This window comes from Bartonella grahamii subsp. shimonis (assembly GCF_036327415.1).
GTDB lineage: Bacteria > Pseudomonadota > Alphaproteobacteria > Rhizobiales > Rhizobiaceae > Bartonella > Bartonella shimonis.
Genome location: NZ_CP123961.1, coordinates 861,671 through 977,013, shown reverse-complemented (window position 1 = coordinate 977,013; position 115,343 = coordinate 861,671). Strand labels below are relative to the sequence as shown.

The window sequence follows — 115,343 nt, the reverse complement described above, 5'->3', positions numbered from 1 at the left end:
AGGTTCGTCAATACTGAAAGTCTATTAATAATGTATCTTTGTCTATCCTGCTTTATATTTTCTCTCATAAACCTCTCAAAAATACACTTTCTCGCATAACATAAATTATCGTGCATTTTAGAAATACTTTTATTTTTTTTATTAAAGAAAATATATAAAAATTTATTTCAGTAATAACTATACAAAAAAAATATTAACCCATTATATCCTTTTTGCTATTGCGGCCTGGGCTGCTGCTAAGCGAGCAATTGGTACTCGAAAAGGGGAACATGAAACATAATCTAGGTTATTTTCTTCGCATAATGCAATAGAAGCAGGATCGCCTCCATGTTCACCGCAAATTCCCAATTTTATTTTTGCACGCTTTGATCGTCCACGCTGTGCAGCAATGGTAATAAGTTCTCCTACTCCATCACGGTCAATAGACACGAAAGGATCTTGCTCTAAAAGACCTTTTTGAAAATAGGTTGCCAAAAAAGGAGCAGCATCATCACGGGAAATCCCAAAAGTGGTTTGTGTCAAATCGTTTGTTCCAAATGAAAAAAATTCAGCAGTTTCAGCAATTTCATCTGCTCGAAGTGCCGCTCTTGGAAGCTCAATCATCGTCCCAACCATATATTGAATAGTACTTCCCTTTTCTTTCATCACTTCCTCAGCAACCTGATCAATACGCGCTTTTACAAAATCGAGTTCAGATTTAAGCGCAACAAGTGGCACCATAATTTCAAGCATAACAGGAGATCCAGATTTTTGGGCAGCTTCTGCTGCTGCTTCAAAAATCGCCCGCGCTTGCATTTCAGCAATTTCAGGATAAGTAATAGCTAAACGGCATCCTCGTAATCCAAGCATAGGGTTAAATTCGTGCAACTGATGAGCACGTTCAGCAAGCACTTCAGCAGAAACCCCCATAGCTGTTGCAACATCAAGAATTTCTGCTTTTGTTTTAGGTAAAAATTCATGTAATGGTGGATCGAGCAAGCGGATAGTAACAGGTAAACCACACATAATTTCAAATAATTCACAAAAATCTGAACGCTGCATTGGCAAAAGCTTATCTAGTGCTTTACGACGACCACTTTCATCATGACTTAAAATCATTTCACGCATGGCGATGATACGTTCACCAGAAAAAAACATATGTTCCGTACGGCAAAGACCAATACCTTCAGCCCCAAAAGAGCGCCCCATACGGGCATCAGATGGTGTCTCAGCATTGGCGCGAACTCTTATACGTCGCATCCCATCAGCCCATTCCATTAATTTTGCAAAGTCTCCACAAAGCTCAGGCTGCAACATTGCAACTTTCCCTTTGAAAATTTCTCCACTTCCTCCATCAATTGTGATAACGTCACCCTTTTTAAAGCTTTCTCCTGAAGCAAACAGCGTATTTGAGTTATAATCAATCCGCACATTACTAGCACCAGAAATACATGGTTTTCCCATCCCCCGTGCAACAACAGCAGCGTGACTTGTCATACCGCCACGCGTTGTTAAAATTCCTTCTGCTGCATGCATACCATGAATATCTTCTGGGCTTGTTTCTACACGGACCAAAATAACCTGGCGACCTTCCGCCGATACAGTTTCTGCCTCTTCTGAAGTAAAAACAATTTCACCAGTTGCAGCTCCAGGAGAAGCCGGTAAACCACGTCCTATAACAAAACGTTCTGCTTTGGGATCAAGTGTTGGATGCAAAAGTTGGTCAAGCGACTTTGCATCAATACGCATCACAGCCTCTTCATGGTTTATTAACCCCTCCTCAACCATTTCAATTGCCATCTTGAGAGCCGCACGAGCCGTGCGTTTTCCTGAACGAGTTTGAAGCATCCATAATTTACCTTTTTCAATGGTAAATTCGAGATCTTGCATATCCCGATAATGCCGCTCAAGCTTCTGCGCGATCTGACATAACTTCAAAAAAGCCTCAGGCATAATTTTTTCTAATGACGGTCTATTTGAACCAGCAACAATACGCGCATTTTCTGTAATATTTTGAGGCGTTCGAATGCCCGCCACAACATCTTCCCCTTGCGCATTAACTAAAAACTCACCATAAAGTTCTTTTCTCCCCGTCGATGGATTGCGTGTAAAAGCGACACCTGTTGCCGAATCTTCACCCATGTTGCCAAAAACCATAGCTTGCACATTAACTGCCGTTCCCCAACTTTCAGGAATACTATGTAAACGGCGATAAGTAACTGCACGTGCTGTCATCCAACTTGAAAAAACGGCCCCTATTGCTCCCCATAACTGCTGTTCAGGATTTTGTGGAAAAGGTTTTCCTAATTTTTCTTCAACATATGCTTTATAAGAAGTAATAATATTCTTCCAATCATCTGCTGTCATTTCTGTATCAATAGTGTAACCATTGCGTACTTTTTCTTCATCAAGAATCTCTTCAAAATACGAATGATCTAACCCCAAAACAACGTTAGAATACATTTGGATAAAACGCCGATAACTATCATAAGCAAAACGTTCATTATTAGATTGTAAAGCAATGGCTTTTACAGTTTCATCATTCATGCCAAGGTTAAGCACTGTGTCCATCATCCCTGGCATAGAAGCCCTAGCCCCTGAACGAACAGAAAGCAAAAGTGGCTTTTTCTCACTCCCAAATTCACGTCCTGTTTGTTCACCAACGCGTCTTAGTGCTTGCTTAACAGATTCCTGCAACTCTTCTGGATATGATTTGTTATGGGCATAATAAAAATTACAAACTTCTGTTGTCAAAGTAAATCCGGGTGGTACGGGCAAACCAAGGTTACTCATTTCTGCCAAATTAGCCCCTTTACCTCCGAGAAGGTTACGCTCACTTGCACTTCCTTCTGCCGTTCCATCTCCAAAACTATAAACCCATTTTTTCATTGTACAAATCCTCCCATATCAGCATCAAAACATCATTCAACCTAGGCTCACTTAAAAGCAATGATTTGATTCAAAACCAGCTCAACAAAAAATATCGCTTCATAAATGCATAATATTAATCCTTCCAAAAGAGATAATGACCAAAAGTATCACTACCCATCTTCTGAAAGATTAAGATTCAGTTTTTAAGAAAACTATCAATCACTGAAAAAAAGTCTTCTACTTTCATGGCACCTTCATATTTACTACCATTAATAAAGAAAGTAGGCGTTGCTGTAACCCCAAGTTTTTTACCACGCTCAAAAGATGCATTCACTTCATCTAAAACGGCTTGATTTTTCAAACATGCGGTAAAACTTTCATCTGTAAAACCCGCCATTAAGCTAATTTGTTTCAATGGTGTCAGAGCATCTTTTCCCCAAGCCCACTCATTTTGTTTTTGAAATAAAACTTCTATCAAAGGAAAATAGCGATCTTCTGGTGCACACCGTGCCAACATAAAACCTGCTGTTGCCCGAGGATCAAAAGCATAATCACGGAAAATCAGTTTTACTTTTCCTGTTTTGATGTATTTTTTACGAATTTGAGGAAGTATATCATTATAAAAATGTGCACAATGAACACATGTTAACGAAGCATACTCAACAATTGTTACTGGTGCATCCACCTCCCCCTCAAAGCGATCCTTTATTTTACCCGATTGGAGAAGCTCTGCCATATCAACAGTTTCCACTGGTTTGGGATCACGCGCTAAAGCAACTGTTACACTGTTTTGTACAATCGTTATGAAGAGAAAAATTATCCCGAAAGATAAAAAAGAACGATATTTTACCATAAATAATACTTTTCTGTTGTTATTAACGAATAGGAATCCAATGCTTTCTCATATATTAAAGAATATCTTTCTATTTATTATTTTTTTCTAAGAAAATGCAACAGCCAAGTTTATAAAGTGATTGGTGTAAGCTTTTATCTTCAATTCCTTCAAGCATTTTTTCCACGCGTTTTTTGTCTTGTTCACTCAAAGGCGTTTTTAGAGGCAAGTGAGTTATAAAACCCGACATATTCCTTTGCTCAATCTTGATGCGATCAATAGCAATATAGCCAAAAAATCCGTTAATTCTATGAAGTAATTCCTCTGTTTCATGCATCAATTTTAACGCAGCAAATCCTTCACATGCGACAACAAGTGTTGCTGGCTGAAAAACTTCATCTTGATCTACACGACGTTTCCAAATAATTTTAAGCGGCATTGTATGTTCACTGATATCATAGCCCGCAATTTGTGGCCAATGTTCTATAAGCCCTACATTAAGCCCTGCGCGTTTGCGTAAAACTGGATCAAGTATTTTGTATACCGTCTCAGAAAGAGGATAAAAGATATGTTTTTTAAGTTGTTTTCTCATTTTTAGATCATTGTTCAACCGCTTACTAAATTAAAATCATTTGTTTCATCTAAAAATCATTTGTTTCATCTAAAAATTGTTGCCTCCTCAATTTATGAAATTTCAACAAAATAAATAATTTTTTCTTTTGCATTTTATATCTCCCTATGCTTGAAAACAATCATGTATGAAATTTCTTCGCACCTCCTTGCTTGGTACGATCAAAATCACAGACATCTCCCATGGCGGATTACCCCCGAAAAGCAAAAACAAGGTATCCGTCCTGATCCTTATCAAGTTTGGCTTTCTGAAATCATGCTTCAACAAACAACCGTTGAAACAGTTAAGCCTTATTTTAAAAAGTTTCTGAAACTATGGCCTGATCTTTCCTCTTTAGCAAAAGCCTCACAAGAGGACATCATGAAAGCATGGGCTGGACTTGGTTATTATTCACGCGCACGTAATCTTAAAAAATGTGCGAAACAGCTTGTTGAAAACTACGCAGGACAATTTCCACAATCTGTAAAAGAATTGCGAACTCTAGCCGGTATTGGAGATTATACTGCCGCTGCCATTGCTGCAATTGCTTTTAACCACCCTGTAGCAGTGGTTGATGGTAATATCGAACGTGTCGTAGCGCGCCTTTTTGCTATCACTTCAATATTACCAAAAGCAAAAGCTGAAATTAAAGAAAAAACACAAAAGATTACGGCTTTAAATCGTCCTGGTGACTTTGCTCAAGCAATGATGGATTTAGGAGCAACAATTTGTACTCCACGCAAACCATCTTGTTGTATCTGCCCTCTTCAATGTTTATGTAAAGCAGCAAAGATGCAGCAACCGGAATCTTTTCCAGTCAAAGCCCCTAAAAAAGAGCGCCCTTCAAAAACAGGCATTGCTTTTGTGGTCCTTAATAAAAAAAGACAAATTTATTTGGAAAAACGACAGACGCAAAAACTCCTTGGTGGAATGACCCAAATTCCTAATAATATTGGCATAAACAACGAAAATGGGCTCCAAAACGCACCTTTTACTGCCAATTGGCAATTCAAAGGACAAATTACGCATGTTTTTACTCACTTTTCTCTAAAACTTGATGTTTACTATACTGAGGATGTTCATGAAATGAATTGTGAAAATGGTTGGTGGTGTAACATTCAACATCTTGCCGAAGAAGCGCTCCCTACTGTTATGAAAAAAGCCATTTCCGTAGCACTTCCTGATTCTTTCAGATTTAAATAACCTTCCCTATTCGTAAAAATGTTTTCTAATGGAGACTTTTGTATCTCTAGCGACCATTTATTAATCTGTAAAAGAAAAATTTAAAAAAATGAAATAACCAATTTTTTCTACAGATAAGAATTAAGGAGGGATAGAAAAGCTTAAAAATCTTAGATTTAAATTTCAGGATCTATCCTTTTTCGCTTATGAAGGAGCAAGTCGGCACCATCGTTATATTTACCAGCCCCTACAACAATCCTTGACACTTGAAACGGTAAATCCATTGAGCACCTCCATCTTTACGCTTATGAAGTAACAAGCCAGCACCATCATTATATTTGCCAGCCCCCAATGTTGCGACAGCCCTTGCATTAAGACGGTTCATAAGGACCATTTTTACTCCTTTCTTATACAAATTTTATCCACACACTCATCCCGCTTGTGATGTGCAAGCAAGTGATATTGATTGATTCAAGATAAATAGATTTAAAATGAGAGAATCTTACGTTATTCGGGTCTTTAATTCAATATGAATAACTCTATATTATCATTATAAATCAATATCTTATCACGGTTCGTAAGAGATACTTTTAGTTCTTTCTTTAACAATTTTTATTCACACGCAAGACCCACTTATGACGTGCAAGCAAGTAATTTTCATTGTTTCAACATAAAACAGGTTTGAAATAAGAAAATTTGACGATATTCTGGGGCTAACTCAATATAAATAATGCTAAATTATCTTTATAAATCAATATATTGCATAAAATTTACAAATGTACGTATTATCTCAAAAAAGCACTTAATTTTGAACTTCTGAATGAGCCTTTTAATTTTGATCTTTCATTTTTATAAAATTTTACTGTTTTGGAACTCAAATTAAAATATAGAGTGAAAGTTTCTCATTTTAATTTTCTACAAGAAGCATAAAAAATACTCGCTTGCCACTTACAAGCAAAATTAGTGTGTTAATAAAAAACATCTAAGAAAGGCATAAAATGCCCTCACGTCCATCTCAATCAAGATCAGGTACATTGGTGGTCAATAGAATGAAGCGATCAACTTAGTTCATAAAACACCCGTTTTTAACATTTGTGAACGTATGATCATTCTTAAATGATCTATGGACTTCAACCGTCCATTTTCCTCATAATACCAAAAGGTCCAACCATTACAACTCTGCGAATCTTGAGCCTTTCTTCCCATTGCGTGAATTGAGCCCGCTTCACCACCATGCATAATTGTACCATCAGCTCTTACAATAGCGGATACTTGCTTCTTACGATCATAAAGAACTTCTCCAGGATAGAGTAAACCTGCTTCAAGCAAACTGTTGAATGCTACGCGCGGTTCTGCTTTTTTTCTATCCAAAATAGCTAGTTCTGGGTGCGCTAAAGGTTTAACCGCCGCAATTCTCTCACATGCTGCATCAATGTAATCTTGCTCGCGTTCAATCCCAACAAAATCACGCCCTAAAAGCTTGGCAACAGCCCCAGTTGTTCCCGAACCAAAAAAGGGATCAAGAATAACATCACCAGGTTTACTGGAAGCCATAATAATACGCGCTAATAACGCTTGCGGTTTTTGTGTTGGATGTAATTTACGCCCTGAATCATCCTTTAAACGTTCAGCTCCAGTGCAGAGAGGGAAAAGCCAATCTGAACGCATTTGTAAATCTTCATTTGCCGCTTTTAAGGCATCATAATTAAATGTATACTTTTTATCTTTTTGATCTCGCACGGCCCAAATAAGCGTCTCATGAGCATTTTGAAAACGGCGCCCTCGAAAATTAGGCATCGGATTATTTTTGCGCCAAATAATATCATTAAGCATCCAAAAACCTAAATCTTGTAATGCCGTCCCAACTCGAAAAATATTATGGTAAGATCCGATAACCCAAAGTGTTCCGTTGGGTTTTAATACACGACGACAAGCAAGCAACCATGCACGGGTAAAAGCATCATACGCAGCAAAACTCTCAAACTGATCCCATGCATCATCAACCGCATCAACAAGTGAATGATCTGGGCGGTATAAAGCTCCATCCAATTGCAAATTATAGGGTGGATCCGCAAAAATCATATCAACCGAATGTTTTGGGAGTTTTTCTAGAACGGAAACACAATCTCCTTTAAAAATTTTATTGCGCCATGGCATCTGTGAGGGAGGACGAAGAAAATCTTTTTGAAGCTGAATAACTGTCATGAAAAACCCAACAAAATTAACTGAATTTGCCCTATAATCAACCAAAATAGTTTATAGGCCCGCATTACCAATCCATATTTACAAAATAGCGTAAACGTATCGTTAAAGTTATACAAAATTGATAATTATTTTTCTTTTTTTCAATGTACTGTTCCCATATCTTTTATTTCATAAAAGAATTAAGAATCATTTTCAAAACGTATTTTTATGAAATAAGATCCTCTCAATATCGTTTTCATGAAAGTTGTCCATCTCGTAACATGTAAAGGAATATCTTATGCCTCAGATAGATCTTATTATTTTTGATTGTGACGGAGTTCTCGTCGACTCTGAATATCTTGCTGCAAAAATTGGATCTCAATTGCTCAAACAAACAGGATATGAAATATCACCCGAAGAATTGAGTGAGCGTTTTGCAGGGCTTATCTTTCGCGATATTCTTAAACACGTTGAACAGGAAACAGAAAAACCAATTTCTGCTCATCTCATAGATCAGATGACTAATATTTTTCGTACACAAATAAAAACTGAATTACGGGCTATTGATAATGTAAGAGAAGCCGTAGAAATTATCCAAACACGCTATCCCTACTGTATCTGCTCTAATGCAAAAAGCGTAGATATAAAAGAGATGCTCACCACGGTTGATCTCTACGACCTTTTTGAAGGTAAAATATTTTCAGCACCTGAAGTTGGAACAAAAAAAACGAAACCGGCCCCTGATGTTTTCCTTTTTGCTGCACAACAATTACAAGTAGAGCCCCAAAACACTATCGTTATAGAAGATTCACTTCATGGTGTACACGCAGCCATAGCAGCAGGCATGCGTGTCATCGGCTTTACGGGAGGATCACATAGCTATTTTGGCCACTCTAATGCGCTTGCAGAAGCTGGTGCAGAAACAGTTATCGCAAAACATGCTCATTTAGGAGAAGTCTTAGAAGCAATGGCAGTATGGCGAGATTTATTATAAAAATCTTTTGAAGATATCAGTTTGGTAAACTCTTGTAAGAGGTATTTTTACTCAAATGTCCTCCTCTTATTGCTGCTCCTCTTTATATAATAGCTTCAATAAATGCGTAATTCACGACACGGGTGAATCGCGTCTCAATGTGAAGAAAAAATATAGCACCTCGTTGAGCAATCATAAGTCAGCTAACCAGTGCACGTGCTAAAAAAAGCAAAAAAACAGTGAAGCAAACTCTCAAAAATCAACCCCTGCTTATTTCACTCAAATCCGATATCCTAGTCCCAACCTCAGCAGCCCATCCTGATAAATGACTAGATTGGTCAAAAAAAGAATATTACAATGCCTTGCTCAATAAGATGTAACAATTGCTAGTCTCTTTCATCTGATCAAAAAATCACACACTATAGTAAAATTGTAGGGTATGTGCATATTGATCATGGAAAAACATATTAAAATTCGCGGAATCTATGAAACATAAGAGTTTATTGAAAACAAAAAAGCTTCCTTGTTGAGTTACAAGAGCTTATATTTCCTCAATCCAAATTTCGTAAACTTGTTGAAAGCTTATTTACTTTGCTGCTTAAACAGTATTTTAACAGCATCAATTGATACAGTCATCCTAAGATTACAAAAGACACAAAGAATACATTCTTATGAAGATATGCGTTTTATTAAAAACATACCACACAAAGAAATTTATATCTAACACATTGATTTATAATCAATTCCTTACTGTTATTTAAATTAAACAGAAAAACCGCATATTGTAAGATTCTCTCATTTCAAATCTACTTGAATCAAATAAAAATAAAAACGCCTTTTAAGGAATCATCTCAAAGGCAAGGATTGTAGCAACATTAGGAGTGAGAAAAGTGTATGACGATTCCATCTTTTTTTATAAACGTTATAAACGTCAAAGATTCTGATTCCTTAAGAATTTTATATTATGGGGTCTTACCATTATATCACTCACGCGCATCATTGCGAAATAGGTCTTGAGTACCTTGAAAAAGGTTTATTAAAAACAAGCACGTAAATGTGAAACATATAATCATGTTAAACAACGTAAAGAGATACCAGTAGTTGCTCAAAATTTTCCGAAAGCGCTTAATAGACTTTTTAAATAAGCAATGAAATCAGATCTTTTCAAAAGTAATCCGACTTTAGGAACGACACCCTTTCTAAAAATAAAACCGGCTTTTCAGTTTGGAAAGGAGAAAATGTTGAAAGATATTATCCAATGCTGATCTTTCGGCAATCATAAATGTGTCTGAATTGATATTCTTCTATACACTGCTTTACATCATAGTAATATGCTGACCACATTGGCGAGAAAAAGATAATATCATTTATCTCTATCCAATTTGAATTCTACTTTATACTATAAGATGACTGTATATTTTTAGTATCTATAACATAAATGTATATAATTAATAGTAAAGTAAGCAGTAGCATTATGCTATCATGATACAATTAATAACCATTGAATAATATCTATAGAACACACATTCTACAATAATGGCTACCTATAACAACTTATATAAATAATAAAAATTTAGCGTATCAATTCATATTTAAAATGTTAAGGGTATTTTTGTTAATACATCATAATTTTCATGTTTTTTATTATAATATCGATACTAAATAAACTTTTATATATTTAATATGTAAAAAATTTGATAAATTTTATTTATATAAAAATGTTTTTTTAAAAATAACATTAATATCAGTTTGTAAAAATTATACGATCATCGCGTATTATTTTATATATAACATATAATAAAATATTGTATAAACATTTAAAAAATATTTTTGCAATTATTACTGTTACTTTTTTACAATAATGTTTATAAAAAATTATAGTTATATTTTTATATGTATTTTTACTATTGACTAAAAATACATATTGAAATATATAAATTGTTTGTAGTGTGAGATATATAAACATTATGTATATTTCTTACATATATAAATTAAAAATATTTGAGGTAAAGTTATGGTAAAAATATTTAAAAATTATATCTTAAGCATTTTTATAGCGAGCACTTTTTTTATTTCACAAACTGTAAATGTTAATGCAAACTATTTGAAAAACGATACTCCAAAAGAGGAGCTTTCTGTTTTCCCAATAGAACAAGTAAAGTATGCGAAATCCGATGTAGTTTCTACGACTGCTTTCTATGTTCCATCTGTAAATTATCAAACAGAAAGTGGTACAACAGGTGAAGGAAAAGTTGAAAAGGTCGTTGAGGTTATGACTATAGGAATGGGACTATTGTTTACTGGATATGTAATGAGCCTTATAGGATCGATAACAAGTTGGATAAGGGACATAGTATTGATGTTCAAATAACTCAACCTCGTCTAGAACTCTAGAATATTAGCTTCATTATGTACCGATGATTTATTGTAAATAATTACATAATGAAGCTTCTCCTATTAAAAAATATAAACGTTGTAGCTTACATCAAAATATCCAAATTATAAATGTACGCATATATATTGAATAGTATAAAATATTTGGGGTAAATTATGATTAAATTGTTTAAAAATAATATGTTAAGTATTTTCATTATGTCTGCCTTTTCTCTTTCACAGGTTGTAAATGCGCATGCAAACTATTTGCAAAATAGTACTCATCGTGAGAATATTTTTGTTTCTGCAATAGAACAAAAAAGACAAGATGCAGTCCACACCGTTTCTCTCTATAAAACCAGTCTAAATGGTGGAGTAGATAATGAAATTACTATTGAAGGAAAATTTGAAAAGGTCCTTGAACCTCTTACACTCGGAACCTTTGGTGTTGGGATGGCAATTGGATATGCATCAAGTACAATAGGCATGTTTTTAGGATGGATAATAAGTAAAATAATATCGTATTTTAGATCTCGTTAAAATTGAAATTTCATCAGAATAAAATCTTCTCATACGAAATATAAACAATGGATATATTCTGTGTTTATTCATTGTTTATGACAAAAAACTAACGAATTATCACATTAAGAATGAAAAAAGCTTTAAATGCTTATGTTTCTCTCAATGTGCACTAATTCTGCCGATGTATCTATTCAATTTAGATTAAAATAAAAGTAAAATTATTGGTGATAAATTATGATTAAAGTATTGAAAAATTACGTATTAAATATTTTTATAGCTGTTGCTTTTTTGCTTTCACAAGTTATAAATGTTCATGCCAATCATTTGAAAAATGATATTCAATGGGAAACTGTCTCTCTAATAGAACAGGGAAAGAAAAAAACTATCAATATAGCTTCTCTTTATGTACCAAGTTTCACTCATGCAGCAAAAAGTGAATCTGCCATTGAAGGAAAATTTGAGAAAGTGTTTGAACCAATTACGCTAGGATTTTTTTCTACAGTAGGAGCTTGGGGTTTTGGATTCTTCACTGGATCTATTATGGCCATATTTAGCGGGATAATCGGATGGGCAATAGGAAAACTTAAAGGCAAATAATTCAAAGATACTCAGTTATTTTTTCTATTTAAAATAAGAATATTTTACAGCCTGCTTCACATCATTTAGCAGGCTGTCGTATGTTTTCTATGGATAAACTTTAGGTGACCATACTGTATAGAACAAATATAATATCTATTAGTATACAAAATAATAAATTAAGCCAAACAAAACTTATTCAAAGTATAGATTTGCGCACGAAATGCCATAAAATTACCTTATAAATCTTCCAGTGTGAATTTTGAGCTGTATCATTTCAACATTCATTTTAGCAGATTTAATTGTTACAAAGTATAAGAGTATAAAATAGCTATGAATGATTGAATTTTACAAAAAAGTTCTTCAATAAATACCATTCTATCTATTTGATTTTATTATTTAAGAAGGTGCACAAGTGAAGATACATTGTAAAATTTAAGTGAATGAATAATAGAGAGAAAATTTTCGACTGTAACAGATTTTCTGTGAACATTTTACGTTTATATCTCAAAAATAAAAATGCTTAATACTATTTCCTTTCATTATTGAGTTAAAAAGAAGAAAAAACTCTATCCATTTAATAATTTTAATATTATGAAAACCGTGAAATAAATAACTTCACCAATTTGCCAGAAATAAAAAAGGATAAGACTTATGAAATATATTAGCACGAGAGGTGAAGCTCCTGCTTTAAGCTTTACAGAAACGATCATGACAGGGTTGGCAAGTGATGGGGGACTTTATCTGCCAGATAAATTTCCTCAGCTATCATTTGATGCGTTACGAGCACTTCGTGGTCACTCCTATACAACAATTGCTAAAACTATTCTGTGGCCCTTTGTGAATAACGAAATCGAATATACAACTTTTGAAAATATGATTGTTGAATCTTATGCAACCTTTCACCATCCAGCAATCTGTCCGTTACGACAAACTGGAGCAGATGAATTTATCCTCGAACTCTTTCATGGTCCTACTTTAGCTTTTAAAGATGTCGCAATGCAGTTTCTTTCTCGACTGATGGATTATGTTTTGACTGAAAAAAATAGATGTGCAACGATTATTGCTGCAACATCAGGTGATACAGGAGGGGCTGCGATACAAGCTTTTGCTGGAACAGAACACTCAGATATTTTTATTTTATTTCCTAAAGGACGAGTATCCCCTGTTCAACAACGGCAAATGACAACCAATCAATGTTCAAATGTTCATGCCATTGCCATTGAAGGAAATTTTGATGATTGCCAAGCTCTTGTCAAAGCAATGTTTAATGACCACAATTTTCGTAAAAAAAGGGCGCTTTCAGGTGTTAATTCTATAAATTGGGCGCGTATCATGGCGCAAATTGTTTACTATTTTTCATCTGCACTTTCCTTAGGAGCTCCTGATAGGGCTGTTTCATTTACTGTTCCTACTGGAAATTTTGGTGATATTTTTGCAGGTTATGTTGCAGCCCGTATGGGATTACCCATTGCTCAACTGGTTATCGCAACGAATGATAACGACATCCTTGCACGTACATTGACCAGTGGTACTTACAAAACACAACCAATAATTCATACAACATCACCTTCTATGGATATTCAGGTCTCTTCTAATTTTGAACGTTTGCTCTTTGAAAGTGGCAATCGTGATCCAATGTGGATTCGCAATGCAATGGAAAACTTGAAACAATCAGGACATTTTACTCTTGATGAAAAGCAACTCAAAAATATTCGTTCCCTATTTTCCGCTGGGAAAAGCAACATGGCTGCAACTGCTCAAACAATTGATAGTGTCTATAAGGAAAGTGGCTATCTTGTTGATCCACATACAGCCGTTGCTCTTCAAGTAGCGCGTGAAAACAAAAAACCGCATATTCCAATGATCGTCCTTGCCACGGCTCATCCAGCTAAATTTCCTGATACTATTAAAAGTGCTTGTGGACTTCATGTCCCATGGCCATCTCATCTCAATGATGTAATGAAACGCGAAGAACACTTTATAAGTCTTGCTAATGATGAAAAAATAGTAAAAGATTATATCTCTTTAAAATCGCGTGCATCTTATTAAAGTTAGCTGCATTATAATTTAAATCAAGAATATTCTAATACCCTTACAATGAGGTATTTAGCTTATTTAATGGAGTTGTAAATACATGGATGTAGATATATGTCGCCTTAGTAATGGTTTGACTATCGCCACACATACAATGCAACAAATTGATAGTGTTGCCCTCGGAATATGGGTAAAAGTAGGCTCACGCAATGAAACCTCCACACAGCATGGTATTGCTCATCTTCTTGAGCATATGGCTTTTAAAGGAACCCAAAACCGCACTGCTTTTCAAATTGCAACCGATATTGAAGATGTTGGCGGTGAAATCAATGCCACAACCAGTATTGAAACAACAGCTTACTTTGCACGTGTACTTAAAAGCGATATCCCACTTGCTATAGACATTTTAGCCGATATTTTAATGCATTCAAAATTTGACGACGATGAACTAGAACGAGAAAAACAAGTAATCTTTCAGGAAATTGGTGCCGCCCATGATACTCCTGATGATATTGTTTTTGATCACTTTACAGAAACAGCCTTTCGTCATCAATCCCTTGGACGCTCTATTTTAGGAACAGCTAAAACTATTCAATCATTTACATCTACTGATCTCCATGATTTCATCAATAAACAATATAGTGCAGATCGTATGATTGTCGTTGCTGCAGGAGCTGTAAAGCACGAAAGTTTCTTGCGAGAAGTTGAAAGTCGTCTTGGTACTTTTCGCTCCCATTCAACCGCACCTCTTACTAATCTTGCAAATTATGTCGGTGGCGACTTTCGTGAATATCGCGATTTAATGGATACACAAGTTGTTTTAGGGTTTGAAGGGCGTGCTTATCACGCACGTGATTTTTATGCGGCCCAAATTCTTTCAATCATTCTTGGTGGTGGTATGTCTTCACGTCTTTTTCAAGAGGTAAGAGAGAAACGTGGATTATGCTATTCTATTTATGCTTTTCATTGGGGATTTTCAGATACTGGGCTTTTTGGTGTTCACGCAGCTACCGGACAAGAAGGGCTCAAAGAACTTATTCCTGTGATTCTTGATGAACTTTCCAAGATCAGCAAAAATATTCACGCCAATGAACTGCAACGAGCACAAACGCAATATCGTGCGAATCTGACAATGTCACAGGAAAATCCCTCTAGTCAAGCACATCTCATTGCTCGCCAAATACTCCTTTATGGGCGACCAATTCCAATATCGGAAACAATTGAACGCCTCAATCTCATCACTCCTAAAAGATTAACTGATTTAGCACATCGTCTTTTTACAAATTCCACTCCAACACTAACTGCTGTCGGACCTGTAGGACCCCTCATGAATTTTGATGATTTAACGTCAACTCTTTCATACAAGCTAAAGTAAAAAACTTCTTTTCAAAGCAGCATCATAATAACATACACATATTTTATCATAAAATTTACCACAAAAGCTCTCCTCATTAAATAAGTTTTGGAAATATTGGGCAAAGAAGCGTACAAAACTACCCAATTCATACTTCATGTGATAGAGATTCTAATGAGTGAAGGTATATTTGTGAAATCTGGAATTTCATGGTTTAACTTTGCCATTTTAAAATATAAAACTTCATTCGCTTCAAGTTCCATTGAAGCAAATATGTATGTGGTTTGTTTGTATATAAAATCATATAATTTAAGAAAAAGTGATAACAATTTATTATGTAAATAAATTATAAAAGGTGGACGTTTTTTCTCAAAAATCGAAATGAAAATTAAACATCCTAAAATATTGAGAGTGGGACATTGTGAAGAGTTTGCGTAAAATAATTGACATCATTTTCATTGTAGTCGTTAGTTCTCTTATCCATCTTACATCAGCACAAGCAATTGAGCCAATTAAAATTTCTTCTCAGGATGCTGTTCTTGATCTCTCAAAAGCAATTGAAATTCACCATACAAACAACTCTATTTTTCAAACAAGTACAGCGCCAGGACCAGATGGTATTGTATGGCGTATTGAAGTGCAGGCAAAAAACGAAAAATTTTCCGGAAATTGGGCAGTTTTTTCTCTTGCAAATCCAACAGATGAACAAGTTGATCGCCTCATCGTTGCTCCCCATTACCGCATGGCGCATTCTGGATTTTTTTGGCCAGACCTTGGATCAGCAAGGATTCAATCCATAACGCCAAGCGAAGGTTTTTCCCTCGATCGTCAACTTAGTGCAAACTCTGATATTTTTCGTATTACCCTTAACCCCGGTGCTGTTGTTACATTTGTGGCCGAACTTAACTCTGCAAATCTACCGCAAATCTATTTATGGCAACCTGAAGCTTATAAAGATGCAATTAATTCTTATACGCTTTATCATGGTATTCTTCTTGGGATATCAGGTCTCTTAGCGCTTTTGTTAACTGTTCTCTTCGTCGTCCGTGGAACAGGGCTGTTTCCTGCAACAGCTGCTGTTGCTTGGGCAGTGCTCTTTTATATTGGTATTGACTTCAACTTTTTAAATAAATTCTTTGCAGTTACACTCACAACACAACCAATCTGGCGCGCTGGTACAGAAGTAGCACTTACTGCTACACTCTTCATTTTTCTTTTTACCTATCTCAGCCTTAACCGCTGGCATTATCATTTTAGTTACGGTGCTATCGCTTGGACCATTGCCTTTTGCAGTCTAGGAGCCTTTGCTATTTATGATCCAATCAGAGCAGCTGGAATTGCGCGGTTATCTTTTGGCCTTACCGCTGTACTTGGTATAATATTAATCATCTATTTCTCAATCAGAAGCTATGACCGCGCCATTATGCTTATTCCAACATGGTTGCTCATTAGCTTTTGGTGTGTTGGAGCCTATGCCTGCATAGCTGGATATTTAAACAATGATATTATCCAGCCAGCATTAGCGGGGGGATTAGTGCTCATTGTTCTTCTCATCAGCTTTACTGTCCTGCAACAAACTTTTTCTAATGATGCTTTCCATGAAGGAATATTTTCCGACCTTGAACAACAAGTACTCGCAGCAAAAGGAGCTGGAAATATTATTTGGGATTGGAACATTGAGCGTGACCGTATTGTTGTACATCCAAACATGGCAACCCTTTTTGGTACTGAAATTCATAACCTCAATGGACCTATGCGCAACTGGATTTCAGCCTTACACCATGATGACCGTGAACGCTTTCAAGCCGTATTGGATATCATTCTTAAAAATAAAAAAGGGCGCATTGATCAAATTTTTCGGCTTTCTTCCGGTGGTGGTTATTATCATTGGTTTTCTCTTCGTGCGCGTCCGGCTATGCAAAAAGATGGAAAAATCACGCGTGTCATTGGAACCATTGTCAATATTACTAACCATAAAAAATCCGAAGAACGCTTATTGCATGATGCAATCCACGACAGCTTAACCGGACTTCCTAACCAACAAATTTTCTTTGATAGACTACAAAATTATACCTCTTTAGCGAAAGCAAATATCAAAATTAGACCGACTGTCTTTATGATTGATTTTGACAATTTTCGCCAAATTAATCGCAAATTAGGCATAGCAGTTGGGGATACTGTACTGCTTATAATCGCACGTCGTTTAAACCGTCTCATTAACTTTCAAGACACCTTATCGCGCCTTTCAGCAGACCGCTTTGCAATTATTTTACTCAGTGAAACTGAACCACAAAAAATTGCAGCATTTGCAGATCATTTGCACAAAACAATTTCAGCACCTATTTCACTTTCAGAAAACAAAATAACCCTTTCAACGTCTATTGGATTGGTTACATGGAGTGAAAGCCGATCGACAGCTAAAGATATTTTTAATGATAGTGAATTAGCGATGATTCGCGCAAAACAAATGGGTGGAAACCATATTGAACCTTTTCGTCCTAATTTTCGCACTTTGGGTCTCGAACATAATACTCTGGAGAAAGATGTTCATTATGCCATAAAACGTAATGAGATAAAAATCCTCTATCATCCTATTCTTAATTTATCAGACGGACATATTATTGGTTTTGAAACAATTGTAGAATGGCATCATCCAACTTATGGAAATTTGAATGTCTCTGATTTCATAAAAATCGTAGAAAACGAACAAATTGTTATGGATTTGTCACAATTTATCATCGATAATGCCATTATCGATCTTATAAATGTACAAGAAAAGTTTTCCCAACAATCTTTCTTTATTTCAATTAATTTACCAAGCGCAGAAATGATTCATCCTCGCTTTATCAGTCAATTGCGCGCCGCTTTGCTTCGCCATCCGCTCCACAAAGGGCGTTTGATGATTGAAATATCTGAATTTGTCTTAAGAAATAATCCTGAACAATCAGCGCACTTTCTCGAACAAATTAAAACACTTGGAATGAATCTCGCACTCGATAACTTTGGAACAGGTTATTCGTCTCTGACCTATCTCGTACGTTATCCATTTGATATGGTTAAACTTGATCGTTCACTTATCTCAATTGACTCTCTTAAGAAGAGAATTGTTCTCAAGTCTATCATTAGTATGGCAACAGATCTTAACTTGCAAATTATCGCAGAAGGTGTTGAAAATGAAAAAGAAGCAATCTTTCTCCGTCAAGAAGGCTGTAAATATGTTCAAAGCACACTTGTAACGAAACCGATTACCGTAGAAGAGTTAATTACACTCGTTCAGAGCCATTTCCCTTATAAAATAAAACCATAAGGGATAAAATAACGTATAAAACTTAAAAAGCTTAGAAAAAACTCTACGCGTGCCCCATTTCAGAAGCAAGATAAGTTGGATCGATACCCATGCGTGTTAAACTTTTACCATACTTGCAACTTAAATCGCTTTCAAAAAGAAAACTAGGTGATGTAGAACTGATTAGCCAACCATTTGTAGAAATTTCTGCTTCAAGTTGTCCCGCTTTCCATCCAGCATAGCCTAATGCTACCAGTGCATGTTGCGGACCTTGTTCGCAACTGATCGCTTTTAATATATCAATTGTCGCAGTAAAACAGACCTTATCTGCAATAAAAACAGTTTCTTCACAGACATAATCATCTGAATGAAGGACAAAACCACGCGAAGGATCAACAGGACCACCATAGCGAACTGGAAACTGTTTTATTGGTTCAGAAAGACTTTTTTTTTGGCCACTGTCTATGACTCCCAAGTGAAGTAAAAGATCTGGAAAATCAATATGATGCAATTGATTGAGAATAATGCCCATCGCACCGGCATCAGAATGCGCACAAATATAAATAACAGAACGAATAAAGCGTTTGTCATTCATCCCTGGCATTGCTATGAGTAATTGTCCACCTAAAAAGCCATTACACCGCTTCATTAACCTATTATTCTCCATAATTTACATGATAAAAGTTTGTTCATTTAGTATACTAGGAAAATAAAACTCCAATGAAAAAAAGTCATATATTTACAAATTTACAAAATATCGCAACTTTCTTTTATAAAAAGCTTTTAGTTACTTTAAGCTTAACATTCATAGTTTTAGAATTACTTAACATTCCTGTAAATGCTCAGACAGAACAAAAGCTCCAGCTTTTCGCAACATCTTGGTATGAATCAGATGGTGGTCGTATCCGATTAGCGATCACTGAACCTTCTCTTTCTGGAATAAGAGAAGGCATTATTGAGATTGTGCTTAAACCAGGATGGAAAACTTACTGGCGCAATCCAGGTAATTCTGGTATGGCACCATTTTTTAATTTCAACCAACAGGTTTCTTATGAAATCTTTTATCCTACTCCACAGCTTTTTGAAACAGAAAATGATTGGTCATTAGGCTATAAGGATAAAGTAATATTGCCCTTCAATCTTTCTGGTTCAAGCAAAAATTTAAGTGGTGCTTTCACTCTTGGATTATGTAATAAAATCTGTCTTCCATTTACTGTTAACTTTGATTTTTCGCCATCTGCTCTTAAAAATAAACATCTTCCTGCTTCCTTCTTAAAAAATGCCCAAGATTCTTTGCCCCGCATGATGCGGAATGCACTAAAAATAAGTGCCGAAAAATATAACAACACCCTCCTTATAAAAATACAAAATAACAACAAAACAACTCCTTCCTCTCTCTTTTTAGATGGAGGAGAAATGCAAATTGGAGCAGCAAAAAAAGTTAGTGATAACGCAGAATATACACTCTTCAGTGCTCCACTCTATTTCGCACCAGAAGAAATAAACCAAAAAATTTTTTATACAGTTTCTTTTAAAGATCACGCCTTAAGTGGAACATTCATATTTCGTACGCAGCCAACCCCTCTTGCGACTCCGGAATAAAAGAAAAAAGCTCTCAAACAGCAATTATGCTGGAAAACGTCCATTTTCGCGATATTGAGTAATTGCTTTGCGAGCAAGAGCATCTGCACGTTCATTTTCTGAATGTCCCGCATGCCCTTTTACCCAGTGCCATCTGACTGTATGACAAGAACTAGCATCCTCAAGAGCTTGCCATAGCTCCATATTTTTAACAGGATTTTTTGATGCGGTGCGCCAATTATTCTTTTTCCAATCTTCAATCCACTTAGATATACCGTTACGCACATAAACTGAGTCTGTGTAAAGGTCGACCAAACAGGGCTCTTTAAGTGCCTTTAATGCACAAATTGCCGCCATGAGTTCCATTTGATTGTTTGTCGTATGGACCTTACCGCCATAAAGCTCACGTTCATGACCATTCCAGCGTAAAATTGCTCCCCATCCTCCAATTCCAGGATTCCCTGAGCAAGCACCATCTGTATAAATTTCAACGATTTTTTGTTGAGTTGCCATAAAATTTAAAAACCTAATTCACTTAGGGAATTTACATTACTGAAGAAACAAAGCTTGTGCCAGTACTCCCATGGATCTTTCTTAATAACAAAGCTATTAGGCGGTGTATTAAACCAATCATAAAGACGTGTGAGTAAGAAACGTAAAGACGCACCACGGGCTAATAAAACAATCTTATCCAATTCTAAAGGGCTCAATGGTCTTATTTTTTGATAATTTTCCAGTAACTTACGTGCTTTGGTAAGGTTATAGGAATGATCAGGCTCAAAGCACCAAGCATTTAAACAGATCGCTAAATCATAAGCAAAAAAGTCATTACAAGCAAAATAGAAATCTATTATCCCAGAAAGACGATGATTCACAAAAAAGACGTTATCATTAAATAAATCTGCATGAATAATGCCTATTGGTAAATTGAACGGCCAATTTTTCTGTAAAAAAGCCAATTCGAACTCAATTTTTTGCCCAAATTCTTTTAACAATGCATCTTCTTTGGTTTGACAACGTTTCCACAACCCCTGCCAATCCATAACAGAAAGAGTATTTTTACGACTGAGTGTAAAATCCTGTCCTGCTAAATGCAATTGTGCGAGCCCCGTCCCCACTTCACCACAATGATCTATATTGGGCTGGCGGATCCACTCTCCTTCAAGAAAAGTAATAATAGCGGCAGGACGTCCTGCTATTTCACAGATCATCATTCCATTATTTTGAATAACAGGTTGAGGACAGGGAATTCCACGCTGTCCTAAATGCTGCATCAAACGACAAAAAAAAGGTAAATCATCTTTTGAAATACGCTTTTCATAAAGTGTTAAAATAAATCGCCCTTGTGTTGTTTCTAACATAAAATTAGAATTTTCAATCCCCTCCTCTATACCTTGATAAGACAAAAGTGACCCTATTGCATAACGTGTTAACAACACTTTTAAATCATTTGAATGAATATCTGTATAAACGGCCATTATTCTGCTTTCGTTGTAGACATGTCTGTATTCTGATTGGCATTATTTTCTTGACCATTGACGAAAGCCATATCTTGAAACGTTAAAATGACGTCACGTAATTCGCGACTTACTAAAAATTTTTCCGTTTCTACCGCGGTTTCAGCTAATTCTATTGTGACATCATAACGCTCACGAAATGCTGAAATAATTTCATCAATAATAATTTCAGGAGCCGAAGCCCCTGCTGAAAGACTGACAATAGAAAGAGCTTTTAGGTTTTCAAAATTAATTTCATCAGCGCGCTGAACTAAAATAGCTTGCCGCGCACCAGACTTTTCGGCAACCTCTACCAAACGTCGTGAATTAGAAGAATTTGGTGCTCCAACAATCAAAAACAAATCACTCCCCTTTGCTGCTGCCTTAACCGCATCTTGTCGATTCGTTGTAGCATAGCAAATTGACTCAGCTGCTGGAGCTGCTAATGTAGGAAAACGTTGTTGTAATATATCGAGAATTCCTGCAGTATCTTCAACAGAAAGCGTTGTTTGTGTAACAAATCCTAATTTATTTGGATCATTGGGTTGATAATGCAAAGCATCTTCTATCGTTTCAATAAGCGTCACAGCCCCTTCTTCAAGCTGTCCCATGGTCCCTATCACCTCAGGATGACCAGCATGACCAATCAATATAACATGACGACCATGACGGTGATGTCGTATCGCTTGTTTATGAACTTTTGAGACCAATGGACATGTTGCATCGAGATAAAATAAATTATAGCATCGTGCTTCTTCTGAAACAGATTTTGGTACACCATGAGCAGAAAAAACAATCGGTTGATTGCGATGTTTTTCTGGAATCTCATCAAGTTCTTCAACAAAAACAGCTCCCCGCTGCTGTAATCCCTCAACCACGTAGCGGTTGTGTACAATTTCATGGCGAACATATACTGGAGCACCATATTTTTTTAATGCAAGGAGAACAATCTGGATAGCACGATCAACCCCTGCACAAAATCCACGTGGACCACAAAGACGTATCGTTAAAGGGGCAAATCCAGACATAAATCATCCTTAATCTCTATAGTTTTAGCTATATATTCAAACAGCCTACCATTATACACGAATAAGCAATGTAAAAAACTGGCAATACCATCTTTTGCATAAGAACACACCCTATCGTGTCTTCTTATGGCATTTTCTTGTAGCAAAACTCTTTTTAAATTTGCTCTTTCATTTCACGCCACTAAAGAGCGATAAAATACCAAACAAGAGATTCAATCAAAAGAGCCCCAAAGATAGCAGCCAAATAAAGTAATGAAAAGAAAAACAGTTTTTTTGCCATCAAAATAGTTTCATTATGTGTATCAGCTTTCCACAAACGATAGGCAAAATAAAGAAAGATAATGCTTAAAATTGTTGAAAAAATACCATAAAAAATTCCGCCAAGACCAGTAAAACAAGGAGCAGCAGCGCATAACGCCATCAAAATAGTATAAAATAAAATCTGTTTTTTTGTTGAATGTTCACCTCGTACATTAGGCATCATAGGGATACCTGCAGCCTCATAATCAAGAGATGAAAATAAAGAAAGAGCCCAAAAATGAGGGGGGGTCCACATAAAAATGATTAAAAATAATAAAAAGCTATCAATACTCACTGTCCCTGTTGTCACGGCCCATCCAATCATTGGTGGAAAAGCCCCAGAAGCACCACCAATAACAATATTTTGTGGTGTGATACGCTTTAACCAAATTGTATAGATAACGACATAAAAGAAAATCGTAAACGCAAGAAAAAAGGCCGCAAACCAATTAATGAAGCTCCCTATAACCAATACCGAAAGCATAGAAAGAACCATGCCAAAAATAAATGCTTTTCGGGAACTGATTTTCCCCATAGGAATAGGACGCTTTTTGGTCCGTTCCATCAGGGCATCAATATCAGCATCATACCACATATTCAGTGCTCCCGCACCGCCACCACCGATAGCAATACATAAAATCGCTAAAAAACCATACAGCGGATTGATAGGAACAGGCGATACAAGCAAACCAACCAGAGCCGTAAAGACCACGAGAGACATAACACGTGGCTTTAATAATGTGATATAATCACCAATACCGGATTTTGGTGGTGTTGATTTACCATTCACAACCGATAATTCTCCTGAAACTGACATTCCACTCAAGGCTCTTTTCCATTTCTGTCATTCACAAACCAATATTATCTAACGTATGGAAATGGCCAATTAAGACCAATCGTATTTTTGAGAAAATATGAAATACTTCTTTCGCACGTATCCCCTAAAGATAGATGGAAATATTGGCAACAAAAATACATTTTTTCAATCAACATTCTCTCCTTCATTACAAATATATCATAAAATATATCCTATGGATTAATATATTTGGGTAAATACTGATTTTGTGTTATAGTTTTTATATGGGGAATTCATTTTTTTATGTAAATTTATGCATAGCTGTGTGTGTGGTGAGTCGGATAGGATTTTCTGTGATACTTTATAAATTACTCAAAAAAACTTTTTTTATTGGTGCTGTTCTTCACACACTTTATAGTAGTTTTATCAATCATGCATTTGCACAAACACCCTATGCGCAAAATGTCCCTGCTCCACAAACCTATGGTGCATGGACAAAAGTTTGTGCTCTACCACCAGGTACACCTAACATGCAGTGTGAAGTTGTACAAAACGTTCATACACAAGGTCGTCATGATATTACCTTGCGCGTTACATTTTATAAACTTCCTCAAAAGCAGGGTGCTTTGATGCGTGTTTTTGTTCCGATTCGTGTTGAATTACGTCCTGGCGTTGGAATCAAAATTGACGATAAAAATATGGGCAGAATGGAATATCGTCGTTGTCTTGGTGATAATTGTGTTGCTGAAGCTTTTCTTAAAGAAGACATATTGCAGCTCTTTTTAAAAGGAAAAATAGCAACCTATTTTATCTTTACAACTCCTGAACAAGGGATTGGAGGTTTCGTTGACCTTCATGGTCTTAGCGACGCCTATGCAACCTTACCGACATGAATAAAATCGATACACTTTAGACGATAAAAATCTCATCGTATATTTTGAAAGCTTCTTAAATTAGATTAATAAAAATCTTCTAAGCCCCCATAAAAATAGGATAATTCTTATGAAATCGCTGATTGATCATTTTGATATTGCTTCCTCTAAAGTGCAATCACTTGTACAGGAAACGCTTCATCATGCTGATGATGGTGAGCTTTACCTTGAGTATACAGAAAGCGAAGCTCTTTTATTTGATAATGGACAGCTTAAAAACGGCTCTTTCCATCAAAATATGGGGTTTGGTCTGCGTGTCGTTGCTGGAGAAGCAACTGGATATGCACATTCCAGTGAATTATCAGCTGCTGCACTCAAACGTGCCAGTGAAGCAGCTAAAGCTGTTACCTATAATAATCATGCCGGAACTTATAGCATAGCACCTCAACAAACAAACAAGAGACTTTATCAACCGCATAATCCCCTTGATGCTCCATCATTTGAAGAAAAAAGTGCTCTTTTGCAAAAAATTGATGCCTATTTACGTGCTAAAAATGATAAATTGCATCAAGTGACTGTTTCTCTTTCCGGCTCTCTACAACATATTGAAATTTTACGTGCAGATGGTTATTTGGTTCGTGATATTCGTCCTCTTGTGCGGCTTTCTATATCTGTGGTCGCGGCTGAAGGAAATCGACGTGAAAATGGTTTTTATGGATGTGGAGGGCGACAAGCATTTAACCAATTTATTCATGAAGACAATTGGAAAAAAGCTGCGGATGAAGCCTTACGTATGGCTTTAACAAATTTAGAAGCAGAAGCAGCACCTGCAGGATCTTTTGATGTTGTCTTAGCCAATGGATGGCCTGGCGTTATGCTCCATGAAGCCGTAGGTCATGGCTTAGAAGGTGACTTTAACCGTAAAAAAACATCCGCTTTCTCTGGACTTTTAGGACAACAAGTTGCGGCAAAAGGTGTTACAGTTGTTGATGATGGAACAATTCCACAATGCCGTGGCTCTCTCACTGTTGATGATGAGGGGACCCCTTCAGGATATAACGTTCTCATTGAAGATGGAAAGCTCGTTGGTTTTATGCAAGACAGGCTTAATGCACGGCTTATGGGAAGTAAATCAACTGGAAATGGACGGCGTGAATCTTATGCTTATGCGCCAATGCCACGAATGACCAATACAATCATGCTAGGAGGAGATAAAACACCTGAAGAAATCCTTTCTTCACTCAAACATGGTATCTATGCTGTTTCATTTGGTGGAGGACAAGTTGATATTACTTCTGGAAAATTTGTCTTTGAATGTACTGAAGCATACCGAGTAGAAAATGGTAAAATTGGTGCACCAATCAAAGGCGCAACTCTTATTGGAAATGGACCGGATGCTATGAAACGTATTACAATGATTGGTAATGATAGTAAACTTGATAATGGTATCGGTATCTGTGGAAAAGCTGGCCAAAATGTTCCTGTTGGTGTTGGTCAACCTCATCTTCGAATCAATAATATGACAATCGGTGGAACTGCGCTTATAAAGGAATAAGCTTTCTCATTCCTTACCAATATTGCCTCCTTCTCGTCTATTAAGACCGTTGTGTGAGGGGGGGTACAATGCATTGACTTATAAAGATAATCTAGCTTTATTCATATTGAATTAGAACCTTGAATATCGTAAGATTTCTCTCATTTTAAATCTGTGTCTGTTGAATCAATCAAAATTATTCGTTTGTACGTTACAGGTGGAGAGAGCCATGTGGATAAAAATGGTACAAGAAAGGACTAAGAATTCCTCTTATGGACCGTCTCAAGTACCAAGAGTTGTAGCTACATTGGAAGGTGGCAAATATAACAATGGCACCGGCTTGTCCAGACACATCTTCTTCGTAATACATTAGTCTTTTGTGTGGGATAACTTGTCTTTTATGTTTCTAATATAAAAGCTTAAAATAAAAAACACTTTCTACATTCAGTGCTCTTAATTCAACAAGAAAAAAGTCATTATTATAGATAAATTTTAGAGAGATTTTATCATAATACTCAAGTAAACTTAAAAAAATCTTCATGGCATTAAAAAAATTTAGGCTAAAGCTTCCAACCTTTCTTTTTTTTCTTTTTGCTCAAAACAGCAACAATTTCAACATGTGGTGACCATAAAAACTGATCAATCGGTACGATTTTTTCTACTATATACCCCCCTGCAACAAGGAGAGATAAATCACGAGCAAATGTAGTAGGATTACAGGAAATTGCCACAACACGAGATACTGTTGTTTTCGCTAATTCACGTACTTGTTGCTCTGCACCAGCGCGTGGAGGATCAAAAACTACACACTCAAAACACTCAAGTTCCTTTACAGAAAGTGGATGTCGGAAAAGATCACGTTTTTCACAAGTTACCGTTTTTAAACCAGTTGAAAAACGTGCTGCTGTATTTAGATTTCTTAGTGCATCTTCATTATTTTCTACTGCATGAACATTCATCTTTTTTGCCATACGAAATGTAAATGTTCCTAGCCCTGAAAACAAATCAACAGCATTTTTTGCTTTTTTTAAATGAGTCAAAATAATATTGCCCATTATATTTTCTGCTTCGCCAGTTGCTTGAAGAAAACCACCAGAAGGAAATTCAACACGAACATCTCCAAAGTAAATCTCTGGTTTTTCTTGTTCAACCAAAACTTCACCGTCAATAGATAAACGTATAATCCCATATGAAAGAGCCGCACTGATCATTTTCTGACGAAGTGATTCATGGTATACAATGCAACCGCTTAAAGCAACATCTAAACCATTTTCAACATGTGTTATCGTAACATGAAACCGCTTGGCAGAGCTGCTTAGAAAAGCACAGAGCTCTCTGATATTGTGCAACTGAGAAATAAGCTCTGGATGGCTTACTGGACATTCCTCAAGAGCCACAATCTCATGAGAGAGATAACGGTTAAAACCAACTTTTTGCCCCTGTGGGGTCATGGATGCTGTTAGAGTCATCCTCCGTCGGCTTATAGGGTTTACATTCTATTAAAGGTGCTACAACACTATTAAGTCCATACTTTTTAAGCGCATCAACAACCAATTGTCGTTTCCATACGCGATAAGCATCCATATGCCAATGTTGAAGAGTACAGCCTCCACATTCTCCAAAATGCTGACAAAGAGCATCAATGCGTTCTGGTGATTTTTCTTTTAATGCTATACATGTTGCATATTTTCCATGAACAGCAATTTCAATACACTCTCCTGGTAAAGTAAAAGGAACATAAACAAAACCGTGCGATGTCTTGGAAGTACCATAACCATTTGCTCCGATATGGTCGATTATGACATTGTCACTCACTCTTGTTTTTCTCCGAATAGTAAATATTCCACATTGCCATCACCACCTGTAATAGGAGAAGGAATTAAACCTTTTGCACTCCACCCTGTTTGTGTATTTAACCAAACAAAAAGCGCCTCAGCAGTTTCTTTAGCTATTGATGGATTTAATATCCCTCCCTTACTAAAATGTTTACGACCAACCTCAAACTGAGGCTTTACCAGTAAAACAGCTTGGGCGCCCTTCTTGGCTAAAGACAAAACGGGAGGCAATGCAAGTTTGAGAGAAATAAAGCTAACATCTGAAACGATAAGATCAATTTCTCGCCCGCCTAAATGTTTCTCTTGAAAATCTCTAGCATTCAAGCCTTCTAATAACGTTATAGCACTATTGCCCAATAAACGTTTATCAAATTGATGATGCCCAACATCAATGGCAATTACATGAGCCGATCCACGCTCTAAAAGAACTTGTGTAAAACCACCTGTTGATGCACCAACATCAATGGCCATCACTTTATCTGTTATAATCGGAAACGTATCAAGTGCAGCAATTAATTTTAACGCTGCCCGAGAAACATAATTCTGTGCTGGATCGCAAACAGCAATCTCTGCATCATCAAAAACGGTTTGCCCAGCCTTTAAAACGATTTCGCCATTAACTTTAACAGTCTGACGCATGACAGCATCACGTGCACGTGAACGTGTCGTAAAAAAGTTTTTTTCAACTAAAAGAATATCGAGCCTTTTTCTGGCAGCCATATTATACTCGAATTTTTTATCCTGTTCGAATCTCGCAGCCCAAAGCGGTAAAAACCGTGTTGACAATACCCATAGCGTCAAGCCCGATAGTTGAGAGAACTTTTTCTGGTGCACCATGATTTAAATATTCATCAGGAAGTTTTAGTGTACGAACTTTCAAACCATGTTCTAAAAGCCCTTCTTGCGCTAAAAATTGTAATATGTGCGCTCCAAATCCACCGATTGCCCCTTCTTCAATTGTCACCAATACTTCATGCTCACGTGCCAAACGACGCATCAAATCCTTATCTAAAGGTTTTGCAAACCGTGCATCTGTAACTGTTGTAGATAATCCTTCAACCTCCAACGTATCAGCAGCCCGCAACACTTCTGACATCCGCGTTCCAAAACAAACCAAAGCGATCCTATTTCCTTCACGCAGAACACGCCCTTTTCCAATTTCTAATAACTCACCACGTTGCGGTAAATCTATACCAACACCCTCACCACGTGGATAACGAAAAGAAATTGGTCCCTGATCATAAGCTGCAGCTGTACGCACCATATGCATCAGTTCAAGCTCATCAGAAGGTGCCATAACAACAAACTCAGGAAGAGTGGACAAAAAAACAATATCAAAACTTCCAGCATGTGTTGCACCATCTGCCCCCACAAAACCTGCTCTATCAATGGCAAAACGTACCGGTAATTTTTGAATTGATACATCATGGATAATTTGATCATAAGCACGCTGTAAAAAAGTAGAATAAATTGCAACAAAAGGCTTATACCCCTCACAAGCAAGTCCTGCCGCAAAAGTTACGGCATGTTGCTCAGCGATACCAACATCAAACATTTTTTCAGGAAATTTTTTTGCAAACGAATCAAGACCCGTCCCTGTTGGCATCGCTGCTGTTATGCCAACAATCTTATCATCATGACGAGCTTCTTCTATTAAAGCTTTAGAAAATACCTTAGTATAGGGTAGAATATTACTTGATGCTTTAACCTGTTTTCCTGTCATAACATCAAAACGATTAACACCATGATATTTATCAGACGAGGCTTCTGCAGGTGGATATCCTTTTCCCTTATGGGTTACAACATGCACCAAAACAGGACCATTAGGATATTCACGAACATTTTTTAAAACAGGCAATAAATGCCCCAAATTGTGCCCATCTATGGGCCCAACGTAATAAAAGCCGAGCTCATCAAATAAAGTTCCTCCAACCAAAAGTCCACGCGCAAATTCCTCTGAACGACGTGCCTTATCCAAAAAAAACTTTGGCAATTTTTCGCTCAACATCTTTACGCGTTCACGCAAATGACGATAAGAAGGACGAGATACTAATCGTGCAAGATGTGCACTCATAGCACCTGTAGGTGGTGCAATAGACATATCGTTATCATTAAGAATAACAATCAAGCGTGCATCCAAAGCACCAGCGTTGTTCATTGCTTCATAAGCCATGCCCGCAGACATTGCACCATCACCAATGACAGCTATGATATTGCGTCTTGTCTCTGCTTTCAAAGCACTCGCCACCGCCATACCAAGCCCCGCTGAAATAGAAGTAGACGAATGACCCGCTCCAAATGGATCATACACACTTTCTGAACGTTTTGTAAAACCTGATAATCCGCCCTCTTGACGTAATGTGCGAATTTTTTCTCTACGCCCCGTTAAAATCTTGTGTGGATAGGTTTGATGACCAACATCCCAAATAATCCTATCCTCTGGTGTATTAAAAATATAATGTAATGCAACAGTGAGCTCAACAACACCAAGTCCCGCCCCAAGATGACCACCTGTTACAGAAACCGCATCAATTGTTGTGGTTCGCAACTCATCAGCCAATTGCACCAAATCAGACTCAGGCAATGCCCGCAAATCTTGCGGAAAACAAACACGATCAAGCAATGGTGTTAAGACCTGAGACAAAAAAATCCTTTCTATTATATTAACTCAAGAAAACACAACAATACAAATATATCTTCTCTACTCTTATTTACAGTTTTGTGTCTTTTTTACTGAAAAATGTTTTTTTCTATTTGAGATGAGCTATAGTTTCCCCATTTTTAACTTATTTTATAAAAAAAGAAATCAATAAATTTAATTTTCTATAAAAAAAGTTATCACACCTCCTAGTTTCACAATAAAGATCAAAAAATATTTAATATTATTTAGTATCAAGCGGTTCTACTCCTTCTGGAGAACCCTCTTCTGAAAGCTGGATTTTTTCAACTTTAGCTTCAGCAACTCTTAAGAGTTTTTCACAATGCTTTTTAAGCGCTTCACCGCGTTCATATATATCAATGGATTGTTCTAAAGGCACATCGCCACGTTCCAAATTTTCGACAATAACTTCAAGTTGCTTAAGTGCTTGCTCAAAGCTTAAGGCCGCAATATCCCCCTTTTGTATCTCTTTTTTCATATGAACCTCAAAAAATATCGGTTCTGGATACACAAATTCCAAAACCTTCTAAACCTACATAATGATGCTCTTTAGAAGCATAAACAATAACAGATCTTATTCCTAAATATTTTAAAATTTGTGATCCTAAACCAATTTTGTGCCATTCTTCTTTGCGTTCAATCGCCTGTACATGGTTTTCTGAACTGTCTCTTGCCATCTTTTGAATATCAATAGTTGATTGTATAACAGATCCTTCACGCAAATAAATAAATACGCCACGTTTTTCTTTTTCCATCATATGCCGCATCATCGCCATAATGTCTGAAGATTGACAAAAAACGTCATTTATAATGTTTTCATGATGTAAATGCACAGGAATATCCTCCCCCTCACGGACATCACCAAAAACAATTGCAATATGCTGAACGACTTCCCAAGGGAGTTGATAACTTTGAACAATAGCGGGACCTAGAGATGTTTCAATAGGCATTTCTCCAATATGCTTGATCAATATTTCCTTACGTTGACGGTAAGCAATTAAATCTGCAACCGTTATCGTGTGTAACCGATTATTTTGTGCAAATTTAATGATCTGATCGCCATGTTTAACGCTGCCATCATCATTGACCAACTCACCAATAACACCAACTGGTGGCAAACCAGCTAATTTACATAAATCAACAGCGGCTTCCGTATGACCTGAACGCATGAGCACCCCCCCTTCATGCGCAATCAAAGGAAAAATATGTCCTGGACGGACAAAATCGTGGGCGCCAGCATTTGGATTAGCAAGATTACGAACTGCCAATGTGCGGTCATGTGCCGAAATCCCCGTCGTTATCCCATGTTTAAAATCCACAGTAACAGTAAATTGTGTCCCATGTGCAGAGTTATTATCTGGTACCATAGGAGCAAGATTAAACCGTTGTGCTTCTTTTTTTGGCATAGGTGTGCACACAATACCTGTTGTGTGACGAAGAATAAATGCCATCTTTTCTTCTGTACAATGCACTGCAGCAACAGTTAAATCACCCTCATTTTCACGGTCATCATCATCTGTCACCACAACAATTTCACCGCGTTCAAAAGCTTTAAGTGCAGAAACAATTTTTTTTTCATCATACGCCATTGTCCACCTTCTCAATCACCCAACTTGACCGCGATGTCTTAGATAATGGTCAGCAATAGCACAAGCAACCATCGCTTCACCAACAGGAACGGCACGAATCCCAACACATGGATCATGACGTCCCTTCGTTATAACATCTATATCATGACCATCAACATCAATGGAGCGACGAGGCGTTAAAATTGATGAAGTAGGCTTTACAGCAAAACGTGCAACAATTGGCTGTCCACTCGATATTCCCCCTAAAATACCACCAGCATGATTGGATAAAAAAAGCGGTTTTCCATCATTTCCCATTCGCATTTCATCGGCATTTTCTTCTCCCCTCAGACGGGCTGCCGCAAAACCATCACCAATTTCAACACCTTTTACCGCATTAATCGACATAAGTAACGAGGCAATATCTTGATCAAGCTTTGCGTAAATAGGGGCTCCTAAACCTGCCGGAACATTTTCTGCAACGATCTCAACAATCGCACCAACAGATGTCCCTTCTTTACGAAGTTTATTGATATAATCACTAAAAATGTGAACCATTTCTGCATCAGCTGTAAAAAAAGGATTATTATCAACCTCTGACCAATCCCAACGATCACGATTAATATTATGAGGACCAATTGCTATCACTGCTCCTCGTACAATCAAACCAGGAACGATTTTACGAGCAAATGCACCAGCTGCAACACGTGCTGCCGTCTCCCGTGCCGAAGCACGTCCCCCGCCTCGAAAATCACGAATGCTATATTTAATATCATAAGTATAATCCGCATGTCCTGGGCGATACTGATGGGCAATCGAGCTATAATCCTTCGAACGTTGATCTGTGTTTCGAATCAACAGAGAAATTGGTGTACCTGTTGTCACCAATGTCATACCATCGTCTTGAACGACAACTCCTGAAAGGACCTCTACTTCATCTGGTTCTCGGCGCTGCGTTGTGTATTCTGATTGTCCTGGTTTGCGTTTATCAAGATAAGCTTGAACTTCTGCAAGAGTAAAAATAATCCCAGGTGGACAACCATCAATGACACAACCAAGAGCAGCACCATGACTTTCACCCCATGTTGTTACACGAAACAAATGACCAAATGTATTATGCGACATGAAAAAAGATCCGTTTCTCTGTCAAATATATACAACGACAACGTATGTTGTGTGCTATACACAAGATAGCTCTTTGCTCCCAAATACTCCTGGCCACTTTAAATTTGGTCAAATTACTGCTGTCCAATAAAATCCTATAAACCAAACTTTATTCTTTAACGACAGAAATGTCCGGTGCATCAACTGCTTTCATACCTATGATATTATAACCTGAATCGACATGATGGACTTCACCGGTAACGGAACGAGACAAATCTGAAAGAAAATAAAGCGCAGAATCACCAACCTCTTCAATTGTTACCGTACGACGTAATGGAGCATTATATTCATTCCATTTTAAAATATAACGAAAATCACCAATACCAGAAGCCGCTAACGTTTTAATTGGTCCAGCAGATATAGCATTAACACGAATATTTTGAGGACCTAAATCTACCGCTAAATATTTCACGCTCGCTTCAAGAGCTGCTTTGGCAACCCCCATTACATTATAATTGGGAACAACCTTTTCTGCACCATAATAGGTTAGTGTCAAGATTGAACCACCATCTGACATCAATCTTTCTGCACGCTTCGTTAGAGCTGTTAAGGAATAAACGGAAATATTCATGGTCATCATAAAATTTGATTCGCTGATATCAATATAACGACCACTTAATTCATCTTTATCAGAAAAACCAATAGCATGAACTAAAAAATCAAGTTTGCCCCATTTCTTCTCTATTTCTCTAAAGACCGTATCAATAGAGACACTGTCAGAAACATCACAATGTCCACAAACAAATCCCTTTAATTCTTCAGCCAAAGGCTCAACACGCTTTTTCATTGCTTCACCCTGATAGGTAAAAGCAAGCTCTGCCCCTGCGCTATTTGCCGCTTTAGCGATTCCCCAAGCGATGGAGCGATTATTGGCCAATCCCAAAATTAAACCACGCTTACCATACAATAAACCATTACCCTTAGCCATCAGCACTGCCCCATTGTTACTTAAAATTAATATTATTCATCTGCCTATGACACAGGTCAACTTTTTCTTCAAGCAATTGGTTTAAAATCAAACAAAAACTACGCTTTATATATAAAAAATTTTAAAATTAATCTTGTTGCATTTGCAAAAACTGTTCTAGCGCAGCATTTTCACCTTCCGGCAACATAATGCGAACATGCACATAAAAATCATCTCTTGTACCATTTTTTAAACGAAGCCCTTTTCCTTTCAACCGTAAAACGCGATCAGAACTTGACCAAGCAGGAATCGTTAAAACCACACGTCCCTCCAACGTCTCAACCTCTTCTTTTGCTCCCAAAACAGCATGTTTAAGAGAAACTGGTAAATCAAGATGGAGTGCTCTTCCTTCAACCCGAAAACGAGGATGTTTTTGAATCTGAATGGTTATCAACGCATCTCCTGCTTGCCCGTGAGGGACCTCTTCTCCCTGACCTTTTAAACGAATAGTCTGTCCATCTTCAATATAATCTGGGAGTTTAATTTTTAACTTTTTTCCATTTGGAAAAACAGCTTCTACCTTTTCTGCGCCAACCATCTGCTCTAATGTTATGGCAAGATTAGCACGAATATGTGCTCCTTGTTTGGGACGGTTATAGTGTGTGGAATTCGAAAAGCTACCTCCTCCTCCAAACAGATCCCGAAAAATATCACTCGCATCAAAACCTGCACCACCTGAAGAGGAAAAATCAAATCCCTTTGCTCTTCCTGAAAAGGGATTTTCTTTATTGCTAAAATTTTCACCAGCACCATAGGCTTGATAAAGCGGTTTTCCTTCCATATCAATTTCACCGCGGTCAAATTGTGCCTTTTTATCTTTATCACCTATAATTTCGTAAGCTTGATTAATTTCAGCAAATTTTTCTTTAGCCCTTGTATCATCTTTATTATGGTCTGGATGATACTTCTTTGCTAATCTTCTAAATGCCGATTTAATCTCTTGCGATTTTGCGGTACGTGCCACACCCAGAATCGTGTAGGGATCACGCATATTGCCCTCTTTTCAATTTTTTCGTTTTCAAAATATCAACTGATATGTTGTCCAATATCCTTGTATAACTTCATCAGTCTATTCTAGAGAATAATTTCTTCTTTTCCCTTTATATGTCTATCAATAAACTAAAATACCAGATAAAATGAGACATTTATTTAATATAGCTCATTGTAGTCTATGCTAAAGTAAAAATAATTAAACTACCATAGAAATACACGATAGCATTAGCTTTTTGAAAATAAGAAAAAATGGTACTGTAACTTCTTGATGCTAAAGTAAATGAGAAAATGCCTCACCCATGCTCACTGATATTTGGAGAAACTATGAGCAACAAAATACCAACAGATGATCATTTTATGCAAATACAAAAACCTTTTGAGCTTTTCGAAAAGTGGCTTGAAGAGGCAACGGTAAGTGAAATAAATGATCCAAATGCTATGGCATTGGCAACAGTTGACGAAACAGGACTCCCTAATGTTCGTATGGTTCTCCTCAAAGACTACAGTCCCCAAGGCTTCGTCTTCTATACCAATTATGAAAGCTGTAAAGGACAAGAAATTTTAAAATCAATGAAAGCATCCTTGGGTTTTCATTGGAAGTCACTCCGTCGTCAGGTCAGAATTAGAGGAATTGTTGAAAAAGTAAGTCAACAGGAAGCTGATGCCTATTTCCAATCGCGACCACGTGGTAGTCGAATTGGTGCATGGGCATCTAAACAATCTCAACCTTTAGACAATCGTTTTGTTCTCGAAAAAGCAATTGCTCAATATACTGCGCGTTATGCTCTAGGCAATATTCCACGACCACCTTATTGGTCTGGGTTTCGTGTTAAACCCCTTTCTATAGAGTTCTGGTGCGATCGCCCATTTCGTTTACATGATCGTCTGCTTTTTACACGCGATTGTGTTGCACACAGCGATTGGAAAAGACAAAAACTTTATCCCTAATTCTTCAAACTTCATCGTTATGAAGATTTTTTCTTCCCAGCAGTTAAACAGATATTTTTATTTGAAAAACTCTAAAAGAAGATGATTTATTTTATTTAAGAAGAATTTCATTTTCACTGTAAAAGTTGATTGGTAATATTTTCTACTGTATCATTTGAAAATAGATAAGCAACAAGCTTATTTAAAAGAAAATACTGTATTCAGCAGAAACTATGATTTTAGCTAATTTATTTTTAGACCGCAGGATAAAATATCGTCCATATACCCCCACATACTAAACCAGCAAAAATTACAAAACCAATAAGCGAATTAGATTTGAAAAGCCTGAGGCATTGTGAACTGTCATCTATATCAATGACTTTAATTTGAATAAACATATGGATGCTTGCCACAAAAACCCCCAAAAAACTAAGAGAAGGGACTCCAGCTAAATAAAATGCGAGACTAACGAACACCACAAAACCACCATACAAAAATACTAAAGCACGCTTGGTTCTTTTACCAAAGAGAAGAGCCGTGGAACGGACACCAACAGTAGCGTCATCTTCTTTATCTTGATGTGCGTAGATTGTATCGTATCCTATAGTCCACAAGATTGATCCCACATAAAGCAAGATTGGTGCCCAGCTTAAACTTCCAACGACAACAGCCCACCCCATTAATGCCCCCCAATTAAATGCAACGCCTAAAAAAAACTGCGGCCAATATGTTACGCGTTTCATAAAAGGATAAAATGCAACAGCTATCAATGACGAAATACCTAGAAAAAAACTAAACCCATTAAATTGTGATAAAACGACTAAACCAACCAAACATTGCACAAGTATAAAAACTCTTGCTTGAAACCGACTCACATGTCCTGTCGGCAATGGGCGAGAACGTGTTCTTTCTACCTGAGCATCAATTTTATAGTCAATAAGATCATTCCAAGTACATCCTGCCCCTCGCATAGCAATAGATCCCAGAAAAAAAAGAAAAAGATACCAAACCCAATGAAGAAACATTGATAAAAGAGTATCGTAATGTATGTTATAAGAAAAAAAAGCCATTGTTGTTGACCAAAAACAAGGCCACATCAACAATTGCCATCCGATAGGCCTATCCCAACGTGCCAATTGTGCATAAAACCATAAAGAACAGGGAAGAAAATTGTAGACCCATTGTTTGGAAGATGCATCCATAACCCGTCCTTGGCTATCATAGGACTGAACATGCGCAATATTTTTATTTTTTTTCATCAAATGATTTACCTTTGGTCTTGCGATAGAGACATTTCATTCTTATGAGAAGGAGATGAGATTAATCATCTTTTATGAGAGGAGCAAGCAATGAATATTCTTCTTATTGGCTCTGGTGGACGAGAACATGCTTTAGCATGGAAAATAGCAGCATCACCACTTCTAACAAAGTTATATTGTGCTCCTGGAAACCCTGCAACAACAGAATTTGGTGAAAATATTAATTTAAACATTGATGACCATCCCCTTGTTATTGATTTTTGTAAGGCACATTCTATTGATCTTGTGATTGTAGGACCAGAAGCACCATTGGTTGCGGGTATAACAGACTCTCTTAATAGCGCTAACATTTGTGTATTTGGTCCTACTCAAAAAGCTGCTCAACTAGAAGGTTCAAAAGCTTTTACAAAAGATTTATGTCGTAAGAATAACATTCCTACAGGAAGTTACCAATGCTTTAATGATGCCTCTAAAGCTAAAGCTTACATTCATCAACAAGGTGTTCCCATTGTTATTAAAGCTGATGGCTTAGCGGCTGGCAAAGGTGTTGTGGTTGCAACAACTATGGAAGAAGCATTTAACGCAGTCGATGCCTGCTTCAAAAGTGCATTTGGAGATGCAGGAAAAAAAATTGTTGTAGAATCTTTTCTTGAAGGTGAAGAAGCAAGCTTCTTCTGCCTTTGTGATGGTAACGTTGCTCTTCCTTTTGGATCTGCTCAAGATCATAAACGTGTAGGTGATGGGGATATTGGAGCAAACACCGGTGGGATGGGTGCTTATTCACCAGCGCCCATCATGACCCAAGAAATAGTGAATCGTACCCTCAAAGAAATTGTTGAACCAGCTTTAAAAAGCATGAAAGAAATGGGCGCCCCCTTTAGAGGTATTCTCTTCGTCGGATTAATGATAACGCAAAAGGGACCCGAACTCATTGAATTTAACGTACGATTCGGTGACCCTGAATGTCAAGTTTTAATGATGCGTCTCAAAGATGACATTTTGCCAATTTTTCTTGCTGCAGCTCAAGGAAAACTTGAAAATAAACCTCTTTGGTGGTCTGAAAAAACTGCTCTCACCGTTGTTATGGCTGCTAATGGTTATCCAGACTCTCCCCAAAAAGGTACTGTTATCCGTAACGTTGATAAAGTAAACACTCTTCCCAATGTGAAAGTTTTTCAAGCTGGTACAGTATTGCGTGATGGAGAACTCATTGCAAATGGTGGACGCGTTCTCAATATAACAGCAACAGGAAAAACAATTACACATGCACAAAAACGTGCTTATGAAGCTGTTGATTGTATTGATTGGCCAGAAGGTTTTGTTCGTCGTGATATCGGATGGAGAGCCATTGCGCGAGAAAACTAAATCCTTTGAATATTCTTTTTTACGATTTGATTATTTTATATAAGAGCATGATACGCAAATTTTCTCACTGTTTTACGTTGACCATAATTTTTAAAAAATGAGTGTGCTTTCCTTTGAATAATCAAATATTGTAAATAGGATATCTACTCATGATAAATTAGGAAGATTTTCTGAATATGACACTGTAATATAAACTGATCATTTTACTGTTGTATTTACTTTAAACGCATTTTCTCATCACTTTTATAAACACTTTCTTTCTTATAAAATCCTGAAGAAAAAAATATATACCTATCATTTATTTTATTCTTTAATAAAATTCCGCTTTTACGAAAAATAAAATGCCCCAAAAAAGATCCTGATGTTATTCGCGTGCGAATTCTTAAACAATATCTCTCCTGCTCGTCACTCCCATTTTACGACACTACCTGCAAATAGTATAAATCCATTCTGCCATCTTTCTGGAATAAAGATAAAAACCGATACCATCATTGTATTTTCCAGCTCTCAATATTACGATAACCCTTTCTATCTAAATGATTTTTATTATAAGATGGAGATGAAATAAAAATATTTTGCAATATTCCAAGCTCTCATTCAACATAGAGAAATGATTTATAAAAAAGTAAAAAACACTCCCAGTCATCTGCTCGTGTTTTAATGATGTGGCAAAAACCAAAAATTACACCGCCAAAAAAACAGTTTCTATTGTTATGAAAACCGTTTTTATCTCTCCGAAAAAAGTGCTTAACATAACCGATTCCTGCTGCCAATGTATGGTGTCAAAAAACTCTCATTTACAATCATTGACTTCCTCTTTGCCTTAAAGAACCAAAAGTCATGCCAAATTTCGCCTGTAAACGTCTGGATTCTCATTGAGCGGGTTCCTCTTGATTCCCACCCATATGTTTCACTTACACAAAAACCGACAAGCAAACTTAAGAATATTCGCCATGTCCTCTAAAACACTTCATGTGTGAAGTTTACATACCTTATATTACCGCCCCAAACAACGATGTTTTATGATACAACAAGATAAATGCTTATGGTATTACAAAAATGAATGCATATTAATATTACTGGAGTGCAATTCGATTCGAAATCACCAAACGCAAGCCTAACGGATTGCTATAACGAAGTAAAAAACGCTTTTGTTTAGAATGTGCTGTTGTACCAAAAAATCGATGTAAATCAGAACGATCTTTTACAACCAGAATGCGATTATCTTCATTGATCATAAGCATGGGGAGGCCATAAGTATCCGCCCATAATCGCCAATCCAGAAGAACATTATTCAAATCTCTGGAAACCAAAAGCGGTATACAAACTTCCTCATCGGCATGCAGTAATTCTAATGCAACAGCTCTTTCTCCTGAACGCGTTTTTACGGTACGTGCTGCAATTCCTTGGAAATGATAAGGGGGTATTAAATGCGATAAGCTTGAAGGCATATCCGTTTTAAAAGAAACACCACCCTCATTTAATGAACAAATAACCTGATTACCCGTTTTGGATGAAAAATATGTCGTCGTTTGTGGCAAATGGCACGGATCTAACCGAAATTCAAGCACCGCTTTTGCCTGATTAAAGCATTGATTAGCCATATACATTATCCCAATTTATCTTAAATAATATACACCATTTAGCAGCTTTTTCTCATTGGATTATTAAAAGTTTGAATAAAAAACAACTGGTTTCTTTTTTGGTTATTAAAATCTAAATAAAAATACATGATCACCATTCTTGAATTATAATACTTTTCCGGGATTCATTATCCCTAAAGGATCGAGCGTTTTTTTAATCCCTTGCATAATATCCAATGCGACAGGCGATTTAAAAGAACGAAGTTCTTCGCGCTTAAGCTGACCAATTCCATGCTCAGCAGAAAATGCACCTCTATAGTCCATCACTAAACTATGAATGTGATGATTCATTTTTGACCATAACTGCAAGAACACTGTCGTATCAGCTCCTACAGGTTGTGTAATGTTATAATGTAAATTTCCATCGCCCATGTGTCCAAAACAAATCACCCGTGCTCCTGGAGCAATATCTTCAACAATAAGTGCTGCCTCAGCAATAAAATCAGGAATAGAAGCAAGTGGGACTGCAATATCATGCTTAATGGACCCTCCTGCTAACTTTTGTGCTGATGATATACTTTCTCGTAATTGCCAAAAAAAATCTTGCTGTTTTAAAGATTGTGCAATAACTGCATCTTCTATCACCGCATTTTTTAAAGCTTCTTCTAAAATAATACTCAATACTGATAGCGCCTCATCATTGCCTTGCAACGATGAAATGTTCATTAATACATACCATTCATGTTTCCGCTGGAGAGGAGGCTTCTCACACATCTTATAATCTAAAGCCATTTGCAAACTGAGATTTCCCATGAGCTCAAACCTGTCAACATCCCTCCTCCGTATTCTTGAGCCAGAGATAAAAATTCTAAAGCCTTCGCCGGACTATACAATCCCACCAAAGCAACAGCTTTTCCTTTTATTTTTGGAAACATCTTCAAAACGGCTGCAGTTATAACACCTAATGTGCCTTCTGCACCAATAAAAAGATTTTTCAAATCGTAACCGCTATTGTCTTTTTTAACAAAACGCAAATCATCTAAAATACGGCCATCCGGTAAAACAACTTCCAAACCAAGACAAAGATCACGCATATTGCCATAGGCTAAAACAGCAGTCCCTCCAGCATTCGACGAAAGATTTCCTCCTACTTGGCAAGAACCTTCGGATGCCAAAGAAAGAGGGAAAAAACGACCTGATTCATCCACTTTTTTCTGTAAATCCTGTAAAATAACACCAGCCTCTACAACAACAAAATTTCCCTCAAGATTTATAGCTCTAATCTTATTTAATCGCTCCATGGATAAAAGAATGCTCCCTCCTCTTTTATCTGGTTGTTGCCCCCCTACAAGCCCTGTATTTCCACCCTGTGGCACAATCGGTGTGCGTGTTTTGCTCGCTAACTGCATAATCGATGAGACCTCTGCGCAAGAAGATGGACGTAAAAGTAAAGGTGTTTTTCCATGAAAAAGCCCACGCTCTTCAAGCAAATACGGTGCAATCAACGCTTGATCTGTTATAGCATGCTTAGCACCAACAATTTCCCTAAACCCCTCAATTAATTCCTGCTCCATGTTCATTTCTCCTTTGGAGCCGCAGCCCGTATAAGACGATCATTGATAGCCTCCCCTAATCCGTGTGATGGAATAGGTTCTACTGCAATACATCTCACTTTAAATGAATCTAATTCCTTCATATATTGAAATAAATGAGAGGCTGCCTCTTCCAACTTTCCATCTTCGCTAAGGTTTAAAATAGAAACAGCATTTTCAACCCCCATAACGCGCTTTGAACCAAATGCTAAAAGCGCTTCACCATTTTCCACCTTTTCTACATTCAAACGAATCATGGCATTGGGAGCATAATGCGACTTTAACATCCCTGGAGCTTCAATCATCGCCCTTTGATCTATCCGTTTTAAAGACTTCCCCACAACTTCTTCAATTTTATCAGCCGTAAGCCCCCCTGGACGTAAAAGATAAATATTTTCACCACAAATCTTAATAATCGTTGATTCAAGCCCTATTTTAGCAGGTCCTCCGTCTAATATCAAAGGAACAGATTCCCCCAAAGATGCAAAAACAGCCTCAGCTGAAGTAGGACTAAGACACCCCGATTGATTCGCACTAGGAGCAGCAAGTGGGCGGCCAAAATGTTGTACCACTTCCGCAAAACGACTGTCTGGAAAACGAACAGCCAAGGTATTCAAACCAGAAGTTGTTAAAGGATGGATATTATGCTGTTCCTTTAAAGGCAAAACCAATGTCAAAGGCCCTGGCCAAAATTTCTTCATTAATTGGCGTGAAAGAAAGTCAATTTTAACATAACGTTCCGCCATTTCGATGCCGCTGACATGCGCAATAAGAGGATTAATTTGCGGACGATTCTTTGTAGAAAAAATAGAAGAAATTGCCCTCCCATTGGTTGCGTCGCCCGCTAATCCATAAACAGTTTCCGTTGGTAACGCTACTAACTTCCCTTGTTCAAGAAGCGCTATTGCCTCTCTTATCGAAGCACTATTGAGTGGTAGAATCGTCATGATACACCATTTCTATAACACTCTTTTAGTGGTGCAAAACTATAACGATGTAATCCTATAATTGGTCCATATTTATCAAGAGCTGTACGATGCGCTAGCGTTGCATAACCTACATGCTTCTCTAAACCATACCCTTTATAAACTTGTCCTGCACATTCCATCATCCGGTCACGCGTTACTTTTGCAATAATAGATGCGGCTGCAATTGAAACCGAACGCTGATCGCCCTTAATCAACGCCATTGCAGGACAGGACAACTCAAAAGGAATATCACGTCCATCAACAAGGACGTAGTGGGCTGGAATGGCTAATCCTATAATACAGCGACGCATTGCTTCTAAAGTTGCTTTTCTAATATTAGATTGATCAATTGTACGGGCACAAAGACTAGCGACTGAAACCGCTAATGCACTTTGCAAAATTTCATGATAAAGTCTATTTCGTTGGAGAAAAGAAAGTTTTTTTGAATCATTCAACCCATTAGGAATATGATCTTTATCCAAGATAACTGCTGCCGTTACGACAGGTCCAGCGAGAGGCCCCCGCCCTACTTCATCAACACCTGCAATATGAAAAAAACCCTGTTTTTGCAAATCCAATTCGCACAAAAAATTTGGTTGAAGCGGAAGATTAAACATCTTTGATAAATCACAAATACAACAAACATACATCTATTTCTGTAGCCTGATCATTTTTTGCAAGCATTACAGTTTTAAATGGCTCTTCAAACATTCTGCAAATTCTTGCACAAAAGATAAAAAAAACACAAAATAAAAAGTATTTTTTTGTCTATTTTCTTTTCTCAAAGACCATTCTAGCATGTATTTATTTTATCTGAAAAACAAAAAATACATTTCTTTGGTTACTCTCTTTCATTATGTATAATAAAATTATGACAAAATAAAATCTTTTATATTTATTTGTCAAAGATTTCCTAAAGTCATGATAGGTTTTACAAACCAACTTGGGTGCATTGATTTGATAAAAAGAGCTGCTTGCTGCGCCGTTTGTTTATTTTTAAAAATGCCAAAGCAAGTTGCTCCCGTTCCAGACATACGGGAGAAAAGAGCCCCACATTCATCTAATATAGATAACACTTCAGCTAACTGAGGTGCTATTTTTAATGTAGAAGAAAAAAGATCATTCCGCGTTTCTTGTAAAGCTTCAACCAATGAATCAACACTCTTTAAAGCGTCTATATTAATTTTTAAAGAAGGATTATGACGCTTCTCTAACGCTTTAAAAACAGTTTGTGTTGAAATCTCTTGTCCATGATTAACCAATACTATTGCAAGAGAACAGGCTCCTTTTAGTGGTATCATCTCTTGACCAATTCCTTTGACCAAAAGCGGCTGCTGGTATTCTAATGCACAAAGGCACATGGGAACATCAGCACCAAGAACTAAGCTCATTTTTGCTAATTCTTCGTAAGGGCAATCAAGATTCCACTGTTGGCGCAACATGCTTACAACCCCAGCTGCATCACCTGAGCCACCACCAATGCCTGAAGCAACAGGTAATGTTTTTACAAGCCGAAAAAAAGCAGGTTGAGCACATTCAGGAAAAGTCTTATGCATCAAATCCCGTGCGCGAATAACCAAATTATCTAAATGAGAAACAAGGCCTTTTGCAAACGGTCCCGTCAAAACAAACTGATTATTTTCACAAGGTGCATAGTGTAGACAATCGCCGCTAAGACTAAAATAAACCAAACTTTCTATTAAATGATATCCATCAGCACGTTGCCCCACAATATGTAGAGCTAAATTCAATTTAATAGGTGTAAATAAATAGGAATGTCTTTGAAACGAAGCTTGTACATTTGATATCATATGACGTAATATTCACCTGCATAGGGTCCTTTTACAATTCCCCCCTTTTATCCATACTTTTAGCACAAGCCCTATAAACAGCTTGGAATATTCTTAATCGTTTTCTAAACAAACAATAAATAAAGAGTTCTCATACAAAATAAACGACATGCTCTGATTCGTATCATTTCAAGCCTTTTTTCTTCTAGCATCTGTTTTTAGATAAAAATCTCTCTGACTTGAATGATCCTTTCCATCACAAACCGTAACGCTGCCAAAGTGCTCGCTCTTCTGCTGCCATCAATACGCTATCAACAACTGTATAAACCGTATGTGCTGTCACTCCTGAAGGCGTTTTAGGTCCTAAAAAACTTTTTGGAGGCATAATAAGTCGAAGTTTTGCATCCTTACCAAAGCGCTCCTTAATAACAGAACGTACATCATTCAATCCATCAACCAGACCAAGCTCAACGCTTTGTTTTCCACTCCAAAACATTCCTGTAAAGAGATTCGAATCATCTGATAATTTTTCAGCACGCCGTTCTTTAACCAAATCGATAAAAGTTTGATGCACTTCAAGTTGGAGAGATTTCAAATGCTCAATATCTGCCTTTTTTTCTGGCTGAAATGGATCTAAGGTAACTTTGTTCTTTCCTGCTGTATATACACGCCGTTCGATACCAATTTTCTTCAAAAGCTCCGGAAAACCAAAGGAAGCTGAAACCACTCCAATGGAACCAACAATTGAAGAAGGATCTGCAAAAATTTCATCCCCCGCACAAGCAATCATATAACCACCGGATGCTGCAATATCTTCAATAAACACAAGAACCTTTTTATTTTTTTCTTCTGCCAAGTCACGAATACGCTTGAAGATAAAACGCGATTGTACAGGTGAACCACCAGGAGAATTAATAATAAGTGCAACAGCCGGTGACTTTTTGTGTGCAAAAGCCTTCTCTAAAAGATTTGCACACCTACTAAAGGAAAGGGTACGAGATATAGATGCTGATGAATCCATAATTGCTCCTTGAAGGCGCACCACTGGAACTTCAAGTTTCTCGGAAAAAAAACGGCGTGGAATAAAACTTTTAATAACATCCATCAAAACAAAATCTCCTTATAAATTAAGAACAGTTAAATAGGCAAGGACAACAAAAAGGAAGAACGCGATAACATCCAAAAGCGCCGATCAATCCCCACATTACAAGCAGAAATATAATTTCACCCAAAGTCAAACCTCTCTAATAACAAAGTTTAGACTTTAAATAATAAACTAAAAAACACAAGATACTATTAGAAAAGTTCCCACAAGCTTATATATCCATTATTAATTGCATCAACCCGTGGTGAAAAAGTATGGTTATTGCCTTCATGTATAACCAATGCCGGTAAAATAGATAAAGCTGTTCTGCTTCCTCGTTTTGCGTAAAATAAAAGACGAATTGCTGCTGTTTTCGCGCGTGCATGCACAGGAATTATACAAATACCACCGAAACGCCCTTCTAAAGCACGCAAGATATCTGTCAGCGATTGTGGACGCGCAATGAGTCCTAAGTATCCACCTGGTTTAACAATGGCTGCTGCACTCCGCAACCAATTATCAAACATCGCTTCAGACATAACATGTGCTTCAGATTTTTGTTTATCAGGTGTCTTGCGATCAGTAGGCTTATTAAAAGGTGGATTCATAATCGCAAAATCAAAGCTATTATCTATCAAACCTGCTCTTATACGAGCATTCCCTTTGAAGGTAACATCTGCTTCTAGCAAACAAATTCGGCTAGCAAATTGTTTATTTTGTTTTAGCATAAGCGTTTTTTGAGCATAAGATACCATAAAAGCTGAACGTTCAACTAAGGTAACATGAACTTTCAGACAACGCGAAGCAACAGCCAACCCTGCAGCTCCAGCGCCTGCACCTAAATCAACAACCTTGCCCTTTAAATTACTTGGAACCAAACTAGCTAATAACATCGCATCCATTCCAGAACGATGACCATATTTATGGGGTTGAACCAAATAAAATTTCCCGCGGTGAAAACTGTCAATTGTTTCACCACTCTGATTCGCTGTCTTATCCATTTAAAAGCCTAATGTTCACCTTTACAAACCACATTTTTGCCATTCAGCTTCTATTTTAAATTTTTTTATTATTTCATAACAACAAAATTACACTCACTAAAGAACATTCCTTGCCAATAACATTCCAAGCTTACACTTCAAAGCGCCATCAAAAGCTTGAGTCAAAACCAAACCCCCTTTATGCTAGTAAACAAAGTAAATTTTATATATGTCCATTGCAATACTCTAGGAGTAAACACATTGAGTGCAGCTATCAAACCAGAAAAAATAAAAAATAATCGAATTTCTCTTCAATCTCTTGTCAATCTTACTCAAAAAGATATGGAGCGCGTAAATCAATTTATTCTCTCTATGACCAAATCAGAGATTGAGATGATCCCTGAAATTTCTAACCATCTTATTTCATCAGGTGGAAAGCGATTACGCCCAATGATTACGCTCGCTTCTGCTCATATGTTCGGTTATCAAAGTGACGGGCATATAAAACTCGCAACAGCTGTTGAATTTATGCATACAGCAACATTATTACACGATGATGTGATTGATGAAAGTAATTTGCGACGTGGAAAATCCACTGCACGGATGATTTGGGGAAATCAAGCAAGTGTACTTGTTGGTGATTTCCTGTTGGGTCAGGCTTTTAAAATGATGGTCGATGTCGGTTCCATAGAAGCGCTCTCTGTCCTAGCGAACGCTGCTGCAATTATTGCTGAAGGAGAAGTTATGCAACTTTCTGCTGCAAAAAATATCAAAACTAGCCCTTCAGACTATCTCAAAATCATCAATGCAAAAACAGCCGCACTTTTTTCAGCAGCCGCTGAAGTAGGACCGATTGTTGCTGGCTATGGACATAACGAGCGTTCTTCATTACGTGAATATGGAACATCTTTAGGTTTAGCTTTCCAATTGATTGATGATGCACTTGACTATAGCGGTAGTGCTGAAAACTTAGGAAAAAATATAGGGGATGATTTTAGAGAAGGAAAAATAACAATGCCTGTTATTATAGCATATGAACGTGGAAATATGGTAGAAAAAAAATTCTGGAAACAAGCACTTGAAGATGGCAATAACAATAATGAAGCCTTCGCATACGCGCAACACTTAATAGAAAAGTATGATAGTATCACAGATACAGTAGAACAAGCGCGCATCTATGGAAAACATGCAATTGATGCTCTTGTTCCCATAAACAAAAATCTTGCTTACAATGCTCTCGTTGAGACTGTTGAATTTTGTATTGCGCGCGTAAACTGAATTCTTTGTAAGAATCGCAGTATTCCTCAACAAAGTAATGAGATATGATCTATAAACAACACCATCGATTGATTATCTTGAAAAGGATTAGCTCCATGTGCTCTGCAACGGTATCTCGACTTTTTACCCTCTTTATCGTGGGTATCATGCTGATGCCATCCCCCACCTACAGTAAAATAAGCACCACAATTCATACAAGCTCATTTACAGGTGCTTATTTAGCTGGAAGGGTTGCAAATCATGAAAATAAAACAGAACTTGCTATCAATTACTTTAAACAAGCACTCGTTTATCAACCTGATAACATTGAAACACAAAAAGAGCTCCTTGAAGCTATGCTCTCGGTAGGAAACTTTAAAGAAGCTGTCCAACAAGCCCAAAAACTCAAAGAGCAAGGTGTTATAACTCCCTTTGTTTCCTTAACTTTGTCAGTAGAAAGTCTCATCAAAAAAGACTATAAGAATGCCAATTTTCTTCTGAAATCAAAAGAACCTCCGACATCCAATAATCCAATACCTGAACTCATCGGTGCTTGGATTACATTTGGATCTGGACAAAAATCTCAAGCAATCGCTGACCTTAAGAAACTCAAAGGTCCTGTCTGGTATGACCTTTTTATATCTTATCATCTAGCACTTATGAGCGACCTTGCAGAACGGCCAAAGGATGCAAAACAATATTTCATTAAAGCACTTAGTAACAAACAGGGGACTCTTATCGCTCCTAATACCTATGAACGTATTATCATCGCCTATGCCTCATTCCAATTGCGCCATAATATGCGCAACCAAGCTCTTCAAACAATCCAACATGGCGAACAAATGTTGTCAGGTCGAGAAGTCCTTAAGAACTTTCGAGAAAAAATTGAAAAAAATTCTTTCTTAGAGAGAGTTATTAAAACACCTCAACAAGGAGCAGCCGAGGTATTGTATAATTTTGGAACAGCCCTCAACCACAAAAACTCAGGGCGAATTGCACGTATTTTTAAGCAATTATCTTTCGCCTTATACCCTCAAAATAACGCAACACTGTTTCAGCTCGCACACATTTCTGCTAAATTGAGTGATCCTCATCAAGCAATTAAACTTTATCGCGCTTTATCCCCTAAATCTCCTTATTACAAAGATGGACAACTTCATCTTGCATTCCTTCTTGCCAATAACAATAATTACAAAGAAGCAATAAAATTACTCACATTGTTAAATGAAAAATTTCCCAATGATCGTAATATTTTGATAACGCTCGTTGCTTTTTATATGCAGAACAATAAATTTCTTGAGGCCATTAAAACTCTAGACTACGCTATTGCTCAGATAAAAAACTTTCAGCAGGACGATTGGAAACTCTTTTATCAGCGTGGTATTGCTTTTGAACGTTTAAAGCAATGGCCAAAAGCGGAAATTAATTTGCGAAAATCACTTGAATTTTTCCCAAACCAACCGCAGGTTCTTAATTATTTAGCCTATTCCCTTGTGGAACGTGGTGAGAAGCTTGAAGAATCGCTCCGTATGCTGCAAAAAGCTTCTGCTTTGCAAGCTCACAACAGTCATATTCTCGATTCTTTAGGGTGGGCTTATTATAAATTAAAAGAATATAATAAAGCAGTGCAAATATTAGAAAATGCTGTCAGATTACAACCTGAGGACCCAACACTGAATGATCATTTAGGGGATGCCTATTGGAAAGTTGGACGTAAACGTGAAGCAATCTTTCAATGGAACCACGCAATTGACGGAAAACCAGAAAATTCTGAACAAATTCAAGAAAAGTTGAAATTTGGTTTGCAATAAACAATGCTTAACCATAAACAACATGAAATAATAAACAGAGAAACTAAAATTACTTTGTTTTTTGTTTAGTCCAATATAAAGAGTATAAAGCGTGAAACTACCTGAACATCTTAACCCCAAACGTTCTTTTCAGGGACTAATCTTAACTTTGCAAAATTATTGGGCATACTATGGATGTGCAATTTTGCAACCTTACGATATGGAAGTCGGAGCTGGGACTTTTCATCCAGCAACAACATTACGCTCTCTAGGTCCACGCCCTTGGAAAGTTGCTTATGTCCAACCCTCCAGACGTCCAACAGATGGCCGATATGGTAAGAATCCAAATCGTTTACAACACTATTATCAATTCCAAGTGCTTCTCAAACCCTCCCCGCTCAATCTACAAGAACTTTATATAAAGTCGCTACAAGCTATCGGGCTTGATATAAAACTGCATGATATTCGCTTTGTTGAAGATGATTGGGAAAGTCCCACCCTTGGTGCTTGGGGGCTTGGATGGGAATGCTGGTGCGATGGAATGGAAGTCTCTCAATTTACTTATTTTCAACAAGTTTGTGGCATTGAGTGTGCTCCAGTTTCAGGGGAGCTCACATACGGTCTTGAGCGTCTAGCGATGTATATCCAAGGGGTTGATAACGTCTATGACCTTAACTTTAATGGATTGGAGGGAGAAAACAAAATAAGTTATAGAGATATTTTTTTACAGGCAGAACAGGAATACTCATATTACAACTTCGAATTTGCTGATACAAAACTGTTACATCAGCACTTTATCGATGCAGAACGCGAATGCAGCGCACTTCTTGATGCTGGAAAACCAAATAAAGAAAATGTATTACATCGCTGTGTTTTTCCTGCCTATGATCAATGTATTAAAGCGAGCCATATCTTTAATCTTTTGCAAGCACGTGGTGTTATTTCTGTAACCGAACGACAAAATTACATTCTTCGTGTTCGTGATCTCGCACGCCGTTGTGGGGAAGCCTTCTTACTCACAGAAGCTGGACAAATATACACTGGAGAAGCCTAATGTCTGATCTTCTTCTTGAACTTTTCAGTGAAGAAATTCCTGCACGTATGCAACGAAAAGCTGCTGCTGATCTTAAAAAATCTGTTACAGATCAACTTGTGAATGCTGGATTAATCTATAAAGCTGCTCGTGAATATTGGACACCTCGTCGGCTAACATTGGACATACGCGGACTTTCCATACGCTCAAAAGATATCCATGAAGAACGCAAAGGTCCTAGTATAAAATCACCACAGCATGTAATTGATGGTTTTCTACGTGCAACAGGATTAAATGATATTTCTGAAGCACATATTGGACATGATGATAAAAAAGGGTATTTTTATATTGCTAAAATTGTTAAAAAAGGTCGAGCTGCAGAAGAAATTATTGCCGATATTTTACCGGATATTATCCGCAATTTTCCGTGGACGAAATCTATGCGTTGGGGAAAAGATTCAACGAAAAGTGGTGCTCTGAAGTGGATTCGACCTTTACAAAACATTCTTTGCATCTTCGGACCAGAAATTGGTGAAACACATGTTATTCCGTTCACAATTGGTTCTCTTAAAAGCAATAATTTAACTTATGGTCATCGTTTCTTAAGTGATGGAAAGCCATTTCAAGTGCGCCGCTTTGATGATTATGTTACTCAACTTGAAACCCATAAAGTCATTCTGGATGCCGAGAGACGAAAGAATATTATTTTAGCCGATGCCCAAAATCTCTGCTTTGCAAACGGTTTAGAATTGGTTCAAGATAATCCCCTCCTAGAAGAAGTTGCTGGTCTTGTTGAATGGCCTGTTATCCTGATGGGTGATTTTGACAAATCATTCCTTGATATTCCTCCAGAAATTATTCGTTTGACCATTCGAACCAATCAAAAATGTTTTGTCACCCGTAAACAAGGAGAAAAAGTAAAACTTTCTCATCATTTTATTCTCGTTTCTAATATTCTTGCAAATGATGAAGGTAAAGAAATTTCAAAAGGAAATAGTAAAGTTGTCCGTGCCCGTCTTTCTGATGCACTTTATTTTTGGCAAACCGATCAGCGTAATTTGCCTGATATTCAACAATTGGAATCTTCTATAAAAAAATTTGATCTTGATATAAAAAAACCTTTTGATCAAAGAATGGCACGACTTGATCATTTGAATGTAACTTTTCATGCTAAATTAGGTACGCAAGGTGCAAGAGTAGAACGCATTGCTACACTCGCACAAGAAATTGCACCTTTGATAAAAACAGATCCTCTTTTAGCAAAACGTGCAGCAATCCTTGCAAAAGCTGATTTGCAAACAGAAGTTGTTGGAGAGTTTCCTGAACTACAAGGGGTCATGGGGCAAAAATATGCTCTTCTTCAAGGGGAAGATCCTCGCGTAGCTGTAGCAATCGAGGACCATTATAAACCTCAAGGACCAACAGATCGTCTTCCACAAGAACCACTTGCTATAACCGTTATGCTCGCCGATAAAATTGACATGCTTGTTGGCTTTTGGCTCATTAATGAAAAACCAACGGGCTCAAAAGATCCCTATGCGTTAAGACGAGCAGCATTGGGAATTATTAGGCTTGTACTTTCGCGAGACTGGAAAATCAATCTTATGCCACTGTTTCAGTTAGCAACGAATCTTTTCCTACAACAAAAAAATAAATATGAAGTCTCTCAAAGAAAAAATTCACAATTGCAGAATCTGCTTCCAGAAAAAACAGAATATATTTTATCAGACCTGTTATTCTTTTTTCATGACCGTTTGAAAATCTATCTAAAAGAGGAAGGTGCTCGTTACGATGCCCTTGAAGCCGTTTTAAATAAAGATTCTGATGATTTTTTATTGATTGCACGTCGTGTCGAATCGCTTATCGCTTTTATCAATACCCATGATGGAATGAACTTTGTAGCCTCTGTAAAACGTACTGCCAATATTCTTGAAAATGAATTTCAAAAAAGCACAACAATAGCAAATGAAATTAATCCTGAGCTCTTTGTCGAGAAAGAAGAAAAGCAGCTCTATCACGCAATCTGTGAAGTAGAAAAAAAGGTTCTTGCTCCCATCAATGCAACAAATTTATCATTTGCGCTCAGTGTGCTAGCACCACTTGGAAAGTTGATTGATATATTTTTTGAAAAAGTATTGGTGAATGATAAAAAACCTGCTGTTCGTGCTAACCGTCTTGCTCTTCTCAAACGTATTCACATTGTTACACAATCGGTTGCGGACTTCTCAAAACTTGTCATTTAAAATCAAAAGGCCTTATTAACTGGTAAAAATTATGAAACCGAAGAAGCAGTTCTTTATCTCTATCTCTCAAATATCATTAATTGAGATATGTTTTCATTTTGATAAATGATTCTTTCTCAAGAGACTCTTTAATAAGTTCATCTGCATTGTTAGAATCTAATTCCTTTGCAATAAGGATACGTGCTGTAGAAATTGCCAAATCAATAGCCGATGAAGAAACCATGCGTATTGCATCCGCTTCTGCTTGAGCAATTTTTTGCTCTGCCAATTTATTGCGGTTTTTTACATATTCTTCTGCTTTTGTACGAGCCTCAGCAATAACAGATTCAACTTCATGCTTTGCTGCCGCAATAATTTCTTGCGCATCTTTTTCTGCTTCTGCATGTTTGCGTTGATATTCAGCCAATATTTCCTGTGCTTCTTCACGAAGACGCAGAGCCTCATCCAGTTCATCTTTGATACGCTTCGCGCGCGCATCAAGATAGTGTATAAGCTTCTGTGGAATTTGGAAATAGACTAAAAGAGCCAAAAAAAGAACTAACCCAACAAATGCCCAAAAAGTATCAGTCATCTTTGTTTTCCTCAATAATCCACAGTTTTAACAACTGAACGAACAGCCTCTTTGCTGATATTAACGTCAATCAATTTTTTCACAATTTCAAGGGCTACTTCTTCAGCGATAGAACCAACATTTTGCATCGCTCTATCCCGAATTTCTGCTATCTGTTTTTCAGCACCTGCGAGTTTTTTTTCTAAACTCTCTTCAATTTCTTTGCGTTCAAGCTCTGCTTTTTCTTTTAATTCTTCACTAGCTACCTGCGCTATAGCATGCGCTTTCAAACGCGCTTCTGCTAATTTCCGCTCATAAGTTTCAACAACAATGTCTGCTTCCTGCTTCATGCGCATTGCCTGATCTAAATCAGATGCGATTCGATCTCGTCGTGTTTCAATAACACCACCAATACGTGATACAATTACACGAGAGATAAAAAGATAAAAAAGTCCGAAAGAAATTGCCAACCAGAAAAAATGCGAACCAAAATGTACAAACTCAAAAGGCGGAAACACGCGATTTGCATGCTCTGCCACCTTTTTAATATGTTCTATCGACGTTTCAGTGTTCTGTGCATAAACGGTTGAAACAAACATCTTCTCTCATCCTTTAAATAGCTTATTAAGCCCTCTATAACCGATGATAACTGACTGACATCTCTCTGGTTAAGAGCTAAAGGGTAAATCTTTCCTCATGCAAGAACAGATGATATACCCTTTTTATGATGATCAAACCCCAAAAAGAAGTAATAAAGCAATGAGCAATGAAAAAATTCCTAAAGCTTCTGTCACAGCAAAACCAAAAACGAGACGACCAAACTGACTATCTGCCGCTGACGGATTTCGTAATGCACCAGAAAGATAGCTACCAAAAATATTACCAAGTCCTAAAGCTGTTCCAGCCATACCAAAGCAAGCAAGACCAGCGCCAATATATTTTGCTGCAAGCACCATTTCCATGTTATTCTCCTTTAAAGCGAAATTGCATTATTCGACGGAAAACCGCCAGTTCTGTTAATGTCCTGGATGAATTGCATCATTAAGATACATACAAGTTAAAACCGTAAAGACGTAAGCCTGAAGAAATGCGACCAAAAACTCAAGAGCAGTAATCGCTACAGTCATAATAAGCGGTAGAACCGAACCACCCACGCCTACAAGTCCTACCCCAATCATTGAAACAACAAACCCAGAAAACACTTTGAGCGTAATATGACCAGCAAGCATATTCGCAAAAAGACGAAGAGAAAGACTAATTGGACGGGAGAGAAAAGAAATAACCTCAATCATTGTCACCAGAGGCAAAACCACAACAGGAACTCCACTGGGAACGAATAGTTTCAAAAAACTGACCCCATGCTTATAAAAGCCATAACCAATCACTGTCAAAATTACCACCATTGCTAACGAAAACGTGATCATGATCTGAGATGTAATCGTATAAAAATAAGGAAAAAGACCAATAAAGTTAGCAACCAAAATAAAAGTAAACAGAGAAAAAACTAAAGGAAAAAACTGCATTCCCTGCACACCAGATGCTTCCCGCAGAGTCGATGCTACAAACTCATATGCCATTTCCGAAAGAGACTGCATCCGCGTTGGAACCAATCCACGACTTGATGAAGAAATAAAGAGAAAAATAGAAGTTATAACAACCGTGAAAACTGTAAATAATGATACATTTGTAAATGATAAATCCATATTTCCTATGGAAATCTTAATCAGCCTTGAAACCTCAAACTGATGAATAGGATCTGGAGCGTACGCTGTCACTTCAACCTCATTTATCGGACCTCTCATTGGCCCCTTTATCTTGTTTATCTTGGCGCAATACGCCTTTTTTTCCTAATTGACTGGAGGAAATATACCCCACAGACCGAAAAATACTCACTACACCAGCAGCAAATCCAAAGAAGAGAAAAAATACCAATCCCCAAGGCCATGAACCAGCTAACTTGTCAAACCCTAACCCCAAAACAACACCAACTATAACACTCGCCAGAAACTCACTGGAAAGCTTAATTGCATCTGCCATCCTTCCTTGTGATTTCTCCCGCTTATTCTTATTCTCCTGTTTTTTTAATGCTTGCTTGCGCCCTAAAGCTACGCTTAAGTTCCTACTACGACATTCCAAATCCTCTGAGTGAAGACACTCTTCTTGCTTTTTCTCTTCAGCCTCTTTACGGCTTATAACGGGTTTCTCGCCCATCGCCATCATTGGCTCCTTAATTAAAAAGCAAAGTAAGAATGCATTTCATAAAACCGTGCACATCATATTGTTCTCGAATTTATTCGTCAAGATACTAAAAGAAATCTATCACAAGTTATCGTATAAATTTTATTTCATAAATAACGTATTTTTCAATTTATATTCTTTCTTAAAAAGATATTTTGAGCATTTAAACCGATTTCACGACAGTACCCGTGAATGTATAATGAAAAGTTCCCGCGAATAATATAAAATTCATAGAACTGTCATTTTTACGCTTAACAAAAGGTGTAAACTGATACCCTCTTATTTTCCAGCTCCCAATGTTATATCAATTCTAGTGTTGAAAGAGAACATAGAAAGCTAAAAAAGTATGAGAGCGTTGGTTTGCTCCTTTTATTCAAATAAACTTGCACTTTTTATTTTATGAAAAGAGAGATCATTGAAAGAACTTATTTTTAAGATTCTTAAGTATAGATTTCATTCATTTAAAAACTTAAAGAGTTATCATTTCTTCTTGGAACGTGTCGCAAAAGGATTATCAGAGGCTCGTAATGATATGCGAATGGGTATACCAGACATATCAAATGTTTCACGTAACCCATTGACAATATAGCGCAAATACGACTGGGGCATACTTTTGGGGCGCGAGCAAGAAATCATAAATCCAGGAGGACGTATCTTAACCTGTGTGATGTATTTAACCTTAAGTCGACGTCCAGAAACCGCAGGAGGTGGATGATGTGCCACAACAGTTCCAAGCCATTGGTTCAATTTAGCCGTTGAAATGCGACGATTCCATACACGGTGCATCATCGTGACATTTTCCATCAGTTTATCAATCCCTTGACCATATTGTCCTGATAAAGGAACAGCTCTCAAACCACGAACTTGAGGAAGAAATCGCGCACATTTTTCATGCAAATCACTCAATGTGGTCTGACTATTTTCAATAAGATCCCACTTATTGAAAGCAATAACTGGAACACGCCCTTCACGAATCACAAGATCAGCAATTTGTAAATCCTGTTTTTCAAAAGGTATCGTTGCATCAAAAACAATGACCACCACTTCTGCAAAACGAATAGCACGCAAAGTATCTGCAACAGATAGTTTTTCTAATTTTTCTTGAATTTTCGATTTTCGACGTAAACCTGCAGTATCAAAAAGTTTAATATGACGACCACGCCATTCCCAATCTACAGAAATAGAATCACGCGTGAGTCCTGCTTCTGGTCCTGTTAACAATCGTTCTTGTTTCAACATACTATTGATAAGAGTGGATTTCCCTGTATTGGGACGCCCCGCAATTGCAATCCTAATGGGCTTATTTTCATCGTAAATAAGCTCCTCTTCTTCCAAACCGTTTACATCATCACCAACAGATGCAGGCTGTATCGTAATATCTTGTTCTTTGTTATTGCCAAAAGCATGCTCTGACCCAACAGCATCTATAATTGCATCACGCAGATCACTAAGCCCTAAACCATGTTCAGCCGATATTGGACACGGCTCCCCCAAACCTAATGACCATGCCTCATACTCTCCTCCTGTTGCCGCTCTTGACTCAGACTTATTGGCAACAAGCACTATTGGCTTTCCTGATTTGCGAACCAATGAAGCAAAATTTAAATCACTTGGTGTTATTCCGCCCTTTGCATCAAATACAAATAAAATAAGATCAGCTTCATCAATCGCAGCTTTTGTATGAGAACGCATACGCCCCTCAAGTGTATGATCACCTGCTTCTTCCAGCCCAGCCGTATCAATCACATCAAAACGTAGATCTTGAAGTTTTGCCGCATGAATACGCCGATCACGTGTTACACCAGGCTTATCATCAACCAAAGCCAATTTTTGCCCAACCAAACGATTAAATAGTGTTGACTTCCCAACATTGGGACGACCAACGATAGCAATGGTAAGGCTCATCGATTTATTCCTTATTTGCCTTGCCCTCAGCTTGTATAAGCTCAAGCATCATTCGAGCCCGATCTGTTATTTTTGAACCCAAAGCACCATTTTCAGAAATTTTCTTAAAATAATAAACCGCCTCGTCCATTTTATCCGCCTTATAAGCAGCTAAGCCTAAAGCCTCTCTTGCAGACATACGCATAGGATCGGTATCACTTGTCATATCTTTGATGCGCTTTTCAACATCAGCTAATGTCCCTGTATCAACCAGAATATAAGCCGCCCGAATTTTTGCAACTTTCTGCAAAATCTGCGGTGCTTTCTCATCCGCGGCAACAGAATCAAAGATCTCCACTGACTTAATAATATCACCTTTCTCCACGAGTAAAGAAGCCTCACGTAAACGAGCAAGAAAAGGATACCCCCCAAAATGAGAGGTTTTAACAATTTCTAATTGCTTTATCGCTTTATCAAAATGACGTGTATCCGCAAAATCAAGACTTTTTATAAATGCATCACCAATATAACCAGCTTTCTTTATTTGCTGATGATGGTAAATTTGATAAGCAACTATCATGAATATAAAAAGAATAGCTGCTCCAATAATTGAAAAACCATACCGTCTCCAAAAAGCAAGCGCCTTTTCCTGACGAAATTCTGCATTCACTTCAGCAATAAAACTATCATACGACATATATCATACCTTGAAAAAAGTTACTTTATCTGTGCTTTTACGCATAAATGGACAAAGATGGTAGTCCTAATTAACTAAAAATCTTTAAATTGCTCGTTTATTTGTTTTAAATCAACATGTAGCCAAATCAATCGGATTTTTGCAATAGTCTTAATCGAAAATGATGTAAATGCATTGTTTGTTCACATTACAGCTTTTACATATTAAACCTTGTAAAAAATTCACTGTTTTAATATTTATCATGATTGCCTATCATCTCAAGCAGACTCTCTCCCCATTACAGAGAGAAATGATCTTTTAAAGTCTTTAACGCAATCGTTGATTGTATTGGATTATAGAATATAATAGAAAAAACAATTCTATAAAAAACTTGAACAAAAAGTAAATTTCCGCGAATATTTATTAAAATCAAATAGATAAATTTTTATCTGTATCAAAAATACCAAAGTGCCATGATAAAATGTGGTATAATTCCAAATCTTCAGTTAAAGCTCTTTATACAAAGTGTATCCCTTCAACTTATCTTCATACGATTAACAATCTTTTGTCATTGATCCTTAAAGTTTCTAAAAATATCCTATTGTAAGGGCCAAACCCACATAAGCATTGGAACAGCAATAATAATGATCAACACCGCCAATGGAGCACCCAAACGTGGATAATCACTAAAACGATATCCTCCTGGCGCCATCACGAGCATATTACTTTGATGTCCAATGGGTGTAAGAAACTCACAGCCCGCACCAATTGCAACAGCCATCAAAAAAGCTTCAGGCTTATAATGAAGGGAATGAGCAAAACTTGACGCAATTGGTGCTACCATCATCACTGTTGCTGCATTATTCAAAAATGGCGTGACCAACATAGCTGTCACCAACATAAGCGCTAAGGCACCTGATGGCGGGAAAAATATTGCCAATTGGCTCAGCCATTGACCAATGAGATCCGTACATCCTGTTTTCTCTAACGCTTCACTCACTGGAATAAGAGCCGCTAATAGTACTAATATTGGGCCATCTAATGCCTGATACAGATCACGCGCGGGCAAAACGCGAAAGATAACCATTGCAGCAGCAGCAGAAAAAAAAGAAAAAGCAACTGGAACAATATGAAAAGCTGTAAAAATAATTGCTATAAATAAAACAGCTAAAGAGATGAAACCATGTCGTAAATTTCCAAACACAATATTTCGTTTTGCTAGGGGCAAGCATTTCAATTCTCTTAATAAATTTGGAATAACTGCATCCTGTCCTTGCAAAACAATCACATCTCCAAGATGGAAAATAGTATCATCAAGTCTTCCCCGCACCCTTTCATGTTGACGACTTAACGCAAGTAAATTTACATTATAGCGATCAAATAGGGAAAACTCTTTCGCACTAATACCAATGAGAGGTGAATTATGGGTGATGACTGCTTCAATAATATCAATGTCACTGTCCTTATCACCTGCAGCAATAGTTCGCCCCTTAGAAAACTCTAAACGAGCAGAGTTCATCACGCTATCTAACCCTGTATGCGATCCTTCCAGCAAGATAATATCATTTTCAGACAAGACAAAATCTGGTAATGGTGAAATAAATACTTTATTTCTGATGATTTGAATCACCATAACGTCACCACTTGATGGCTTAACCAAATCAACAATATTTTTCCCTATAATCGGTGAATTTATTGGAATATGCACTTCTGCAACATAATTACGAATATCAATGGCATCATCAAATGATACACCTGAGCGCACACGCACAGGCAAAAGCCAATAAAAAAAGACTAAATATATAACACCAGCCGCCGCAACAACCGCACCAACTGGTGTAAAATCAAACATAGTAAAAGGTGTTCCTGCTAAACGTTCTTGCATCGCTGAAATAACAACATTGGGAGATGTTCCTATCTGTGTCATAAGCCCCCCCAACAAAGAACCAAAGGCCATAGGCATCAAAAAGACAGAAGGAGAAATCTGAGAACGACGTGCAAACTGAAAAGCTATTGGAAGCATAATAGCCAAAGCACCAATGTTTTTAACAAACATTGATAACACGACAACAGAAAGAACTAAAAAAGCTAATTGAAGACGCACCGATTTTACGTCTGTCCATATCCGTTGAATAATAAATTCCATTATACCAGAGCGCGATACGGCTGTACTGACAACAAACACACTCCCCACAATAATAACAATATCATTACTAAAACCGCTAAAAGCTTCCTTCGGACTGACAAGACCAAGAGCACAGGCTATTAATAACGTACAAATAGCAACAAGATCATAACGAAATCGATCCCAAATAAAAACAACCATCATGAGACCAATGATCGAAAAAGCCATTATTTGATTTTCTGTCATAACACTCACCTCTCCCCATTAAATTATAATGTATAAAAACATATTTTTTATGTTTTAAATATTCCTATAAACAGCAGCAAGATAAAAGTAGACATCGGAATATTTTAGGATAATTTTAAAGTGATAAAAAATTATGATGCGCATAAACTTACCTCTCCTTATTACGCGTGCTTTTCTATAAAGTGCTGAACCCAAAGAAAATTGATAAAAGTTGATAAAGCTATATTGCAAAAAAGATAAGAATAACTCTAATATAGAGAGTAGATAATTGTTGAAACTGGTACACGCTATATTTAAACCTTTGTCGTTGCTTAAAAGAATTTATCTTCACTCTCAATTCAAAGAGTGATAAAATGAAAGAAGAAAGAATGGTCAATCTTAATAGTGGGTATCAAAGTAACCTCAGATATTGGCTCACTTGCATTATTGGGTTTGTTGCTATCTTAGCAATTATAATTGTTGGTGGATTTTATATCGCAAAACCCTATCTTGACAGTTTTGTAAGACAAGAAATAGCCCGTCGTGCCATAAAAGCCGAAAAATCTGAAGTAAGCATTCTAGGTAAAGTCAATTTGAAGAATGTGACATTACCCGTTCCAGCTGGTACATCACTTAAAATTGGTGCCATTTCTGCCCGTCCTCCTCTTTCCTTTATTCCCGGAACTTTTACATTTTATAATGTTGATTTAAAGCATAATAATATTCATGTGCAAATTCCTCAAATTTCTCTTCGGAGTGTATCCTTAAAAGAAAAAGATAGAACGATAACATCACGTCTTTTACAATCAATGATGCGTATTGAGCTTTCTTCAATTATTGCACCCAATATACAACTTTCTATAAAAAACAAAAATAACCGAATAGAAACGGTTGAAGTCAAGAATTTTCAGCTTTCTGATTTTAAAAATGGCCATATCCGTTCAGTTAGTATTAAAAATATGGATCTTAAAACAGTTGCAGTAAATGGTGCCAAACAGATGCATCTTATGGCTAAAAGTGATACAATAAAAGCCCATGATATCGACATTAACTACGCCTATTCTATCATTTTTGGAAAAAACAGCGCTCTCAACCAAGGTAAAACTGTTACTGGCCCCATTTCTCTGAATAATGTAAGTGTCAACGTTTTTGAAAAAGCGGAAAAAAGCAGTTCTTTCTTCCTCGGGCAGTTTAAAACATCTGGTTTAAAAATGAAGCCGCTTGAACAAACTCCTGAAAAATTGATCAAAGCTTATCTTAATGCAAGAAAAGAGAATAATAAAGTTGCTGAAAAAATAGCACAAAATGGTCTTCTTCTAAACATACTGCTTGCCATTACCTCAGCGGATGCCAAAGTTGATAATATCACCGTTGATATACCTCAGTTGAAAGCAACGCTCGAATCACTCCAATTTAAACCAAGCTTGTGGAAACAACCTATCCCCAAAAAGCTTTTTCTTTCTCTCAATAACCTTTCCGTTTCACCTAAAAAAATGAATGAAAAAGACTTAGAGTTCTTCAAAAATCTGAACTTTGAGCGCTTTGACATTTCAGGAAAAATTGATATTTCTTATGATGAAAAAAAACATATGCTCCTTCTTGATGCAATGTCTTTCAATATGAAAGACGTTGGATCTGGGAATATATCAGCTAAGGTTATTGATGTTGATGAAAAGCTTTTTTCTGGTCAGCAAAATTTAATGATTGCTGCTTCTCAAGACTTTGGCATCAATGAAATTGATGTGCAATATAGGGATGCAGGTTTCATTGATAAGCTTTTTTCTTATCTTGCGCAAAACCTTAATGACAGCCAACATGATCTTAAAAAGGAACTCTATGACGATTTCTATCTAATGATGACGCAGACCCCAAAAATGCTGCTAAAAAATCATGACGAAGCAGAAAAAATTTCAAAATCCTTAGGTGAATTTGCTAAAAATCCACAAACATTGATCGTTAAAATTAAAGCAAAAGATAATAAAGGGCTCACAATGGTTGATCTCGAATCTGCTTTACAAAATGATCTATCCAAGATTTTAAGCAAAGTACATCTCACTATTAAAAATGAAGCATTACCTTAAACATTTTGTGCTTTAAACATGATGATCTTGTCTATAAATTAAGAACTTTATTCCGCTTTTTTCTTTTATATGATACAGAAGGTATCATACAGAGTCATTTATACAGAGATATAAAATCTAAAATTGTCGATGCTTGGAGTTGTTCATGTCTGATTTATCTTCAAATCGCCTGCCTAATCGCGCTTCTCGTGTCACCCATCAAGCGCTTTCTGCTATCGAGCGTTTTCTCCATATTGAAGCTCTTAGTGGTATTGTTCTTTTATTAGCTGCTGCTTCTGCACTTATTTTTGCTAATTCTAAATATGCTGCTTCCTATGAATCTTTTTGGCATACACCTCTTGGCTTTAATTTGGGTCATTTCACTCTTTCATGGGATTTACATTTCTGGGTTAATGATGCTCTTATGACTATTTTCTTTCTCGTCGCAGGAATGGAAATTCGACGTGAAATTCATGAAGGTGCTCTTGCCGATTTTAAACAAGCAATCTTACCAATTGTTGCTGCAATAGGGGGCGTTTGTGTTCCTGCAATTATTTACTTTATCTTCAACTTTAACGAGGGGAACATACGCGGTTGGGCGGTGCCAACAGCAACAGATATTGCCTTTGCTCTAGGTATTCTTGCTCTTCTTGGAAAAAAAATTCCTTCTAATCTTCATATCATTCTTCTATCATTAGCGATTATTGATGATATTATCGCTGTTCTTATTATTGCTTTTTTCTACTCAACAAATATTGATCCTAGCGGTTTAATGATTGCAGGGGCAGGTATTACTTTGGTGCTATTTTTTCAGTGGATCGGGCTTGCATCAGCATGGCTTTATATTTTACCTGGTACAATCATCTGGTGGGGTTTAATGGTAACAGGCGTTCACCCATCACTTGCTGGCGTAATCTTAGGGATGATGACTCCCGTTCTTCCTACCCGTACTCTTGTAGCGCCACTCACTATGCTTAGTAACGCTATGCAAATTCTCCAAGAAAAAAATACAAAAACAGATCTGCATCATATTTCAACCGCATTGAAAAAAATGCGCAAAGGACAACGAGCCATGATTGCCCCAGTAACACGTGTTCAAAAAGCGTTGCATCCATGGGTTGCATACGGTATCATGCCAATTTTTGCCTTCGCAAATGCAGGAGTAAGTTTTGCAAACTTTGATCTTTCTTCTGACAAATCATTCTTGATTGTTCTGGGTGTTATCATTGGTCTTTTCGTTGGTAAGCCTCTTGGTATTATCACAGCCAGTTATGTCGCCGTAAAATCAGGGCTATGCCGCCTACCCCCTCGTATGACATGGACAGGTGTTTTACTCATTGGTTTTTTAGCAGGAATTGGCTTTACAATGTCTATCTTTGTTTCAATGCTCGCTTTTAAAGATATTATTCTGCTTGACGCTGCAAAAATTGGGGTCCTTTGTGGCTCTGGTTTATCTGCCCTTATCGGTCTGGGATACGGATTTATTTATATTAAGCGCAATAAAGGAATTTCTCATAGTCCCTAACAAATTAACTGGAAATACATTTTTATGCAAAACTTTTAAAAAGTGATTTTGCTCTTTTGTTGAATTCGGGCAATATTTAATGTAAAATCCGTTGTCTCGTCTCATCTTTACACTTATGGAGCTTCATAATAGATATTTTTATTCCTTTCTTCAATAATCTTTTATTCATACACCAGCTCCACTTGTGATGTGCACAGGAATGATTTTAATTGTTTCAATATAAAAAGTTTCATGGCTTTAGAGAAGCTTCTTTTCGTCGGGACTATTATTCACTATAAAAACAATTCTTATAAATCAATATCTTATATTTAATTATAACAAACAGATAAGAATGAGCAAAATTCAATAATCAGTTAAGTAACTCCATGGCTTATTTTTCCCAATAAACCACCCTCCTCGTTACTGATTTTATTGCTAGTGTTCTAAACAACTTTAATTTTTATCTTCTTAAAAGTCCATTATTTTTTGGTAAAAATATTTGATTTATAATGATAATTTATCATTATAAATCTTGAATGGAGCCCAAATATCATAAGATTTTCTCATTTCAAATCTGTACATGATGAATCAATCAAGATTATTCGCTTACACGTCACAAACTGAGGAGGAGCATGTAGTAAAATTATTTGAAGAAAGAAATAAGAATGCTTCATCATATCAATACAAGAGCTGTTCAACACGAAAACTAAAAATTAAATGATGACGACCAACTGACACCTTTGATCTAAGTAAAGGAGATGGCCCCCAATAAATTTTACGTTACACCATCCACAGGCACCGTAATGGGTTTGGAGAGAGATATTTTTTCAAAACAAGCGCGTAAATTGGCAATATAATAGCATTTTGTTTTACGTGAAAGTCATATACGATTTAAATAACGCAACAAACAAAAACGTGAACCAATGTGTAATATCCATTATTTAAAAGATATTGCTGTCAATACCTTTGAAAGTTATAAAGTAGAATTAAAAGGAAGTTGTAAAATGGAAACTGGTTTTCACTTTTATGGCTTCATATCCTCCCCCAATTAGGTTTTATCTCCATTTCAGAAATTACCCCAACAGGTATACGCAACATTCTTGTTCCTATCTGGCATACAAAAACAGGAGTTGCTCATAGACCCCTTATCCGTCTCAATATATATCGTCAAACATACATCTGCGCTGACATTAAATATTGGTACAGGTAACAAAAAACAAAAGATTTATTTGGAATAACAACGTCATAAAATCACTACTAGATTGACAATGGAGTAGAAAAATAGAGCATATATATCGTTGCTCTCCCCTTTTCCCGCTCTTAGTTGATATTTATTTTCTTTTTGTTTACAGAGTTAGCTCTATATTTCTTGATACCATAAAATACTCTTTACAGATAATTTAAAAACAATATTGCCGAGACTTTCGAATTACACAACACCACATTAACTAGAATAAGAGTAAAATAATATTGTCATTAAAATTTTTATATATATTAATCACGTAAAGTTAATACACATTGTATAAAAATAAATTATAGAGAACATTTAGTAAACTACCTCATATTTAAAAATCTTATTCTATCAGCTGTAATCTCCAGTGGAATATTTGTTGCTGGTTGTGAACATAATACCACACAGGTACAGATACCAAAAGTTGTAAAATCAAAGACATCTGCATATCAAAAAAGCTCTTTACAAATAAAAAAATCGTAAACTATCTAAAAACTATAGGCTATACTACTCAAGATGCTTTTTTCATTGTGCATAGTTCTGAATTGTTCAAGAAGCAAATTAATTGTAGGCAATTTAATACAACTAATGATGACAGAGAACTTTTAAACGCCCCCTATGTACTGAATGCTTAAGCGTATTATCTTATCCCTGGTGAGAAAGCATATAATGAAATGGTATAGCATATTTACAAATTAAAGGTTGTAGTACTCAAGATGCTTACTATTATCGCAGTTGATATTAAATTAATAGTCTAGATATTTGAAATAATATAGTGGAAGATTGATAGAAAAACCAATTATTCTGCCTAGATACACAAAATATAGAATCGCAACTATTTCCAGTAAGAAAACGCACAAAGATGCATAAAAGAAACAAGTTGAAGGAGTCACTTTACCTGCAGAATACTGCAAAACTGAGATATATAGCAAAAATTGAAGCTCAAAATTATGTGCGTAAGGAGTGATTATTAATACTCAATGTAAAAAATGGAACATATTTATACATTCAAGATAAAATAATTAAGCAATAAAAAATAGACAAGAACAAACTAAAAAAATACAAAAGACTATAGAAAATAATATTTATTAAAATATCTTTATTGGGAATAAGTGTATTAATTATCGCACTTTGATAATATATCTTATATTAACTTCAAATGAACATCTCCATTCGAATGCATTATGCTATTAAAAAGTAATTAAAAAATAAGAGAATACGTTTCGAATTCATATATTGAATATGAACACATTGTGGAAAAATATTTAACGAAATTAGAATAATAAAAATTGCTATATTTCTTACAAGAAGAGTTTTACTTACAAAGACCACCATTTGAAAAATATGTAAATATGATAAAAAAATAGCACGATATACTGCACAAACGAAAGAATGTATTTCATGCGTGATTGGCAACATGATACAGAAAATACTTGTAATAGAGTAGTTAAGGAAAGAAAATTAACCTAAAGAACATATGAAGGTAGCGAAAACTCTGAAAATCTTAATCATAATTCAAAAAAAGATAAATAGACATGAGAAAAAATTTAAGTAATGAAATCATAAAGCAACACACTATAACATTATCATTAATTTTGATGTGTAGTTACATGATTTTATGAAAAATACTTCTGAAGAGCTATACGCCATCACTGCATAAGATATAGTAATTTTATAAATTATAGCGCAATATAAATATTGTCTATAGAGATAGATTTTTTTATTGCCTCATAATACGGAAAAAATTAAATTTACAAGATACATATAAAGTCATAAACAATCATTTGAGACAAGCTAAACATCTCTAGAAAATACATCTTCAATTCTATTTTTTGTAATTCCATCACTAATCCAATGAGCTCCAATTTCTCTAAGATTTATAATATTAAATCTGTATTCACGAGGCTGTCCCTCATGTCACATGCATCCTTTGAATAAAGGCAGTGCATTGTTCCTTATTCTATTAAGGCTTATCTTAAAGACTTCTCCATCCCTCTCTATAGGCTCTAAAACGTTTATGGACGGCATATTTTATATCCCTTCTTAAACAGTTTTTTACCAAACATCTTTCTCTTGTAATGTATAAGCAACTATTTTAAATTCACCATGAACGAGTTTAAAATGTGAGAGTTCTGCTGTATCAAATATTCTATTTAAGTTAAAAATATAAATTATCCTTAACAAAAATTATTAATATATTAAAGCTTTATGTTATTGAAACTTTATTGAAACTAAAAAATGTTTATCCCTTATCAAGGGCATAAACGGCATGTAATGTTCTAACCGCAAGTTCAGTGTAAGCACTATCAATCAAAATAGAAATTTTAATTTCTGAGGTCGTAATTGCTTGAATATTAATACCCTTTTCAGCCAAAGCTTTAAAGGCTGTAGCAGCAACACCTGCATGGCTACGCATTCCAATACCAATCACAGATACCTTGGCAAGATCGCTTTCAAATTGGAGAACATCAAATCCAATTTCTTTGCGATTCTTCTCAAGAAGTGTAACGGCTTTTTCTACATCTGATGATGGTACAGTAAAAGTCATATCAGTTTTTGAGCCATCTTCAGAAATATTTTGCACAATCATATCAACATTAATGCGTTCTTCAGCCAAGGGACCAAAAATTGCTGCTGAAATCCCTGGACGATCCGCAAGTCGACGAAGGGAAATTTGCGCTTCATCCTTAGCAAAAGCAATACCAGTAACATTTTGTTGTTCCACGATTTCATCCTCATCGCAAATAAGTGTTCCAGAAGAACTCATTGGATCCTCCATGCCTAACGCATCGGGATCCTCAAAACTTGAACGTACAAAGGTACGAACCTTATGAACCATTGCCAATTCAACAGAACGAACCTGTAAAACCTTTGCACCAAGAGAAGCCATTTCTAGCATTTCTTCAAAAGCTACTTTTGGTAAACGACGCGCTTTTGGTTCTATACGTGGATCCGTTGTATAAACACCATCCACATCCGTATAAATATCACAGCGATCAGCTTGTACAGCAGCGGCTATAGCAACAGCACTTGTATCTGATCCTCCACGCCCTAAGGTAGAAATCCGGTTATCCGGAGCTAACCCCTGAAAACCAGCAATAACGGCAACCTGACCTTCCTGAAAACACTCGATTAAACAAGATCCATCAATATTAGTAATACGTGCACGACCATGTGCATTGTCTGTATGAATAGGAATTTGCCAACCAAGCCATGAACGTGCATTCACCCCCATTTTTTGAAGTGTCAAAGCCAACAAACCTGAAGTAACCTGTTCACCAGAAGCAACCACAACATCATATTCGCGAGCATCTCTATGCATGGAGGAAGCATCACACGTCCACTGAACAAGCTCATTGGTTTTACCAGCCATCGCAGATACGACAACTGCAACCTCATTGCCTGCATCAATCTCTCTTTTGACATGCCGTGCAACATTATATATACATTCAATATTTGCTACAGATGTTCCACCGAATTTCATGACAATGCGCGCCATTAATAACACTCTTACCTTTACATCTCTTATCTCAAACGGTAATGAGAATTAGATGCTGTATCAACTAACCATTTTCTCGACATAGCGAATATCTATCATTTGTGCAAGTTTCATTATGATTATATCAATTTCTCTTGACTTTGTATAAAATCTACTTGACCTGATCATTAAAAATAAAAGGAAGGCAACATGATAGATGAAACACAAACAACTATTGATCAAAGTGAAATTGATTACTTTTCACGTATTGCTACAGAATGGTGGAATCCACAAGGAAAATTTCGGCCTCTTCACCAATTTAACCCAACGCGCCTTGCTTACATCAGAGAAAAAATCTGTTTAGAGTTTAATCGTGACCCTGCTTCACTTACGCCCTTTGACAATTTAAAAATTCTTGATATTGGCTGTGGAGGAGGCTTGTTATGTGAACCAATGGCACGTCTTGGCGCTATGGTCGTAGGCGTTGATGCTGCACAAACAAATATTGAAGTCGCAAAAGCCCATGCAGCTCAAAATGATCTTTCCATTGATTACCGCACGACGACAGCAGAAGCACTTGCCAATGAAGGAGAAAAATTTGATATCATCCTTAATATGGAAGTTGTTGAACATGTCGCTGACGTTAATCTCTTCATAGAAGCTACAGCAAAAATGTTGAAACCACAAGGGTTAATGTTTGTCTCAACACTCAACCGCACATGGAAAGCATGGGGGCTTGCTATTGTAGGCGCTGAATATATCCTCCGTTGGCTACCTAAAGGAACACATGATTATAAAAAATTCCTAAAACCTCTAGAACTTAAAAATTTCTTATCAAAAAACGCTCTGACCGTCATTGATGAGATCGGTATTACTTATAACCCATTAAACGACAGCTGGAATCGCTCAAAAGACATGAGCGTTAACTATCTCCTTCTCGCAAAACGATCTTAAGGATATGTAATTTACAAATATTATATGCCTTGTAATAAAGAATTGAGCTTTCCCTCAGCCTCTAAAGCATAAAGATCATCACAACCGCCAACGTGATAATCACCTATGAAAATTTGTGGAAATGTATTACGCCCATTGGCGCGCTGTACCATTTCTTGGCGAAGGGATGTGGAAGCATCAATATCCGTATACTTTACGCCTTTTTTATCAAGCAAATCACGTGCTTTTGTGCAATAAGGACAGTTAGGGCGTGTATAAATTATTATCTCTTTCATAGTATTATCCTCCAATATTTTTTATAATGTTCACTTTAAATTCCTCTCAAGAAGAGGGAAAAATAGAATCTTCTTTGAGAACACGCGAAAATGTTAGCACATCAACTTGTCGTGCACCTGCATATTTTAATGCAGCAGCTGCTGCTGTAACTGTTGCACCCGTTGTAAATACATCATCAATCAGCAAAATAGAACATCCTTTGAGATATTTTTTAACCTTATGTGAAACCTTAAAAGCATTTTTTACGTTAAGTTTTCTCTCTCTCGAAGAAAGACTAACCTGTGGACGGGTATGCCGACAACGAACAAGCCAACTCGGTTTTAAAAGCTTTTTTTGTGATGCTGCAATATAACGCGCAAGCTCAGCAGATTGATTATAACGCCTTTCCCAAAAACGACGAAAATGCAATGGAATGGGAATAATAACATCACAATCATCAATAACCTCGCGTCCAGCAAACATCATCCAATTGGCCATAAATGATGCCAATTCTATATGATCACCATATTTTAAGCGCGTTACTAAAGTTCGTGCAAGCCCTTTATGAACAATGACTGAGCGAACACGTGAAAAAGGATGAGAATTACGAAGTGCTTCACCACTGAGAAAACCATCACCCATATCACAAACAAAAGGAGTCCCCATAACAGGACAATAAGGTTTCGTGATAAATTGAAGGCCTTTCCAACATTCCGGGCAAATTGTGCCATAAGTAGAAACATTTTGCTTACATCCAGGACAAATTGGTGGATAAAGCATCACTTTCAAGCGTTCAATGAACTTACTGAGTATATCCCCGCTATTTAACGCCGCTTCTCGAAAATACAACATTATAAATTTAGGCTTTTACAAGTTTCCCTCAGAACAAAAGTTCCTTTGTATTTTCTCAATCTATAATTTTAATTCCTTTAAAAATTCTTACCTTCTATAAATTTATTTTTCTTTCATATTATAAACTTGACAGAGCTTGCACAAATAATGAACCTTTTCAAAATATATTCTTTTATAGATCGAAAGTGTCCCACAATATGTCGCATCCTTTAATTTTTGATCATAACCGCATTGAACAATTCCGAAAACGTGCCTTTCAAAAAGCAAAAAAAGGATATGACTTTTTACTCTCTCACATGGCAGAAGATCTCTATAAACGTCTTAGCACTGTTGATCGCCTCTTTACATTAGCTCTCGATTTACACAGCCATACAGACCTTGCTGCGCAAGCTTTAATGAAATCTGGAAAAGTTTGTTCCATAGAACGTATTGAGACCGATCCGCTTTATCAAAGCCATGATAAAAAATTTTATTTACGTCATCGAGAATTTCTTGATTTACCTCAAAGTTACTGTGACCTTATTGTTTCACTTCTTTCATTACAATTGACCAATGATACCCCTGGTGTTCTAAGCCAGATAAAAAACACCCTTAAACCAGATGGCTTATTTCTTGCTGTTATGACAGGAGCTGGTACATTAAGAGAATTGCGCGAAAGTCTGCTGCAAGCTGAAAGTGAAATTTATGGTGGAGCAAGCCCTAGAATCTATCCTTTTGCCGACATTCATGATGCAGGCACTCTTTTACAGCATGTTGGCTTTGCTCTGCCTGTAGTAGACGTTGAAGATATCACAATACGTTATAATACAATGTTTGACCTTATGCACGATCTTAAAGCTATGGGAATGCAAAATGCACTCATCAATCGTTCACGACGCCCTGTATCCAAACGTTTTTTTCTCCGCGCAGCTGAAATCTATGCACAACGATTTAGTGATCCTGATGGACGTATTCGTGCACATTTTTCTTTCATCTGGCTTTCTGGTTGGGCTCCTCATCCCAATCAACAAAAACCCTTACAACCTGGTTCAGCGCAAATGTCTCTTACAGATGTTTTGCAACCTCAAAAAACATAACCTAAAATCATTTTTTTAAAACACTTTTATCTGTTGCCTGTAACATTTGGCTGGTGATCGTTCCAGCTATCATTGAATCGCTCACGTTTAGAGCGGTGCGTCCCATATCAATTAGCGGTTCAATAGAGATAAGTACAGCAACCAAAGTAACAGGAAGCCCCATAATTGGTAACACAATCAATGCAGCAAAAATAGCGCCTCCCCCTACACCAGCAACACCAATAGAACTCAACGTCACAACCCCAACAAGCGTGGCAATCCAAGTAGGATCAAGAGGATTAATCCCCACGGTCGGTGCAATCATGGTCGCAAGCATCGCTGGATAAAGACCAGCACAACCATTTTGTCCAATTGTTGCCCCAAAAGAAGCTGCAAAACTCGCAATGGGTTGTGGTACACCTATCCACTGTGTTTGCGCTTCAATATTCAAAGGAATACTTGCAGCACTTGAACGACTGCTAAAAGCAAACGTTAAAACCGGTAAAACCTTTTTGAAAAAACGAAGGGGATTCACCCCAGAAATACCAAGCAATACACCATGAATTCCAAAAATTAAAATAATACCGACATAAGAAGCAATGATAAAAACCAGTAAATTTAAAATATCTGCAATACGCGATATTGCTCCTACTTTCGTCATAAGTGCAAAAATACCATAAGGTGTCAAAGCAATCACAATACGGACTAACCGCAGAATCCAAGCTTGTCCCACTTGAATAAATAAAAGCGCTTTTTCTCCTTTTTCTGGCTCATCTTTCTTTAAAAGAAGAACCGATGCACCTAAAAATGACGCAAAAATAACAACACTGATAATTGATGTACGCTTAACTCCACTTAACTCAGCAAAGGGGTTTTTAGGAATCAAAGATAAAATCATCTTTGGTATATTCATATCTCCAAGTTGAGAAATACGATCTCCAAGAACAGCAGAAACATTTTGCCCTTCATGTACCAAACCATTTGCAGTTAAACCAAAGGCATTCACTACCAAAACGCCAACCAACGCTGAAAGAGCCGTTGTAAAGAGCAATATTGAAATTGCTATTATACTCATCTTTCCAACAGCATAAACAGAATGTAAATGAGCAACTGCTGAAACGATAGAGATAAAAACTAGTGGCATAACAATCATTTGCAACAATAAGATATAGCCCTCACCGACAATGTTAAACCATTCAACGGATTTCAATAAAGTGCTTTCACCCTCTCCATAAATAAACTGCAAAACACTTCCAAAAATCAAGCCAAGGATAAGCCCTAACATAACACGTAGTGAAAGACTCCATTGCATTCTCTTACTTTGAGAAACCAACAATAAAAAAATAACAAATAGAAATAAATTGACGAAAAAATTAAATGTCATTGTCTATGCTCACTTACCATTGTTATGATTGAGGTCAATAATCTGCATAATACAAAATCAATGCATGATATTTAAAATTAACATAAAGCTTACAAGGCTTTTACAAAATCATTATTTTTTAATTTATAGATTAAAAGAGAATTTTTTATCTACTAATAACTGTTTAAAGAAAATAAATAAAATTATTTTTCTATTCTTTAAATTTACGCTCTCATAAAATAGTTAAAAAAGAGAAATATAAACAACATTCATTGCATCTTAATACTGAATAATTCCAGCATATCTTATCCTATAAATGCTCTTACCACTCTCTTTTGTTATTTGAACTGAAGCGAGCTTTCCAGGCAAGAATGAATTAACAATCAAACATTCATGATTTTTCTAGAAAATACGCCAACAAGCTACTTTTGCTAATTTTATGAACTGCCCTCTCAACAGTTTTGATCAGCACTTCAAATATAATTATTTTATTGAAAATACCTTTTATACGTTCTTTCTTTGCTCTCAATGAAAGCTTTTATTTATTAATATTTAATGATGTAATTAACACATTAATTCTATATATTATAATCTCTATTTCTATCTATCTACATAATATATTTCTTTTATATAAAAATAAATTCGAGTTATACATACATAGATCTATCGGTATTTTCCTACTGTCTTTTTAGCTTACTGAAAGTATTGATATCGTAATTTTTGTATAATAAAATGCTCTTTCATATAAGCATCGTATATCTCTTATGAACTATCTTTAGCAACAAAGGTACAACATTAAGATTACGGAAATATCGTGATATTATTGGGTATAAAAATCACACTACCCAAAAGGCTTTTGTCCAAAAGACTTTTGTATTGTGTGCTTTATGAGAGATGTTAAAAGGAAGGTAGGATATACTCTCTAGAGCAAATGAGTGAATCAGCCACCACGGTGATATGCATTTTTTAAAAAGTAGGAAGTATCTTTGCTTCAAATTTAATAGGCACATTCTAAAAATAAAGGTTCTACAGACTCATTCCAAATAGAATAGTAATGGGACAAAAATTTTTCAGCATCTGTTTGTCCCATTGCAACAACCTCTTCTAAAGGATTAAGAAAATTTGTTTCATCAAAACCATTCATATCATACTGTTTGCGATTTTTTAAGCCTTTGCGGGCAATAGCAAGAGCTTGGCGTGCTAACTCTAAAAGAATAGTTTGACGGAAAGGAGTTCTTAACCCTCCTTTAGGAACACGTTGGCGCATATCTAAAACTTCTTCAAAACACCAATCTTTTGTCAAAGCCTCTGCCTCATTAAGTGCTTCCCTATCATAAAGAAGCCCAACCCAAAAAGCCGACAACGCACAAATGCGCTTCCAAGAACCGCAATCAGCTCCTCTCATTTCTAAAAATCTTTTTAAGCGGACTTCAGGAAATAATGTTGATAAGTGATTAATCCAATCTCCCATGTTTGGAATTGAATTTGCAACTTGTCCTTTTAATGCTCCATTCATAAACTGACGAAATGTTATATGTGTACAATCATAATAACGACCATCACGCACAACAAAATACATTGGAACATCAAGGGCCCATTCAACATAATCAGCAAAACCAAAACGCTCAGAAAATATAAAGGGAAGAACGCCTGTCCTCTGATTATCAGTATTACGCCAAATTTCAGAACGCCACGACAAAAAGCCATTTGGGTGTCCTTCTGTAAAAGGTGAACTTGCAAATAATGCTGTTGCAATGGGCTGTAACTTCATAGATACTTGCATTTTTCGCCGCATATCACTTTCAGATGAGAAATCAAGATTAACCTGAACTGTTGATGTGCGATACATCATATTAAGACCATCATGCCCCACTTTAGGCATATAATCAGTCATAATCTGATAACGTGATTTAGGCATTCGCGGCGTTTCAGCTAAAGTCCACTTTGGACTAGCTCCCATTCCCAAAAAACCAATACCCAATGGTTCTGCAATTTTCTTGAGAAGAGTTAAATGCTCCATCAACTCGTGATATGTATGACCGACTGTTTTTAATGGTGCACCAGATAATTCAAATTGTCCCCCAGGTTCCAAAGAAATGGCTCCCTGATCAACTGATCCTACGAGCCCAATAATATTCTCTTCATCTAAAATAGGTTTCCATCCTAAAGCGCTTTGCATCCTCTCTAAAAGCGCTCGGATTCCCCTCTCTCCTTCATAAGGAACTGGGTGAAAACCATCTCTATAAAACGGAAACTTTTCATGTTCTGTACCGATACGCCAATCATCTTCTGCTTTATACCCCCCTTGGAAATAGCTAACCAAGGAATCTAAGTTATAAATTTCACTTTCATCAGTTATATCAAGCGCCATAACTTATCGTATCCTATCATTGGTATCATCATCATCTTAAATGAATTGTTTAGAGTGATTTTACAGATTTCTCAATCCAGGGCCCAATCCCCCACGGTAGCATTAAGAAGAGCCAAAGCAGCAACAGCGGCAGTGTCAGCGCGTAGAATACGCGGACCTAATGATATTGGGACCACAAAAGGATGTTCTTTTAAAAAGCTCCGTTCTTCTTCACTAAAGCCACCTTCCGGTCCAATAAGAATACCAGGTGTTGTAACGTCACGCTTTTTAAAAGAAGGTAATGGATTATGCAATTTATGCTCTTCATCACAAAAGAATAAAGGCTGTGTTTCATCCCACCGTGCTAAAAGTTCTGCTAATGATAGAGCAGATACGCATTCAGGGAGAGATAAAATGCCACACTGTTCAGAAGCTTCAATAACATTGGCTTCCATACGCGCCATATTGATACGCGTAACCTGCGTATGATCCGTTATAACAGGCTGCAAAATCGATACCCCCATTTCAACAGCTTTCTGTACCATATAATCTAACCGCGCGTTTTTGAGTGGAGCAAAGCAATAAATAAGATTGGAATGCGTCGTTTGTAATCTTTCTTGATGGATAAGCTGAACCACAACAAATTTTTTCTTAACAATGATGAGTTTAGCAAGCCACTCACCATCCTGTCCATTAAAAAGTAAAATCTCTGCTCCTTCTTTCATACGCAAAACATGCACAAGATAAGAAGCTTGTGCCCCTTCTATCTTTATTTCTTCATTCAAAGCCAATGTCTGTCGGATAAATAATCTTTTAAGTTTATAATTTATGCGCATAAAAATTTTGCCAATACTCACTATTGCCATCGAGAAAATAAAGAAAATATATAGCAAAGAAAAAATTATATCTATAGAACTATAATATATTAAAGAATTATAGAGTTTTTTTATCTTTATGAGATAATAATAGGAACTTATAGATCTTTAAATGATTCTACTTTCATAAAAGTTTAAATAATGCACCATTCATTTTTGCATTCAGTCATTGATGCATCCGTGGAGGAAAAATATGTCTGCTAAAAAAGCTACAATTATTACGATTACAACCCTCTTAGCCTTTATTTTGATTACAGTGGGTATTGGTTCTGTTGGAGCAGACGGGAAGCATACAATTACCAAAGATGGCTATGGTATTTCTTCTGGGATTCAATAAGCACTGGCCGACATCCCCCTTAAAATTTTAATGTTTTTTAGCAACTTTTATAAGATTTGCACCGATATTATGAATCTCTTGTATTTGAAAGATTTCATAAGAGGGATTTTTATTACTCTTTTCAATCATTAATCTATATCAACCACATTTATGACGGAGAAGACGATTTTTATTGCTTCATCACGAACGGATTTAAAATGAGAGAAGCTTCCGATAGTAGGAGCTCTGATTTAAATTTAAAAGACAATTCTAAGTTGCAAAAAAGACGAATTACTATTATAAGGTAGAGTGTTACACAGATGAAAAATAATACTCAATCTGCGTCAATGTCTTTTGTAACCCAAAAATTACCATGATTTTGTCCTTTAGAGCTTAGAGAAAATCTAAAAGGCCATGTAAGGCTATTAGCAAGACATTGGACATCTTTACATAAAGTTTCTGATCTATAATTTTTACGTAGTTGTGCCTGTAATATCAATTCATTCTGCTTCCCTTGCGCAGTAGAAGTTGCAACAGTTCCTTGAATAGATAAGCTCAAATCTGCTGTATGCATTAATGACTCTGTCACCTTCATCATACCTTCTGAAAAGCTTGTCTGAATATCCCAGTGATCAAATGTTGTTGAAAAAGTATCATTCTTCATTAAAAGAAATTGTTGTTTATTTAAAAGCCTTGTTTGTAATTCATTCAAATCATACCCTAAGAGCCGACCAGAAGACATCTTCAGTGTTAATTCACCCTGCATTTTCGTAAAAATTTCTGGCCAAGAATCAGCAAGTGTTTGTACCGTTGCAGTGAAATTCGTTTTGCTTTGTAGAAATGGAATAAATCCCAAGGTTTCTAAAATCTCCCGCATATCAATAGAAGCACCTGAAATATTTCCTCCAATATGCGCTTTCTGTCCAGCTGACGTAACTTCAATATTACTTTGCACAGATCCACCAAAAATATTTGCATGTCCAAGATCAAAAATACCATGTCCATTTCTTATTTGTATTGCAGCAGCTAAATTTGTGAGTGAAATATTTTCTATTTTAGCTTGTGATGCAGAAAGTCGTATATCCACTCCAATACGATCAAAAATTTTCATATCAAAGAAGGCATTTTTCTTTTTACCTGAAAAAAACATCGAGTTACCTGAAAAAAACATCGAGCCCAAGAGGCTAAGGTCTAGGTTATCAAAGGCTAAAGAGCCCATGACATTTGGTACATAATCTTGAAAATCGAATTTTAAAGCTCCTCGCGCATTGGTTTTCCCCATCGCAAATGTAACATTGTCCATTTGGATATGCATTGGTTGCGCTAGAAAATAAGATTCCCATACAATGGGTATTTTTAATTTATGTCCCCAAAACTGATTCCCACCAACCCAAGACAATGTCTGATTCCATCCCGGAGAACGCATCGATACCTTTCCATCAAAAATATAATATTCAGATAACCGAACCTTTCCTGTAAAAGTTATTCCCCCACGCACAGAGTTAAGACTTGCCCTAATATGGCTTTTGCCTCCTGCCAGAAGCAGCAATGCTTGAGAAGCATCAATTGATAATTTTGTAAATTCTCCGCGCCAACGCGCATCTGCACGTAACCGTACTTCCTGAATCGATTCCGGCCAATCTAAAGTCGCATTTAATCCTGTTATTTTTTCTGCGATCCCTGAAAGACTATCGTGATACACAAGAGCACCATTTTTAATAACAACCCGCCCAAAAGGTTGTTTTAAAAGGTGCTCTATCTCTGGATGTTCAGGATTATGTTTTAATATTTCACGCGCATTGCGTATAGCTAACCCTAATGCACCTTGTGAACGAGAAAACCGATCAAAAAAATCAGCTATTGTTTTAACAGGCTTTCCCATAACAAATTGAGGACGCATAATCCGCGTCTCTGAAAAAGAAACATGTCCCCAAAGAAGATCGACGACAGAAAGATCAACTTCTATTGATTCAGCTTCCATTAATGGCGCAACATCATCCATTTTTGATGTTAAAGTAACGCCAGAAAGAAATGCTTTAGGATAAGGAAAAAGATGTAACCGCGGTGGATCACGCAATTGCACATTGTAACCGGTCCATGCACTCAAATCCTGCGCTAAACGAATACGAATCGCATCTGTAGAGATAAGATAAGGTAAAACGAGAATCCCCACTCCAAATAAAAAGATAATTGTTATAAAAATTCCGCTCAAAAATTTTATTATTCTGATGCGCACAATATCCCTCTACACTTATCCCCCTATAACAGATTAAAACAAACTTAAATGATCATAAAAAGTTTTGATAATCCTATAATTCACTATATCCACTTTGTATCTTCATTATTTTTGTTCTTTATCCAAAATTTATTCAAACAGCAATGTTGTTGCTTCTTTATAAAGCAATTATTTAAAAGTCTTCAAAACTATAAATCCACAACATTATCAAACCATTCTTACTGTTCTCATATGAATATTGCTATAAAACTCTATCGTATTATTAGAAAATGCTTTACAAAAAAACAAATAGCCTTACCGAAAGGATCTCTGAATGAATAATATTATCGACGGAAAAAAACTTGCTGAAGAGATTATTGCGAAAGTTAAGGCTGAAACAACAAAGCTCCGCCATCACTATAATATACAACCTGGTATCGCTGTTATTATCGTTGGAGATGATCCCGCAAGTCAAATATATGTCACCTCAAAAAATAAAAAGGCTGAAGAATGTGGGTTTCTTTCAATCAAACACGTTGTTTCCAAAGAAACGCAAGAAAAAGAGCTCCTTCAACTTATTGCAACATTAAATTCCGATCCCAAAATTCATGGTATTTTGGTACAGCTACCTCTCCCTGCTCATATGAATACAAATCGCATAACACAAGCCGTTTCTTTCCAAAAAGATGTTGATGGTTTCCATTATATTAATGTAGGAAAACTCACGGCAAATGCACTTGAAGATGCAATTATTCCCTGCACACCAGCTGGTGCTATGATGATGATTGAACAACACTGTGGGCAAGATTTATCTGGACTTGATGCTGTCGTTGTTGGACGCTCTAATATTGTTGGAAAACCTATGGCTGCCCTTTTAACAGCAGCCAATGCCACTGTGACAATTGCCCATAGTCGTACCCGTGACCTTGATGATGTGTGTCGAAGCGCTGATATTCTAGTAGCAGCTGTAGGCCGCCCACAAATGATTAAAAAAGACTGGATAAAAAATGGTGCAATTGTTATTGATGTCGGTATTAACCGCGTTGCTGCACCAGAAAAAGGTGTAGGCGAAACACGTCTTGTTGGTGATGTCGATTTTGAAAACGTAAAAGAAAAAGCCGCTGCGATCACCCCTGTTCCAGGAGGCGTTGGACCAATGACAATTGCCATGCTTATGGTTAATACCCTCAAAGCTGCCGCGCGATCACACAATCTGCCTATACCAAAATTCTAAGAATTGTAACAATTCCTTGTATATGGTTTCATTGCACATGATTCAGCTTGTTTATTTTTGCATTTTTCATGCCATAAAAACAGATGCCCCTTGATCTGCACAATTAACGGATTGACGAAAAACATGAAAAAGTTCGCGTCCAACACCATGTTCGTTTTTTGAAAGATCAGGAGATATGATTTTTCGCGCGTTAAATTTTGCTAAATCCTCTAAAAGAGTTAATTTACCCTCATGAGCATCAAGAAAAACAATATCACCATCCTGCAAACGTGCAATGGGGCCATTATCCACTGCTTCTGGTGTCACATGGATGGCAGCAGGAATTTTTCCTGACGCCCCTGACATACGCCCATCGGTTATCAATGCTACCTTTTGACCGCGATCTTGTAAAACGCCTAAAATGGTCGTTAATTTATGAAGCTCTGGCATACCATTAGCTTTTGGTCCTTGATAGCGAATGACAGCGATAAAATCTTTATCGTGTAACACTCCAGATTTAAAAGATTTTTGTAGTTCTTCTTGATCATTAAAAACAAAGACTGGTGCTTTAATCTGCCAATACTCTGATTTAACAGAGGAAACTTTTATAATAGCTGTTCCCAAATCTCCCGATAAAACACGAAGACCACCATCAAGCTGAAATGGCTTTCTCCACCCTGCTAACACCTTATGATCACCACTTTCCTTGAGAGCCGCTTCACGCACCACATGACCATCAGCAGAAAGCTTTGCTTCAATGGCATAAGCATTGAGATCTTTACCAAAAACCGTTGAAACATCTTCATGTACTAAACCTGCTTCAATAAGCTCGCGAATAATAAATCCCATCCCCCCAGCAGCATAAAAATGATTGATATCCGCTAAACCGTTAGGATAAATGCGCGCTAAAAGAGGCACATGGCTTGAAATTTCTGCAATATCATGCCATGTCAATTTAATACCGCAAGCAGCAGCCATAGCAATCAAATGAATCGTATGATTGGTAGAGCCTCCTGTTGCATTTAATCCTACAATGGCATTCACAAAAGAACGTTCATCAATGATCATACCAAGTGGACTATAATGATCACCAAGATCTGTCATTTCAAGTACACGTTTCGTAGCTTCTTTTGTTAAAGCATCACGCAACGGTGTATTCGCATTAATAAAAGAAGCTCCAGGCATATGAAGCCCCATCATCTCCAGTATCACCTGATTTGAGTTAGCTGTTCCATAAAATGTACATGTTCCTGGTCCATGATAAGAACGTGATTCTGATGCCAGAAGTGTTTGGCGATCTATTTTATTTTCCGCGTAAAGTTGACGTATCTTCACTTTTTCATCATTACCTTGACCACTTGTCATGGGACCAGCTGGTATAAAAATTCCTGGTAAATGACCAAATGTTAGTGCACCAATCAATAAACCTGGTACAATTTTATCACACACCCCAAGATACAATGCTGCATCAAAAACATCGTGTGATAAGCTTATAGCTGTCGCCATTGCAATTACTTCACGCGAAAAAAGGGAAAGCTCCATCCCCGCATTTCCCTGCGTAACACCATCACACATCGCGGGAACACCACCGGCAACCTGTGCAACACCACCAACCATACGGGCCGCCTCTTTAATTAAGTGCGGAAATTTTTCAAAAGGTTGATGAGCTGAAAGTAAATCGTTATATGCCGTGATAATGCCAATATTCCCAACAATATTTTCCTTCAAACGCTCTTTATCTATTGCACCACAAGCAGCAAAACCATGCGCCTGATTGGCACATCCTAAAAAACTCCGTTTTGGGCGATGAGCTTGTGCTTTCGCAATACGATCTAAGTAAATTTCTCGTGTTGATCGAGAACGTTCATAAATCCTTCTTGTAACTGTGGAAATTGTCTTGGAAAGTGCCATATTCCCCTCCCCCTTTCATTGTTGCTTCCCATCATTCATTGAGGGAGATTACGTTTTTATTCACCTTGTCTCTCATATTCTGATTCACTTATTTCATTTTCTGCAGGCGACCAATAAACCTGCACAAGATGAGGGGAATTACGTAAAATTGCCCGAATAGGCATTTCGATTTCAGATCCATCTTGACAAGCTTTTTCAAAACAATCGCGTTTCTGAAAACCTTCGATATGGAGAATAATACAACGAGACTGCATAATAACTGGCAAAGTTAGTGAGAGTCTTGGCTCAACAGCACTCTTAGCATGAAGGGGTAAAACAAGTGCTTGTGTTCGCAGATCAAGCGCTTGCTTTAAACGATCAGCATCAGGAAAAAAAGAAGCCGTATGTCCATCAACCCCCATTCCTAAAACAACAACATCAAAGGGTTTAGGCAAAGTATTAATACGACTCGCCGCTGAAAAAGCAGCAAGTTCAGCAGTAATTGCTTTATGATAAAGCCCTACAAAACGCGCTTTTGCGGCAAAATTTTGTAACAAATGACACCGTACTATATGTTCATTTGAACGTTCATCGTGTGTAGGGACAAAACGTTCATCGATCAAAGTGATAATGATATTTTGCCAATCAATATCCGCTTTTGACAAATAATGAAAAAACAATTCTGGTGTTTTACCACCAGACACCGCTAAAACTGCTCTCTTGCGCTCAAGAACAGATACACTAAGCTCTGCGGCTACTCGATCTGCTAATGCCAAGGCTAAAGTCTGAGGGGTTTCAAAATCTAAACGGTCAATATTCATTCTATACATACTTATTGCTCTAAACTAAATTGTTCCATATACGCCCATCACGTTCCATGAGAATGGTTGAAGCAGGTGGCCCCCACGTACCAGCGTTATAACTGTGAAACGGCTGTTTTATTGCTTCCCATCCCTCAATGATTGGATCAATCCAACGCCATGCAGCCTCAACTTCATCACGACGCATAAACAGTGTTTGATCTCCACGAATAACATCCATTAATAAACGTTCATAAGCATCCGGATTACGTTCAGAAAATGCGGAAGAAAAACTCATGTCTAATGGAATATGACGAAACCGCATACCGCCATAACTTGGATCCTTAATCATCAACCATTGTTTTACACCTTCATCAGGTTGGAGACGAATAACAAGCCGATTAGAAAAAATTTCATCTAAATCCACATTAAAGATATTATGAGGAATAGGTTTAAAAACCACAACAATTTCAGACATTCGCGTAAACATGCGCTTACCTGTTCGTAAATAAAAAGGCGTATTAGCCCAACGCCAGTTATCAATCTTAACCTTAAGCGCGACAAATGTTTCACTCTTACTCACTCTTCCCAGATCATCAAAATAAGACTCTACAAATATACCATTTGATAGACCAGAAAGATACTGCCCACGTACAGTATGCTGCCCTACATTATGTACATCAAGCGGTGTTAAAGAATGTAAAATTTTAAGTTTTTCATCGCGCACAGCATTAGCACTGTTGGTAAATGGTATTTCCATCGCAACCAAACAAAGTAATTGTAGCATATGGTTTTGAACCATATCGCGTAAAGCACCAGTGCTTTCATAATATTCTGTACGCCCCTCTAACCCTAGAGATTCAGCAACGGTTATCTGAACATGATCAATATAATTGGAATTCCATAGCGGTTCATAAAGTGTATTAACAAACCGCAATGCCATTAAATTTTGAACAGTTTCCTTCCCAAGATAATGATCAATACGAAAGATCTGCTCTTCATTAAAGGCGCTTGCAAATGCATCATTAAGTGAAACAGCTGTTTTTACATCGCAACCAATTGGTTTTTCAATGATAATCCGTGTTTGTGGTGTCACCAACTCATTTTTTCCCAACTTCATTGCAATATCAGCAAAAAGTGACGAACCAACAGCCAAATAAAAAGCTCGAATATCCGCTGAATCTTGTGACAGAAGGAGAGCTAAATCCTCCCACCCTCGATTTGAGGAAACATCAACAGAAACATAGCTTAAACGTGCAAGAAAACGATAGAGTTCAGTTGAATTGAGATCGTTTGGATGGATATATTTTTCTAAAGAAATGCGGACAAAATTTTGATATTCTTCATGACTTAAAGAAGTGCGCGAAACTCCAATAATACGTGTTGGCTCACTGAATTGACCAGCACACTGACAATGATACAAAGCCGGCAAAAGCTTGCGCGACGCCAGATCACCATTGCCACCAAAAACAATACAATCAAAGGAAGAAACTGGAATAATTTTACGCACCATGAACTTGTTTATTTTTCTATTCGATTATGAAATCCCATATCACTTATAAAAGCTTCCATCATTAAAGCAGACAGATACTAAATAAGCCATTAATTTTCTTCATTTCAAGCAATGTTTCCATTAAAGGCGATCCATTAAAGAAAACCAACGCATTGCTAAAAATATAAGCGGATAACGCAAAGCTCTTCCCCCAGGAAAGCATGAAATCTTTAAGTCCTGGAAATAGGAAAAACGTTCATATTTTCCAGTCAACCATTCTGCGTATAATTTTCCCATGAACGGAGCCAGCATAACACCATGCCCTGAATAGCCGCCACAATAAGTCATCTTTGAAAAAAGTTGTCGAACATAAGGCATGCGCTCAACTGTGATAGCAACCGTTGCTCCCCAATGATGGCTTAAATTGATAGAGTGTAATTGAGGGTAAATCTCAGCAATTTGCCGTTTTATACGTTCATCTAAATTTACAGGATACTTATTATTATAACTTTCTACGCCACCAAATAATAAACGATTATCAATGCTTTTGCGAAAATAACGAACCATAAAACGAGAATCATCGACCGCTTCCCCCCCCTTGAGAATTGAACTATGCTTTGGTAATGGGTCCGTTGCTCCAATATAAGAGCGAATAGAAACAATATTTTTTTCAACAAAACGCTCAAGACCAAGTTTATACCCATTTGTTGCAAGTAAAACATGCTCTGCTGTTACACTGCCTTTTTCTGTTATCACTTTCCAATAGGCTCCCTTGCGCCTTACGGTCGTTACTTGTGACTTTTCATAAAGCTTAGCACCAGTATCTTTAGCTTTTTTTGCCAACCCAATAATCAATTTTAAGGGATTTATATGGCCGGTATCCGCATCATAAATACCACCACAATAAAAAGACGATCCAAGTCGTCTAGATGTTTCAGCCCTATCCATAAAAGTAAGTGCGTGATAGCCATAACGCTCCATCACCTCAATATGCCGTTGATAAGAGAGAAGCTCACGCCTTTTATGCGTTACAGAAAGCTGTCCTCTTATCAAATCACACGGACAATTAGGCATCGCGCATAAAGATAAAATATCTCTTTTAGCTTCTTCTGCTAAATCAAACAGAGCCTTACTTCGCTCAAAACCATACTTTTTTTCTAATGTTTCTACCCATTGCCGTTGTCCTGTTCCCAGCTGTCCACCATTGCGCCCTGAAGCACCATCACCAAAACGTGATGCTTCTAATAAAATAACATCTACTCCAGACTTGGCTAAGTGATAAGCAGCCGAAAGACCCGTAAATCCGCCTCCAATAATGACCACATCACACTGTCTGTTTTCACAAAAAGAAGGATAAGAGGGACGTTCTCTTAAAGTATCTTCATACCAAGAAACCCCTGGAGAAATTGGATTATCATCAATCATCGTCATAAAATCTAAACATTCAGCAGGAGATATTCACGCTCCCATGGACTAATGACTTCCATAAAAGTTTCAAACTCTTGTCGTTTAATTGCAGCATAAGTACTGACAAACACATCCCCTAAAATAGCATGTATTGCTGTATCTTGTTCAAACAAATTGACGGCCTCAATGAGTCCACGCGGTAACTCAATATTATCAGCGTTTACATTATTTGTAGCAGGCTCATCCGGCTCAATTTTTTGTTGCAAACCAATGAGACCACACGCTAAAGAAGCTGCTAAGGCTAAATAAGGATTCGCATCTGATGAAGGAAGTCTATTCTCAACACGCCGCGCTTGAGGAGCAGAACGGGGAACACGAAAAGCTGTCGTACGATTATCATATCCCCATCGCAAATTAACGGGCGCCGAATTATCAGGAACAAGACGTCGATAAGAATTCACATAAGGCGCAAGCATCACGAGTACCCCTGGCATATGTTTTTGCAATCCACCAATAAAATGGCGAAAACAGATACTTTCTTCACCATTTTCCTGTGTAAAAATATTCATACCGGTTTTCTTATCAACAACCGATTGGTGAATATGCATAGCAGAACCCGGCTGCCCTTGAATGGGTTTTGCCATAAAAGTTGCATACATATTATGTTTTAGAGCTGCTTCACGAATTGTTCGTTTAAACATAAAAACTTGATCCGCTAATTCAATAGGATCACCATGACGTAAATTAATTTCAAACTGACCTGCTCCTTCTTCATGAATGAGGGTATCAATTTCCAATCCTTGTGCCTCTGAAAATTGGTAAATATCATCAATCAAATCATCAAATTCATTAACACCAGCAATGGAATACCCCTGTCCACCACCAATTGAACGCCCAGAACGACCAACCGGTGGAACTAATGGATAATCAGGATCGGGATTTTTTTGTACCAAATAAAACTCAATTTCTGGTGAAACAACAGGGCTTAAACCCATTTTTGTATAAAGATGGACCACCGTTCGTAAAACATTGCGTGGTGTGTAATCCACAACCTGACCATTTTGATACACAAGATCACAAATCACCTGTGCCGTAGGAGCATCTTCCCATGGAACAATGCTTAACGTAGAAAGATCAGGCTCAAGGCGTAAATCACCATCTGCTTTAGGATATTCAAAACCATGACCATCTTCCGGATAATCCCCTGAAATTGTTGCCATAAAAACTGCTGAAGGCAATGCCAATGATGTTTCTGATGTAAATTTTTTAGAAAGCATCATCTTGCCCCGTGGTACCCCTGCTTGATCGGGTGTAATACATTCAATATCCTCTACCTTACGGAAAGCAAGCCATTGTGAGACCTGTTCCCAATTGTGTACACCACGTAAACTTTTGAGAAAACGAGAAATAGGTTTAAAATTCTTACTTTTCGTTTGTTTACCATTTTTTACAGCCATAACATACCAACTTTAAAAATAATCAAGCCCTATTCTTATTGTATCAGCCCCTGCATAAACGACACGAAAAAAATTCCTCAACTGATATTTTTAAAGAATACTACAAGATCCATCAAGGTAAAAGAACCTTATGCTCAACAAGCTATCCTATCAACCATAGTGAAAAAATTGATATTGCACGCAATACATCGGTGCGAACCTTCTCCTTATATAAAACAGCAAGAAATACTATAGTGGACCGTAACCTAATTCCGATTCAAATAATCAGACATAAGCAAACATTGGCAAGAATCATAAAGGCGAGATATTTAATTTCCTTTTGGCTGTAACAATGCTTAATTGAAAGAAAAGGAACTTTTCTTTCAATATGAAGCAAGTTTTGCAAACTTTACTGTTATCCACATAGAAGTAAACAACCTAGGGTAAGTAGCCTTTACAGCTAGTGCTTACAAACACTCACCCCGCCGTAATATGCATAAATGTATTTTCAGGATAAGACATACGTTTAGCATTTCCGACATGAAACTTAACCATCCCCTGCATAACAGAGCTATCAACCTTGTTCTGAGCGGATGCTACAGACTCTGCACTTATATCAACTCCCACCGCTTGACATTGTACTTTGCACACAATATTTAGAGCTGGGAATTCAGTAGAGCACGCTAAATCCAATAGATAAGATTTTTTGCTAATTGCGTCATGTGTGATCCAATATTTGATAGTCTCCAGCCCACTAGGAGGTGTGTTATTTATATCTAAAAATCCCAAAAATCAGGATATGAGAACACAATGATATCAATTTCCTTTGAACTAAAATCCTTCATCCTTGATCTTCCACCATCGTAAAATCTTTTTTGTATCAGTTGCTTTCACATACTTTGACTTATGATCTAGTTACTGTGCAGATTGTAATTAAGTTCGTACCATTCTGCTCTTTTATAGAGCTAATATTTGAAAAAAATAACCATAATCTTTAGATATAATACGCCCAAGTTTGATAATTACCGTAAGCTTATGTAAATCACAACCCAATTGTGACAATGCCTCATAAATTTTACGAGGGTGTTCGTCATTGACCGTCACGGCACCGCAGAACGCTGTGGAAGTCGGATATCCCTTGCCTAGACTGATAAAACTTATCTGATCCTTCAATGCGTAAATATCCTTTCCAACCTTAGTTTAAGGTGGATACTATTAACTCAGTCGAATTCAAATTAGAGCCCACATGCAAAGGCACCCCATTAAGCCTAATCTTATTGGATTCTAGCAAAGATAATGCGGCATGTAACTCCGCCGCTGTCATCCCAAAACGCGATCTATCCCCGTTTGCCAGTACATGGCACAATCTCAATGAGATTTTAGGCAATATGTCAAAATAGCGGGCAAGAGCGGTGATGTCATGTAATTCAATAATATTATCACACTGGACATTTATATGTTTTCTAATAGATAATTCTATCTCTTCTCGATAGTTTTACAGGGATATTAAAAATATATACCTACCTTTAAAACCATCTTTTTGCGCTAATGATATTTCATGACCAGACGCAAATCCAAAGTCCCAGCAACATAACAATGATGCCCCGCACGTCCATTAAAATACCTGCTTTTTCTCGCCCTAGGCATTCATAGCCCGACCACGTAAAACAGGATACCAATTACAATATCAGACCATAAGGCTGCAAGAGAAAGTTCTTTTATATTTTTATTTTTACATTGCCTCTTAAACAAGCTAGCCCGTTCGTATGATAAGTTATATGTATAATACATATAACTTCTACAAAAGGAGGATTCATTATGTTCCGTGAAAATCTTTGGTAATACACTCGGGTGATAGGATAATCAGTCGCCCGTCAATAATATAGTGCAAGTTAAGAAGTTGGGGGAGGTAAGCTATGCAACTCGTGGATCATCCTTTTGAAAAGTTCGATCAACTCAAGCCGATTTACAGCTTCATATATCCGCTATTTCGCACTATTTCAAATGAATTTTACGATTACCTAGACTTTAATAAACTAGCGCAAAGTAAGCAGATTCCACAAGCGCGTACCATTTCTCTTTATTTGCATATTCCCTTTTGCGAAACCATCTGTTCCTTCTGTCCCTTTCAGAAAGGGGCCTACAAGCACGTTAAGCAAATCGAATCTTATATGTCAGCGCTTACCACAGAGATCAGAACCAAAGGAAATTTCATTCGCTCGCTTAGAGGGCCCATCCGCAGCATCTATATAGGGGGCGGCACACCGTCGCTTTTGTCCGCAGATAATATCCGACACATCGGAAAAGTATTGCATGCCGAATTTGAGCTTTCTTCCTTAACCGAGTTTACACTGAAAAGCGAACCGAAGAGCGTCACACGTGATAAACTTTATGCTGCCCGTGAGATCGGCGTTAACCGGATCAGCTTCGGTATACAGAGTTTCATTGAGCGTTTCCGATCATTGTTTAACCTCACCTCAACACGTGAACAAATCAACAATACCGTGGCTTGGTCACAAGAGATCATTGGACATGTCGGTTTCGACCTACTATATGGCATGCACAGCCAGCAAACTGAAGAACTATTATACGATTTGAAGCAAGCCAGCGAGCTTCATCCTGAAACCATCAACCTCTATGCAATCAACAATCTGGCTATCACGTCGCAACTGCATAAGTCTTACACACAAAAAGGGCTAAAGCCATCCAGCCTACAACATCGACAGATGCTTCGCTTATTTAGCGACATCGTTATGCGCAGCTGCGGCTATGCGCCGTGTAATGGACATTCCTATATCAAAATTGCCAATAACACTCCTCTAACGCTCGCTAAAACGAGTTCAGCTAATTATTTCCGCTATCACAAATATTTGCATGATTATCATGACGATTATGTGGTTGGCTTCGGGGCGTCAGCAATGTCGCTTCTCGGCTCACTCGTCACACGAGCCAATCCCAGTAGAAGCGGATACATTACCGACATACAACTTAAAGGCAAATCCAAAGTATACTACAATTGGGTATCAGCGGAGCAACAAGCCTCCAAGGCTTTGTGTATGCGGCTACCTTATAACGGCTATGTCCAAAAAGAAAGAATTGACTGGACCGCACTCCCCTCTTTTGTATACAATAACCTACAACAGCTTATAGGCGCAGGTCTCATCGCAGAAAGTGATAACGATCTCCAGCTGACTCAGCGTGGTTGGCAATGGTATTCCAACCTTATGTATTTTCTTCTACCTCAGGAAGATAGGAATATCTTGGACGGCTATGTCGCAAACATGCTGAATACAACCGCCGTACTTGATGGACCAGCGGAAACCTGTGTGGCATCTTAAGGAGAAAAGAATGTTCACGCTTTTTGCCAATAAGAACATACGCTATTTTTGCCTAACCGTTAGTCTGCTCGCCTTACTCAGCGGTGCTTTGCACACTGCCATCCCGCTATTAGCAAGACAATCTGGATATGGCGTAGTCGGAGTAAGTTGGGCGCAAGGTCTCTTCTCATTAGCGTGGCCAATTTTCGGCATCCTTGCAGGCACTTTACTTGATCGCTGCGACAAAATAAAACTTGCCACCTCGGCTCTCCTCATCTTCATGCTACTGCATATTGTACTGTTCGTACTGCTCATGATACAGATTGCTCCAGCCGAACAAATTTTCTTCTATGCAACCATTGCTGGATTCATCGTCGTTTCTGCCGAAGCTTATATAATGACGATTCCACCACTTATCATGGAGGGAGAGCGATTGATGACCTTCTACTCAATTGTCTTGTTTTTAGATTTCGGGGTCTCATATTTTCTTGCCCCTGTTATAACAAGCAGCATTTTAGCGCATAGCACACTGCTATTTCTTGGCCTGTTAATCCTGCTTTTTATCACATTGATTTTTACCGCTCGCCGTGCTGTTCCGACATCGCCAACACCTGATAAAGAAAATATCTCTTTCCGTTATATCATTGCCGGCTTTCGTTTTATTTTTTCAAATCGGCATCTTACCTCCCTTACATTACTCACATTCTTTCTATCGGTGGTATTTGGAGCATTCCTAACCTCGTTCATCTTCTTCGTTACCGACGATCGGTATCTGGGCCTACATAGCAGCCAATATGGCGTGATGTTTGCAGCCTACGCGCTTGGTACAATGGCAGGTGCCCTATTTGCGCCGCGTATACGCTATGCACCGGTGCGCCTAGCTGTTCTCACTGACGGTTTAGGAACGGTTGTCTTGCTGCTGATTCCAGCCTTTTCAAAAAGTGCTGTCGTCGTATGGGGCGTCACCTTTATCGCTGGCGTTGGAGCAAGCTTATGGTTTATTGGTGTTACCGCCTTCAGGCAGCGCCTCACACCAAAGCAACTTCTCGGGCGAGCTAATTCTGCTTTTCGGGTGATCGGTTATGCTGGAATGCCAGTCGGAAGCTTTTTGGTCGGCGTCCTTGGTTCTTTTATATCATTGCAATTTGCTGCCGCCTTTATCGCTGGACTACTATTGGTGGCTATCGCAATAACGCTTCCATTTCTTTGGCAGGCTGATCATATAACACCCAACCCTGCCAGGAGGTAACGGCTGCTTTTTAAAAAAGACACGGTCAAAAAAGGCACACATACCCTATTACGCAATCAATTGATCTGTTCTTTGGACGAGGAAATTATAACCGTAATGGCTGATAGAGCCAGCGGCACTAATGGAAGCAGCCAAACAAGCGTTAAAGGCAAAATAGCCCCTTTACGTTGATTGGGCGATGATCTCAACGCCTATATGAAGGATGCAGAGAGCTTATGGCGTACGGAGCGCAATTCTTAACTAAAATCCGCCCTAGCAATGCCCACTTATACTCCAGTTAATCGGTCATCCGCTGGACATCAAATGCCTCACCCCTTTACTGCTCCTCAAAATACATTTTGCTGCACTTACGCGCCGTATTCTTCCTTTGTAATTAAAAGAGCAGTCCTCCTTTCCTAATTTAGGATCTCTACCTACACAACGCAGCAACAGATACGACCATATATGCAATCACGCCTTAGGACCTGCATAGTAGAAAGCTTAGTTTGAGAGATTCATAAAGCCTATATCCCAATAAATTTGCCACCCAATCCACCTTTAAAAAGGGCGGTTTTATATAAACCGTTAGAGCAAGCTATGAAATCCTTAGGTGTATTAGAAATAATTTGCGTTTTTTACCTCAGACCAATGTTGATTGACTTTTACTCGTGCATATACGCAAGCGGTGCTACTCTTTCTCAGATAGAAAGGACATAATCGTTACCATCTGACCTATTATTGTTTGAAAATAAAGAAAAAATATCAGTGCGACTGACGATATTGAAGAGCTATCTCATTATGTGGCTGTACTTAATTACGGCATTGGGAAGCTAGACACGCAATCACCCATTTCTGCGCGCCTTCTACATGGTATTCATAAGATGTTATTACGCAGTAAACACAGTACGTCCAAAAGCCTTGGCAAATTTCGCAAAGCACAAAATTAGCTTGGCGGTACGCAACTAAAGACAGCGTCATTCGTGCCGCCCACTCCTCCCCCCCCTCTCTCTACCGCCATCCCCCCGCTTTAGAATCGCGCCAACTCATCACCGGTGCCTCGTTAAACACCACACCAGTCTTAAGGGCGGTAAAATGCGCCTTGCCGCATTTAATCTTCAGCATTTCTTTAAGGCGCAAATCAAACTCGCTATTCGTTCCTTTTGTTTCCAGTACAAAATCAAGCTTTTGCGCGCCATCTCACTCTAAAACACGCAAAAATCCGGCGTGTAAGAGCCTATGAGCGTCACGATTTTAAAGCTCCTTGGCAATTTAAAAAATAATTTTACTTCGGAGGCATTATCATTAATTTTGCGCAAATTCTTTCTCAATATTACTCTTATAAACCACATGATCATATACACTCTTCTCACTCACCAGCGCTGTACGCTCTAAATTCGCCAAAAGTTCGCTACTTGCAAAACATTCTTGCACACTATAGTCTTGGCTAACTAGTGTTAAATATTTAATACCAGCAATAGTAAGATTGACATACGCTTTATTGAGGATTTCCTCCGCGCACTCTAAAAAAGCTTACGTTTTTTTGCAAAATCTAATACGTGCCCACTATTTAGCAAAACATCAATATCATAAGCCTCTTGGTATGCTCGTTCGCGATATTTCTGGCTAATAGCAGTACAATCATTTGGCGTATTCAAATCGATAAGCATCTCTACTTAAAACGATGGACAGCTATTAATTTCGACTAAATCCATATAAGATGACCCACACACTATTTTTTCTTGTGTCTTTATGTAAGTCACGGGCAAGTCCCTATTCAATTGTATTTTCTCTCTCAGAGCTCTTCGTTTTTTATTAACTTTTTATCAGTATAAAGCCAGGCCAAATTAAGCGGAATAACTAAACATATACAAAGCAAGGCGAAACAAAAAGCTGCTTCTATACAAACATTATTCGCCAACCAACCAATCAGCACAAGCGCTAAAATACCAAAAATACGCGCAAGAAAACTAACAATGGATAAAACCGTATTTGCATTCTTTTGTTGAATATGTTTAAAAAATTCTGCTTCAAACTGCGTCATAGGGACAGAAAAAAAACTGTGAAATACAGTGAATAAAATAAGGGGGGCCCAACTGTTTGCAACGAGGAGCAGAGCAAGCATAATAACAGCACTCAGGACGAGTGAGCACAAAGTTATCGCCATAGGAGCGTATTTTTGCATAAGATATTTAATTACAAAGCGATTAAATAAGTATTTTACGAGAGTATAAGACACAAAGCATAGACCAAGAATAAGAATTTTAGTCTTTCCTGTTGCATTGTCTAATACTCCTGTTTGTCCCAAAATAAAAGGTTGCCAAAAATGAAATATAGGCTGCAATGCGGCAACAATAAAACCACATATCAATATATAATACAACCCGATCTTTGAGGTAACTAAATAAGCAAAAGCTTCTGTTGCATGCAACAAAGAACCCGATTTTATTGGCTTACTGCCCGAAACGGATGCAATAGCTATCCCCGTCACCCGACTAAACAAGAATACAAGCACGAGAAACCCGAAAGAACAAAAATAATATGCCGACTGATAATTATCCATACACAAAACAATAAGAACACCTAGCGCACCAGCAACCATATTCATGAATGCCGTTAGTTCCCGCTTATAGGCGTTTACTTGGTGATAGATCAAACTACCCTTGTAACCACCGCTATCAATTAAGCCTTTAATCCATGTGCTATCAGCGCCAGAACATAAAGCAAAGCCTAAAGCATAAATAATTTCTGCCGGAATTAAGACAAAAAGATTAGGCGCGTAGATACATAAAAAGAAAAAGAGCGAAAAAAAGAAACATGATAAGATAACATTTTGTTTAACGCCGATTTTATCTCCTAAAATCCCACAAGGCACTTCAAAAATACAAATAGCTACGCTAAACACAATTTGCAATAAAGCTAACTGTGTCATACTAACGCCCATAGACAAGAAAAAAAAAGCATGGAATGAACCTGTAATCAGCCGAACCCCGCTCATTGCCGCACAGCCATAGAGCAACTTTTTAACTTCATAATCTATCGTCATTAATATATCCAAAAGCTATAAAGCTGGCAGCTTTTTTTGCTGCCAGCTTTATATATTTTTAACCTCAATTCAGAAGGGAGCGTCGAGCAGTCATTTTCTGCTCACTTGTTTGGGCTTTAAGCGAAGTAACATCAACCCGCTTAATTTGAATTTTTTTCAGTGGTTTATACACATCTTTAGTTTTCATAATTTTACCTCCTGTATTAAATGAAAACAATTAAATTTCACATAAAGTACACATTATAGCTACTTTTTAGCTAGCTTTTATCAATTTATTATTTTGATATAAAAAGTTTGGCTGTCCTCCCCGCGCCGAGATTAAGTATTTCGTGCACCAATACTAATGAAAACAATTAAATTTAATATGAAGTACACATTATAGCTACTTTATAGCTACCTTTTGTCAATTTATTATTTTGATATAAAAAGTTTGGCTGTCCTCCCCGCGCCAAGGTTAAGTATTTCGTGCACCAATGCTAATGAAAACAATTAAATTTCACATGAAGTACACATTATAGCTACTTTATAGCTAGCTTTGTCAATTTATTATTTTGATATAAAAAGCTTTGCTCTCCTCCCCGCGCCGAGATTAAGTATTTCATGCACCAATCATTCTGCAACAACCACCGCAGCACTTGGAAAATCATGCGCCGCTTCGGGCAAAGTGCACTTATATTCACGCCAATTTGTCACCGGCTATGCACTACACTCAAAACTCATCTCAAGCGCCGCAAAATGCGCAAAATAAAGCTTTTGTTCGCTCTCACGCTCTAATACCGCCTAATCTGGTATAAGAGCCGATTAGCGTTGCAATTTTAAAACTCCTTGGCAATTAAAAAAATAATCTTACATCCGGGTCATTATCGAGATTTTGCGCAAACTCTTTCTCAATACGGCTCTCACAAATCACATGATCATAAACTTTTCTCGTTGATCACCGCCAGCCATTTGGTCGCCTTTTCCGACCTAATTTTACAGATGTGGCGTCAATCTTATTATGATGCGCACATCCAGAGATTATTTTATCCTCTGCATTAGAGCCAAAAACATGAACAATACGCAGCGGCTTCGCTAATAAGGCAAGCGCGCCGCTCAGTCAACCTACACGAAAATGCATGTGCAGGCGAATGCCCCCCATAATATGCAATATTTCAAGCCCGTCCATAGGGGTGTCACTTTTAAAAATCTATAATACGTTTCATCAGCAAGATATGTGCAGCGAGCTTGTGCATCTTCGCTGCTAAGTCTCCATGTATGGTTTTCATTCTCAGACGCAAAATCATCTTTAGCTGAAGCAACTTGACATTGCAGTGCTTGTCCATAAAGCGTATGCACAACTGTTCCCAAATATTCACATGACAGTAGCGCATTTTTGGCTGTACTGCCATGAGAGAAAAGACCAACAGCTTTATCCCCAAAAGAATGATAATCTAAATTATCAAGAGCATTCTTTATCCCTCTGAATAAGACCCGTATAAACAGAACTTGCAAGAATAACATCGTCAGCGGCAGCGATTGTTTTAACAAACGCATGCATTTTAGCACCGCGATTGTAATGACTTATAAAAACAATAACTTTTTTAAATGACTCCTCAACGGCGTATAAATATAGGCACGTTTTTTCTAGTCATTTTTTATGGTATTAAACCATTCCAATTTACTAAACTTACTCTTAAATTGAATCCGAATGATTTTAATAAACTCATATTACCTTAAAACTCAATAGATAATATTAAGGATACAAACAAAGGCACTTCTTTTTCATATTAAGCCAATTTTGTAACCTATATTGTTATCTCCATAGAAGCAAAACAGCCCCTATGGACGGGATGAGGTGCTATGCTTTCACAGCTCGTGCTTACAGTGCTTTTATAACACTCACTTCGCCCCAAACATAGAATTGCGTTTTATTAAATAACCCACGCGCATATAGTTAAAGATAGAAACGATTAAGCTGGCACCAATCATGCCAAGCCAATAACCCATAAAACCATATTCAAAAAAATGTGCCATGAGAGCTCCCCCAAATAAGCCTATCCCCCAATAGCTTATTGTTACAACAATTGTTGGCCAAAACGTATCAAGCAAACCCACAAGTATGCCATTGAGCATGGCTCCTAAAGTGCCAAAAGCAAAAGACAATAAGATAAACGGAAGCAACTCCCAAGAGAAAACAATAACGTGGACTGAAGAAATGTCAAAGATGATTGAAAGAATGAATTCATAAGAAAAATAAACACCCCCTGATAAAAACAAGACATAAGCTATAGCAAAAATTGTGACATTCATACGTAACTGTTTTAGAGCCATATGATTCCGATCGGCTTGATACCACGCTGCTATGGTCGCAGCTGCGCTGGAAATCCCCAAAGCTACCACAGAAATAAGCATATCAAGACGCATTCCAATCGTATGCGCAGCCAAAGCTTCGACCCCAAAAGCTGTAATCATGAAGGCAATAACAGAAGGAAAGCCCTCCGCAATAAGAATACGGATACCAATGGGAAGTCCTATGAACAGTAATTGTATTATTCGTGAAATTTCTAACTTTGGTCTTAAATAATTAAAGTGAAAGGAACTAAAAGTAGAATTGCGGGACAGAATTATTGCTACTGCCATAACAATCAAAATACGGACCAAACTACTCGCAATTCCAGCACCAAAGACACCAAATCCGCTTGCAGGACCTATACCAAAAATAAGCAGCCAAGAGATGAGAAAATTTACAGGAATAGCGGCAAGCATAATCCAAGTTAAGGGCTTTGGATGACCAATTGCTGACAGTAATCCACGGCTATTTACATAAAGATAAAAAAACACTACCCCTATAGCAGCGCCACTATTATATTTCTGCGCTATATTGGCAATTGCCTCATTTTGGCCGAGAAGACATAAAATATTCCTCGTATTGAGTAAAATGATTGCACTTATTATTCCAATCAAAAGGGAAAGCCATATTCCTTGATCAAACCATGCCTTCAATGCATCTCTATCTTGTTTGCGAAAACTTTCCGCAAGTTTTGGTGCAACTGCGGTAATAATCCCTAGTCCCAACAACATAACAAAACTAAACATACTTAGAGCTAACATTGTACCACTCAAGGCTTGAACGCCTAAATGCGCTACAAGTGCCGCATCTGTGAAGGAAATCATCATCTGAGAGATAAAACCAATAGCCAGTGGCATACCAAGAAGGAGTAATTTCTTCATCACAACAAACATTGTGAAATACCCTTCCCTATTGAAGGGCATATTAAACCCGGATCTTTTAAACAAAACGTATTGATTTTTTTTGTCAAGTCTTTCCATCGCAAATCTTGCGTAAAAGATGCATAATGAGAACTCATTAAGCTAAGAGGAGATACCCAGTTCTTAAAGGAGAAGCGCAATGCGCCTTTATTCGTTTTTTGGACTTCATGCCATGCATTTTTTTTGTACAATATTATGCCCCCAAGCAGTTACAATTGTTGATAAAATATCCTTAGCAAGCCTTTGTTCGTCTTGCACATCCATTTTCAGTATTTTCAATAAATTTTTGGAAGATTTTTTGGTACTGCACGCGATACATCGGTGCTAACGTTCTCTTTAAAAACACACAGATAATTACAACCAACTTCAAAAAACAGCCTTACCAATGAAGTACTAGCTAGAGGGTTGCGTGCACAACGCAATAATGACACACTAATTCCCGCAAGCGTGCTTCACATATTGTACGCGTAGCCTGTACGGAGTTTACCGCTCCTAAATACTCAGACGTAATGCTACTGGGTCGTGCAGTGACCGCAGTTGCACCCTTAAACACCGGTTCTTACCATATCACAATGCTTGACAAAAGCATCATGGCATCATAGCAACCGCTTTGCGTATGGGGTCCATAATATAGTTCTACAAACTGTTGACGCATTGCCAAGCTAAGAGTTCTCTTGCCCACCTAGGCCAATGAGACCATCACTATCCTCTTTTTGAATCGTAAAACAAAATGATTTACCATTAGCGATCAACCATCTGCTCAAAGTCCAGCTAGCTTAAACTCATAGCATTCTAAACCTTTAGGCTCGCTCTGCCCCCAAGGGAGGCATAGTCAGATATATCACTTCCGTCACGTATTCACGCGCTGGGACAAAAAAATCTGAAACTATGAGGCAATGCTGCGTTTGTATGCAGCGTTGTTGTTAGGAATAAGCTTCTATTGAGATAGTTCTGATGGGAAACACCCACAGCTAATGGTATAGGGATTAATTTGGATTCTTTCGAAATGTTATATATAAATTTAATGTGCCGCCCCAAAACACACCACCAGTGAACCCACTTAAAAGACCAAAAAGAAGGTTAAAATCAAATGCATATTTCAAATCAGGTTCAACCTTGAGAAAAACAATCAATGTGAATTTGATGACAAAAGTGATAAGAATAAATATCAGTGGCAACGGCGTACCAGGCCGAATAATTAAATCCGTTCCCTCTTTGATTTTTAAACGCGGAGCGGCACGCCAGAGCAACCAGCCAACGCCAACGCCGATCATAAGCCCCGCCAACATTGAGATTGCTCCCCAGCGCGGGAACGCCAGCTCGTTAATCACATCGCTTCCGCCCAAAAAAAGAAAGATTAACGGCAATAGAAAAAGGCGGTTAACCCCCATTTCCCTATCTTTCAATGCGCTTATTCCCATCGTAATGAGAAAAATAAGCAAAATCCAGACCCATAAAGGGGTTCCGGTCAGAATGTTAAACAATGACATATTATGCACCATGGTGTTTGACTTATGCACCATGGTGTTTGACGCGATAAAAATATCGCATGATGATTACCCAGATACATGTAATATATTTATTGATGAGATACAATAGGATATGTTTGCGTTTTTTAGCAGCGTTGAGGCTAGCACTAGCATAAAAAATGGTAAAGGGTTTCTTTACCAGCAAGCTAATCAATGAAACCAGAGCAAGTGACAGATAGCAAAAAACTGTAAGGTAGTTCAGTAAAAGTGTAGACCATCCAACGAAATAATTAACAAACAGAACAATAACTGTCAGAATGTTAGTAATCATCACGGGTTCTCCCTGTCGGACAATTTTAATATTCACAACAATAATAGACAATAAAATCACAGTTAAGATGAGAGAGCGTTCGACCAGAGTTAAAACGTTTCCATTGATAACCCAGGAGTAAATACTCCACGGAATAAAAGAGATTATTATGTTAAACATGGTGCATCCTCCTTTTTATATTTGATAGAAAACTTACCGCAAGTGCTTCGTTTTTTAGTTTCCGTATGAATATAAAAAACGCCACCTGGTTCACACTCTGTATCCTGTTTAATGGTCAACTGATAGGTATCTCCCGAATAAACTGCTTCAATGAACTTTACTTTTTCAGCGCAACAGATGCGATATTTTTCGCCCTACCCTGCGTGGCCAAAGCCAGAACCATCTCAATCAATAGTGAACCAGGACATACGACGCGGGAGAGGAAATGTTCCTCAAAAAGCGGGTGATGCACATTAAAGGAAAAAGTACAAGAATCTCCGGTTACGGAGGAAATCTTACATAAATCGCCTAGTAATGGAAGAGCGGCTTTCTCAGAACACGAGCCAGGGAAGCAGACCTTATACTGACAATGATGATTGTCTGCGCAATAACGACCTTGCCATTGTCGTATGGGCTGGCCTTACAGTGAATACGGTAGGCCTCATTAATGCGTTCAATATGTCCTTCAGCGCGTAACCGATCGCTATCAAAATGGGTGGTAGAGAAAAACTGTTCAACCATAACAGGGAGATAGCGATACGTAAGATCCGAGTTTTTAGCCACCACGGTGGCGAATCGAACTGAAAACTGATGCAAGGCTTCGAGTAACAAGCCCTGTTTCAAATAGTTATGGGCTAAATCCCAGTGAGAAATATCGATTTTCTCGCAAGCACGCATCGGTGCGGTTAAGGTGATACTCTGACATATACCCAAGAAATTTGGCTCGGTGCGATGCTTTATAGCCATGATTAGGGGACCTTTTTATATTTTTCTCTTAAATCCTTTGATAATAAACCGAAGGAATGAGAGCTAAACCGCGCTTGATAGTGCGCGAGAAGTATCAGCATACGACAAACGAAAAAAGCCAACAATCCCAGCTCAGGAGCAGCCCGATGTTTGCTCATGATGCTTGCAATTAGAAAATCGACATTGGCTTGCAGTCCTGTATTGTCCGAAATAGATCGCGCAAGCGAACTGAAGGGGCGCATAGGCGCCTGAAAGCGTGAAAAAAGAAATCAACCCGGACATCCCGTTGCATAATTGGATGACCAAACCCTGACCAGAGTTTGTCTTTGCAATAATGCGTTATCGACGCCTCAAGATTCCCGGCTTCAATCTCATGGAGGACACTAGAAAGTCGCATGATAGCATATTTGCAGGCTCCCATAGCGCGTGGCCAGTGGCACACCCTCCCCCCAATTAGTGCAGAAATGACGTCGCTCTTGGTACTAGACGCGTTACGTCGGTGCTAACCTTCTCTATTTTTTTGCAGAACAGAAAGCGCGTATCAGGCTCTCTAGCCATACTTAGAGTACGCAAAGTTATTCATCACTCTACAACACTTTAAGCGTGCAATTTTATGTTTTGTATTAAAGGATTTTTGCTTTCAAAATATACGAACAACATCACACAAAGTAGAATAAACAAGCAGCCCCCAACATTAAACCAAACCTTGTCTGTAACCAGCACTGTTGCACCGAAACAGTTAACAATAGCGTGGACAAAAAAAGGCGCACACGCATAAAATTTAGAGCGCGTAACAACACCTCGATACGCCAAGCATGTATTGAAAATATGCATGAGTATGACGCTCATTAAAGCACACAAAAAAATACTCGCTTGCGTCCAGGAATAAAAAATTACATACTCACTGGCTAATAACCTAGATCGAATAGGCCAGCCATTATAAACAAGGAAAGGCCCTAGCGCCTTATAAGATAATTCGCATAAACCCCAGCCTATGCCAATATTCAGCGGCAAACGCCACAAAAAACTAGGCGAGCACCGATAAAACTTAGTAACTAACCAACGACGCATGGCTTCTTCTGCTACAACAAAAAAAACCGTAAATGTTAAAAATAAAAAAACAAGCGCCAGCCCCTGCTCTGCACGACTCTTGGTTTCAACAATACTCATCATATAAAGCGTTTTTATTACAGATTGCTCCCAAAAAGCAATAAGCCCGCCAGCAATGCAGCTAGCAACAAACCATCCCACAGCACCAGCGACAACCAATTTGAACTTCAGAAAATGATGAAACACACATAGAAGAAAAACAACGCCAAGCACTTGCAGTAAACGTAAGGCATCAAGTTTATGTTCTGTTTCCGAGTAACGCCATACTAACAGAACAATCATCCCAAAAACTATGCCGCTCAACAGCACATTTATCCAACTAAATGTAGAGCGAAAAAAATTATAAATGACAGCGCCATAAATAAGGCCTGCGAGAAGCGAAGTAATAAATAAAACCAACATTATTATGCCCCCTCATTTACTACAGCGTAACTGCTATTTTTCTTCATGGATAATCTGTCTTGCACAAAATCATAAATTTGCCGCATAAGAGCAAACATAAGAATAGTAGCGATTGTATAATGCCCAATTGCAAGAAGTTCTGGCTCAGCGGCCCGCCATGAAAAGCGCGCCCAAGCCGCCAAGCATTGTAAAAGCAAGATAAGAACAAAAAAACGCCATTTCTTGTCAAGGCAAACCACAAGCATTAAGAAAGTTGATAAAAGATTCAGACCGATAATAAACGCATAATATATTACCGTCTCAAGTAAAGAAAGTAAGGCGTCCCTATTAAGACTAAAGGCCCCTTTTAGGATTTTCACAGCTTCTGGTAGAGATATAAGCAGTGCAAGCCCTATAGCAGCCCCCCAAATCCCCATTCCCACGCCCAGTGCTGCCTCTACACCATTGCCATTATCTTCTGCCACCCAATGAGAGAGCAAAAAAAACTGCATAATCGCCATGCCTATAGGGAATAGACCAACAGCAAAAACAATATTAGGCGTACTATAAGCAGAAAAATCTAAAATCAAACTGCCTATCATACGCATAAAGCCGTGTAGAAAAAAAATCAAAAGCACATAACAACCAGCGCTTGACCCAATAATCGCCTTCGTACCTTTAAACGCTTTAACCAAAGAGAGTAACCAGCGGTACCCCAATATAAGCGAAAGCGCCAAAACATAATAAGGAAAATAACTCACAGCGCCATAAACATAAAGAAAAACAAGACACAAAACAACGAGCAAGAAAACCAAACGTTCAACCAATGTTTTTTTCTTCATTAAAGGAAAAATAATCAGCACCAGACAAAAAACGGCGCCGATAACAGATAATGTCAATTTGTCAAGCATTATTGTAAGCCTCAGAAATAGAATTTATTAATATTGCATAGCCTGAAGAAATGTCAAACATAGACAAAAGACCAACCGCAAAATGAATTACAAAAGGCAGATAGAAATAGGCCTTGCGCTTATCTTGGAAACCAAGATACATAAAGCGCGTATTTACAACATGCATCAATACAATCATGCCCGCGGCAATAAGATAGCTGATCGCTTGTGGACAAGATTCAAATGCGACATAGCCCACCATTTGTGGCGCCCTATCAACACGGTAATTCAAGTAAAGAAAAAGAGCTTGGAGGGTCTATAGCATAAGTCTAGAACACCCCAGCCCAGCCCGAAATAAAGGACCTCACGCGCAGCTAATTCTGGCTTATATACGCGAAGCAACCACAAACGCAAAAGCTCCGCAGTTAAAACTGATATCAAAAGGATAAAAAAGGGATAGTTTACAGCAACCAAACTCATGTAATGCACCACCTGCTGCTGGCTATTATTAGCAGCAGACAAAGCAGGCAATGGCAACAAAGAGCTCAAATATACAAAACCTGCCCCAATACACAAGGCAGCAACTGCACCACAGAATCCAAGAACTAAATATTTATATAAGTAGTGCTCGTGCAGAATTAAAAGCATGCCAATATAACATACCAAAAGCAAAGATAAGTCTGGAAGCCCACTTTCACTATGTGGATAAGCGAAGATGATAGCGCAGGAAAGGCCAGCTAGCCCCCCAAAATGACGCGCTCGCCCAACAAGCCATTGTTTTTAAGGAGACGAGGGCTGGAACTTATCCCAAAACTAAGCAGCATTCTAAAAATTAAGTCAGACATATAATTTCCTTAAAGCGCCTTGCCCTCCCAAGCATAGCAAGATATTATTGCGGGAGAAAAACTCCCTGCTAAGAGGCTGATAGCGTACCCCTTAGCAAGGACTTTACCTTGTTAAAAAGCCAGATCAAACAACAATTTCACCACTTAGAGCGAGCACAATCCCAACCAGCTTTAGCAATATCCGCGGCTGCGCCACGGGACCCCGCCTACTATTGCTCTAGAAACTGCCCCTCCTGGGTTGGCTGCTCTAGGCTTTAGGATAACCCAAAGAACTATAGTTTCCTGTCTTCTCACTCAGTTTTCTTTTTAAACGGGTTAATCACGCTAAGCTTCACATTCTTTGATTTAATGTAATGCGCGTACACATAAACAACAAACATCAAACAAATCCAATTTCTAACCATTCCATAGTCATCATCTGTATGAACAAACGCTACATAATAAGAAACAAAGAGGCTAAAAAACAGCTCTGCAAGAACATCAAGGAGCAACCAATAATATTTCTTTGTAGTAACAAAGAGAACCATCAAAAATGTCAAAAAACTTGGCCCGTTAGAATAGCGAAACCAAACACCGCATAATCAAACATTTTTTTCACTGCCTCCCTGTTTGCAAAACCTATCTGTTGATAGATTTCTCGAAGGTCTGATAAAAGCAGTGATGACACAAAAAAGACGCCTATGGCAAACCCACAGCCAATGCAAATGCTTAAATCTAGCACTGACATAGATTTTTCCTTCAAAGCTTTAGTAATTAGGACATAGCGAGCCCCCCTATCATCAACGGAATAATGAAAAGCAGATAAATATAGCTCCAAAGCTGCAGATCAAAAAAATCTAACAGAACGTCATCACTCATAACAATAAAACCAGCTGCGATGAAAAAAATGGGGCAACTTGCGATAATGGCCAAACTAAAGCATTTTATATTGTTTACTATATTGGGTATAAATTCAATGCAAAAAGAAAGAAAGAACATAATTATAGCAACATGAGAAGATGTTATCGGCACATCGTCTATATACTCAAAGATATATATGATGGGAGGAACAACCAATGCCGCCACTATGAATGCAACCATGCTCCCTTTGTATAACATGCTTTTTCCATTAATAGCAATAGTTTTGAAGAATAGATACATGCCAAACCACAGACAAAAATAAGCGAGCACTAAACCAAACGCGCCCATAGCTCCTCCTGTGCAATATTCCAAACATAAAGGTGGCACCTTTTACAGTACCACCGTTCTAGGCTTTAGGATAACCCAAAGAACTACATCAAAAGCGCGTCAACATCCCACCACCTGAATTAGCAATAGATTGACCCAAAAACTGTGTGCCACACTGGGCAGCAGCCACACCATAACCAGCATAACCGCCTATGGTGCCTCCGAATCGATCGCCTACACTTTTAGCCCCAAGCTTGCTGCGGCCATGCCAGTCATAGGATTACGCGTTACCAATCCTACGACAATACCACTCGCAAGGCCAACCTTACCACCATACTTGCTACCAAACGCAGTACCAGAGTTATATTTGCTACTAAAATTATCGGCACTGCAATAATCGTGCGAACCACTTGAACTTCCCATTTATTTTCTCCAATTTAGTGTATAAATAAATCCCCCAAGGTTACTTATGTCCCCGCGCCAGAATGGCTTCCCCATAATCAACCACCGAAACACCCCTGGAGATATGAATGCACTTTCATGCAAGTTCATATTCATAATATATAGTTGACAAAATCAAGGACATTGTGTCAAAAATATGGCATATTTTAGTAAATTTATGCTTACTTATTTTATGTGTTTAAGCTTAATGTTTATATTATGAACAATAATAATGAAAGGCAAATAAGATTCTCTTGGTTTACAAAATATACTAAAAGTATATAAATATACTGATAGAGATATTTATTGTTGCAATTGCAATCAGAATCATAGATTTAGTTAACCCATTTATATTTCAAGCGATTATTGATCGTATCATTCCGTTTTGGGCAAAATTTGAGAAAAATCATCCGCGCAAGATCTCTGCTCCGTGACGGCTCACACGCAAAAAAGCCCGCCAAGCACGGCTTTTAACCACAGCAAAAATCGCACTAAATAAGAATTAGAAAAGTTGTAACAAGATAAATGGTACGGTTGGTGGGATTTGAACCTACGACCTCTGGTGCCACAAACCAGCGCTCTAACCAACTGAGCTACAACCGCATAAAAAGCAAGTCTATCATAACTATTCACGATTTCGTAAACATTTATTATTTGTTTATGTGACATAAGGAAGTTCAACAAAGTTTGCAAGTCCCTTTAAAAAAATCTCGCAATTTTTTGTGAAGAAAAATGTTTTTTACAAAGGAAATTTTGCCCAATGCTCAAGACTATGATCACGATAATCTTTTATGTTATCAACACCGTCTTGTTGCATCATCTGCAAAATCTCTTGCAGAATAGTTACTACAAGATCTGGACCTTCATAAACCATCCCACTATACAATTGTACCAAATCTGCGCCAGCTTTTACTTTTTCCAAAGCGGTTTGTGCGTCCTTTACACCGCCAACACCAATAATTGCAATCTCCCTCCCTAATTTTTGACGCATTTTTGCAAGCACAATGGTAGAGCGCTCAAAAAGTGGACGTCCAGAAAGCCCCCCCTCTTCATTGCTGAAATGACTATTGCTAAGACCTTGACGTGAAAGAGTTGTATTAGAAACAATCAGTCCATCAAAATCAGAAAGTTTTATTTCTTCTGCAATATCATCCAATTCTTTCTCTGATAAATCTGGAGCAATTTTTAAAAAAATGGGAATGGAGAATCCATGCTTTTTCTCTTGCTCTTTTCGCGCTTTCGAAATTGCACTCAACAAAAGATGCAAACTGTCACGGGCCTGTAAATCACGTAAACCTGGTGTATTAGGAGAAGAGATATTAACCGTAAAATAATCAGCAACATCATAAAAATGAGCAATACCAACAGTATAATCATCAATCTTATCGACCGTATCCTTATTGGCTCCAATGTTGACTCCTACAACACCCGTTTTTTTACACGCACGTAATCTGTTGTAAACAACTTGATGTCCATCATTATTAAAGCCCATTCTATTAATAATCGCTTCATCTTCTTTTAAACGAAAAAGCCGTGGTTTAGGATTTCCAATCTGAGGCTTTGGTGTCACTGTCCCAATTTCAGTAAAACCAAATCCTAAACGAAAAATACCATCCATAACCTCTGCATTTTTATCAAACCCCGCTGCGAGACCAATAAAATTTTCAAACTCAAGTCCAGCAACAGCTACACACAAACGTTTATCGATAACCTTTTGACAGCCATTTAATCCACTTTTCAGCCCGAGAATTGCTAAACAGTGTGCATGCTCTGGATCCAACATAAATAAGGCAGAACGGCCAATACAACGAAAAAAACTCATCAATCCTTCTCCACAACATAAAAATGATCCATCGCACCTCACCTATATCTTTTAACACAAAAGATCACCAATCAAAGAGAGCATATTATCCAAATAATATTTCCCTTCTAGAAGAAAATTTATCACATAATAGCCATACATGTTTATATTGATGTATACTGTGTGAAAAACTTTTTATTCTTAAAAAAACGTTTCTCTTTTTCGACATTTTTTAAAGATTAAAATGTGAATCCTAATCTTATAAAATGCAGCATGAATTGAAACATCAATGGCTCTTCATAAAAGCCATGGTTTTGTGACATCTCATGCAGGCAAGCTCATAATTCTCTTAAAAATGCACGCAAATTATCCCTATTCCCAAAGTTCCTTTGTGTAATATTATTTCCAATAAAAACAGAGCTTGCTCTATAAAGCTATTTTTTTCCTAGCATTTATAGAATACATGGTTCATAAAATCATCTAAATCCATACTATTGTTGCGCCATTTATTAGCAACAGGATATTCAATCATTTGTACTCTATTGATGTAATTTTGAAGAATCTGCGTTGTTTTCTTTGCCATTTCTGATGCGCTAAATACAATTTAGTATCTATAAGTGCTCTGTCTAATATATAGTTTAAGTAATGACAGTTGATCATTGAACTCACACCTATCATACCAACGACTTCCCAACCAAAATGATCTTGCAAACCCTGGAGCTCTGCTATTTATAAACTGATACAATCTTCCAGCAGATAAAATGTGTTTCTTCCCTCGAAATTATCGCCATTTTAGCTCATGCAACCCAGTACAAATAGCTTTTAGATCAGCCATAATGCCCTCCTAATTGCTATTATCGCTTACTGAATTAAGGGGAATTAAATTATAAGTTTTACTCCTGCCTCATCTATCTATTTCTTCCATCGGTGCTTATATTTTTTATTCCTAAATTCTCTTTTATGCCAATATATGTACTTCATTTGAGATACTTTCTGATAGCTCAACTTTCAATGCTGCTCATTTGTGGTATTCTGTAAAAATCTCTCTTTGTTAATGTTATCATAAAAATCTTGAGGCAATTATATAAATGAAGCTACAGTTTTCTACTTTCTGTTGAAAAAGCAGATATAGTTTTTATCAAAAAAGCTCTTTATCTAGGAAATATTCTATGTACATTCAAATAGAGCCCTAATACTCTTTATTAAACTTTATAAAGTTCTTTGAAAATAATATTAATATTGTAATATAATCCTAAAAATAAAATCTGCCCTTTCCTTTTTCATCAAAAGCGGTAAGTAGATTACCGTATATCGCTCACATAAAGGGGAAACCGCAATGCTTAAAGAATTCAAAGAATTTGCTCTAAAAGGTAATATGATTGATCTTGCTATCGGTGTAATTATAGGGGGTGCTTTTGGTAGCTTGGTTAACTCAATTGTCAACGATATTTTTATGCCAATCATTGGGCTGATTACAGGTGGAATTGATTTTTCTAATATGTTTATTCAACTTGCTGGCGAAAAACAAGCAACTTTAAGTGCCGCCAAAGCAACTGGAGCAACCATTAGCTACGGGCACTTTATTACTTTACTTATCAATTTTCTCATTATTGCTTGGGTTCTTTTTCTATTCGTTAAAGCTATGAATAAAATCCGTAGAAAAGAAGAAGAAAGCCCCCAAAAAATGTCTTCAGAAGAACAACTTTTAACAGAAATTAGAGATCTTTTAGCTAAGAAAAAATAATTTTATGCAAGATTTACATCATGGAACACGAGGAAAAAACATTTCCACAGTTGTTCCATGATTGGGTTTTGAGAACAATAAAAATTGTCCCCCACTTTCTTCCACCATTGCCTTACACATTGGGAGGCCTAAACCTGTTCCTATAAAAACGCTATCACCAGATCGGCCATCTTTGCGCTCTACTTGACCATAAGGTTGCAGTGCCTGTATAATCTCTTCTTCGTTCATCCCTATACCATTATCACTCACTGAAATTTTTACACGTTCTTTTCTATAAGAAACGTGAACAATAATCTGTCCACCCAAAGGTGTAAAACGAATAGCATTGGAGAGAAGATTCCATATAATCTGGCGAAACATTTGTTGTGATACAGGAATAAATGGAACATGAGGTGGAGCAACAATGCGCATGATAATGCCGTTCTGATTGGCTTGAGTTTCAAGAAAAGCTATCGTCGCACGTAAACAAGATATCACATCAAATGTTTCAGAAATAAGGGAAGAATCAATCTGGTTATTGGAACCAGAATAATTTATCTTCGAGCATTCTAGTAATTGATTAATCAGCAATAATATATGTTTTCCAGAGGAAATAATATCGCGTAAATATCCATGATAGCGCTCATTTTCTATCGAACCAAAACGGCCTTCTCTCATAATTTCTGCAAAACCAATAAGAGCATTCAAAGGTGTTCGTATTTCATGAACAACCCCAGCGATTTTATCCTCTTCTACTTTTTTTTCTCCTGATGAAACTATTTGTGTCCTATCACGCAACATAACAGCATAATTGCTTTGCTGTGCCAAAAATACAATCGTTATCAAAACGGTTATATTTTTATGGTCTCTCGTCATTAAATCAGCTGTTTCACTGTGATTTAAAACCTGATTTTTCCGCTCCATACGGATTGATTTAAAATATTTTTCAATCAAAAGTTGGCTTTGCAAAGTAAATAATGAAGAGAGTGGCTGTCCTCGTAGTTCATTTATTTCATAACCCATTAATGCTAAAGCTGCCCTACTTGCTGATTGAATAAAGCCATCTTCATCCAACCATAAAACACCATCTGTTGCTGTATCCAACAATGATAAAACTACAGCCGGCTCTTTTACGAGAGCTTGTTCTATAGCATTTACCGGCGTTATTTGTGCATATGGTAACTGAATAGCTGTTTCTTCAATTAAATTTTCTTCTTTTACCGATGAATTCAATTCATCACGCAATTGCTCTGCAATCTCATGAAAAGCTGATCGTTCTATCTCCGTAAGACATGGCATTTCTGTTTCCAGCTTTTTGTCTCTTTTTTCTTGAACTTTTTCTCGTATTTTTAAAACACCAAAGCCACGAAACCCCTTAAGCTGCTTTTTAACATCAAAAATTGGCAAAGCCGACAATTCAACATCAAGCCATTGTAAGCAACCATCAACAGGCCATTGAACAATCTCTTTACTCCAAGGCATAGCTGCTTTAATAAAACGACTGAGAACCAGATATCGATCATCATTAAATTGATGAGCAAGCTCATGAAAACTACATCCTAAAATAGAGGCAGAGAGAGGACCAACAACTTCAGCTAGCTCTTTTGAGACTTCACAAAATAAACCATTGTGATCGATTTCCCACGTAAAAGGTCGCGGCAAAAGCTCTGGTGTAAAACGAAAAGCTTCTTGCTGATATTTTAATTCATTTGTATTTAACTTCAACTCATCTGCTTTTAATGGCATAATTAAAACTAAAAAGTGTTGGATTTACTCTCAAATGAATAACGCTAGTTTGTTTACAATTACCTGTTCTGGTTAAAATAACTTGGTATCTCATATCCATTGTCTGTAGCAAAATTTTGACTGTTTCATCAACAAAACAAGAATAAAAAGAACCCTCCAACTTCTGTTGCTTATTCACCCATTATTGTAATAAATCTTGTTACAATAATGGTAACATCTCCCTCGCATAAATAGTACTCAAAAAGAATATACTTATTTTACGCATTCATGTAGCTATTTTAAAAAGATATCTTCCAATAAGCTTATTTTACGATGGCATCCATGAATGGTGTAATGTAAAGGTCCCTATAATAGATATCAAGGCATTATACATTACATTTTTATGCTTATAAAAGAGCTGGTTAGAACCATCATTATACTAATTTCAGCCCCTAATGTTACCAATAGTTATTGGCATTTAAAAGCATTTATAAGCAGCCTTTTTATTTCTTTTTTTAACTTTTTTACCCCTACATTATTATGATACGCAAGAAAACGATTTTCGTTGTTTCACCAAAAATAGATTTGAAATGAGAAAATCATACGATATTTAAATTTTTCATTCAATTTTTATAATGAATAAATTATTATTATAAATCAATATATTGCATAATATTGCATTATAAAAATAGAAATAAAAACTTCTTTTTCAAATAAAGTTTCTCGTAAGAACACCTTTCTTGTGCCAATAATATCAAATGATAACAAATTTAGCATAGTACTTTAAAAGCACCCAATGTAACAAAATTTGCATATTGGATACTCTTCTTATGATGCTCTCCATAATCCCCCAAAGACCTTTCTTTCATCAGAACCGCTATAGAAGAGAAAACAAAAAATATACCACTGCATTATTTAACCAAAGAATTTTTCTGCAATCAGAAAAGAGAATAAAAAACATTTGTTTTCGTATAAAGATTTGTTTAATTTCTTTACATTCCAGATCATCTAGAAATGTTAAAAACATCTCCCCTTTGGTATCAGCTTGCTTACCTCATCAGCAGTCAAAAGATCGCTTTTGCTTTTATTACTCTCCACTCAATTTTTTAATATTATTATAAAATAAATACATGGCCACATCTTCTTTGAAAAATAAAACAAGCATTCGCTATTTAAATAATAACTGTTAAACATTTTAAAAATCGCACATTAAAATGTGCTTTTTTATTTCCCTGCATTGAGTAAAATTTCACGTTTTCCCACATGATTAGCGGCTCCAACAATGCCTTTTTCTTCCATCCGCTCAACAAGAGAAGCTGCTTTATTATAGCCGATTGAAAGTCGGCGCTGAATATAAGATGTTGAACATTTTTTATCACGCATAACAATCTTCACAGCTTGATTATAAAGCTCCTCCCCCTCTTCATCAAAATTTTCCCCCTCAGAAACTTCAACTGTCGAATCAGTAGAAGAATCCTCTTTGTTATCGTCTTCATTATCCGTGACGGTTGCTAAATAATCAGGTTTTCCTTGCAGTTTAAGATGTGCAACAATGGATTCAACTTCTTCATCAGAGACAAAAGGTCCATGAACACGCACAATACGTCCCCCACCTGCCATATGAAGCATATCTCCTTGACCTAGAAGCGTTTCAGCACCTTGTTCACCTAAGATCGTACGACTGTCAATTTTTGATGTCACTTGAAAAGAAATGCGGGTAGGAAAGTTTGCTTTAATTGTCCCTGTAATAACATCAACAGAAGGGCGCTGCGTTGCCATAATAAGATGAATACCAGCCGCACGCGCCATTTGTGCTAAGCGCTGAATGGCATTCTCTATTTCTTTCCCTGCCACCATCATGAGATCAGCCATCTCATCAACAATCACAACAATATAAGGAAGCTGCGTAAGATCCATGGCTTCTTCATGATAAAGCATTTCTCCTGTTTCCTTATCAAACCCCGACTGTACAGTACACATGATCATTTCACCTTTTTGAGCCGCAAGTGCAACGCGTGCATTAAAACCATCAATATTACGTACACCTAACTTAGCCATTTTGCGATAACGCTCTTCCATTTCACGAACCGCCCATTTTAAAGCTGTTACTGCTTTTTTAGGATCTGTTACAACAGGTGTTAAAAGATGTGGAATGCCATCGTAAACAGAGAGCTCTAGCATTTTAGGATCAACCATGATCAAACGACACTGTTTTGGTGTCATACGATAAAGAATCGACAAAATCATTGTATTGATTGCTACAGACTTGCCTGATCCTGTTGTTCCTGCGACCAATAAATGAGGCATTTTTGCTAATTCTGCAATGACCGGTTCACCATTAATCCCTTTCCCCAAAGCAAGAGCAAGTTTAAATTCACTTTCACGAAAAGAACGTGTTTGAATTAATTCCCGTAAATAAACGGTTTCACGAACCGCATTGGGTAACTCAATCCCAATAACATTCCGTCCAGGAATGACAGCAACGCGTGTAGAAATAGCAGACATAGAACGTGCAATATCATCAGAAAGATTAATAACGCGCGATGACTTTACACCCGCAGCAGGCTCAAATTCATACATTGTAACCACTGGCCCTGGATGTACATGGATAACTTCACCCTTAATGCCAAAATCTTCCAAAACACTTTCTAAAAGTCCAGCACCACGTTCCAATGTTTCCTGAGGAATCATCGTACCTTCATGAAAAACAGGTTCCTGTAATAAATTGATCGGAGGAAACTCATAAACATCATAGTCAATAGATTGAATATTTTGCATAAAAGAAGAATCATAAGTGCTTAATGGCACGCGGGTAGATTGCAATGTTTTCGTTTTACCGTTTGCTTGCATCACAGACAAATCTTTTGAAGATGGTGTGACATTCTTTGTTATGCAATCAATAGTATTATTGGCGATAAGATCACTGGTATTTTTCGTCTCTGTACTAGACTCAAAATCGCTTAGTGCCTCAGTATCGTTTAACGCCTCTGTATCACTTAACGTATGAGCGGAATCTTCAACAGAAAGCTTAGAGGGGCACTCTTTAGTAATATCATTATTCGTATGCATTAAATCAGAAATTTGCTCAACGCCTCGCATCCGCTCCGCTGGAGATTCTGATGTAATTGAATCATAGAGTTGTGGAAAGCGGTATTCAAGAACACGGTAAAGAGCAGTTATTGACTCATCAAAGGCAGAAGAAATATTGGATGTAATTTTATTTGTCGTGTCAATCGATGTTTCGTCCTCTTTTGAAGTTTGGGTATCCATATGTTCAAATATCAAAGATATGCATTCAAAAAATGCATCATCGGAAAGATGCAAAGCAGGATTCATTTTTTGTAGCACATTTTCCACTTGTAATTTATGCTCTTGTTCATCCTCCTCAAGTAGGATATCTGCTGACGGCATACGAGTAGCTTGTCGTGACAACTGCTTCAAAACTGTTGAATGACAAACCGACGTTTTATTTTCTATTGATTGAGGATTAATGACTTTTTTTGTTGATGGAACGTTTGTTGTTTTCTTGTTGCAACGTGCAATATCTGTATCTGTAATTTTTTTTTGATCTTGCTTCGTAAAAATTTTAAACTGTTTTGCAAAAACTGGATCTGTTTCTATACGACGACGCAAAATTTCAACTTCTGGGGTTCGCGTGAAACGAACATTTTTTCCAAGGGTAAATGCCTTTTTCCATACTTCCGGATAAGGAAATATCTCAGTAATCTTAATAGATAAATCTTCTCTTGATGCATCTTTTGTACTATCATCAGAAAAAGAAGACGTAGAAA

The 115,343-nt window shown here is 37.4% G+C and carries 90 protein-coding genes, 1 tRNA gene and 3 pseudogenes (1 of these 94 cut by a window edge); 26 read left to right on the top strand and 68 right to left on the bottom strand.

Features of this window, described 5'->3' with window-relative positions:
• Window positions 1–201: 201 nt before the first annotated feature.
• The 3 genes from ppdK to QHG57_RS04315 form a co-directional block, all read right to left on the bottom strand.
• A complete protein-coding gene (gene ppdK, locus QHG57_RS04325) occupies window positions 202–2,868 on the bottom strand; it encodes a pyruvate, phosphate dikinase (RefSeq protein WP_330167234.1) in 2,667 nt (888 codons plus the stop codon).
• 178 nt (window positions 2,869–3,046) lie between these two features.
• Window positions 3,047–3,703 carry a DsbA family protein gene (locus tag QHG57_RS04320; protein ID WP_330167233.1) on the bottom strand — a complete coding sequence of 219 codons (657 nt, stop codon included), beginning with the start codon at window positions 3,701–3,703 and terminating at the stop codon, window positions 3,047–3,049.
• 70 nt (window positions 3,704–3,773) lie between these two features.
• Window positions 3,774–4,274 (bottom strand): DUF721 domain-containing protein, encoded by a 501-nt coding sequence (locus QHG57_RS04315; protein ID WP_330167232.1) that lies wholly within the window; start codon window positions 4,272–4,274, stop codon window positions 3,774–3,776.
• 162 nt (window positions 4,275–4,436) lie between these two features.
• Here QHG57_RS04315 and mutY point away from each other — a divergent pair, with 162 nt between their 5' ends.
• Window positions 4,437–5,495 (top strand): A/G-specific adenine glycosylase, encoded by a 1,059-nt coding sequence (gene mutY, locus QHG57_RS04310; RefSeq protein ID WP_330167231.1) that lies wholly within the window; start codon window positions 4,437–4,439, stop codon window positions 5,493–5,495.
• 235 nt (window positions 5,496–5,730) lie between these two features.
• On the opposite strand, the pseudogene QHG57_RS04305 reads toward mutY, so the two are convergent.
• Window positions 5,731–5,868: pseudogene (locus QHG57_RS04305) on the bottom strand (integrase); the annotation flags it as partial.
• Window positions 5,869–6,542: 674 nt separating this feature from the next.
• Window positions 6,543–7,631, bottom strand: a complete 1,089-nt coding sequence (locus QHG57_RS04300; RefSeq protein ID WP_419196345.1) for a site-specific DNA-methyltransferase — start codon at window positions 7,629–7,631, stop codon at window positions 6,543–6,545.
• 325 nt (window positions 7,632–7,956) lie between these two features.
• Between QHG57_RS04300 and QHG57_RS04295 the strand changes: the two genes are divergently transcribed.
• The 7 genes from QHG57_RS04295 to QHG57_RS04265 all read left to right on the top strand — a co-directional run bounded on the left by QHG57_RS04295 (window position 7,957) and on the right by QHG57_RS04265 (window position 18,800).
• Window positions 7,957–8,652, top strand: coding sequence for an HAD family hydrolase (locus QHG57_RS04295; protein WP_330167229.1), 696 nt, complete (start codon window positions 7,957–7,959; stop codon window positions 8,650–8,652).
• A 1,993-nt stretch (window positions 8,653–10,645) separates the two neighbouring features.
• The gene (locus QHG57_RS04290; RefSeq protein WP_330169537.1) at window positions 10,646–11,002 is read left to right on the top strand and encodes a hypothetical protein; all 357 of its coding nucleotides are present in this window, start codon (window positions 10,646–10,648) and stop codon (window positions 11,000–11,002) included.
• A gap of 179 nt (window positions 11,003–11,181) precedes the next feature.
• Window positions 11,182–11,544: a hypothetical protein gene (locus tag QHG57_RS04285; protein WP_330167227.1), complete on the top strand. Its 363-nt coding sequence runs from the start codon at window positions 11,182–11,184 to the stop codon at window positions 11,542–11,544.
• Window positions 11,545–11,760: 216 nt separating this feature from the next.
• Complete coding sequence (locus QHG57_RS04280) at window positions 11,761–12,123, top strand: hypothetical protein (protein WP_330167226.1); 363 nt, start codon at window positions 11,761–11,763, stop codon at window positions 12,121–12,123.
• 633 nt (window positions 12,124–12,756) lie between these two features.
• Window positions 12,757–14,154, top strand: a complete 1,398-nt coding sequence (gene thrC, locus QHG57_RS04275; protein WP_330167225.1) for a threonine synthase — start codon at window positions 12,757–12,759, stop codon at window positions 14,152–14,154.
• 85 nt (window positions 14,155–14,239) lie between these two features.
• Window positions 14,240–15,514 carry a M16 family metallopeptidase gene (locus tag QHG57_RS04270; RefSeq protein WP_330167224.1) on the top strand — a complete coding sequence of 425 codons (1,275 nt, stop codon included), beginning with the start codon at window positions 14,240–14,242 and terminating at the stop codon, window positions 15,512–15,514.
• A gap of 400 nt (window positions 15,515–15,914) precedes the next feature.
• Window positions 15,915–18,800, top strand: coding sequence for an EAL domain-containing protein (locus tag QHG57_RS04265; RefSeq protein ID WP_330167223.1), 2,886 nt, complete (start codon window positions 15,915–15,917; stop codon window positions 18,798–18,800).
• Window positions 18,801–18,843: 43 nt separating this feature from the next.
• Here QHG57_RS04265 and QHG57_RS04260 read toward each other — a convergent pair whose 3' ends face one another.
• The gene (locus QHG57_RS04260) at window positions 18,844–19,428 is read right to left on the bottom strand and encodes a YqgE/AlgH family protein (protein ID WP_330167222.1); all 585 of its coding nucleotides are present in this window, start codon (window positions 19,426–19,428) and stop codon (window positions 18,844–18,846) included.
• Window positions 19,429–19,499: 71 nt separating this feature from the next.
• Here QHG57_RS04260 and QHG57_RS04255 point away from each other — a divergent pair, with 71 nt between their 5' ends.
• Window positions 19,500–20,381, top strand: a complete 882-nt coding sequence (locus QHG57_RS04255) for a protein-disulfide reductase DsbD domain-containing protein (RefSeq protein ID WP_330167221.1) — start codon at window positions 19,500–19,502, stop codon at window positions 20,379–20,381.
• Window positions 20,382–20,405: 24 nt separating this feature from the next.
• Here QHG57_RS04255 and rnhA read toward each other — a convergent pair whose 3' ends face one another.
• From rnhA to cyoE, 4 genes are all read right to left on the bottom strand, one after another.
• Window positions 20,406–20,873: a ribonuclease HI gene (gene rnhA / locus QHG57_RS04250; protein WP_330167220.1), complete on the bottom strand. Its 468-nt coding sequence runs from the start codon at window positions 20,871–20,873 to the stop codon at window positions 20,406–20,408.
• Window positions 20,874–20,878: 5 nt separating this feature from the next.
• Window positions 20,879–21,838 (bottom strand): homoserine kinase, encoded by a 960-nt coding sequence (locus QHG57_RS04245; RefSeq protein ID WP_330167219.1) that lies wholly within the window; start codon window positions 21,836–21,838, stop codon window positions 20,879–20,881.
• On the bottom strand, window positions 21,838–22,884 hold the full coding sequence (gene ispH / locus QHG57_RS04240) for a 4-hydroxy-3-methylbut-2-enyl diphosphate reductase (protein ID WP_330169536.1): 1,047 nt from the start codon (window positions 22,882–22,884) through the stop codon (window positions 21,838–21,840). Before ispH ends, QHG57_RS04245 begins: the two co-directional genes overlap by 1 nt.
• Window positions 22,885–23,065: 181 nt before the next feature.
• Window positions 23,066–24,001 carry a heme o synthase gene (gene cyoE, locus QHG57_RS04235; RefSeq protein WP_330168807.1) on the bottom strand — a complete coding sequence of 312 codons (936 nt, stop codon included), beginning with the start codon at window positions 23,999–24,001 and terminating at the stop codon, window positions 23,066–23,068.
• Between the two features lie 332 nt (window positions 24,002–24,333).
• Here cyoE and QHG57_RS04230 point away from each other — a divergent pair, with 332 nt between their 5' ends.
• Window positions 24,334–24,873 (top strand): invasion associated locus B family protein, encoded by a 540-nt coding sequence (locus tag QHG57_RS04230; protein ID WP_330169535.1) that lies wholly within the window; start codon window positions 24,334–24,336, stop codon window positions 24,871–24,873.
• Between the two features lie 109 nt (window positions 24,874–24,982).
• Window positions 24,983–26,407 carry a metalloprotease TldD gene (tldD, locus tag QHG57_RS04225; RefSeq protein ID WP_330169534.1) on the top strand — a complete coding sequence of 475 codons (1,425 nt, stop codon included), beginning with the start codon at window positions 24,983–24,985 and terminating at the stop codon, window positions 26,405–26,407.
• 539 nt (window positions 26,408–26,946) lie between these two features.
• Here the strand turns inward: tldD and QHG57_RS04220 are convergent.
• The 8 genes and pseudogenes from QHG57_RS04220 to QHG57_RS04185 all read right to left on the bottom strand — a co-directional run bounded on the left by QHG57_RS04220 (window position 26,947) and on the right by QHG57_RS04185 (window position 35,570).
• Window positions 26,947–28,201: pseudogene (locus QHG57_RS04220) on the bottom strand (class I SAM-dependent RNA methyltransferase).
• Window positions 28,198–28,941 (bottom strand): TlyA family RNA methyltransferase, encoded by a 744-nt coding sequence (locus QHG57_RS04215; protein WP_330167214.1) that lies wholly within the window; start codon window positions 28,939–28,941, stop codon window positions 28,198–28,200. The pseudogene QHG57_RS04220 and the gene QHG57_RS04215 overlap by 4 nt, the downstream one beginning before the upstream one ends.
• A 16-nt stretch (window positions 28,942–28,957) precedes the next feature.
• Window positions 28,958–30,865: a 1-deoxy-D-xylulose-5-phosphate synthase gene (gene dxs / locus QHG57_RS04210; RefSeq protein WP_330167213.1), complete on the bottom strand. Its 1,908-nt coding sequence runs from the start codon at window positions 30,863–30,865 to the stop codon at window positions 28,958–28,960.
• Window positions 30,866–31,103: 238 nt separating this feature from the next.
• A complete protein-coding gene (locus tag QHG57_RS04205) occupies window positions 31,104–31,358 on the bottom strand; it encodes an exodeoxyribonuclease VII small subunit (protein WP_330167212.1) in 255 nt (84 codons plus the stop codon).
• 7 nt (window positions 31,359–31,365) lie between these two features.
• A complete protein-coding gene (ribB, locus tag QHG57_RS04200) occupies window positions 31,366–32,469 on the bottom strand; it encodes a 3,4-dihydroxy-2-butanone-4-phosphate synthase (RefSeq protein ID WP_330167211.1) in 1,104 nt (367 codons plus the stop codon).
• A 15-nt stretch (window positions 32,470–32,484) separates the two neighbouring features.
• Window positions 32,485–33,573, bottom strand: a complete 1,089-nt coding sequence (gene aroC, locus QHG57_RS04195) for a chorismate synthase (RefSeq protein ID WP_330167210.1) — start codon at window positions 33,571–33,573, stop codon at window positions 32,485–32,487.
• 148 nt (window positions 33,574–33,721) lie between these two features.
• Window positions 33,722–34,540, bottom strand: coding sequence for an enoyl-ACP reductase FabI (fabI, locus tag QHG57_RS04190; RefSeq protein WP_330167209.1), 819 nt, complete (start codon window positions 34,538–34,540; stop codon window positions 33,722–33,724).
• A 127-nt stretch (window positions 34,541–34,667) separates the two neighbouring features.
• Window positions 34,668–35,570, bottom strand: a complete 903-nt coding sequence (locus QHG57_RS04185; RefSeq protein WP_330167208.1) for a J domain-containing protein — start codon at window positions 35,568–35,570, stop codon at window positions 34,668–34,670.
• A 326-nt stretch (window positions 35,571–35,896) separates the two neighbouring features.
• On the opposite strand from QHG57_RS04185, the gene pdxH reads away from it, so the two are divergent.
• Complete coding sequence (gene pdxH / locus QHG57_RS04180; protein WP_330167207.1) at window positions 35,897–36,520, top strand: pyridoxamine 5'-phosphate oxidase; 624 nt, start codon at window positions 35,897–35,899, stop codon at window positions 36,518–36,520.
• Between the two features lie 233 nt (window positions 36,521–36,753).
• On the opposite strand, the gene ubiA is transcribed toward pdxH, so the two are convergent.
• Window positions 36,754–37,758 carry a 4-hydroxybenzoate octaprenyltransferase gene (gene ubiA, locus QHG57_RS04175; RefSeq protein WP_330167206.1) on the bottom strand — a complete coding sequence of 335 codons (1,005 nt, stop codon included), beginning with the start codon at window positions 37,756–37,758 and terminating at the stop codon, window positions 36,754–36,756.
• Between the two features lie 90 nt (window positions 37,759–37,848).
• Between ubiA and purD the strand changes: the two genes are divergently transcribed.
• Window positions 37,849–39,123: a phosphoribosylamine--glycine ligase gene (purD, locus tag QHG57_RS04170; protein WP_330169533.1), complete on the top strand. Its 1,275-nt coding sequence runs from the start codon at window positions 37,849–37,851 to the stop codon at window positions 39,121–39,123.
• A 1,076-nt stretch (window positions 39,124–40,199) separates the two neighbouring features.
• Here the strand turns inward: purD and QHG57_RS04165 are convergent.
• From QHG57_RS04165 to QHG57_RS04135, 7 genes and pseudogenes are all read right to left on the bottom strand, one after another.
• Entirely contained in the window at window positions 40,200–40,727 is a 528-nt protein-coding gene (locus QHG57_RS04165; RefSeq protein ID WP_330167204.1) for a DUF6101 family protein, read from the bottom strand.
• Window positions 40,728–40,871: 144 nt separating this feature from the next.
• Window positions 40,872–42,280, bottom strand: a pseudogene (locus QHG57_RS04160) (FAD-binding oxidoreductase).
• A gap of 2 nt (window positions 42,281–42,282) precedes the next feature.
• Window positions 42,283–43,245, bottom strand: coding sequence for an L-threonylcarbamoyladenylate synthase (locus QHG57_RS04155; protein WP_330167202.1), 963 nt, complete (start codon window positions 43,243–43,245; stop codon window positions 42,283–42,285).
• Complete coding sequence (rnhB, locus tag QHG57_RS04150) at window positions 43,242–43,916, bottom strand: ribonuclease HII (RefSeq protein WP_419196319.1); 675 nt, start codon at window positions 43,914–43,916, stop codon at window positions 43,242–43,244. Before rnhB ends, QHG57_RS04155 begins: the two co-directional genes overlap by 4 nt.
• A gap of 252 nt (window positions 43,917–44,168) precedes the next feature.
• Window positions 44,169–45,077 carry a 4-(cytidine 5'-diphospho)-2-C-methyl-D-erythritol kinase gene (locus QHG57_RS04145; RefSeq protein ID WP_330167200.1) on the bottom strand — a complete coding sequence of 303 codons (909 nt, stop codon included), beginning with the start codon at window positions 45,075–45,077 and terminating at the stop codon, window positions 44,169–44,171.
• A gap of 235 nt (window positions 45,078–45,312) precedes the next feature.
• The gene (locus QHG57_RS04140; RefSeq protein ID WP_330167199.1) at window positions 45,313–46,161 is read right to left on the bottom strand and encodes a S49 family peptidase; all 849 of its coding nucleotides are present in this window, start codon (window positions 46,159–46,161) and stop codon (window positions 45,313–45,315) included.
• 191 nt (window positions 46,162–46,352) lie between these two features.
• Entirely contained in the window at window positions 46,353–47,141 is a 789-nt protein-coding gene (locus tag QHG57_RS04135; RefSeq protein WP_330167198.1) for a tRNA1(Val) (adenine(37)-N6)-methyltransferase, read from the bottom strand.
• Between the two features lie 180 nt (window positions 47,142–47,321).
• On the opposite strand from QHG57_RS04135, the gene QHG57_RS04130 reads away from it, so the two are divergent.
• The 4 genes from QHG57_RS04130 (at window position 47,322) to glyS (ending at window position 53,443) form a co-directional block, all read left to right on the top strand.
• Window positions 47,322–48,398, top strand: a complete 1,077-nt coding sequence (locus QHG57_RS04130; RefSeq protein ID WP_330169532.1) for a polyprenyl synthetase family protein — start codon at window positions 47,322–47,324, stop codon at window positions 48,396–48,398.
• A 95-nt stretch (window positions 48,399–48,493) separates the two neighbouring features.
• Complete coding sequence (locus tag QHG57_RS04125; protein ID WP_330168806.1) at window positions 48,494–50,188, top strand: tetratricopeptide repeat protein; 1,695 nt, start codon at window positions 48,494–48,496, stop codon at window positions 50,186–50,188.
• A gap of 91 nt (window positions 50,189–50,279) precedes the next feature.
• Window positions 50,280–51,221, top strand: coding sequence for a glycine--tRNA ligase subunit alpha (locus QHG57_RS04120; protein ID WP_330167196.1), 942 nt, complete (start codon window positions 50,280–50,282; stop codon window positions 51,219–51,221).
• Entirely contained in the window at window positions 51,221–53,443 is a 2,223-nt protein-coding gene (glyS, locus tag QHG57_RS04115) for a glycine--tRNA ligase subunit beta (protein WP_330169531.1), read from the top strand. Before QHG57_RS04120 ends, glyS begins: the two co-directional genes overlap by 1 nt.
• 76 nt (window positions 53,444–53,519) lie before the next feature.
• Here glyS and QHG57_RS04110 read toward each other — a convergent pair whose 3' ends face one another.
• The 8 genes from QHG57_RS04110 to QHG57_RS04075 form a co-directional block, all read right to left on the bottom strand.
• Window positions 53,520–54,014, bottom strand: a complete 495-nt coding sequence (locus QHG57_RS04110; RefSeq protein ID WP_330169530.1) for a F0F1 ATP synthase subunit B — start codon at window positions 54,012–54,014, stop codon at window positions 53,520–53,522.
• Between the two features lie 11 nt (window positions 54,015–54,025).
• Window positions 54,026–54,592 (bottom strand): F0F1 ATP synthase subunit B, encoded by a 567-nt coding sequence (locus tag QHG57_RS04105; protein ID WP_330167193.1) that lies wholly within the window; start codon window positions 54,590–54,592, stop codon window positions 54,026–54,028.
• 132 nt (window positions 54,593–54,724) lie between these two features.
• Entirely contained in the window at window positions 54,725–54,955 is a 231-nt protein-coding gene (locus tag QHG57_RS04100) for a F0F1 ATP synthase subunit C (RefSeq protein ID WP_005773968.1), read from the bottom strand.
• Between the two features lie 54 nt (window positions 54,956–55,009).
• Window positions 55,010–55,768 carry a F0F1 ATP synthase subunit A gene (locus tag QHG57_RS04095; protein WP_330169575.1) on the bottom strand — a complete coding sequence of 253 codons (759 nt, stop codon included), beginning with the start codon at window positions 55,766–55,768 and terminating at the stop codon, window positions 55,010–55,012.
• A 7-nt stretch (window positions 55,769–55,775) separates the two neighbouring features.
• Window positions 55,776–56,210: an AtpZ/AtpI family protein gene (locus QHG57_RS04090; protein WP_330167192.1), complete on the bottom strand. Its 435-nt coding sequence runs from the start codon at window positions 56,208–56,210 to the stop codon at window positions 55,776–55,778.
• 501 nt (window positions 56,211–56,711) lie between these two features.
• Window positions 56,712–58,136: a ribosome biogenesis GTPase Der gene (der, locus tag QHG57_RS04085; protein WP_330167191.1), complete on the bottom strand. Its 1,425-nt coding sequence runs from the start codon at window positions 58,134–58,136 to the stop codon at window positions 56,712–56,714.
• 4 nt (window positions 58,137–58,140) lie between these two features.
• Window positions 58,141–58,812 (bottom strand): DUF2659 family protein, encoded by a 672-nt coding sequence (locus QHG57_RS04080; RefSeq protein WP_330167190.1) that lies wholly within the window; start codon window positions 58,810–58,812, stop codon window positions 58,141–58,143.
• A 577-nt stretch (window positions 58,813–59,389) separates the two neighbouring features.
• Window positions 59,390–61,162 carry an SLC13 family permease gene (locus QHG57_RS04075; protein WP_330169529.1) on the bottom strand — a complete coding sequence of 591 codons (1,773 nt, stop codon included), beginning with the start codon at window positions 61,160–61,162 and terminating at the stop codon, window positions 59,390–59,392.
• A gap of 353 nt (window positions 61,163–61,515) precedes the next feature.
• Between QHG57_RS04075 and QHG57_RS04070 the strand changes: the two genes are divergently transcribed.
• Together QHG57_RS04070 and nhaA are read left to right on the top strand one after the other, a co-directional pair.
• Window positions 61,516–63,222, top strand: a complete 1,707-nt coding sequence (locus QHG57_RS04070; protein ID WP_330169528.1) for an aq_1923 C-terminal domain — start codon at window positions 61,516–61,518, stop codon at window positions 63,220–63,222.
• Between the two features lie 145 nt (window positions 63,223–63,367).
• A complete protein-coding gene (gene nhaA / locus QHG57_RS04065) occupies window positions 63,368–64,726 on the top strand; it encodes a Na+/H+ antiporter NhaA (protein ID WP_330167187.1) in 1,359 nt (452 codons plus the stop codon).
• A gap of 3,452 nt (window positions 64,727–68,178) precedes the next feature.
• Here nhaA and QHG57_RS04060 read toward each other — a convergent pair.
• Window positions 68,179–69,435 carry an aspartate kinase gene (locus tag QHG57_RS04060; RefSeq protein WP_330167186.1) on the bottom strand — a complete coding sequence of 419 codons (1,257 nt, stop codon included), beginning with the start codon at window positions 69,433–69,435 and terminating at the stop codon, window positions 68,179–68,181.
• 189 nt (window positions 69,436–69,624) lie between these two features.
• Here QHG57_RS04060 and ubiG point away from each other — a divergent pair, with 189 nt between their 5' ends.
• Entirely contained in the window at window positions 69,625–70,368 is a 744-nt protein-coding gene (gene ubiG / locus QHG57_RS04055; protein WP_330167185.1) for a bifunctional 2-polyprenyl-6-hydroxyphenol methylase/3-demethylubiquinol 3-O-methyltransferase UbiG, read from the top strand.
• A 20-nt stretch (window positions 70,369–70,388) separates the two neighbouring features.
• Here ubiG and grxC read toward each other — a convergent pair whose 3' ends face one another.
• Both grxC and QHG57_RS04045 read right to left on the bottom strand, forming a co-directional pair.
• On the bottom strand, window positions 70,389–70,643 hold the full coding sequence (grxC, locus tag QHG57_RS04050) for a glutaredoxin 3 (protein WP_254473023.1): 255 nt from the start codon (window positions 70,641–70,643) through the stop codon (window positions 70,389–70,391).
• 46 nt (window positions 70,644–70,689) lie between these two features.
• Complete coding sequence (locus QHG57_RS04045) at window positions 70,690–71,475, bottom strand: ComF family protein (RefSeq protein ID WP_330167184.1); 786 nt, start codon at window positions 71,473–71,475, stop codon at window positions 70,690–70,692.
• A 197-nt stretch (window positions 71,476–71,672) separates the two neighbouring features.
• Here QHG57_RS04045 and QHG57_RS04040 point away from each other — a divergent pair, with 197 nt between their 5' ends.
• Window positions 71,673–72,551: a class I SAM-dependent methyltransferase gene (locus tag QHG57_RS04040; RefSeq protein WP_330167183.1), complete on the top strand. Its 879-nt coding sequence runs from the start codon at window positions 71,673–71,675 to the stop codon at window positions 72,549–72,551.
• Window positions 72,552–72,558: 7 nt separating this feature from the next.
• On the opposite strand, the gene QHG57_RS04035 is transcribed toward QHG57_RS04040, so the two are convergent.
• From QHG57_RS04035 to QHG57_RS04025, 3 genes are all read right to left on the bottom strand, one after another.
• The gene (locus tag QHG57_RS04035; RefSeq protein ID WP_330167182.1) at window positions 72,559–73,914 is read right to left on the bottom strand and encodes an L-cystine transporter; all 1,356 of its coding nucleotides are present in this window, start codon (window positions 73,912–73,914) and stop codon (window positions 72,559–72,561) included.
• A 976-nt stretch (window positions 73,915–74,890) separates the two neighbouring features.
• On the bottom strand, window positions 74,891–76,264 hold the full coding sequence (locus QHG57_RS04030; RefSeq protein ID WP_330169527.1) for a glutamate--cysteine ligase: 1,374 nt from the start codon (window positions 76,262–76,264) through the stop codon (window positions 74,891–74,893).
• Between the two features lie 71 nt (window positions 76,265–76,335).
• Complete coding sequence (locus QHG57_RS04025) at window positions 76,336–77,079, bottom strand: 16S rRNA (uracil(1498)-N(3))-methyltransferase (RefSeq protein WP_330167180.1); 744 nt, start codon at window positions 77,077–77,079, stop codon at window positions 76,336–76,338.
• A gap of 232 nt (window positions 77,080–77,311) precedes the next feature.
• On the opposite strand from QHG57_RS04025, the gene QHG57_RS04020 reads away from it, so the two are divergent.
• Window positions 77,312–77,455, top strand: a complete 144-nt coding sequence (locus tag QHG57_RS04020) for a hypothetical protein (protein WP_012754785.1) — start codon at window positions 77,312–77,314, stop codon at window positions 77,453–77,455.
• Window positions 77,456–77,768: 313 nt separating this feature from the next.
• Here the strand turns inward: QHG57_RS04020 and QHG57_RS04015 are convergent, their stop codons facing one another.
• Window positions 77,769–79,670 carry an AsmA family protein gene (locus tag QHG57_RS04015; protein WP_330169526.1) on the bottom strand — a complete coding sequence of 634 codons (1,902 nt, stop codon included), beginning with the start codon at window positions 79,668–79,670 and terminating at the stop codon, window positions 77,769–77,771.
• Between the two features lie 313 nt (window positions 79,671–79,983).
• Between QHG57_RS04015 and folD the strand changes: the two genes are divergently transcribed.
• Window positions 79,984–80,883, top strand: a complete 900-nt coding sequence (gene folD, locus QHG57_RS04010) for a bifunctional methylenetetrahydrofolate dehydrogenase/methenyltetrahydrofolate cyclohydrolase FolD (RefSeq protein WP_330169525.1) — start codon at window positions 79,984–79,986, stop codon at window positions 80,881–80,883.
• Between the two features lie 66 nt (window positions 80,884–80,949).
• Here folD and edd read toward each other — a convergent pair whose 3' ends face one another.
• The 7 genes from edd to QHG57_RS09765 all read right to left on the bottom strand — a co-directional run bounded on the left by edd (window position 80,950) and on the right by QHG57_RS09765 (window position 89,319).
• A complete protein-coding gene (edd, locus tag QHG57_RS04005; RefSeq protein ID WP_330169524.1) occupies window positions 80,950–82,773 on the bottom strand; it encodes a phosphogluconate dehydratase in 1,824 nt (607 codons plus the stop codon).
• Window positions 82,774–82,829: 56 nt separating this feature from the next.
• A complete protein-coding gene (gene pgl / locus QHG57_RS04000) occupies window positions 82,830–83,582 on the bottom strand; it encodes a 6-phosphogluconolactonase (protein ID WP_330169523.1) in 753 nt (250 codons plus the stop codon).
• A 10-nt stretch (window positions 83,583–83,592) separates the two neighbouring features.
• Entirely contained in the window at window positions 83,593–85,065 is a 1,473-nt protein-coding gene (gene zwf, locus QHG57_RS03995) for a glucose-6-phosphate dehydrogenase (protein WP_330167175.1), read from the bottom strand.
• A gap of 120 nt (window positions 85,066–85,185) precedes the next feature.
• Window positions 85,186–86,469 carry an NAD(P)/FAD-dependent oxidoreductase gene (locus QHG57_RS03990; RefSeq protein WP_330169522.1) on the bottom strand — a complete coding sequence of 428 codons (1,284 nt, stop codon included), beginning with the start codon at window positions 86,467–86,469 and terminating at the stop codon, window positions 85,186–85,188.
• 11 nt (window positions 86,470–86,480) lie between these two features.
• Complete coding sequence (locus QHG57_RS03985) at window positions 86,481–87,908, bottom strand: glutamine synthetase family protein (RefSeq protein ID WP_330169521.1); 1,428 nt, start codon at window positions 87,906–87,908, stop codon at window positions 86,481–86,483.
• A gap of 456 nt (window positions 87,909–88,364) precedes the next feature.
• Window positions 88,365–88,538 (bottom strand): class I SAM-dependent methyltransferase, encoded by a 174-nt coding sequence (locus QHG57_RS03980; protein ID WP_330169520.1) that lies wholly within the window; start codon window positions 88,536–88,538, stop codon window positions 88,365–88,367.
• Window positions 88,539–89,082: 544 nt separating this feature from the next.
• A complete protein-coding gene (locus tag QHG57_RS09765; RefSeq protein WP_419196696.1) occupies window positions 89,083–89,319 on the bottom strand; it encodes a type III PLP-dependent enzyme domain-containing protein in 237 nt (78 codons plus the stop codon).
• Between the two features lie 484 nt (window positions 89,320–89,803).
• On the opposite strand from QHG57_RS09765, the gene QHG57_RS03975 reads away from it, so the two are divergent.
• Together QHG57_RS03975 and QHG57_RS03970 are read left to right on the top strand one after the other, a co-directional pair.
• Entirely contained in the window at window positions 89,804–91,225 is a 1,422-nt protein-coding gene (locus QHG57_RS03975) for a coproporphyrinogen-III oxidase family protein (protein ID WP_330167172.1), read from the top strand.
• 10 nt (window positions 91,226–91,235) lie between these two features.
• Window positions 91,236–92,453 (top strand): MFS transporter, encoded by a 1,218-nt coding sequence (locus tag QHG57_RS03970; protein WP_330169519.1) that lies wholly within the window; start codon window positions 91,236–91,238, stop codon window positions 92,451–92,453.
• A gap of 987 nt (window positions 92,454–93,440) precedes the next feature.
• Here the strand turns inward: QHG57_RS03970 and QHG57_RS03965 are convergent.
• The 18 genes from QHG57_RS03965 to QHG57_RS03885 all read right to left on the bottom strand — a co-directional run bounded on the left by QHG57_RS03965 (window position 93,441) and on the right by QHG57_RS03885 (window position 108,125).
• Window positions 93,441–93,569: a hypothetical protein gene (locus QHG57_RS03965; RefSeq protein WP_330169518.1), complete on the bottom strand. Its 129-nt coding sequence runs from the start codon at window positions 93,567–93,569 to the stop codon at window positions 93,441–93,443.
• Window positions 93,570–93,634: 65 nt separating this feature from the next.
• Window positions 93,635–93,781 (bottom strand): restriction endonuclease, encoded by a 147-nt coding sequence (locus QHG57_RS03960; RefSeq protein ID WP_330168802.1) that lies wholly within the window; start codon window positions 93,779–93,781, stop codon window positions 93,635–93,637.
• Between the two features lie 443 nt (window positions 93,782–94,224).
• Window positions 94,225–95,475 (bottom strand): MFS transporter, encoded by a 1,251-nt coding sequence (locus QHG57_RS03955; RefSeq protein ID WP_330168749.1) that lies wholly within the window; start codon window positions 95,473–95,475, stop codon window positions 94,225–94,227.
• An 832-nt stretch (window positions 95,476–96,307) separates the two neighbouring features.
• Entirely contained in the window at window positions 96,308–96,385 is a 78-nt protein-coding gene (locus tag QHG57_RS09760) for a hypothetical protein (RefSeq protein WP_281432030.1), read from the bottom strand.
• Between the two features lie 191 nt (window positions 96,386–96,576).
• On the bottom strand, window positions 96,577–97,008 hold the full coding sequence (locus QHG57_RS03950; protein WP_330168747.1) for a hypothetical protein: 432 nt from the start codon (window positions 97,006–97,008) through the stop codon (window positions 96,577–96,579).
• A 345-nt stretch (window positions 97,009–97,353) separates the two neighbouring features.
• Window positions 97,354–98,697 (bottom strand): MATE family efflux transporter, encoded by a 1,344-nt coding sequence (locus tag QHG57_RS03945; protein ID WP_330169517.1) that lies wholly within the window; start codon window positions 98,695–98,697, stop codon window positions 97,354–97,356.
• Window positions 98,698–99,710: 1,013 nt separating this feature from the next.
• Complete coding sequence (locus QHG57_RS03940; protein ID WP_330169516.1) at window positions 99,711–100,214, bottom strand: DUF6622 family protein; 504 nt, start codon at window positions 100,212–100,214, stop codon at window positions 99,711–99,713.
• 22 nt (window positions 100,215–100,236) lie between these two features.
• On the bottom strand, window positions 100,237–100,683 hold the full coding sequence (locus tag QHG57_RS03935) for a hypothetical protein (protein WP_330169515.1): 447 nt from the start codon (window positions 100,681–100,683) through the stop codon (window positions 100,237–100,239).
• 348 nt (window positions 100,684–101,031) lie between these two features.
• Window positions 101,032–101,286, bottom strand: a complete 255-nt coding sequence (locus tag QHG57_RS03930; protein ID WP_330169514.1) for a hypothetical protein — start codon at window positions 101,284–101,286, stop codon at window positions 101,032–101,034.
• A 780-nt stretch (window positions 101,287–102,066) separates the two neighbouring features.
• Window positions 102,067–102,981, bottom strand: a complete 915-nt coding sequence (locus tag QHG57_RS03925; RefSeq protein ID WP_330168742.1) for a hypothetical protein — start codon at window positions 102,979–102,981, stop codon at window positions 102,067–102,069.
• Window positions 102,982–102,983: 2 nt separating this feature from the next.
• Window positions 102,984–103,871: a hypothetical protein gene (locus QHG57_RS03920; RefSeq protein WP_330168741.1), complete on the bottom strand. Its 888-nt coding sequence runs from the start codon at window positions 103,869–103,871 to the stop codon at window positions 102,984–102,986.
• A complete protein-coding gene (locus QHG57_RS03915) occupies window positions 103,864–104,112 on the bottom strand; it encodes a hypothetical protein (protein ID WP_330168740.1) in 249 nt (82 codons plus the stop codon). Before QHG57_RS03915 ends, QHG57_RS03920 begins: the two co-directional genes overlap by 8 nt.
• 26 nt (window positions 104,113–104,138) lie before the next feature.
• Window positions 104,139–104,498, bottom strand: coding sequence for a hypothetical protein (locus QHG57_RS03910; RefSeq protein ID WP_330168739.1), 360 nt, complete (start codon window positions 104,496–104,498; stop codon window positions 104,139–104,141).
• A gap of 732 nt (window positions 104,499–105,230) precedes the next feature.
• Entirely contained in the window at window positions 105,231–105,422 is a 192-nt protein-coding gene (locus tag QHG57_RS03905) for a hypothetical protein (protein ID WP_330169513.1), read from the bottom strand.
• Window positions 105,423–105,448: 26 nt separating this feature from the next.
• Window positions 105,449–105,883 carry a hypothetical protein gene (locus QHG57_RS03900; RefSeq protein WP_330169512.1) on the bottom strand — a complete coding sequence of 145 codons (435 nt, stop codon included), beginning with the start codon at window positions 105,881–105,883 and terminating at the stop codon, window positions 105,449–105,451.
• Between the two features lie 213 nt (window positions 105,884–106,096).
• Window positions 106,097–106,285 (bottom strand): hypothetical protein, encoded by a 189-nt coding sequence (locus tag QHG57_RS03895; protein WP_330168737.1) that lies wholly within the window; start codon window positions 106,283–106,285, stop codon window positions 106,097–106,099.
• Window positions 106,286–106,829: 544 nt separating this feature from the next.
• A tRNA-His gene (locus QHG57_RS03890) sits at window positions 106,830–106,906 on the bottom strand.
• A gap of 136 nt (window positions 106,907–107,042) precedes the next feature.
• A complete protein-coding gene (locus QHG57_RS03885) occupies window positions 107,043–108,125 on the bottom strand; it encodes a quinone-dependent dihydroorotate dehydrogenase (protein WP_330169511.1) in 1,083 nt (360 codons plus the stop codon).
• 1,315 nt (window positions 108,126–109,440) lie between these two features.
• On the opposite strand from QHG57_RS03885, the gene mscL reads away from it, so the two are divergent.
• On the top strand, window positions 109,441–109,848 hold the full coding sequence (mscL, locus tag QHG57_RS03880; protein WP_330168735.1) for a large conductance mechanosensitive channel protein MscL: 408 nt from the start codon (window positions 109,441–109,443) through the stop codon (window positions 109,846–109,848).
• An 18-nt stretch (window positions 109,849–109,866) separates the two neighbouring features.
• Here mscL and QHG57_RS03875 read toward each other — a convergent pair whose 3' ends face one another.
• Together QHG57_RS03875 and QHG57_RS03870 are read right to left on the bottom strand one after the other, a co-directional pair.
• Window positions 109,867–111,573, bottom strand: a complete 1,707-nt coding sequence (locus tag QHG57_RS03875) for a PAS domain-containing sensor histidine kinase (protein ID WP_330168734.1) — start codon at window positions 111,571–111,573, stop codon at window positions 109,867–109,869.
• Window positions 111,574–112,776: 1,203 nt separating this feature from the next.
• On the bottom strand, window positions 112,777–115,343 hold the 3' portion of the coding sequence (locus tag QHG57_RS03870) for a DNA translocase FtsK (RefSeq protein ID WP_330169510.1). The gene runs 25 nt beyond the window's last position; 2,567 of the gene's 2,592 nt are visible here — the last part of the coding sequence; its start codon lies beyond the right edge, outside the window; its stop codon occupies window positions 112,777–112,779.

Bases quoted from the DNA above. Each gene is read 5' to 3' on its own strand.
- ppdK (WP_330167234.1), bottom strand. From the start codon at position 2,868: ATGAAAAAATGGGTTTATAGTTTTGGAGATGGAACGGCAGAAGGAAGT.
- QHG57_RS04320 (WP_330167233.1), bottom strand. From the start codon at position 3,703: ATGGTAAAATATCGTTCTTTTTTATCTTTCGGGATAATTTTTCTCTTC.
- QHG57_RS04315 (WP_330167232.1), bottom strand. From the start codon at position 4,274: ATGAGAAAACAACTTAAAAAACATATCTTTTATCCTCTTTCTGAGACG.
- mutY (WP_330167231.1), top strand. From the start codon at position 4,437: ATGTATGAAATTTCTTCGCACCTCCTTGCTTGGTACGATCAAAATCAC.
- QHG57_RS04300 (WP_419196345.1), bottom strand. From the start codon at position 7,631: ATGCCATGGCGCAATAAAATTTTTAAAGGAGATTGTGTTTCCGTTCTA.
- QHG57_RS04295 (WP_330167229.1), top strand. From the start codon at position 7,957: ATGCCTCAGATAGATCTTATTATTTTTGATTGTGACGGAGTTCTCGTC.
- QHG57_RS04290 (WP_330169537.1), top strand. From the start codon at position 10,646: ATGGTAAAAATATTTAAAAATTATATCTTAAGCATTTTTATAGCGAGC.
- QHG57_RS04285 (WP_330167227.1), top strand. From the start codon at position 11,182: ATGATTAAATTGTTTAAAAATAATATGTTAAGTATTTTCATTATGTCT.
- QHG57_RS04280 (WP_330167226.1), top strand. From the start codon at position 11,761: ATGATTAAAGTATTGAAAAATTACGTATTAAATATTTTTATAGCTGTT.
- thrC (WP_330167225.1), top strand. From the start codon at position 12,757: ATGAAATATATTAGCACGAGAGGTGAAGCTCCTGCTTTAAGCTTTACA.
- QHG57_RS04270 (WP_330167224.1), top strand. From the start codon at position 14,240: ATGGATGTAGATATATGTCGCCTTAGTAATGGTTTGACTATCGCCACA.
- QHG57_RS04260 (WP_330167222.1), bottom strand. From the start codon at position 19,428: ATGAAGCGGTGTAATGGCTTTTTAGGTGGACAATTACTCATAGCAATG.
- QHG57_RS04255 (WP_330167221.1), top strand. From the start codon at position 19,500: ATGAAAAAAAGTCATATATTTACAAATTTACAAAATATCGCAACTTTC.
- rnhA (WP_330167220.1), bottom strand. From the start codon at position 20,873: ATGGCAACTCAACAAAAAATCGTTGAAATTTATACAGATGGTGCTTGC.
- QHG57_RS04245 (WP_330167219.1), bottom strand. From the start codon at position 21,838: ATGGCCGTTTATACAGATATTCATTCAAATGATTTAAAAGTGTTGTTA.
- ispH (WP_330169536.1), bottom strand. From the start codon at position 22,884: ATGTCTGGATTTGCCCCTTTAACGATACGTCTTTGTGGTCCACGTGGA.
- cyoE (WP_330168807.1), bottom strand. From the start codon at position 24,001: ATGTCAGTTTCAGGAGAATTATCGGTTGTGAATGGTAAATCAACACCA.
- tldD (WP_330169534.1), top strand. From the start codon at position 24,983: ATGAAATCGCTGATTGATCATTTTGATATTGCTTCCTCTAAAGTGCAA.
- QHG57_RS04215 (WP_330167214.1), bottom strand. From the start codon at position 28,941: ATGGCTGCCAGAAAAAGGCTCGATATTCTTTTAGTTGAAAAAAACTTT.
- QHG57_RS04205 (WP_330167212.1), bottom strand. From the start codon at position 31,358: ATGAAAAAAGAGATACAAAAGGGGGATATTGCGGCCTTAAGCTTTGAG.
- ribB (WP_330167211.1), bottom strand. From the start codon at position 32,469: ATGGCGTATGATGAAAAAAAAATTGTTTCTGCACTTAAAGCTTTTGAA.
- aroC (WP_330167210.1), bottom strand. From the start codon at position 33,573: ATGTCGCATAATACATTTGGTCATTTGTTTCGTGTAACAACATGGGGT.
- fabI (WP_330167209.1), bottom strand. From the start codon at position 34,540: ATGGCTAAGGGTAATGGTTTATTGTATGGTAAGCGTGGTTTAATTTTG.
- QHG57_RS04185 (WP_330167208.1), bottom strand. From the start codon at position 35,570: ATGCGTGATCCCTACACGATTCTGGGTGTGGCACGTACCGCAAAATCG.
- pdxH (WP_330167207.1), top strand. From the start codon at position 35,897: ATGAGCAACAAAATACCAACAGATGATCATTTTATGCAAATACAAAAA.
- ubiA (WP_330167206.1), bottom strand. From the start codon at position 37,758: ATGAAAAAAAATAAAAATATTGCGCATGTTCAGTCCTATGATAGCCAA.
- purD (WP_330169533.1), top strand. From the start codon at position 37,849: ATGAATATTCTTCTTATTGGCTCTGGTGGACGAGAACATGCTTTAGCA.
- QHG57_RS04165 (WP_330167204.1), bottom strand. From the start codon at position 40,727: ATGGCTAATCAATGCTTTAATCAGGCAAAAGCGGTGCTTGAATTTCGG.
- QHG57_RS04155 (WP_330167202.1), bottom strand. From the start codon at position 43,245: ATGACGATTCTACCACTCAATAGTGCTTCGATAAGAGAGGCAATAGCG.
- rnhB (WP_419196319.1), bottom strand. From the start codon at position 43,916: ATGTATGTTTGTTGTATTTGTGATTTATCAAAGATGTTTAATCTTCCG.
- QHG57_RS04145 (WP_330167200.1), bottom strand. From the start codon at position 45,077: ATGATATCAAATGTACAAGCTTCGTTTCAAAGACATTCCTATTTATTT.
- QHG57_RS04140 (WP_330167199.1), bottom strand. From the start codon at position 46,161: ATGGATGTTATTAAAAGTTTTATTCCACGCCGTTTTTTTTCCGAGAAA.
- QHG57_RS04135 (WP_330167198.1), bottom strand. From the start codon at position 47,141: ATGGATAAGACAGCGAATCAGAGTGGTGAAACAATTGACAGTTTTCAC.
- QHG57_RS04130 (WP_330169532.1), top strand. From the start codon at position 47,322: ATGCTAGTAAACAAAGTAAATTTTATATATGTCCATTGCAATACTCTA.
- QHG57_RS04125 (WP_330168806.1), top strand. From the start codon at position 48,494: ATGTGCTCTGCAACGGTATCTCGACTTTTTACCCTCTTTATCGTGGGT.
- glyS (WP_330169531.1), top strand. From the start codon at position 51,221: ATGTCTGATCTTCTTCTTGAACTTTTCAGTGAAGAAATTCCTGCACGT.
- QHG57_RS04110 (WP_330169530.1), bottom strand. From the start codon at position 54,014: ATGACTGATACTTTTTGGGCATTTGTTGGGTTAGTTCTTTTTTTGGCT.
- QHG57_RS04105 (WP_330167193.1), bottom strand. From the start codon at position 54,592: ATGTTTGTTTCAACCGTTTATGCACAGAACACTGAAACGTCGATAGAA.
- QHG57_RS04100 (WP_005773968.1), bottom strand. From the start codon at position 54,955: ATGGAAATGGTGCTTGCAGCAAAATATATTGGCGCTGGTCTTGCTTGC.
- QHG57_RS04090 (WP_330167192.1), bottom strand. From the start codon at position 56,210: ATGGCGATGGGCGAGAAACCCGTTATAAGCCGTAAAGAGGCTGAAGAG.
- der (WP_330167191.1), bottom strand. From the start codon at position 58,136: ATGAGCCTTACCATTGCTATCGTTGGTCGTCCCAATGTTGGGAAGTCA.
- QHG57_RS04080 (WP_330167190.1), bottom strand. From the start codon at position 58,812: ATGTCGTATGATAGTTTTATTGCTGAAGTGAATGCAGAATTTCGTCAG.
- QHG57_RS04075 (WP_330169529.1), bottom strand. From the start codon at position 61,162: ATGACAGAAAATCAAATAATGGCTTTTTCGATCATTGGTCTCATGATG.
- QHG57_RS04070 (WP_330169528.1), top strand. From the start codon at position 61,516: ATGAAAGAAGAAAGAATGGTCAATCTTAATAGTGGGTATCAAAGTAAC.
- nhaA (WP_330167187.1), top strand. From the start codon at position 63,368: ATGTCTGATTTATCTTCAAATCGCCTGCCTAATCGCGCTTCTCGTGTC.
- QHG57_RS04060 (WP_330167186.1), bottom strand. From the start codon at position 69,435: ATGGCGCGCATTGTCATGAAATTCGGTGGAACATCTGTAGCAAATATT.
- ubiG (WP_330167185.1), top strand. From the start codon at position 69,625: ATGATAGATGAAACACAAACAACTATTGATCAAAGTGAAATTGATTAC.
- grxC (WP_254473023.1), bottom strand. From the start codon at position 70,643: ATGAAAGAGATAATAATTTATACACGCCCTAACTGTCCTTATTGCACA.
- QHG57_RS04045 (WP_330167184.1), bottom strand. From the start codon at position 71,475: ATGTTGTATTTTCGAGAAGCGGCGTTAAATAGCGGGGATATACTCAGT.
- QHG57_RS04040 (WP_330167183.1), top strand. From the start codon at position 71,673: ATGTCGCATCCTTTAATTTTTGATCATAACCGCATTGAACAATTCCGA.
- QHG57_RS04035 (WP_330167182.1), bottom strand. From the start codon at position 73,914: ATGACATTTAATTTTTTCGTCAATTTATTTCTATTTGTTATTTTTTTA.
- QHG57_RS04030 (WP_330169527.1), bottom strand. From the start codon at position 76,264: ATGGCGCTTGATATAACTGATGAAAGTGAAATTTATAACTTAGATTCC.
- QHG57_RS04025 (WP_330167180.1), bottom strand. From the start codon at position 77,079: ATGCGCATAAATTATAAACTTAAAAGATTATTTATCCGACAGACATTG.
- QHG57_RS04020 (WP_012754785.1), top strand. From the start codon at position 77,312: ATGTCTGCTAAAAAAGCTACAATTATTACGATTACAACCCTCTTAGCC.
- folD (WP_330169525.1), top strand. From the start codon at position 79,984: ATGAATAATATTATCGACGGAAAAAAACTTGCTGAAGAGATTATTGCG.
- edd (WP_330169524.1), bottom strand. From the start codon at position 82,773: ATGGCACTTTCCAAGACAATTTCCACAGTTACAAGAAGGATTTATGAA.
- pgl (WP_330169523.1), bottom strand. From the start codon at position 83,582: ATGTATAGAATGAATATTGACCGTTTAGATTTTGAAACCCCTCAGACT.
- zwf (WP_330167175.1), bottom strand. From the start codon at position 85,065: ATGGTGCGTAAAATTATTCCAGTTTCTTCCTTTGATTGTATTGTTTTT.
- QHG57_RS03990 (WP_330169522.1), bottom strand. From the start codon at position 86,469: ATGATTGATGATAATCCAATTTCTCCAGGGGTTTCTTGGTATGAAGAT.
- QHG57_RS03985 (WP_330169521.1), bottom strand. From the start codon at position 87,908: ATGGCTGTAAAAAATGGTAAACAAACGAAAAGTAAGAATTTTAAACCT.
- QHG57_RS03975 (WP_330167172.1), top strand. From the start codon at position 89,804: ATGCAACTCGTGGATCATCCTTTTGAAAAGTTCGATCAACTCAAGCCG.
- QHG57_RS03970 (WP_330169519.1), top strand. From the start codon at position 91,236: ATGTTCACGCTTTTTGCCAATAAGAACATACGCTATTTTTGCCTAACC.
- QHG57_RS03960 (WP_330168802.1), bottom strand. From the start codon at position 93,781: ATGTGGTTTATAAGAGTAATATTGAGAAAGAATTTGCGCAAAATTAAT.
- QHG57_RS03955 (WP_330168749.1), bottom strand. From the start codon at position 95,475: ATGACGATAGATTATGAAGTTAAAAAGTTGCTCTATGGCTGTGCGGCA.
- QHG57_RS03950 (WP_330168747.1), bottom strand. From the start codon at position 97,008: ATGCGTTTGTTAAAACAATCGCTGCCGCTGACGATGTTATTCTTGCAA.
- QHG57_RS03945 (WP_330169517.1), bottom strand. From the start codon at position 98,697: ATGTTTGTTGTGATGAAGAAATTACTCCTTCTTGGTATGCCACTGGCT.
- QHG57_RS03940 (WP_330169516.1), bottom strand. From the start codon at position 100,214: ATGTCATTGTTTAACATTCTGACCGGAACCCCTTTATGGGTCTGGATT.
- QHG57_RS03935 (WP_330169515.1), bottom strand. From the start codon at position 100,683: ATGTTTAACATAATAATCTCTTTTATTCCGTGGAGTATTTACTCCTGG.
- QHG57_RS03925 (WP_330168742.1), bottom strand. From the start codon at position 102,981: ATGTTGGTTTTATTTATTACTTCGCTTCTCGCAGGCCTTATTTATGGC.
- QHG57_RS03920 (WP_330168741.1), bottom strand. From the start codon at position 103,871: ATGCTTGACAAATTGACATTATCTGTTATCGGCGCCGTTTTTTGTCTG.
- QHG57_RS03915 (WP_330168740.1), bottom strand. From the start codon at position 104,112: ATGGTGGGCTATGTCGCATTTGAATCTTGTCCACAAGCGATCAGCTAT.
- QHG57_RS03910 (WP_330168739.1), bottom strand. From the start codon at position 104,498: ATGCTTTTAATTCTGCACGAGCACTACTTATATAAATATTTAGTTCTT.
- QHG57_RS03905 (WP_330169513.1), bottom strand. From the start codon at position 105,422: ATGTCAGTGCTAGATTTAAGCATTTGCATTGGCTGTGGGTTTGCCATA.
- QHG57_RS03900 (WP_330169512.1), bottom strand. From the start codon at position 105,883: ATGGGCGCGTTTGGTTTAGTGCTCGCTTATTTTTGTCTGTGGTTTGGC.
- QHG57_RS03895 (WP_330168737.1), bottom strand. From the start codon at position 106,285: ATGGGAAGTTCAAGTGGTTCGCACGATTATTGCAGTGCCGATAATTTT.
- QHG57_RS03885 (WP_330169511.1), bottom strand. From the start codon at position 108,125: ATGAGTTTTTTTCGTTGTATTGGCCGTTCTGCCTTATTTATGTTGGAT.
- mscL (WP_330168735.1), top strand. From the start codon at position 109,441: ATGCTTAAAGAATTCAAAGAATTTGCTCTAAAAGGTAATATGATTGAT.
- QHG57_RS03875 (WP_330168734.1), bottom strand. From the start codon at position 111,573: ATGCCATTAAAAGCAGATGAGTTGAAGTTAAATACAAATGAATTAAAA.